The organism is Bacillus sp. SDLI1, assembly GCF_001553895.1.
Lineage (GTDB): Bacteria > Bacillota > Bacilli > Bacillales > Bacillaceae > Bacillus > Bacillus siamensis.
The window spans coordinates 3,977,260-4,092,602 of sequence record NZ_CP013950.1 but is presented as its reverse complement, the minus strand read 5'-3'; the positions used below and the strand labels follow the sequence as shown (position 1 = coordinate 4,092,602).

At 40.8% G+C, this 115,343-nt stretch carries 122 protein-coding genes, 1 other RNA gene, 3 pseudogenes and 1 riboswitch (2 of these 127 only partly in view); of the genes and pseudogenes, 58 read left to right on the top strand and 68 right to left on the bottom strand.

Annotation, left to right across the window (positions count from 1 at the left end):
* The 8 genes from AUL54_RS19995 to AUL54_RS19960 form a co-directional block, all read right to left on the bottom strand.
* Nucleotides 1-432, bottom strand: partial view of a DNA N-6-adenine-methyltransferase gene (locus AUL54_RS19995; protein WP_060964971.1) — the 5' portion only. Its footprint begins 1,173 nt before the window's first position; only the first 432 of its 1,605 coding nucleotides appear in the window; its start codon is at nt 430-432; the stop codon falls past the left edge of the window.
* A gap of 51 nt (nt 433-483) precedes the next feature.
* On the bottom strand, nt 484-2,355 hold the full coding sequence (locus AUL54_RS19990) for an LPD29 domain-containing protein (protein ID WP_060964970.1): 1,872 nt from the start codon (nt 2,353-2,355) through the stop codon (nt 484-486).
* Between the two features lie 311 nt (nt 2,356-2,666).
* On the bottom strand, nt 2,667-3,899 hold the full coding sequence (locus AUL54_RS19985) for a hypothetical protein (RefSeq protein ID WP_060964969.1): 1,233 nt from the start codon (nt 3,897-3,899) through the stop codon (nt 2,667-2,669).
* An 80-nt stretch (nt 3,900-3,979) separates the two neighbouring features.
* Complete coding sequence (locus tag AUL54_RS19980; protein WP_060964968.1) at nt 3,980-4,219, bottom strand: hypothetical protein; 240 nt, start codon at nt 4,217-4,219, stop codon at nt 3,980-3,982.
* Between the two features lie 302 nt (nt 4,220-4,521).
* Nucleotides 4,522-4,740 carry a type I TA system toxin YonT gene (gene yonT, locus AUL54_RS22010; RefSeq protein WP_442854504.1) on the bottom strand — a complete coding sequence of 73 codons (219 nt, stop codon included), beginning with the start codon at nt 4,738-4,740 and terminating at the stop codon, nt 4,522-4,524.
* A 951-nt stretch (nt 4,741-5,691) separates the two neighbouring features.
* On the bottom strand, nt 5,692-6,174 hold the full coding sequence (locus AUL54_RS19970) for a DUF4944 domain-containing protein (protein ID WP_060964966.1): 483 nt from the start codon (nt 6,172-6,174) through the stop codon (nt 5,692-5,694).
* A 98-nt stretch (nt 6,175-6,272) separates the two neighbouring features.
* Nucleotides 6,273-7,385 (bottom strand): FtsZ/tubulin family protein, encoded by a 1,113-nt coding sequence (locus AUL54_RS19965; protein WP_060964965.1) that lies wholly within the window; start codon nt 7,383-7,385, stop codon nt 6,273-6,275.
* Complete coding sequence (locus AUL54_RS19960; RefSeq protein WP_060964964.1) at nt 7,385-7,669, bottom strand: hypothetical protein; 285 nt, start codon at nt 7,667-7,669, stop codon at nt 7,385-7,387. Before AUL54_RS19960 ends, AUL54_RS19965 begins: the two co-directional genes overlap by 1 nt.
* A gap of 178 nt (nt 7,670-7,847) precedes the next feature.
* Here AUL54_RS19960 and AUL54_RS19955 point away from each other — a divergent pair, with 178 nt between their 5' ends.
* The 34 genes and pseudogenes from AUL54_RS19955 (at nt 7,848) to AUL54_RS19805 (ending at nt 33,349) form a co-directional block, all read left to right on the top strand.
* Nucleotides 7,848-8,084, top strand: a complete 237-nt coding sequence (locus tag AUL54_RS19955) for a helix-turn-helix domain-containing protein (protein ID WP_020954165.1) — start codon at nt 7,848-7,850, stop codon at nt 8,082-8,084.
* Nucleotides 8,085-8,203: 119 nt separating this feature from the next.
* Nucleotides 8,204-8,383 (top strand): hypothetical protein, encoded by a 180-nt coding sequence (locus tag AUL54_RS19950; protein WP_014417885.1) that lies wholly within the window; start codon nt 8,204-8,206, stop codon nt 8,381-8,383.
* A gap of 40 nt (nt 8,384-8,423) precedes the next feature.
* Nucleotides 8,424-10,934 (top strand): hypothetical protein, encoded by a 2,511-nt coding sequence (locus AUL54_RS19945; protein ID WP_060964963.1) that lies wholly within the window; start codon nt 8,424-8,426, stop codon nt 10,932-10,934.
* Nucleotides 10,935-11,196: 262 nt separating this feature from the next.
* Complete coding sequence (locus AUL54_RS19940) at nt 11,197-11,472, top strand: HU family DNA-binding protein (RefSeq protein WP_053574266.1); 276 nt, start codon at nt 11,197-11,199, stop codon at nt 11,470-11,472.
* Nucleotides 11,473-12,172: 700 nt separating this feature from the next.
* A pseudogene (locus AUL54_RS21305) lies at nt 12,173-12,338 on the top strand (hypothetical protein); the annotation flags it as partial.
* Between the two features lie 680 nt (nt 12,339-13,018).
* Nucleotides 13,019-13,186, top strand: coding sequence for a hypothetical protein (locus AUL54_RS21380; RefSeq protein ID WP_158509236.1), 168 nt, complete (start codon nt 13,019-13,021; stop codon nt 13,184-13,186).
* A gap of 512 nt (nt 13,187-13,698) precedes the next feature.
* A complete protein-coding gene (locus AUL54_RS19935; protein WP_060964962.1) occupies nt 13,699-13,908 on the top strand; it encodes a YonK family protein in 210 nt (69 codons plus the stop codon).
* Between the two features lie 11 nt (nt 13,909-13,919).
* Nucleotides 13,920-15,119: a metallophosphoesterase family protein gene (locus AUL54_RS19930; RefSeq protein ID WP_060964961.1), complete on the top strand. Its 1,200-nt coding sequence runs from the start codon at nt 13,920-13,922 to the stop codon at nt 15,117-15,119.
* Between the two features lie 32 nt (nt 15,120-15,151).
* Nucleotides 15,152-15,526 (top strand): hypothetical protein, encoded by a 375-nt coding sequence (locus tag AUL54_RS19925; protein ID WP_060964960.1) that lies wholly within the window; start codon nt 15,152-15,154, stop codon nt 15,524-15,526.
* A gap of 110 nt (nt 15,527-15,636) precedes the next feature.
* The gene (locus AUL54_RS19920) at nt 15,637-16,092 is read left to right on the top strand and encodes a hypothetical protein (RefSeq protein WP_060964959.1); all 456 of its coding nucleotides are present in this window, start codon (nt 15,637-15,639) and stop codon (nt 16,090-16,092) included.
* Between the two features lie 36 nt (nt 16,093-16,128).
* The gene (locus AUL54_RS19915) at nt 16,129-16,458 is read left to right on the top strand and encodes a hypothetical protein (protein WP_060964958.1); all 330 of its coding nucleotides are present in this window, start codon (nt 16,129-16,131) and stop codon (nt 16,456-16,458) included.
* 32 nt (nt 16,459-16,490) lie between these two features.
* Nucleotides 16,491-17,015: a hypothetical protein gene (locus AUL54_RS19910; RefSeq protein ID WP_060964957.1), complete on the top strand. Its 525-nt coding sequence runs from the start codon at nt 16,491-16,493 to the stop codon at nt 17,013-17,015.
* A 105-nt stretch (nt 17,016-17,120) separates the two neighbouring features.
* Nucleotides 17,121-18,041, top strand: coding sequence for a hypothetical protein (locus AUL54_RS19905; protein WP_060964956.1), 921 nt, complete (start codon nt 17,121-17,123; stop codon nt 18,039-18,041).
* The gene (locus AUL54_RS19900) at nt 18,028-19,797 is read left to right on the top strand and encodes a terminase large subunit domain-containing protein (protein ID WP_060964955.1); all 1,770 of its coding nucleotides are present in this window, start codon (nt 18,028-18,030) and stop codon (nt 19,795-19,797) included. Before AUL54_RS19905 ends, AUL54_RS19900 begins: the two co-directional genes overlap by 14 nt.
* A gap of 18 nt (nt 19,798-19,815) precedes the next feature.
* Nucleotides 19,816-21,351 carry a hypothetical protein gene (locus tag AUL54_RS19895; protein ID WP_060964954.1) on the top strand — a complete coding sequence of 512 codons (1,536 nt, stop codon included), beginning with the start codon at nt 19,816-19,818 and terminating at the stop codon, nt 21,349-21,351.
* Between the two features lie 30 nt (nt 21,352-21,381).
* A complete protein-coding gene (locus AUL54_RS19890; protein ID WP_060964953.1) occupies nt 21,382-22,818 on the top strand; it encodes a hypothetical protein in 1,437 nt (478 codons plus the stop codon).
* Nucleotides 22,819-22,842: 24 nt separating this feature from the next.
* Nucleotides 22,843-23,379, top strand: coding sequence for a hypothetical protein (locus tag AUL54_RS19885; protein WP_060964952.1), 537 nt, complete (start codon nt 22,843-22,845; stop codon nt 23,377-23,379).
* 37 nt (nt 23,380-23,416) lie between these two features.
* Nucleotides 23,417-24,433 (top strand): hypothetical protein, encoded by a 1,017-nt coding sequence (locus tag AUL54_RS19880; RefSeq protein ID WP_014472029.1) that lies wholly within the window; start codon nt 23,417-23,419, stop codon nt 24,431-24,433.
* Between the two features lie 34 nt (nt 24,434-24,467).
* Nucleotides 24,468-24,938 (top strand): hypothetical protein, encoded by a 471-nt coding sequence (locus tag AUL54_RS19875; protein ID WP_021493604.1) that lies wholly within the window; start codon nt 24,468-24,470, stop codon nt 24,936-24,938.
* A 14-nt stretch (nt 24,939-24,952) separates the two neighbouring features.
* Entirely contained in the window at nt 24,953-25,348 is a 396-nt protein-coding gene (locus AUL54_RS19870) for a hypothetical protein (protein ID WP_021493605.1), read from the top strand.
* Entirely contained in the window at nt 25,345-25,599 is a 255-nt protein-coding gene (locus tag AUL54_RS19865; RefSeq protein WP_014472032.1) for a hypothetical protein, read from the top strand. The genes AUL54_RS19870 and AUL54_RS19865 overlap by 4 nt, the downstream gene beginning before the upstream one ends.
* Nucleotides 25,583-26,236 (top strand): hypothetical protein, encoded by a 654-nt coding sequence (locus AUL54_RS19860; RefSeq protein ID WP_060964951.1) that lies wholly within the window; start codon nt 25,583-25,585, stop codon nt 26,234-26,236. Before AUL54_RS19865 ends, AUL54_RS19860 begins: the two co-directional genes overlap by 17 nt.
* Nucleotides 26,233-26,739: a hypothetical protein gene (locus AUL54_RS19855; protein ID WP_060964950.1), complete on the top strand. Its 507-nt coding sequence runs from the start codon at nt 26,233-26,235 to the stop codon at nt 26,737-26,739. The genes AUL54_RS19860 and AUL54_RS19855 overlap by 4 nt, the downstream gene beginning before the upstream one ends.
* Complete coding sequence (locus AUL54_RS19850; protein WP_060964949.1) at nt 26,736-27,461, top strand: hypothetical protein; 726 nt, start codon at nt 26,736-26,738, stop codon at nt 27,459-27,461. Before AUL54_RS19855 ends, AUL54_RS19850 begins: the two co-directional genes overlap by 4 nt.
* 39 nt (nt 27,462-27,500) lie before the next feature.
* Nucleotides 27,501-28,292: a hypothetical protein gene (locus AUL54_RS19845; RefSeq protein WP_060964948.1), complete on the top strand. Its 792-nt coding sequence runs from the start codon at nt 27,501-27,503 to the stop codon at nt 28,290-28,292.
* A 20-nt stretch (nt 28,293-28,312) separates the two neighbouring features.
* A complete protein-coding gene (locus AUL54_RS19840; RefSeq protein WP_060964947.1) occupies nt 28,313-28,780 on the top strand; it encodes a hypothetical protein in 468 nt (155 codons plus the stop codon).
* Between the two features lie 71 nt (nt 28,781-28,851).
* On the top strand, nt 28,852-29,208 hold the full coding sequence (locus AUL54_RS19835) for a hypothetical protein (protein WP_060964946.1): 357 nt from the start codon (nt 28,852-28,854) through the stop codon (nt 29,206-29,208).
* On the top strand, nt 29,208-30,542 hold the full coding sequence (locus tag AUL54_RS19830; RefSeq protein ID WP_060964945.1) for a pyocin knob domain-containing protein: 1,335 nt from the start codon (nt 29,208-29,210) through the stop codon (nt 30,540-30,542). Before AUL54_RS19835 ends, AUL54_RS19830 begins: the two co-directional genes overlap by 1 nt.
* A complete protein-coding gene (locus AUL54_RS19825; RefSeq protein ID WP_235588386.1) occupies nt 30,536-30,874 on the top strand; it encodes a hypothetical protein in 339 nt (112 codons plus the stop codon). The genes AUL54_RS19830 and AUL54_RS19825 overlap by 7 nt, the downstream gene beginning before the upstream one ends.
* 91 nt (nt 30,875-30,965) lie before the next feature.
* The gene (locus AUL54_RS22005; RefSeq protein WP_022553071.1) at nt 30,966-31,070 is read left to right on the top strand and encodes an XkdX family protein; all 105 of its coding nucleotides are present in this window, start codon (nt 30,966-30,968) and stop codon (nt 31,068-31,070) included.
* An 82-nt stretch (nt 31,071-31,152) separates the two neighbouring features.
* Complete coding sequence (locus AUL54_RS19820; RefSeq protein ID WP_060964944.1) at nt 31,153-31,638, top strand: hypothetical protein; 486 nt, start codon at nt 31,153-31,155, stop codon at nt 31,636-31,638.
* Entirely contained in the window at nt 31,638-32,054 is a 417-nt protein-coding gene (locus AUL54_RS19815) for a hypothetical protein (RefSeq protein WP_060964943.1), read from the top strand. The genes AUL54_RS19820 and AUL54_RS19815 overlap by 1 nt, the downstream gene beginning before the upstream one ends.
* Nucleotides 32,055-32,067: 13 nt before the next feature.
* Nucleotides 32,068-33,087: a site-specific integrase gene (locus tag AUL54_RS19810; RefSeq protein ID WP_014417861.1), complete on the top strand. Its 1,020-nt coding sequence runs from the start codon at nt 32,068-32,070 to the stop codon at nt 33,085-33,087.
* A gap of 46 nt (nt 33,088-33,133) precedes the next feature.
* On the top strand, nt 33,134-33,349 hold the full coding sequence (locus tag AUL54_RS19805) for a hypothetical protein (RefSeq protein ID WP_060965142.1): 216 nt from the start codon (nt 33,134-33,136) through the stop codon (nt 33,347-33,349).
* A gap of 76 nt (nt 33,350-33,425) precedes the next feature.
* Here AUL54_RS19805 and AUL54_RS19800 read toward each other — a convergent pair whose 3' ends face one another.
* Nucleotides 33,426-34,133 carry a hypothetical protein gene (locus AUL54_RS19800; protein ID WP_060964942.1) on the bottom strand — a complete coding sequence of 236 codons (708 nt, stop codon included), beginning with the start codon at nt 34,131-34,133 and terminating at the stop codon, nt 33,426-33,428.
* Nucleotides 34,134-34,193: 60 nt separating this feature from the next.
* On the opposite strand from AUL54_RS19800, the gene AUL54_RS21375 reads away from it, so the two are divergent.
* The 13 genes from AUL54_RS21375 to AUL54_RS19735 all read left to right on the top strand — a co-directional run bounded on the left by AUL54_RS21375 (nt 34,194) and on the right by AUL54_RS19735 (nt 53,952).
* Nucleotides 34,194-34,352: a hypothetical protein gene (locus AUL54_RS21375; protein WP_014472044.1), complete on the top strand. Its 159-nt coding sequence runs from the start codon at nt 34,194-34,196 to the stop codon at nt 34,350-34,352.
* Nucleotides 34,353-34,418: 66 nt separating this feature from the next.
* Nucleotides 34,419-34,829, top strand: a complete 411-nt coding sequence (locus AUL54_RS19795) for a hypothetical protein (RefSeq protein WP_060964941.1) — start codon at nt 34,419-34,421, stop codon at nt 34,827-34,829.
* A 71-nt stretch (nt 34,830-34,900) separates the two neighbouring features.
* The gene (locus AUL54_RS19790) at nt 34,901-35,527 is read left to right on the top strand and encodes a hypothetical protein (protein ID WP_060964940.1); all 627 of its coding nucleotides are present in this window, start codon (nt 34,901-34,903) and stop codon (nt 35,525-35,527) included.
* A gap of 63 nt (nt 35,528-35,590) precedes the next feature.
* Entirely contained in the window at nt 35,591-42,475 is a 6,885-nt protein-coding gene (locus AUL54_RS19785; RefSeq protein ID WP_060964939.1) for a phage tail tape measure protein, read from the top strand.
* Nucleotides 42,476-42,519: 44 nt separating this feature from the next.
* On the top strand, nt 42,520-43,281 hold the full coding sequence (locus tag AUL54_RS19780) for a phage tail domain-containing protein (protein WP_060964938.1): 762 nt from the start codon (nt 42,520-42,522) through the stop codon (nt 43,279-43,281).
* A 14-nt stretch (nt 43,282-43,295) separates the two neighbouring features.
* Nucleotides 43,296-46,592, top strand: coding sequence for a DUF7359 domain-containing protein (locus AUL54_RS19775; protein ID WP_235588385.1), 3,297 nt, complete (start codon nt 43,296-43,298; stop codon nt 46,590-46,592).
* Between the two features lie 20 nt (nt 46,593-46,612).
* Nucleotides 46,613-47,428, top strand: coding sequence for a hypothetical protein (locus AUL54_RS19770; RefSeq protein WP_060964937.1), 816 nt, complete (start codon nt 46,613-46,615; stop codon nt 47,426-47,428).
* Between the two features lie 13 nt (nt 47,429-47,441).
* The gene (locus tag AUL54_RS19765) at nt 47,442-50,024 is read left to right on the top strand and encodes a peptidase G2 autoproteolytic cleavage domain-containing protein (RefSeq protein WP_235588384.1); all 2,583 of its coding nucleotides are present in this window, start codon (nt 47,442-47,444) and stop codon (nt 50,022-50,024) included.
* Between the two features lie 173 nt (nt 50,025-50,197).
* Nucleotides 50,198-51,244, top strand: a complete 1,047-nt coding sequence (locus AUL54_RS19760) for a peptidoglycan recognition protein family protein (RefSeq protein ID WP_060964936.1) — start codon at nt 50,198-50,200, stop codon at nt 51,242-51,244.
* A 115-nt stretch (nt 51,245-51,359) separates the two neighbouring features.
* Entirely contained in the window at nt 51,360-51,752 is a 393-nt protein-coding gene (locus tag AUL54_RS19755; protein WP_014417852.1) for a hypothetical protein, read from the top strand.
* A 20-nt stretch (nt 51,753-51,772) separates the two neighbouring features.
* Entirely contained in the window at nt 51,773-52,024 is a 252-nt protein-coding gene (locus tag AUL54_RS19750) for a phage holin (protein WP_060964935.1), read from the top strand.
* Nucleotides 52,025-52,361: 337 nt separating this feature from the next.
* Entirely contained in the window at nt 52,362-52,640 is a 279-nt protein-coding gene (locus AUL54_RS19740) for a hypothetical protein (protein ID WP_022553060.1), read from the top strand.
* 151 nt (nt 52,641-52,791) lie between these two features.
* Nucleotides 52,792-53,952 (top strand): response regulator aspartate phosphatase, encoded by a 1,161-nt coding sequence (locus AUL54_RS19735; protein WP_082761658.1) that lies wholly within the window; start codon nt 52,792-52,794, stop codon nt 53,950-53,952.
* 163 nt (nt 53,953-54,115) lie between these two features.
* Here AUL54_RS19735 and AUL54_RS19730 read toward each other — a convergent pair whose 3' ends face one another.
* The 4 genes from AUL54_RS19730 to AUL54_RS19715 form a co-directional block, all read right to left on the bottom strand.
* Nucleotides 54,116-55,366 (bottom strand): Y-family DNA polymerase, encoded by a 1,251-nt coding sequence (locus tag AUL54_RS19730; protein WP_060964934.1) that lies wholly within the window; start codon nt 55,364-55,366, stop codon nt 54,116-54,118.
* A complete protein-coding gene (locus tag AUL54_RS19725; protein WP_060964933.1) occupies nt 55,359-55,691 on the bottom strand; it encodes a YolD-like family protein in 333 nt (110 codons plus the stop codon). Before AUL54_RS19725 ends, AUL54_RS19730 begins: the two co-directional genes overlap by 8 nt.
* 225 nt (nt 55,692-55,916) lie before the next feature.
* Entirely contained in the window at nt 55,917-56,690 is a 774-nt protein-coding gene (gene yunB / locus AUL54_RS19720) for a sporulation protein YunB (RefSeq protein WP_060964932.1), read from the bottom strand.
* Nucleotides 56,691-56,820: 130 nt separating this feature from the next.
* Complete coding sequence (locus AUL54_RS19715) at nt 56,821-57,024, bottom strand: hypothetical protein (RefSeq protein WP_021493638.1); 204 nt, start codon at nt 57,022-57,024, stop codon at nt 56,821-56,823.
* A gap of 235 nt (nt 57,025-57,259) precedes the next feature.
* On the opposite strand from AUL54_RS19715, the gene AUL54_RS20970 reads away from it, so the two are divergent.
* On the top strand, nt 57,260-57,349 hold the full coding sequence (locus AUL54_RS20970; protein WP_076982784.1) for a putative holin-like toxin: 90 nt from the start codon (nt 57,260-57,262) through the stop codon (nt 57,347-57,349).
* A 407-nt stretch (nt 57,350-57,756) separates the two neighbouring features.
* On the opposite strand, the gene AUL54_RS19710 is transcribed toward AUL54_RS20970, so the two are convergent.
* Genes AUL54_RS19710 through AUL54_RS19695 form a run of 4 tightly spaced genes read right to left on the bottom strand, consistent with a single transcriptional unit; the run spans nt 57,757 to nt 61,106 of the window.
* Nucleotides 57,757-58,245 carry an antitoxin YezG family protein gene (locus AUL54_RS19710; protein ID WP_045208009.1) on the bottom strand — a complete coding sequence of 163 codons (489 nt, stop codon included), beginning with the start codon at nt 58,243-58,245 and terminating at the stop codon, nt 57,757-57,759.
* A complete protein-coding gene (locus AUL54_RS19705; RefSeq protein WP_060964931.1) occupies nt 58,235-58,723 on the bottom strand; it encodes an SMI1/KNR4 family protein in 489 nt (162 codons plus the stop codon). Before AUL54_RS19705 ends, AUL54_RS19710 begins: the two co-directional genes overlap by 11 nt.
* 25 nt (nt 58,724-58,748) lie before the next feature.
* Entirely contained in the window at nt 58,749-59,207 is a 459-nt protein-coding gene (locus tag AUL54_RS19700; RefSeq protein WP_060964930.1) for a YrhA family protein, read from the bottom strand.
* Nucleotides 59,208-59,219: 12 nt separating this feature from the next.
* On the bottom strand, nt 59,220-61,106 hold the full coding sequence (locus tag AUL54_RS19695) for a T7SS effector LXG polymorphic toxin (protein WP_060964929.1): 1,887 nt from the start codon (nt 61,104-61,106) through the stop codon (nt 59,220-59,222).
* Nucleotides 61,107-61,372: 266 nt separating this feature from the next.
* Here AUL54_RS19695 and AUL54_RS19690 point away from each other — a divergent pair, with 266 nt between their 5' ends.
* On the top strand, nt 61,373-62,386 hold the full coding sequence (locus AUL54_RS19690) for a hypothetical protein (RefSeq protein ID WP_235588383.1): 1,014 nt from the start codon (nt 61,373-61,375) through the stop codon (nt 62,384-62,386).
* Between the two features lie 45 nt (nt 62,387-62,431).
* Here the strand turns inward: AUL54_RS19690 and AUL54_RS19685 are convergent, their stop codons facing one another.
* Nucleotides 62,432-62,866, bottom strand: coding sequence for an SMI1/KNR4 family protein (locus AUL54_RS19685; RefSeq protein WP_076982859.1), 435 nt, complete (start codon nt 62,864-62,866; stop codon nt 62,432-62,434).
* 263 nt (nt 62,867-63,129) lie between these two features.
* Between AUL54_RS19685 and AUL54_RS19680 the strand changes: the two genes are divergently transcribed.
* Together AUL54_RS19680 and AUL54_RS19675 are read left to right on the top strand one after the other, a co-directional pair.
* Nucleotides 63,130-64,110: a thermonuclease family protein gene (locus tag AUL54_RS19680; protein ID WP_060964928.1), complete on the top strand. Its 981-nt coding sequence runs from the start codon at nt 63,130-63,132 to the stop codon at nt 64,108-64,110.
* 249 nt (nt 64,111-64,359) lie between these two features.
* Nucleotides 64,360-65,901: a recombinase family protein gene (locus tag AUL54_RS19675; protein WP_060964927.1), complete on the top strand. Its 1,542-nt coding sequence runs from the start codon at nt 64,360-64,362 to the stop codon at nt 65,899-65,901.
* Nucleotides 65,902-65,920: 19 nt separating this feature from the next.
* Here AUL54_RS19675 and AUL54_RS19670 read toward each other — a convergent pair.
* The 5 genes and pseudogenes from AUL54_RS19670 to AUL54_RS19650 all read right to left on the bottom strand — a co-directional run.
* Nucleotides 65,921-66,319, bottom strand: a pseudogene (locus AUL54_RS19670) (solute carrier family 23 protein); the annotation flags it as partial.
* Nucleotides 66,316-66,900 (bottom strand): xanthine phosphoribosyltransferase, encoded by a 585-nt coding sequence (gene xpt, locus AUL54_RS19665; RefSeq protein ID WP_060964925.1) that lies wholly within the window; start codon nt 66,898-66,900, stop codon nt 66,316-66,318. The pseudogene AUL54_RS19670 and the gene xpt, both read right to left, overlap by 4 nt.
* Before the next feature lie 98 nt (nt 66,901-66,998).
* Nucleotides 66,999-67,098: riboswitch (purine riboswitch) on the bottom strand.
* A 129-nt stretch (nt 67,099-67,227) separates the two neighbouring features.
* Nucleotides 67,228-68,730, bottom strand: a complete 1,503-nt coding sequence (locus tag AUL54_RS19660; protein ID WP_047475751.1) for a carboxypeptidase M32 — start codon at nt 68,728-68,730, stop codon at nt 67,228-67,230.
* Nucleotides 68,731-68,849: 119 nt separating this feature from the next.
* Nucleotides 68,850-70,769, bottom strand: a complete 1,920-nt coding sequence (locus AUL54_RS19655; RefSeq protein ID WP_060964924.1) for an ATP-dependent DNA helicase — start codon at nt 70,767-70,769, stop codon at nt 68,850-68,852.
* A gap of 102 nt (nt 70,770-70,871) precedes the next feature.
* On the bottom strand, nt 70,872-71,063 hold the full coding sequence (locus AUL54_RS19650) for a hypothetical protein (RefSeq protein ID WP_060964923.1): 192 nt from the start codon (nt 71,061-71,063) through the stop codon (nt 70,872-70,874).
* A gap of 165 nt (nt 71,064-71,228) precedes the next feature.
* On the opposite strand from AUL54_RS19650, the gene AUL54_RS20965 reads away from it, so the two are divergent.
* Complete coding sequence (locus tag AUL54_RS20965; protein ID WP_003153548.1) at nt 71,229-71,381, top strand: YpzG family protein; 153 nt, start codon at nt 71,229-71,231, stop codon at nt 71,379-71,381.
* 39 nt (nt 71,382-71,420) lie between these two features.
* Here the strand turns inward: AUL54_RS20965 and AUL54_RS19645 are convergent, their stop codons facing one another.
* From AUL54_RS19645 to AUL54_RS19615, 9 genes and pseudogenes are all read right to left on the bottom strand, one after another.
* On the bottom strand, nt 71,421-72,587 hold the full coding sequence (locus AUL54_RS19645; protein WP_060965139.1) for a THUMP domain-containing class I SAM-dependent RNA methyltransferase: 1,167 nt from the start codon (nt 72,585-72,587) through the stop codon (nt 71,421-71,423).
* Nucleotides 72,588-72,684: 97 nt separating this feature from the next.
* Nucleotides 72,685-73,066, bottom strand: an RNA gene (rnpB, locus tag AUL54_RS19640) — RNase P RNA component class B.
* A gap of 55 nt (nt 73,067-73,121) precedes the next feature.
* Complete coding sequence (gene gpsB, locus AUL54_RS19635) at nt 73,122-73,421, bottom strand: cell division regulator GpsB (RefSeq protein WP_003153541.1); 300 nt, start codon at nt 73,419-73,421, stop codon at nt 73,122-73,124.
* A gap of 79 nt (nt 73,422-73,500) precedes the next feature.
* The gene (locus AUL54_RS19630; protein ID WP_029575374.1) at nt 73,501-74,049 is read right to left on the bottom strand and encodes an SLOG family protein; all 549 of its coding nucleotides are present in this window, start codon (nt 74,047-74,049) and stop codon (nt 73,501-73,503) included.
* Between the two features lie 88 nt (nt 74,050-74,137).
* Entirely contained in the window at nt 74,138-74,380 is a 243-nt protein-coding gene (gene cotD / locus AUL54_RS20960; protein ID WP_076982573.1) for a spore coat protein CotD, read from the bottom strand.
* An 83-nt stretch (nt 74,381-74,463) separates the two neighbouring features.
* Nucleotides 74,464-74,571 (bottom strand): annotated as a pseudogene (locus tag AUL54_RS21295) (hypothetical protein); the annotation flags it as partial.
* A gap of 121 nt (nt 74,572-74,692) precedes the next feature.
* A complete protein-coding gene (locus AUL54_RS19625) occupies nt 74,693-75,931 on the bottom strand; it encodes a ribonuclease H-like domain-containing protein (protein ID WP_060964922.1) in 1,239 nt (412 codons plus the stop codon).
* A gap of 19 nt (nt 75,932-75,950) precedes the next feature.
* Nucleotides 75,951-78,197, bottom strand: coding sequence for a DEAD/DEAH box helicase (locus AUL54_RS19620; protein WP_060964921.1), 2,247 nt, complete (start codon nt 78,195-78,197; stop codon nt 75,951-75,953).
* A 98-nt stretch (nt 78,198-78,295) separates the two neighbouring features.
* Nucleotides 78,296-78,802: a PTS sugar transporter subunit IIA gene (locus tag AUL54_RS19615; protein WP_016939058.1), complete on the bottom strand. Its 507-nt coding sequence runs from the start codon at nt 78,800-78,802 to the stop codon at nt 78,296-78,298.
* A gap of 137 nt (nt 78,803-78,939) precedes the next feature.
* Between AUL54_RS19615 and AUL54_RS19610 the strand changes: the two genes are divergently transcribed.
* Complete coding sequence (locus AUL54_RS19610) at nt 78,940-79,353, top strand: Hsp20/alpha crystallin family protein (protein ID WP_045927220.1); 414 nt, start codon at nt 78,940-78,942, stop codon at nt 79,351-79,353.
* Nucleotides 79,354-79,382: 29 nt separating this feature from the next.
* On the opposite strand, the gene AUL54_RS19605 is transcribed toward AUL54_RS19610, so the two are convergent.
* Nucleotides 79,383-79,853, bottom strand: coding sequence for a YppG family protein (locus AUL54_RS19605; RefSeq protein ID WP_060964920.1), 471 nt, complete (start codon nt 79,851-79,853; stop codon nt 79,383-79,385).
* 187 nt (nt 79,854-80,040) lie between these two features.
* Between AUL54_RS19605 and AUL54_RS19600 the strand changes: the two genes are divergently transcribed.
* Nucleotides 80,041-80,223, top strand: coding sequence for a YppF family protein (locus AUL54_RS19600; protein ID WP_003153532.1), 183 nt, complete (start codon nt 80,041-80,043; stop codon nt 80,221-80,223).
* A 37-nt stretch (nt 80,224-80,260) separates the two neighbouring features.
* Here AUL54_RS19600 and AUL54_RS19595 read toward each other — a convergent pair whose 3' ends face one another.
* Together AUL54_RS19595 and AUL54_RS19590 are read right to left on the bottom strand one after the other, a co-directional pair.
* Nucleotides 80,261-80,629 carry a YppE family protein gene (locus AUL54_RS19595; protein WP_060964919.1) on the bottom strand — a complete coding sequence of 123 codons (369 nt, stop codon included), beginning with the start codon at nt 80,627-80,629 and terminating at the stop codon, nt 80,261-80,263.
* 45 nt (nt 80,630-80,674) lie between these two features.
* On the bottom strand, nt 80,675-80,920 hold the full coding sequence (locus AUL54_RS19590) for a DUF5446 family protein (RefSeq protein ID WP_016939062.1): 246 nt from the start codon (nt 80,918-80,920) through the stop codon (nt 80,675-80,677).
* Nucleotides 80,921-81,124: 204 nt separating this feature from the next.
* Here AUL54_RS19590 and sspM point away from each other — a divergent pair, with 204 nt between their 5' ends.
* Complete coding sequence (sspM, locus tag AUL54_RS19585; RefSeq protein ID WP_016939063.1) at nt 81,125-81,229, top strand: acid-soluble spore protein SspM; 105 nt, start codon at nt 81,125-81,127, stop codon at nt 81,227-81,229.
* A 38-nt stretch (nt 81,230-81,267) separates the two neighbouring features.
* Here sspM and AUL54_RS19580 read toward each other — a convergent pair whose 3' ends face one another.
* The gene (locus AUL54_RS19580) at nt 81,268-82,230 is read right to left on the bottom strand and encodes a DUF2515 domain-containing protein (protein WP_032864901.1); all 963 of its coding nucleotides are present in this window, start codon (nt 82,228-82,230) and stop codon (nt 81,268-81,270) included.
* A gap of 41 nt (nt 82,231-82,271) precedes the next feature.
* Between AUL54_RS19580 and recU the strand changes: the two genes are divergently transcribed.
* Complete coding sequence (recU, locus tag AUL54_RS19575) at nt 82,272-82,880, top strand: Holliday junction resolvase RecU (RefSeq protein ID WP_029575375.1); 609 nt, start codon at nt 82,272-82,274, stop codon at nt 82,878-82,880.
* A 38-nt stretch (nt 82,881-82,918) separates the two neighbouring features.
* Nucleotides 82,919-85,699: a PBP1A family penicillin-binding protein gene (locus AUL54_RS19570; protein WP_060964918.1), complete on the top strand. Its 2,781-nt coding sequence runs from the start codon at nt 82,919-82,921 to the stop codon at nt 85,697-85,699.
* A 77-nt stretch (nt 85,700-85,776) separates the two neighbouring features.
* Here AUL54_RS19570 and AUL54_RS19565 read toward each other — a convergent pair whose 3' ends face one another.
* From AUL54_RS19565 to AUL54_RS19485, 18 genes are all read right to left on the bottom strand, one after another.
* Complete coding sequence (locus AUL54_RS19565; RefSeq protein WP_060964917.1) at nt 85,777-86,268, bottom strand: YpoC family protein; 492 nt, start codon at nt 86,266-86,268, stop codon at nt 85,777-85,779.
* Nucleotides 86,265-86,924, bottom strand: coding sequence for an endonuclease III (nth, locus tag AUL54_RS19560; RefSeq protein WP_016939068.1), 660 nt, complete (start codon nt 86,922-86,924; stop codon nt 86,265-86,267). Before nth ends, AUL54_RS19565 begins: the two co-directional genes overlap by 4 nt.
* An 18-nt stretch (nt 86,925-86,942) precedes the next feature.
* On the bottom strand, nt 86,943-87,641 hold the full coding sequence (dnaD, locus tag AUL54_RS19555; RefSeq protein WP_060964916.1) for a DNA replication protein DnaD: 699 nt from the start codon (nt 87,639-87,641) through the stop codon (nt 86,943-86,945).
* A 94-nt stretch (nt 87,642-87,735) separates the two neighbouring features.
* Nucleotides 87,736-89,028, bottom strand: a complete 1,293-nt coding sequence (gene asnS / locus AUL54_RS19550) for an asparagine--tRNA ligase (protein ID WP_060964915.1) — start codon at nt 89,026-89,028, stop codon at nt 87,736-87,738.
* 134 nt (nt 89,029-89,162) lie between these two features.
* Nucleotides 89,163-90,344 carry a pyridoxal phosphate-dependent aminotransferase gene (locus AUL54_RS19545; RefSeq protein WP_060964914.1) on the bottom strand — a complete coding sequence of 394 codons (1,182 nt, stop codon included), beginning with the start codon at nt 90,342-90,344 and terminating at the stop codon, nt 89,163-89,165.
* A 22-nt stretch (nt 90,345-90,366) separates the two neighbouring features.
* The gene (gene tseB, locus AUL54_RS19540) at nt 90,367-90,852 is read right to left on the bottom strand and encodes a cell wall elongation/penicillin-binding protein regulator TseB (RefSeq protein ID WP_060964913.1); all 486 of its coding nucleotides are present in this window, start codon (nt 90,850-90,852) and stop codon (nt 90,367-90,369) included.
* 9 nt (nt 90,853-90,861) lie between these two features.
* A complete protein-coding gene (locus AUL54_RS20955; RefSeq protein WP_003153512.1) occupies nt 90,862-91,032 on the bottom strand; it encodes a YpmA family protein in 171 nt (56 codons plus the stop codon).
* A gap of 147 nt (nt 91,033-91,179) precedes the next feature.
* Nucleotides 91,180-93,966: an ATP-dependent DNA helicase DinG gene (gene dinG, locus AUL54_RS19535; protein WP_060964912.1), complete on the bottom strand. Its 2,787-nt coding sequence runs from the start codon at nt 93,964-93,966 to the stop codon at nt 91,180-91,182.
* Nucleotides 93,967-94,087: 121 nt separating this feature from the next.
* A complete protein-coding gene (gene panD / locus AUL54_RS19530) occupies nt 94,088-94,471 on the bottom strand; it encodes an aspartate 1-decarboxylase (protein WP_045927211.1) in 384 nt (127 codons plus the stop codon).
* A gap of 1 nt (nt 94,472) precedes the next feature.
* Nucleotides 94,473-95,333 carry a pantoate--beta-alanine ligase gene (panC, locus tag AUL54_RS19525; RefSeq protein WP_060964911.1) on the bottom strand — a complete coding sequence of 287 codons (861 nt, stop codon included), beginning with the start codon at nt 95,331-95,333 and terminating at the stop codon, nt 94,473-94,475.
* A 3-nt stretch (nt 95,334-95,336) separates the two neighbouring features.
* Nucleotides 95,337-96,170 carry a 3-methyl-2-oxobutanoate hydroxymethyltransferase gene (gene panB / locus AUL54_RS19520; protein WP_016939076.1) on the bottom strand — a complete coding sequence of 278 codons (834 nt, stop codon included), beginning with the start codon at nt 96,168-96,170 and terminating at the stop codon, nt 95,337-95,339.
* Nucleotides 96,171-96,414: 244 nt separating this feature from the next.
* Complete coding sequence (locus AUL54_RS19515; RefSeq protein ID WP_060964910.1) at nt 96,415-97,392, bottom strand: biotin--[acetyl-CoA-carboxylase] ligase; 978 nt, start codon at nt 97,390-97,392, stop codon at nt 96,415-96,417.
* Nucleotides 97,377-98,567, bottom strand: coding sequence for a CCA tRNA nucleotidyltransferase (locus AUL54_RS19510; RefSeq protein ID WP_060964909.1), 1,191 nt, complete (start codon nt 98,565-98,567; stop codon nt 97,377-97,379). Before AUL54_RS19510 ends, AUL54_RS19515 begins: the two co-directional genes overlap by 16 nt.
* A 4-nt stretch (nt 98,568-98,571) precedes the next feature.
* A complete protein-coding gene (gene bshA / locus AUL54_RS19505) occupies nt 98,572-99,705 on the bottom strand; it encodes an N-acetyl-alpha-D-glucosaminyl L-malate synthase BshA (RefSeq protein ID WP_045927208.1) in 1,134 nt (377 codons plus the stop codon).
* Nucleotides 99,702-100,415: a bacillithiol biosynthesis deacetylase BshB1 gene (gene bshB1 / locus AUL54_RS19500; RefSeq protein ID WP_060964908.1), complete on the bottom strand. Its 714-nt coding sequence runs from the start codon at nt 100,413-100,415 to the stop codon at nt 99,702-99,704. Before bshB1 ends, bshA begins: the two co-directional genes overlap by 4 nt.
* A complete protein-coding gene (gene mgsA, locus AUL54_RS19495) occupies nt 100,408-100,821 on the bottom strand; it encodes a methylglyoxal synthase (RefSeq protein ID WP_060964907.1) in 414 nt (137 codons plus the stop codon). Before mgsA ends, bshB1 begins: the two co-directional genes overlap by 8 nt.
* Before the next feature lie 23 nt (nt 100,822-100,844).
* Nucleotides 100,845-101,648: a 4-hydroxy-tetrahydrodipicolinate reductase gene (gene dapB, locus AUL54_RS19490; RefSeq protein WP_060964906.1), complete on the bottom strand. Its 804-nt coding sequence runs from the start codon at nt 101,646-101,648 to the stop codon at nt 100,845-100,847.
* Between the two features lie 8 nt (nt 101,649-101,656).
* The gene (locus AUL54_RS19485; protein WP_003153495.1) at nt 101,657-101,992 is read right to left on the bottom strand and encodes a nucleotide pyrophosphohydrolase; all 336 of its coding nucleotides are present in this window, start codon (nt 101,990-101,992) and stop codon (nt 101,657-101,659) included.
* A gap of 142 nt (nt 101,993-102,134) precedes the next feature.
* Here AUL54_RS19485 and AUL54_RS19480 point away from each other — a divergent pair, with 142 nt between their 5' ends.
* Nucleotides 102,135-103,007 carry a YitT family protein gene (locus AUL54_RS19480; protein ID WP_060964905.1) on the top strand — a complete coding sequence of 291 codons (873 nt, stop codon included), beginning with the start codon at nt 102,135-102,137 and terminating at the stop codon, nt 103,005-103,007.
* A gap of 23 nt (nt 103,008-103,030) precedes the next feature.
* Here the strand turns inward: AUL54_RS19480 and AUL54_RS19475 are convergent, their stop codons facing one another.
* The 14 genes from AUL54_RS19475 to trpB all read right to left on the bottom strand — a co-directional run.
* Entirely contained in the window at nt 103,031-104,206 is a 1,176-nt protein-coding gene (locus AUL54_RS19475) for an oxalate decarboxylase family bicupin (protein ID WP_060964904.1), read from the bottom strand.
* Nucleotides 104,207-104,236: 30 nt separating this feature from the next.
* Complete coding sequence (gene ypjB / locus AUL54_RS19470; RefSeq protein ID WP_060964903.1) at nt 104,237-105,019, bottom strand: sporulation protein YpjB; 783 nt, start codon at nt 105,017-105,019, stop codon at nt 104,237-104,239.
* A gap of 67 nt (nt 105,020-105,086) precedes the next feature.
* Complete coding sequence (locus tag AUL54_RS19465) at nt 105,087-105,680, bottom strand: lipoprotein heptaprenylglyceryl N-acetyltransferase LhaT (RefSeq protein ID WP_060964902.1); 594 nt, start codon at nt 105,678-105,680, stop codon at nt 105,087-105,089.
* A 107-nt stretch (nt 105,681-105,787) separates the two neighbouring features.
* Nucleotides 105,788-106,555: a menaquinol-cytochrome c reductase cytochrome b/c subunit gene (locus tag AUL54_RS19460; RefSeq protein WP_003153486.1), complete on the bottom strand. Its 768-nt coding sequence runs from the start codon at nt 106,553-106,555 to the stop codon at nt 105,788-105,790.
* A gap of 31 nt (nt 106,556-106,586) precedes the next feature.
* A complete protein-coding gene (gene qcrB / locus AUL54_RS19455) occupies nt 106,587-107,261 on the bottom strand; it encodes a menaquinol-cytochrome c reductase cytochrome b subunit (RefSeq protein ID WP_003153485.1) in 675 nt (224 codons plus the stop codon).
* 1 nt (nt 107,262) lies between these two features.
* Nucleotides 107,263-107,766 (bottom strand): Rieske (2Fe-2S) protein, encoded by a 504-nt coding sequence (locus AUL54_RS19450; protein WP_003153484.1) that lies wholly within the window; start codon nt 107,764-107,766, stop codon nt 107,263-107,265.
* A gap of 138 nt (nt 107,767-107,904) precedes the next feature.
* Complete coding sequence (locus AUL54_RS19445; RefSeq protein ID WP_060964901.1) at nt 107,905-108,351, bottom strand: YpiF family protein; 447 nt, start codon at nt 108,349-108,351, stop codon at nt 107,905-107,907.
* A gap of 54 nt (nt 108,352-108,405) precedes the next feature.
* Complete coding sequence (locus tag AUL54_RS19440; protein WP_060964900.1) at nt 108,406-108,945, bottom strand: ReoY family proteolytic degradation factor; 540 nt, start codon at nt 108,943-108,945, stop codon at nt 108,406-108,408.
* Between the two features lie 73 nt (nt 108,946-109,018).
* Entirely contained in the window at nt 109,019-110,290 is a 1,272-nt protein-coding gene (locus AUL54_RS19435; RefSeq protein WP_060964899.1) for a tetratricopeptide repeat protein, read from the bottom strand.
* Between the two features lie 317 nt (nt 110,291-110,607).
* Entirely contained in the window at nt 110,608-111,894 is a 1,287-nt protein-coding gene (aroA, locus tag AUL54_RS19430) for a 3-phosphoshikimate 1-carboxyvinyltransferase (RefSeq protein WP_060964898.1), read from the bottom strand.
* Nucleotides 111,895-111,905: 11 nt separating this feature from the next.
* On the bottom strand, nt 111,906-113,021 hold the full coding sequence (locus AUL54_RS19425) for a prephenate dehydrogenase (protein WP_060965138.1): 1,116 nt from the start codon (nt 113,019-113,021) through the stop codon (nt 111,906-111,908).
* A gap of 51 nt (nt 113,022-113,072) precedes the next feature.
* Complete coding sequence (gene hisC, locus AUL54_RS19420) at nt 113,073-114,155, bottom strand: histidinol-phosphate transaminase (protein ID WP_060964897.1); 1,083 nt, start codon at nt 114,153-114,155, stop codon at nt 113,073-113,075.
* Between the two features lie 11 nt (nt 114,156-114,166).
* On the bottom strand, nt 114,167-114,964 hold the full coding sequence (trpA, locus tag AUL54_RS19415) for a tryptophan synthase subunit alpha (RefSeq protein WP_060964896.1): 798 nt from the start codon (nt 114,962-114,964) through the stop codon (nt 114,167-114,169).
* Nucleotides 114,957-115,343 carry the final stretch of a tryptophan synthase subunit beta gene (trpB, locus tag AUL54_RS19410; RefSeq protein WP_060964895.1) on the bottom strand. 816 nt of this gene lie beyond the right edge of the window, so the window shows 387 of its 1,203 coding nt (coding positions 817-1,203); its start codon lies off the right edge, out of view — the gene reads right to left on this strand; its stop codon occupies nt 114,957-114,959. The genes trpA and trpB overlap by 8 nt, the downstream gene beginning before the upstream one ends.

Below are 115,343 nucleotides of genomic sequence, written 5' to 3'. Positions count from 1 at the left end.
GTTTGAATACGGATTTTTTAATGTTTCGGCATTCAATAAGCAAACAATTTGACCTGATCTTTGTTGCCCCTCAATTAATTCAATTGCCTTTAATAAGTGTTTAACACCGCTGCTAAAAGGTGGATTCATAAAAATTAAATCGTATTTCTTGTAAGTGCTAAGCGTTAAAAAGTCATCTGCAATCACTCTGTACTCTTTTCCTTTGAGTATGTGTCTCAAGTTTTCATCTTGTTCAATTGTATCAATGTCATATTTCGAATTCCTTCTATAGTTGCTGGTGTTTTTAAATTGAGTGTAAATGGCTTCTACTAAGTTCCCTTTGCCTGCTGACGGCTCCAGAACAGAGTTTATGTACTTCCATTCTACTTTAGATGTCATTTTTCGGATTAACTGTGGTGGTGTTGGATAAAAATCCGGATTATCTTTAAGCATTTTGAGCTCCCCTTTTTAGGGAATGAGATGTTTTCCCATCCCCTCATTAGTTTATAGATTAGGCTTATATGTGTTGATTATTGGTTTGAATCTTTTTTTATTTAAGTAACCTAAAACCTCATCAAATTGTCTTTTGTCACAAGAGTGGTACTTACTATGAATTATTTTCACCCCACCTGGTGTAACCTCTACATTTTTCAATACTGTTTCGGGCAGCGAGTGCCAGCCTTTGAACATCAGCAATTCTGAATAGAAGTGTCTGTAATATAACTTTCTTTTATTTTCAGGCCGGTATGTCAACTTGACTGCATTATCATATTGGGCATATTTAGTTGGCTGGTAACTGTCATACGTTATTCTTTCAGTAATTAAAGATCCAAGATCAGATATGTAAAACAGAGTATATTTTTCACCTTTTTCAAAATCTGCATTTTTAAATTGTTCTTGAATGCTGTCAACTTCATGGAGAAATCTGTATAAAGAACTTTTTACTTTTTCTATATCTACTTGTTGGATAACATTTTTACTCAAATTTAAATTGTTTAATTTCAATTTTTCTTTGAGTGAAGTTTTATATTTGTCCCAGTCTTCATTATTCCAGGTTAGAAATATATTTAATTCTTCAATGACTGAGCTAGAAAGATCTTCTATTTTTCCCGCTTGATATTTTAACTCCTCTAATTCTCCTTCTTTTAACGCTTGTTTATGAGAAATTGACTTTTCAATTTTTGCATTGTCCACTAAACCAACATACCTTGCATAAGAATAGCCTTGAGCATCTACAATAAATTGCAATTTCCCATCGTAGTACACTCCTACGCCATATAAATTCCATTTAACTGTGTTCTTTTCTAAATCGTCCATATTGTAATAATCAATCATTGAGTTGATTCTATTGTCTTCCGTAAAGCTTCCACCGGTTTCCGCAAGAAAATCAAAATCATTTAAAAGCAAGTTAGAAAAGTTGTTTAAAGCTTCTTCAGTATTGAAATGCACTTCTTTTGTAATTTTTACGTTTTTAAGTCTGTAGTCACCTTTAGAAACCTCGTCTTTATACTGATCAAGTGTTTGATTTTTGTTTAAGTTGGCAAACTGTGCATCAATAACAAAATACTCTTGATCTTCGTTCAATTGTTTTACTACAATGCTGTTATAGATTTTTTCGACTTGTTTCTTTTCTTCTTGTTGTTGTCTCTTATATTCAGCATTTTTGAGTTCTTGATCTTTTAAATATTCCTGAAGTTCTTTTTCTTTCCTCGCTTTCTCGGCTTCTTCGAATTCTTCCATCTTTGAATCAAACAGTGCCATATCTTCTTTAGTTTCTTCTGTTTGTTCTGTCACTGTATATTCCCAATCTAATGAAACATGACCATAAAAGTTGTAGCTACCTGCGTAATCAGTATATGGATCTGCTGGGCTGTAGCAATGGCGATAATTTTTTAAAAGACTGTTGCAATAATCATAAATCGCAGTCAAATAAGCTGAGCCTTTTTCATAAGGACTTGATTTGATTTTGATGTTAATAGTGCTATGTAAATAGCTTCCCCCAGTAGTAACAGAGAATTTGCATTGTGGGAAACGTTGTCTCAGATGCTTTCTTATTTCCTTTGTCATTTCTTTTACTTCTTGTTCCTTATTTACTTCTAATTCACTCCATTGTGTTGCATCCCACAGACTCATTTTTATACCCTTAGCTTTCTTTTTGGTTTTAGTGATTTTTTTAGAAGATGAGATTTCTTGTTTAGAAACATCATTAGCGACCTGCATTGATTTTTCTGTCCGTTTGCTCCACCAGCATTTTTTGAATCCAGAGTATCGAAAACCGTTTGATTTAAGATGAGTTAAAACCTCTTGTTCTGGTTTACTATCAAAATAAAGTTCAATTCCGTTTAACTCTTCGTTAATTCTTAAAACAGCTGTCATTTTCAACCTCTCCATTCTTTATAATAATTTTATTTTTATTCTAAATGTATGTAATCCTTTGACTTGATTTAATTTTAACATGATCACTTTAAATATTCAATACTTATTTTATTTTTATTCTAAAAAAAGAAAAACATATTATCGAGGTTCAGCTTGCTGAAACGAGACGGCCGTAAAGGCACTTTCTTTACGGACGAATTTATTATTTTTTATTTAATTATTACCCCTCTTCCCCTTTAAGGGACACACCCCTCAAACCCTTGGGACAGTTGACTTTTTTTTATGATTTATTGCTTTATTTGCAATAAGGGTTATAAATCATTATTTAACCAATCAATAAACATTGACCTCATTCTTCTTGATGGAATGTAAATTGAAATCGAATCATTATTTCTAATGCTGCTTCTCCATATCCATTGAATCATTTCTGAAAGGGCAAAATAAGTCTCATCAACTTTAACACCCTTAGAGCTAAAATATTCAACTAATAATGGATTACAATAACGGTTAATAGCATAAACCAGTGTATTTTTATGACTATGTTCATTTGTAGACCGGATATTACATGGTATGAACCCCTTAGTATATCCCTTACCTGAAAGCCTTGGTTTATAATCAATAAACGTTGTCCACATATTAAAGTTTGATTTAGACTTACATATGTTCTGAAAATAATTCAGGATATTATTCTGCAGTCGTTTATGTAAAACCCTCTTATTTCTGTACCATCCTTTTGATAAAGAGTATTTGTCTTCACCGATTTTGTTAAGATCACCATCATATACATTTATATTGATTTTAATTTTATCCTTAATGTGCTTATCTGCTGCTGAATCATAGGGCACACACTTATATTTTCCCTTATCTTTTTTAATCATATATTTCTCATAAGGAATATTGTTTAAATCATAATAATACTTCTGTAACTGTCCATCGAACAGATATGTTAAGTTGTATACCTCTTTAAACAATTTGAATATGTCAGCAGGAAAGTTCCAAAGTATAACTGATTCATTATGTAAAATTAGGTTGTTATTCAGTGCAAGCTGTTTCAAGTGTTTAAACTCACCATCATATTCCCTTTGCATGTTCTTTTCTTGTTCCATGTTCCAGATTATTCGGTCGTCTTTGTTAATTATCCAGTTATTTTTAAATAACATATCCAGGTCATCTGCAGATATGTTTAACTGCTTTACAACCTCTATTGCTTCATCCAGTATCAAAGTATAATTCCCTGAGTAGATCAGTTCTTTTGTTGTCTCATTTGCCATCTTAAAGAGTGCGTGTGTAGTTGCTATATTCTTATTATCTGAAAGGTGCTTATGTAATGAATCCAGCTTATAAAATGTTTCTCCGTTAACGCTGTGTATTTTAGGCTCAATAAACTTCTTATCTGGACACGCTTCCTTGATCCTCTTTACCTCATCAAGATAAGGTGTAATAAAAATAAACTTATCGCCTGTGGGTGCTTCATTCATTTTTTGTATCATGTAACTTGTCTTACCTGATCCCATTATTGAATCAATTATTTTAATTTTATTCATAATATATACAGAATTCCCCCTTTAATATTAAAAATAAAGGAACGGATAAATGTTTTACCGCTCCTTCTCATATATGAAACTCAATTATTGATTCTTTCTTCAAGATCATGAATACGTCTTTCAAGTCCAGAGAATTTCTTATCATTGTATCGGTGGTCACTTTCAATATTCTTGTTAATAATCTTAAGCATGGATACAACCTCTTCAGGTTCATTTTCTTCGATCCGTTTAACCGTTTCTTTAATATCCTTAACGTCCTGCTTAATTGTGTTAATATCCTTGGAAAGTTGCTGTATCGCTTTAAGAATCTGATTTTCCATTCCGCTCACCTCTAATAAGCTTAGTATAGCATGATGTCAGTTAGATTTGTTTACCTTCTTTTGGCGTATACATAGTAAGCGATCCATAACAAAATGATAATGATACACGTTACTATGAAGATACCTGTAATAAGCGACTGTGTTCCGCTGCTGAAGTAATCTTTGATGAAGAGGAACAATAAGAATAAAACAATAAATGTTATGTTCGTAATCCATAATGAGAATCGTTTCATGTTTACAAAGTGCTTGTCCATGTTATAATATGGGTAGTGACTAAAGGGGAATTAATCCCCTTTAGCGTGTTATCTGCGTATACGTTTGCGTTGTCTCTTGCTACGGAGGCGCATTCGTGTACGCTTTTTATTTTTGCTTTTCTTATTCTTCATCAGGTTTTGAATCTTCTCAGCTATCGTTAAACAGTTGATGACTAAAACCGTGATAGGAATAAGGAAAGCAATTGTTATACCCACTTTCTCAAGCACTCTGTTCACCTCCTTTCCTATAACTCTATTATAGCACATTTTTCCTACTAAGTCATTTTATTTTTACTCTTAAAACGGATTTTTTAAAATTATTTTGGACTATTACTTATGGTGTTTACAGGCTGTATAAGGCGTGTATGTGGATTGGATACCAATGATACTATGATCAAATTAAAATTGATTCTAGGTGTATTAGAATACTTCTGATGATGCATTGTTAGTGTGTTATGGGATGGATATACGATGATGTGTGGTGAAGATAAATGTGTTTTAGGTAAGATGAGCATAAGTAAGGTTATGGGTGGATGTAATGAGGATGAGTAAAGGTGAGATAGGATTATGTTTAGAGTAAATATAAAATAATTATATAGATGAAAAATTGTATAGATAACACTTCGATTTATTCCCTTTCGTTATACACACGATTATTTTTAATGAATGAGTATTCACTGTTAAACTGACCGCTTAATTATTTTTTCAAAAATAAATATTGTTTTTCATTTGAAATTGTGTTAGCTTTGCAAATTTGTCAGCCAAATCATAAAAACCCTACATAACGTATCTTATATAGGGAATTAAATACCAATATATAGGGGGTATATTAACATCTAAAGGCCAAAAAACAGGAACAAATGTACCCCTAGCACTTCCATTTCCACACCCAACTTATTTTTTCACTTTCCCATTTTTTAGCCTATTTTCACATCGTAATCGCTATCGTAAAAGCCTATAATATCAATGTTTTTCCACCCCTCATTCTCCCCTTTTTCCTCATATTTTTAACTCAACGACCACTTTTCCTCTCTCCTGCCTACGTTTTACGATCACAAAACACCTATTATCCCCTTTGACAGCTCTAAAACATTGCTATATCAACCTAAACAACCCTTTCCGATCTTCATTTACGATAGGCACTTTTTTAGCTCACGATCACCAGGGGGGTCATTAAAAATCAAAATAAAAAAAGAGCCACCTTACAGCGCTCCTTTATTACCACTGATACCAGTGTGTTCTTTCTAATTTAAATTTATCTCTATGGGTTTTATTATTGGTTTTCCACTCTACTTCAACAGTTACTTCATGACCGATCACTTCATTTTCCGGTATATATTCAAACGTCAGGATATGGTCTTCCCCTACTCCGCCGCCTTCTAATTCCTCGCCGGTGTATTCTGAAAGATAATAGCCTTTATTTTCGTCATATTTTCGACCGTCAATAAATAATGCCAACTTTTTGATTATCGTATCCTTTTCATCTTTTTTGTTTCCCTTATAGTATAAATTCAAAAAATAATTCGGGCCAATTGCAGTCTTGTCTGATTTTTCAATTGATGCTTCCCATGTCTTATTATGGCTATACCCGATATATTTCACTTTCTCTCCTGATATTAGGGAATATACTGCAATTCCAGCTATTAAAATGAGAGCAGTAATGATTATTAGTAATGTTTTAATAACCTTAAAATTCTTCATTCAATCCCACCTTCACAATTTAGAACGTATAAATATTAATAATGTTACATTAATCTGAAAATGAAAAAGCCACCATAATAGGCAGCTTCCCTTTAAAATTAGCGCTTTAGTCTCTTCAGTGCCTCCATATACGAGGTCTTTTTCGATTCCTTGTTCTCCAGCTTCCTCGGCTTGAATAAATCCTCTCTACGGCGATTCTTCGCTTTATAAACAGTTGTTTCTTTAACTTCAGTGTTTCCATTTTCAATTAGATCATCTAACTGCTTCATCCGCTCATTGATCCAGGTCAATCCACTAAGGATCGTTATCGCCCTATTACCTTTATCATAATGTCCTTTAAATAAGTCTAGGGGCATCTTGTTATCAAAGACATTAAACAGCTCATTATACGATATATGCTCCGTTAAGAACTCATGAACATCCAGAATAACTCCTGCTCTCATCACATTTTCAAACTCAACAGGAGTGAATATCGAATTGTTCCACGACTTTTGTATATCGTCATGCAGCTTATCGAAATACTTACCCTCATTTGTAAATTCATTGAGGTCTGTTTGAGCAATAGTCATGATTCCTGGTGTGTCAAAAAGCTGATTTAAATCCTTCCTGTCTAATGTACTGATCTTTGATCCTCTATCCGTGTAATTGAGTAAGACTTCAATTAAATCAAGGAACATCTTGTTTGTCTCCTTGTAAAGCCTGCTCTCTGAAATCTTTCCTTCATATTTACCCAAAACCATTTGATTATCCAAAGGTAAAACACATGTTTCTGGCATAGATAAGTCATCAAGTAGCTCCAGTGAATTCATCTGGTTAACCAATACCTCATTATTGTCAGGAAGGATTGGTACAGCCACTATTGTTTTATGTGTAAGACATTCGTTTAACAATTCTAATAATATAGGAGCTACCCCTGAACCGGTTCCACCAGCTGCAGAGAAAACAACAAAAATAACTTGTACTGAAGGTTTTTCCATTGTATTCTTTATAAACTCAATTGAGGACTCCCAGTTATTTTTCATATGTTTCGCTGCTGCGCTTCTGTCTTTACCTACTCCTTCTGTCCCTACCAGATGAAGCTTATCTTGAATATTGACCAATGAATTAAGGTCTGAACGTGAATAATTTATTGCGACAGAATGAAATCCTCTCTTCATCGCTTCATCTGCTACACTTCCACCGGCCTGACCAACTCCAATAAATCCAAACATCAAACCCTCTCCCCTTCTAATTGATAACTCAAAGCTTCTTGACCATATTGAGTAATAAAAATTGTATGCTCTTTACTGTTTTTCACTATATTAATAAACTGCAAGGCTTCCAGACGATCAATGCTCTTTCTAAAAGTAGCATCAGTTAGTTGAGTTTCAGCTTGAATGGTTTTTTTCCTAATTGATTTAAACTTTAAATCAGCCCCTTCATCGCTTAATAAGCCTAGAATATACAAATCATTTCGAGTTAAGTTGTCAATGACTGAATCAAAATAAGTATCCATGTAACCCCTCCTTAATATCTGATGATTTTGAAATATCTTGGTTGATATACGATTATTATATTGTTTATTTGCATTTAAATGCAAATATTTTTGTATCTTAATGCAAATATTCACACTCTGCTTGTATGTAAACCAGTCATTTTATAAAATTTATTCAAACAGCAAAAGGATGATTTAAATGGAATATAGGGTTAAAAGTAAGTTGGATTCATTTCTAAGCAGCAAAGGTATCGAAAAAGGCTGGTTAGCAGAGCAAATAAAAGCTGAAAGAGCAAGTATATCTAGATGGTGTAAAAATGACAGCGAGGGATTTGCAACCGTCCTCCCTAGTACATACAATCTTTTATTGATGGCACATATTCTAAATTGTAAAGTTGACGATCTTTTTGAATTAATCGAAATTAAATCCAATTAACTTTGGATTTTTATGTTTACAAGAGTAAAAATAAAATATATAATAAAAACACAACCACATGAAGTGGTCTTTATTTTAATCATTTTAAGAATAAAAATAAAATAGTATGGAGGTGTAAGATGAAAAAGCAGTATTTATTTAGTCATTTAATGGGGTTTATTGAGGGAAAAGTAGTCGATGGGACAGCAACACCCGAAGAAGAATACCTTTATCAGGATTACAAATGGTACGGAAAGATTAATAAGCAAAGCTTTACATATCGAAGTTTAGTAAATCAATATCTTAATAGCGAATATTAAGCACTTTTAGAGTAAAAATAAAATATACGGAGGGGATTGATTGAAAAGAAAAAAGGATGGATTGTCTAAGCAAGTTCACATATACAGTGTGGACACATCAGCATTTTATAATGACAAAGAAAATTCATTACATAATAGGATTTTGAAGTCTTATAGATACAGAGATTATCTTAAGACATTAGATAGTGTACATAATAGACATAAGAAATACATTTCGCAAAGAATTACATACCTTAAAGAATGCCTCTACTCTGCATTCGATGAACATAATGACATAAGAACACTTCGAACTGACAGTTTAAGAGACAACAAAGTGATTTCATTATTTGATTCAGTGTTGACCCGAACATTAGGGATTAAAGAAAACACCCTTTCAGAGGAAATCATGGTTGTACAAACTTATCATTTTGAAGTATTGAAGGACATTATTGATCAAGGATTTTTACATAACAATGAAAAATACGTTTATTTCACGAGCAGCGCCGGTCAAATTCGTACAAAGAAGTCATGTTTCATTAAAAAAAGTACCTACGACAAGTATCAGGATGCTTTGACCTGTGGCTTGAGCATTGAAAAGATTAATTCCCTTGGTGGGAGCAGCATTAACAAATGGAATAGCTATATGGCCCTATCAAACAGCGCCAGTAGCCCTTGGGAGATCGATATTGATAAAGCAATTGTTGTCAACGACCTAGAAACGGATGTATCAAGCCTTGTTGACTATATTGACCGAGACACCTACGAAATCACACGAAAAACAATGAACATTCCCATTGAGCATACAGATGGCTGCGGAATGATTCTCCCTATTCTAAGTCGTAAAAGCTTCATGATAAGGCTCCCATGGGTAAAGGGTTTATTAGTCCCTTTTGATTTTCGTAAATTTGCTGAGGAAAACAACGCTTTTAAAGTAACTGATATATACGGCAAGGAATGGGACGTAGTGAAAGATGATATTCAAATTATCTTCACTAAAAGCCAATTTAAAATGTGGAAGTATTATTCATCGTGGGGAGAATATCAAGACAGTTATAAAAAATATGGTTGCTTAGGGGCAAAGCTCAACGAAGAAGACCCTTCTGTTGAAGGTAAGCTCACCTATCAAATGCTCCAGACACTTACAGATATCTCGGATGAAGAATTAATTCAAATGAGCTCTAAGACTGTAAAAGAAATAACCACATTGGGAACTGACAAAGAAACCATGTTAAGAGTTCTTGGAGCTACGGAGAAAAAGAAACATCGGACAGCTCTTCAGGACGCTTTACTTCTATATCCAGAACTTCTTAACGATGATCACACGAAAGAAATTATTAAAAATAAAAAGAAAAGCATGATCAAAGATGCCAAATCAGGAAAATTGCTTGTGGATGGTGCTCGTTATACATACTTATGCCCTGATCTGTATGCTTTCTGCGAAAAATTATTTCTGAACATCCAGAAACCAAAAGGACTGCTTTCAGGAAGCGATGTCCATTGTTCTTTATATGATGAAGGGTATATTGATATCCTCCGCTCCCCTCACTTATATAGAGAGCATGGTGTTAGGTGGAACAAAAAAGATGAGGAATATGAAAAGTGGTTCATTACCCCAGGTGTTTACACCAGCATTCATGATCCGATATCTAAGTTGCTGCAGTTTGATAATGACGGGGATAAGGCCTTAATTATTTCTGATGAGTTAATCGTCAATATTGCCAAGCGTAATATGGAAAACATCGTTCCGTTGTATTATGAAATGTCCGTAGCCCAGAAACAAGAGATTAATAGCAAGAACATCTATGAAGCACTAACTCTTGCTTATGGGATCAATATCGGGGAGCACAGTAACAACATCACTAAGATATGGAACAGTGACAATATAAATCTGGACGTGATCAAATGGTTATGCATGGAAAATAACTTTACTATTGATTTTGCAAAAACCTTATTCATGCCTACCCGTCCTGATCATGTTGATGAAAAAATTAAAGATTACATAAAAAATAAAGTCCCCCACTTCTTCATCAATGCAAAGGATAAAGAAGAACATAGCGTTGAGCTAATTAATGAAAGCACAGTAAATAAGTTAAACTCCATTATCCCTTCTGACCGAATTAATTTCGCAGCTGTTGCAGGAAAGTTTGATTATCGTTTTCTGCTCAAGAACAAGGAGATTAAGTTGGACGAGGCAATTATTAGTGAGTACAAACGATTAGACCAGAACAAGAAATGGCTCATGAATGATGAAGACATTAAGCCTGGGCAAAAACTCTATGTCTATAAGGTCATTAAAGACAGATTGTTGAAAATCCATAATGACGAGCAATATGTCGCTGATGTTTTGGTTAAGTATCTATATAAAAAGAAAAGCAAATTTAAATCAACATTATGGGAGTGCTTTGGCGATACTTTATTAGAAAATCTAAAACATAGCTTAAAGACTTATAGAGGATGCTGTTGTTGCGGGAAGATGTTTAAAATTACATCGAACAAAGCCAAATATTGTCCATCCTGCGCAAAGAAAAGAGAACTAGACAAATACAAAAAATATAATAAAAAGAGAAAATAACCACCAATAGAAAGTGCCCTGAGCCTTACTCCCCCAAGGGGTACAGCGATTTTGCCGGAAAAAGTTTAACAAAAAAAGTGCCTTGAACCCTTGATATGACTGGTCTGAAAGCCCCTTTTGAGATAATCGCCATAAGGGAGAAAGAAAGCTAATTTCCACATATAAGGGTGAGTACGTCTCCCGTTTTTCAAAAGAAGCATAAACGTTACCGTAATTATACTTTAACACAAAAATAAACAATATCACTAGGAGGAATTAAAACATGAACAAAACAGAATTTGTTGGAGAAGTTGCAGAAAAATTAGGAGTTACTAAGAAAGAAGCTGCACCTAAAGTGGAAGCAGTATTTAATGTGATCGTTGAAACACTTACAAAAGGTGAATCAATCAAGATTCCAGGAGTTGGAACGTTTGAAGTTCGTGAACGAGCAGCTCGCAAAGGGAGAAATCCACAATCGGGTGAGGAAATTGATATTCCGGCTACAAAGGCACCTGCCTTCAAGGCTGCTAAAGCTCTAAAAGACGCAGTGAAAGCTTAATAAAAATTAATGAGGACGACAGGAAAGGCTTCCTGCACGCTTTGTCACATAGAGCTTATGCTCCTAAAAGTGGCAGAGTTAGATGTTATGGAGGAAATTGTCGCCCTCCCCTCTTTTCCCTTAGAATGCGGTGGCGAAAAAGGTAAACGCGTAGATCGAGGTGGTATGACTGACCTTCGGGAATCTCGAGACCAACCTTCAAGAGAAGAAGACTAATAGTTGGCGAATTGTCATCCATGAGAGGTGCAAATCCTCTCCCGCATTCAGCTCCAGGTTAATTAGAGTTCTTTTATTGATGGCATGGGGGTGTCGTCAATAATAAGCTGTTTACTGATATGTGGGATATCAGTTCTCCGCTAATATTCATTTGTTTGAGGACTTGGAATGCCAGGGTTTCAGATAAGTGAATATTAGCGGGGTATTGCCCCATCGTGAATGAAGCTTTTTCTAAACATGTCTATTCTCACTTTCATACGAACAAAAGCATTAAATTCGACTTTACAGCTACAACTGGTCATTGTGGTCAGTCGGATAATGGTCATTTATGAGGGTTCAGCTCGGATGTCTGTATCTTAAAGAGACAGATAAATGACTATTATCGGGCTAAATATGCCGATAAGACTTAGCGCATTAATATAATTGCGACTGAATCCCATCAGGGTCTTATTATGGGTGACATGTAGCCTGAATATTAATTGCGGTGTACTGCTTCGGCTTGCACTTAGGTAAGGCAGATGCGTCTCCCTTCCCTTTAAAAAATGACCTTGTAAGCTTTGCTGCTTATTATGCGGTCATCAAAAATTTTTCCGGGTTAGCGAGGCTTTGTAATTACATACCCTCGTAAAATAAGTGAGATGGTTTTTGGGCGCTTGATCACCGCTCCCATTTCACAGAAAAGGATTATTTTCGGTCTTGCCTTTTCAATTTCACTTAGCAACACATTCGCTATTTTATTCGCTACTTCTCCTTCAATGTTCTGTATGGAGACTTACCTTTCCCATGCACATACCTCCTTACACGGGTCAGAGAAAACTGTGCAAAATAAATGGCGAGCGTTTGAGACGCTTTGTTTCTCAATAAGGCGTGTAACCCGACAAGAGAGACTGAAAATGCCATTGAGAAGGCTTATAATGGGTCTTTCCTTCTCAAATTATTTTTTCCTTGGCTCTCAGACTCTGCTGAGCAGTTGGCAAGCAACATAAAAACTTGATATATAAGATGTAAAGGTAATAGGAACTTTAAACACATTCCAGAAAGTGTATTATTTGTTGTCATAGCTCATCTGCCATGTGTAGAAGGAGCCAGCTGGATTTCGCACAGCGATAACCAGCCTTTTATGCTCATGTACCATGATGTACAAGGAGTTTCTGAAGACGTTATTATGGCGTCTTTTGTTATTTTCGGCTTACTTATAGTTTGTTGACTACAAAGGTTTCAGTCGCTGAACCTGTAATCAGCGTCTTCCCTGTAGATTTTGCGTACCTAGGTGAGTAAATGAATAATATGTAAGAACGCTAATTCGTGTAATTCTCAAGGGAGGACGAAAATGCCGATACGCATTAAATTCGACAAAGAAGCTTACTTAAAACGTCATAGAGAATTTCGGGAAAAATTAGCCGAGTTTAAGAACGGCGGTCATGAGGAAGCGTATAATCAAGCGCAGGTAATCTTAGAATCGAGCGTCTTAAAAACTAACGATGCGGTGGCGGAATAGGTAGACGCGAATTCGCGGGTGCATCGAGAGAGTGAAAGACTCCTGCCTTTGCTGGTATACGAAGCACACACGGCCCGGAATAACCAGTATGAGAGGTGCAAATCTTCGCCCGCATATCCGATAGCGACGTCGGATTCTCCGCCGGTGGGGACGTTAAATACGTACCGGAAAGCGTGTAATATTGTCGCGGTGACTTGCGTTCGACATTCGAAGGGTTTATAACCCGACGGTCGACTTAGCCTACGTGAGTCCAACGCAATCAGAACGAGGCTTCCGCACCCTACGGCGGAGGTCTTTTTGTGCTTGCGTTTTACTGATCAGTCGGAATCTGCTTACGATCCTTCCGGTACGCAAGTTATCAATAATCTCCTTCGGGCGTTTCCCCAACGCCTATCCGACTTATCTTTTCATCTCCTTTATACCCCCTTCTCGGACGTTACCGATGCTTCGGATCATCGGGCTTCCGAAGGAGCTTATTGTACGTAAATAAAACACATATTGGAGGAATTTAAATGGCTAAAGGCAAGAAAGAGTATTCTTTTAAAAAATGCACTGTAAACGTAGATGAAGATCAAATTATTGAGTATAAAGGCGATGGCATACACATTCACTCACTATCTAAATACCTAAGAGAGCTCGAAAGCAAAACAGATCAAATTGATTTCACGTTAAAAAGTGACAGTGATGTTGTTCCTCAAGAAACTGAAGGACTTCCTGAGTAGGTGGTGACTGAATGACAGCTATTTTAGATACTGTATTACAGCGAGAAAAAGACGAATCGTTCACTGATTATCATATTAGACTTTTCAAAAACAAAGATACTTATCACATTGACACAAAAACAATTGCTGCCCTTTTAAATAAGGATCAAGGAACCAACTATGATGAAAGCAAATGGCGTAAAGACTTTAAGCAATTTGAGCGCTGGCACGATTACTTTATCTCAAAGAACGTTGATAAAGAAATCCTTGATAAATATGAAACTATTCGTATTGAATCTGAGAAAGAAAAAATCAGAAAACAAGACCAAAACAGAGAGTTCAAAAAGAAGATTTCAAATCAAGCACGATTTGAAAAAATTAGAGATGATGTTGTTCAAGCTATTGCTTCTCTAGAGTCAAAAAGACCCCTTCGCTTTACCTTCCCATCACCTGCTATTACTGAAAAACATGGACTTGCTCTATTCAGTGACTGGCACTTCGGAATGGAAATCGACAACCGCATTAATAAATTCAACAAAGAAATCTTCAATGAGCGTGTAGAACACCTCACCAACAAAGTGATTGAGTATGGTAAGCAGAATCACATTTCCACACTTCATGTAGCAAACCTTGGTGATCTAATCGGGGGCCTAATTCATGTGTCTACAAGAGTTCAGGCCAATGAAGATGCTGTAGAACAAATTAAATATGTATCAGAAACGCTTGCCGAGGTTTTAGCGATGTTGGCAAGTGAGTTTCAAGAAGTTAAGTTCTACAACGTAGCAGGCAATCACGGTCGGCTCTCCCCTTCTAAAAATGATATAGGGATTAAAGAAAACTTTGAATACCTCATTAATTGGTACCTCGAAGCCAGATTGAAGAACATAAAGAACATCTCCATTGAACCTGAGCAAGACGGTTTCATCCCCGCTAAAATCAACAATCAGGAAGTCGTGTTTGTACACGGACACTACGATCGTGTTGATCAGTGTGTAACACGATTGCCTCAATTACTTGGCTACATCCCTTCTTACATATTCGGTGGTCATATTCATCACAATTATGAAAAAGAGTACGGCAGCACAACGGTTGTTGTAAACGGAGCGCTTGTCGGTGCGGATGATTATGCTATGCAAGGTCGGTTTGGCACAAAACCTTCTCAAAAATTTATGGTTTTTGATGATACAGGTATTGAGGCTACATACATAATTAGATTTAAGAATGAAATATAGGGTTGCGACCAATCGCTTTAAGGAGAACGATTATGGAAAATAAAGATTTCATCAAAGATAATATCGGTAATTGTTTAAGTAAGCTGTCTGAACTACGCAAGGAAGGAAATCATCCGGCATACAAAACTATCGCCAAATCGCTGTGTGAGTACATGAAGATGATAAATACTCAAGACATGAATGAAATTAAATACTTGTCAAATATTAATAAATTAATCTCATCTGAAATGGACAATCTCAAAATCTTTATTACTACTTCATTTAATAAGAGGGATTTTAAAGCTTATCATAGTTTAAGTTGTGTTTTCGGTGAATTAAGTAGAACTTTAGGTTTTCTTAGAACTTCCCTTCGATTGATCCATAAGGAACTATCTGAACGTGTACTGCATTACCAAAAGGAGGACTAAATAATGAAAGTCGCTTCATTTATTAACGAATTGTCTATTTATTGGGGTCAATTTTCGGAAGAGTTTAAAAGGGTGATTTCTAAGTCTTTATCTTAAAGGAGAGAATAAACTTGGATTTAGCAATGCACGAAGTGTATAACCTTCATTTGTATGATAAAAAAACTGAGGAGTCTTTAATTGATTTAACAACTCTTCAAGATGTTGAAATCTTTTATAGCGATGAACATGAAACGTATTTGATTTTTGCAAAAAATGCTCTGCTAAATTTTGATGTTCTTAAATTTTTAGGTGATTATAAAGCCCCTACCTCCTTTGAATCAAAGTTAGGGAAGAAACAATTTATTTCAGTTTTAAAAGAAACTCCTCGCTCTGAATTCAAACTACTGGCTGAAACAGTCGGTCACCATACTGAGACATCAAAGTCACACAAAGTTACCCTAGAATTTAACAATGTCGAAATTATTTCTAGAGCAGAACTTAAAGGTGTTAGTGGAGAAGTATCAGGTTTAGATTTGATTTTTAAAGTAAACCCAATAGATAACGAATTCTTCAAAATTCACTATTGATAAAACTTTAATTTTATTCAGATTGGAGCAGTGTAAGTGGCTGATTACAAAGATGTTTACGAGTCTTTCTGGAAGGAAATCATTGAAGATGGAACAGGAAATATTAACAAAGAGCAACTAATGAAAGAGCTGTGTGATTATAAGTATCTGTTGGATTCAATTCCTGCTGTTTATGAAGAAGTGACTTGTAATACTGTAAGTAAGCCATTTGCTGATCCTAAATATGTTATTGAGTCTCATAGAGAAGCTTTTATAAATAAAAGAATTGCCATAGATGATTTAAGAAGCATGAGTGTGGCAGCAAAACACTATTCACCTTATGAGACAGTTGTGAGCCTAGGAGCTATTGAAGGTTTATTAAAGTAATACAAAAAAAACAATTGAGGATGATGATGAAAATGAAAAATGAAGATTTTAAATACTTAAATAAACACTTAGAAACTCTCTCAGAATTAAAACAGTCTGGTTACAAATGTGATGCTGAGATTAAGCGAGTATTAGAAGCTCTTCATTTAACTATTTTTGGAGAGAAAATCCAACCTCCATCCAAGCGAATGAAAGTTGTTTTTAATGACGTGGATAAATCACTACAAGAAAGATTCCATAAAAATGCACCTAAGGTTCTTCTAGTAAATGATTCTCAGAGAGGTAAAGGTAAAACAACTCTTCTTCTTAGGCTATCTCAAGAGAATAATATTCCTTTACTTGTAGGTGCTCATAAAAAGGCTTATAAAGACTTGGCTAAAGAAAAAGGAATTAGCTGTTCTATTTTCTCAGCCAATTATTTAGAAGGTAACCATTTTCCGAATGGCGTTTATATCGACAGTACTGTTACTAAAGATCAACTCAAAACAATTAAAAAATCAGGAATTGAGATCAAAGGAGGATTTCATCATGATGAAGTCCTCTCTTCTTTAGTTTAAACACCTTTTTAGAACGCCCAGGATGATTGCGGTACTCCCCTTCCGCTCTATTACTGGGCGTTTTATAAAACGTGTTTACATCAACTAACTTTATGGAGGTGAAATATGTCTGCTGAAAAAGTAAAATGCTCATGCTGCGGAAAAGAACAAAATGCCAATCAATATTATATTTCTGAATCCGCTTTTAATGCTGCAACCGGCAAACTATCAGTATGTAAGAGTTGTCTCCAAAACGAATTCCAAAAAGACAAAGATAACTTGAAGAATGTGCAAAACATCTTGAGGATGATTGATCGCCCATTTGTTTACGACTTGTGGGTTTCTGCTGTTAACGAATCAGTTTCTAAGAAGAAATCAGATGGAAATGTGTTAGGTACGTATATGAAGAATATCGGAATGAAAGATTACAAGTCAAAAACTTGGGCAGACAGTGAATTTGACTTTGAAGAAGAACAAGAATACACAACACAGTTATTACTCGCTAAAAGTACAGAAGATATATCAAAGGAAGACATAGATGAATTAATGCAATTCTGGGGTCGTGGTCTTGATGTTGAAGATTACATTTGGCTTCAGAATGAATACATTGATTTCACGAATAGGTATGAATGTGACTCTAAAGGAATGGAACTTCTTATAAATGAAATATGTTTGACTCGGCTAGATATCCGCAAACGGCGTGAAAATGGTGAAAAAGTCGATCAGCAGCAAAAAACTCTTCAAGATTTACTTGGCTCAAGTAATTTAAAACCGGTTCAAGAAACTGGAGCAAGTGGAGTTGAGCAAGAGTCTTTTGGAACCTTGATAAAAAAATATGAGAATGAGAGACCAATACCTGAGCCAGAGCCTAGGTGGAAAGATCCTGATAAAATTGGTAAATACATTAAGGTGTTTTTCCTTGGTCATCTGTCCCGAATGCTTGGTCTGAAAAATCAATATTCAGAGGAATATTGGGAAGAAATGAATAAGCACACTGTTGAAGAACCTGTTACAGAAGAAGAGGAACGAGAAAATGACCTCACATAAAAATTTCACAACAGATCGCAACAAGCATAGTCGAGGAATTAATATCTTTAAAAAGGGAAACAACTTTAAAAAGAAATCAAAATCCGAACGATTAATGGATGGTATTGGTGCATGGACTTCATTCTATAGAGCAAATCCACATCGTTTCGTAAAAGAATACTTGGGCATTACGCTTAAATTGTTCCAATGTATTTTAATTTACATGATGGTACATAACCATTATTTTATGTATTTGGCCAGTCGTGGTCAGGGTAAAACTTGGTTAACCTCTGTATACTGCTGTGTACAAGCCATCCTCTTCCCAGGTACGAAAATAGTTATTGCATCAGGAACAAAAGGACAAGCTCGTGAAGTCATAGAAAAAATTGATGACTTACGTAAAGAATCGCCTAATTTAAGGCGAGAAATAGAAGATTTAAAAACCTCAACGAATGATGCCAAAGTTGAGTTCCATAATGGTAGCTGGATTAAAATCGTTGCCTCAAATGATGGTGCACGCTCCAAACGTGCAAACCTCCTCATTGTAGATGAATTCAGAATGGTTGATTTTGAAATCATCAGTAAAGTACTCCGAAAATTCCTAACAGCTCCTCGTTCTCCTAAATATCTTGAAAAAGAAGAATACGCCCATCTCAAAGAGCGAAACAAAGAAATTTACCTCTCATCCTGCTGGTATAAAGTTCATTGGTCATTTAACAGGTTCATTACATACTACAATGCAATGATGAAGGGTTCTAAATACTTTGTTTGCGGTCTCCCTTATCAAATCGCAATAAAGGAAGGTCTTTTGGATAAAGATCAGGTTCGAGATGAAATGGCAGAAGAAGACTTCGATCCTATTGGTTGGTCAATGGAAATGGAAGCTCTCTGGTTTGGTGAATCTGAAAAGGCTTATTTTAAATTTGAAGACATAGAAAAGAACCGGAAACTCGCTTCTCCCCTCTTTCCACCTGACTACTACAACCTAATCAAGGATTCCAACTTCAAATATGAATCCAAGAAACCAGGAGAGATTAGACTGGTAAGCAATGACATCGCCGGAATGGCCGGTAAGGATAACGATGCCAGTGTTTACACAGTATTCAGACTGATTCCAAACTCCAATGGATATGATCGTCATATTGTATATATGGAAAGCATTGTAGGGGGTCATACAGGGACACAAGCAACAAGAATTAGACAAATATACGAAGACTATGATTGCGACTATATTGTATTAGATACTCAAAGTATCGGGCTTGGCGTGTATGACGCATTATGTCAACCTCTATATGATAAAGAACGAGCTAAAGAATATGATCCCTTTTCATGTATTAACGATGAAAGAATGGCTGAGCGGTGTACTTATCAAAATGCTGAAAAAGTAATTTATAGCATCAAAGGTAATGCACAATTGAACAGTGAAATTGCGGTATTACTCAAAGATGGATTCAAACGAGGGAAAATCAAAATCCCTATCAATGAAAATGAAGGAAAAGAATACCTGAAAAGATTTAAAGGCTATGAAGGCTTATCCCCTGAGGTTAAAGGGAAATTCCTTTCAAGCTATGCTCAGATTACACTTCTAATAAATGAAATGATCAACTTAGAAGCTGAATATAGCGATAATGGACAAGTTAAGCTAAAAGAGCCAAAGAGTAAACGAAAAGACAGATATAGCTCAGTGGCTTATGGCAACTATATTGCCACAGTATTAGAAAGACAGTTAAACAAACAAACTGAATATGACGTTGAAGATGAGCTGGTCTATTTTTAAAAAGAAATGAGGTGAAACATGGTTTCCTTAAATAAGGTTGACATTGAATCAGAAGAGTATAAGCAAATGCTGAATGACTATTCAACTTATACTGCTACATTTGCTTCGGGCTTTATCTCGAATATGTTTTCCAGTGGCATTGTTACGGAAGTTGAGGCCGAACAATTAAAGAACTATTTTTCTAACCCCGATCAATTTCAAGAAGAAATCGAAAATCTTGCAGAGTACTTTTACATTTCTACTGCAGAGATTCACCAACTGTTTGAATTGATTGAAGCCCTCCCTACCCTCAACTATAAAATTGACTCCTTTTATAAAGCTAAGTCTTCAGATAAGCATATTTCCCTTTTAAATAAATCCTTACATAAAGTCAAGCATAAAAGACTTACTAGAGATTTGTTAAAACAGGTTGCTACAGCCGGTACTCTTGTTGGTATATGGCTTGGAGACGATAAGAGTCCCTATCCGTTTATCTTTGATGAGATTAAGTATGTGTTTCCCTCTTTTAGAAGAAATGGAGACTGGGTATGTGTAGTTGACATGGAGATGTTCACTAAGTATAAAGATGATCGCAGGAATGAATTGTTAAAAAGCCTCTCCCCTTTTATTAAACAAAGCGATTATGAAAACTTCATGAAAGATCGAGAGAAATATCGATACAAGGAATTGCCACAAGAGAGAACTTTCCCACTGCGCACAGGAACACTAAAGAGAAATCAAGGATTGGGAACATCTTGGGTTACCCCAGGTCTATATGATGTGCTTCACAAAAAGAAACTTAAAGATGTTGAGAGGTCTATTGCAAATAAGATTATTAACGCTGTTGCAGTATTAACAATTGGTACAGACAAAGGTAACGGAGAATATACAAACATGAAGCTGCCTAAAGCAGTTAAACAAAAAATTCATGGCGGAGTTAAGTCAGCTTTAGAAAAAAACCAAAAAGATGGAGTAACCGTAGTATCAATCCCTGACTTTGCTGACATCAACTTTCCAGATGTTAAAGCAGATGGATTAGATGGAGCAAAATTTGATCATATTAATAGCGACATTCAATCTGCTTACGGCTTGTCCGGATCCCTTCTGAATGGCGATGGAGGTAACTACGCAACATCATCATTAAATTTAGATACATTTTATAAGCGTATTGGTGTATTAATGGAGGATATTGAACAAGAAGTTTATCAAAAGCTATTCAACCTTGTTTTACCGGACAGTCAAAAAGACAACTATTATATGAATTATGATAAAGACAAGCCGCTCACTCTGAAAGAGAAAATGGATATCCTAATTAAATTAAACGATAAAGGCTGGTCTATTAAGCATGTAATTGACAACTTAGCTGGAGTATCCTGGGAGAGCTATCTCGAACAAACTCTTTATGAAACTGAAGAGCTTAAACTCCAAGATAAAATTAAACCGTACCAAACATCCTACACAATGGGTGATGGCTCTTCAAATAATGGAGAAGCTGGACAATCTTCCACAGAAACTCCTACAAACGAAAATACAATAAAATCAAGAACTTCAGATGGAAATAATACGCCTGAATAGTGTTCTCTTTTGAAAGGGGGTGAATTTCATTTGACAAAGAAGCAAAAGAAACGATCATGCCAGTTGCAGCTTAATGAAATTAAACAATCGGATGATCCAACAAAATTACCTTGTACCTTCATCATATTTGATTTTGAAGTATCACATAACAACACAATAATCCCCAAAGAAGTAGCCTTAGAAGCCTCCCCTACAATTATCAATAAGCCCATCGTTGCCAAATATTATGAAGTTGAAGATATAAATACTTCAACAGATGCACTTGGTTCCCATGAAGCCTATTTAGGAACAGATAAGCATGGCGAACTTGAAGTAAAAATGGACACAACTCCAATTGGAGTTTTCACTTCTGAAGGATACATAATGGAAATTGATACACCAGATGGGAAAAAAGAAGTTCTTGCAGCAGATGCTGTATTGTGGAGTTCTCGTTTTAATGATGCCTGTGAGTTACTACAAGAATGGTATAACAGAGGGATCAACATCAACACAAGCTGCGAAATTTTATATTCAAATTATACAGTACAGGATGATATTGAGTTTATTCAATCCCCTGTTTATTTGGCTGGCCATGCAATTTTAAATTCCGAAAAGCGAGGCGAACATGATGTTGTCCTCCCTGCTTACGAATCTTCTAAACTACTAAGCTTTAATGAACTACAGCGATTTGAAAAATTAGTGTTTCAAGCAGCAAGTAAAGAAAATCAAAAGGAAGGTGAAACCGTGGATAAATTTAAGAAAGTGTTTGAATTATCTCATTCAGACATTAGAACATTGCTTTATGGTCAACTAGACCCTACTCTTGACAAAGAGTCAGATTCATATATAGCTGACGTTTACGATTCATATTTCATCGCAAACGTTTATAGCTGGGCGGATGAAAATAGTTATGACAAATACTATAAGTTTAGTTACTCAAGAACAGGTGATGTTGTTTCAATTGATTTTGAAAGTAAAACCGAAGTGTTTATGACGCGGAACTGGGAGGAAGTTGTTCCTGAATCTGTTCAATTACAACTTAACCAGAAAGAAGAACAGATTAAGGATTTGACAAAACAAGTAAATCAAATCAATAAGGATAAGGCAGAAGTTGAACAGCAATTCAACTCTGCTAGTGAAAAGCTTGTTCAGCTGAACTCTGAGGTGGAGCAATTGATGCCTTTTAAAGAAAAACACGAGAAAGCTTTATTTGAGCAAAAGCTGAATAAGAAAAATGAATTTTATAAAGCGAAATTCGAAGCTTTAAAGGCTGAGGATAAATTCAGTTCGGAAGAAGTACAAAACCTTATTCATGCTTCAATTAAACAAGATGAAGAAGGAGAAAAAGCTGTGCTACAACTTAATACAATGTTAGTTGATTTAGTCAGTGCTCCAGCTGAAACAAATACAACCATTAGAGAGTTTTCAAGTAAACGGGAAAATTTAATCCCTAACGACGACTCTTTTGAATCCCGCTTTTCACAATAAATTTTAAATTTGGAGGAATAAAATATGGCTACAAGATTACAAAAAGCCCTTACTGAAGTAGGTAATCATACTACTGGAAACTTGAATTCTTTAAAAATCAAAACAGTTGCTCACGGTGCAAAAGTAACTGGATCAGATATCGACAACTTCATGCTTGTTGAACTGGGTTTTGACGCTGAGGGAAATAGAACTGCTGCAAAGCTATCAGATAAAACAAAAAAAGCATATTTAATTGCTTCCCCTGAAGCACGGTATCTTGGTGAATCAATGGGAGACTTTTATAACGGTGTAGGAGAACATGCTCGAATTGTTATCCTTGAGCCAGCCTATACTCGTTTTGATGTTTCTGCATTTTCATTAAATGCGGGCGTGACCGAGGTTAAACAAGGTCAAGTGGCACACTTTGATATTGCAACTCAAAAATATATTCTTAGTGATTCCGCATCACCTCATGAAGATTATGCTGATTCTTCTGCTAAGTTCCTGGTTGTAAATAACGAAGATGACCTTGTTTACACAATGGGGCAAAAGCTTGTTCGCCTTGAAGTAATCGAGGCCTAATCCATAACAAATAAATTTCAATAAAAGGAGTATTCAAATGAAATTAGACACTGTGAAAATCAAAGGCTTGTTTAGCCGTGTATTAAACAACAAAATGGACGGTACTGATCAAGCCGATATTCAAACTTATATTAAGAAAGTGTTTGGCGATGGTGGAACGACACCTGATCCTTCCATGCTCCATCAATTTAATAACCTTGTCGTTGAACAAGCTGATGAAATCGCAAAACCAAAAGTAACCCAGTTGCTTTCCCTTTTGGCTAATGTCCAACAAGAAAAACGAGGTAATATTAAACAAATTAAAATTCCGAAAAAGAATAAAGCAAAAGTCATTTGGTCTGCTACAGGTTCTGGTGTAGACTTGGTTCGTGTTGAAGGTCAAGAAACTGTTCCAGCCGTTCCAAAAACTATGTCAACAGGTTTCTACTACGAGCCTCTAGACCTCGTAACAGATTCAATTACTTACTTTAATAAATTGGTGAATGATATTGCAGATGCTAAAGTCCGTTTATACCTCGATAAAATTCATCAATTAACTGCAAGTGCAATTACAGCAGGTAAAATCCCTGCAAAGAATGTTCAAACAGGCTCAAACCTTACTCTTCAACAATACAACAAAGTAGCCTCTGTGCTTCAACGTTATGGCGGGAAACCTATCTTCGTAGCTGACACCCTTCTCATCGACTACTTCGCAATCCAACAAGGAACAGACTCAACGTATAAGAACTTCTTAACAGAAGAAATTAAAGGAGAACTCCTTACTGCATTGAACCCTGCTACAATCGGTAGAACAACTGCTGTCAATCTCACTAACCCATTTACTGACGATACAAATAGTAAAGTCGAACTTCCTGTCAATAAAGGATATATGTTTGCCGGCGGCGTTTCTCAAAAACCATTTTCTGTAGTTGAGTATGGCGGATTGCGTCAATTGACAGAGCAAGATATTGAAGATGAAAGAATCAAAATGAAAATTGTTCAAGATGCTTCTGTTAATCTTCTTTTTGGAGAAGCGATCGGAATTATTGAAGAACAAGCTGCAGTATCAATTTAAATCAAATATGAGGATTTTTTAGGAGGATATGATTTTGACTGAAAAAATTAAGTTAGCGCGACACAGAAGCACATCTTATTTTGTTGGATTTACTGGTGATGGTGGACATAAACAATATACCTGGGCTGGAAGCAAAAATGGTAAGGTTGATATTAAAGAAGTCCCAAAAGAAGTTGTTGAGTGGCTCACAATGAATAGCGTTTGTTTCGATAAAGGTGAATTAGTTATTGTAGATGACAATGAAACAACTAAAGAGATTAAAGACTCTATTGTTGAATCAGAGGATTACGAAAACAACATTCACACTAAAGAAGAAATAGAAAAGATGATTAAATCGGGTAATATTGCACAACTTAAAAATAAGCTCGATAAAATCACAGTCGATTCTGAGAAACAATTTATTATTGATGTTGCTTCAGAATTTAGCGATGACATTGCTGCGGGCAAATTAAAAGTATTGGCTGATTGGATGGGAGTCGCTGATCCTTCCCTTCTCTTTGACTAAGAGGAGGGATTTTTATGACATCTTATGATCAAATATGGGAAACCTTTTTAAACAACTGTGAAACATCTGATTTTGATGTTCCTCAAGAAGAAGAGGACATTTATAAATCAATTCGAAATGCAATCCTTCATTTCAATAACAGATTGAGAGACAATTTAAAAGCTGATGATTCAACAGAAACTGTAAACAGAGAATTATCTGAGGATGATATTCTTATTCTTGCACACTACTTGAGATACATCTTTTTGTTAAATAAAAAGACCTTGTTTGAGAATACATGGCAGCCCTTCACGAATGATGTGGGTATTAAGAACTTTGGCACACAAATCAATTCACTTAATAAAAGTGTAGCTGAACAGAGAGACGAAATTGAGCGTTTGATATTAAATGCTGCGGTGGATTATCTATGAGTATGATTCAAGTTAAATCGGTATTAAACAATGGACAAATTAAGATTGAAGAATTAGACGTGTATTGCAATACGCTCAGCAAGAAAAACAATTCAGTACTTTTCAAATTGGAGAAATACCTTAACAAAAAGCTACTGAGTGACCCTGACCTTATAGAAATCAGAGATACTATTTTAACAGTAAGTGGTGAGTTAAATAGGCTTAATGATTGCTTATTGACAGACGGTGATTCAATTGAAGGATTACAGTAATTATCACAAGGTTAACATTAATGAGAAGCTTTTGCATGATGGAAAGCTCATTTTCCAGCAAGGTCTAAAAGGTTTTGAATCTGAGAAAGTTACGATTGACGGAATTGAAAAAACAGTAATGATTACTTCAAAGTATTCTAGTGGTGATGGAACTTCTAAATATATATTAGGTGAAATATCTGACATTTATTGTGGTGGTGTGGTTAAATATAACGGCGAAACATGGCTCATCACTTCGCTTCCTCATAGTAACAAAATATATAAGAAGGCCGAAATCAAAAGATGCGGTGCTGTATTCACTCTAACCTCAGATGACAAGTCTGTTGAATCAGGTAAGGTTAACGAAATAACGGGTAAGCCAATTTACAAAAAGATTCCAGGTGAAAAGACTGAAGTTCCCTGTATTTTTGAAAGGTCTACTTCGATAAATGGAACTGAATTGGCGGTAAATCTTCCAGATGGACAAGCAAATATTACAATCCCTTATTTTGTACATGAAAAATTAAAAATTGGCCTTACTCTTACTTTCTTTGGTGAAACCTACCAAGTCAATGATATAGACTACTCCAAGGTCTATGGAGACATCGGGACAATTAAACTTATAGCCAAGAAGAAAGTTGGAGGTGATAGCGAATGAGTATGATGGTCGAACATATGACAACTGTATTCAGAACTATTATAAATGACACAGAATTGAATCGTCTTTTATATTATAAAGATGACCCTCTCTCCTCTTCTCTCCCTGACGTTCAGACATTGGAAAATTATTATGATCCAGTTGATGATTCCCCATCGATATTAAGCTCCATAATCAAACGTGCTCCCAAAACTGATGATTTAACCGATCAACCAATTTGCAGGCTTTGTGTCTATCTTGGTAATGGAATCCCTAAACCCTCAACCCAAAGTGTGATGCTACTAGATCAAGATTTGATGATTGATGTTTATACACACATTAACACCTATGAAGAGACTGAATTCAGGAACCTGAAAATTACGGATCGTATTTGTGACATGCTCTTCAATCAAAATTTTGCTGGTATCGGTAAAAATGTTAAATACACAAGACTGCTCATATCGAACGCACCTGAAGGGTATTTGGGATACAAATTAATATTCACTTTCGGAGCTATGAAATGATTGATATGGAGTTTTTCATTACTGGAGAACCTATCTCTACAGAACTTGGTGAATGCAGATTCATCAAAGTTAAAGAGTACGGTCAGTTAGCCAATTATTTAAGGCTAATCAAAATGTCCAAAAAAGAGATCATTTATGTTTATAGCAAAGAAGATGTTAATCGTTTTGGGGAACTTGATGAGCTTATTGCTGAATTAAAAAAAATGACTCTTTATGAAATTTCGGGTACCCTTCCTAATTTTCAAGAAGCCTATAGCACAGTGTTTTCTAAAATGTTCAATGGAGAAGAAATACTGGATAAGCTTACTCCAGACAACTTCGATTCCATTAGAGAACTTGTATTAAAAATGTGTTGTTTGAAGGAAGAAAAAATAAGCTCCAATCCTGAGATTCAAAAAGCTAATGAGCGAAGCAAAAGAGTCAAGAGTCAAGATGTGGATCCAGTTAATATGGCAGATATCATTAGCACAGTGTCAACTTATACAGGCTATCTTTATAAAGACATTAATGACATGACCCTGTTTCAACTTTATATGACTTATCACCGCATTGCTCAATTCAAGCAATATGACACTTCTACCCTCTTTGCTACAGTTTCACCAGAAGCAGGCAAGAACATTGTGAACTGGGATAAACACATTGACTTATTTGAGGAAGAGAAACATTACATAAGCCGAGATAAATTTATGAATGAGACCAAAGGTTTTTCTAAGGGCAGCTAATAGCTGTTCCTTTTTTTATTTTAAGGAGGAAATCTATAGATGAAAACAGTTATTCAAGATACAGCTGATGTTTATTTCAGAAGAAAATCTGATGGTCAGCTTGTATTTACAGCAGAAGCACAAACAGCTTCATTCTCCCAAGCCATCTCCGAAGACAAACTTCGCGGCGGTATCGGGAATAAACCACTTTATATCTTGAAGTCTGAAAAAGAAATCAATCTTACTGTCAAGAATGCATTTTTCGACCTTGAATGGTTGGCAATGACACAAGGTGAAACAATTGAGGAAGAAGCAAAAGTTCAGGTTTTTGACCGTGAACATGGTCTAATTGTTGATGACAAAAATGCGGTTACTCTTAAAGGTAAACCGGTAAGTGATGTAACCTTCTTCAACAAAAAAGGATTAACTTATAAGACGCCTGTATCTACAGATGGCACATATCTAATCCCTACTGGATTTGCTGGTGCAAAAGAGAAATTAACAGCCGTATATCAGATTAACAAAATCGGCAGACGGCTCGCTATTAAAGCAAGTAAATTCTCTGAGCGATATGAAGTTGAATATCGTACAATTGCCTACAACCCTGATACGGAAGAGGTCTATAGCGATATCTACATTCAATTCCCTAACGTATCCCCTTCAGGTGAGTTTGAAATGTCCCTAGAAAACGGTAATGCACTAGCTCCAGAAATTAAATTCGAAGCACTGGCCGATACTGACACAGACGAGATGGCTGTTGTTATTGAAGCGAGCAGAGATGACAATGTAGCCGCTCCAGATCCTGGCCCTGACACAGAAACTCAAACTAAATCCGTAGATGTTGGCAACTAATTTTACAGGAGTGATTTTTAATGGCAGCAAAACTTAATGATTTCGATGGAGTAAAATCTTCAGCTAGAGATGATGGAAACGGTGGTCTAGTAACTGACATTCATCTCAAATCACAAGAAAAACCCCTACAAGTTGACTTCCCTCAAGCTGGTTTAGATGCTATCAAAGGCATCCAAGTACAATCCCCTTCGGTGACCTTGAATGAAAGAGATCCCGGTTTCTCCTCTTTTAAAACGGATAAATTCACTGTTACTTCAACAGCTCAAAAAGTTACTGCAGGTATCACTGACAGAACAGCACTTACTATTTACCCACCTGCAGAAGGCACGATTTACATTGGAAACTCTACTGTAACTGCTGATACAGGTATCCCATTGGCAGCCGGCGACAAACCTTTTTCGGTGCCTGTTGCTGCTGGCAAAACACTTTATGTCTATGTGATCAATGACGGTACTGACAGGGATGTAAGAGTATTTGAAGCTAAATAATTTGAGGGGATCATTCCCCTCTCCTTTTTAAATAAAAGTCAGTTTTTAAACAGATTTAGGAGGTGGAGTTGTTGACAGAAACCGATGAAAGCATTTTAAAAACCATTCCAGATAAAGCAACCTTTACATTCCACGAAGCAACAACTGCCCCGTCTGAAGGTGAAGAATTTGTAGTATCACATTATCGGGATATTACTGTTAAGATCTCTGGTTCCTCAACTTCAAGAGAAATAAAATTCTTTGCCGTAGATGAAAATGGTGAAAAGACAGAAATTGCTGGAACAAACAAAACTGATTTTCAATTAGGTACGGGCACATTGAATACAAATGAAAACTGGGATTTCGATATTGCGGGGCTTTTCAAATTCATGGTTGAGGTCATTTCCGTAAATGGAGATGTTACGGTTAAAGGAATTGCGGTGAGTTAATGAGCAGCAGTAAATTTGTAGGTCAGCTCAAACAAAACAATATACAAATCAATAACCTTAAAGATCAATTTTTCAGAACTGAATCTCATATGTCTGATCATGAAAAACGCTTGTCTGACAAAGTTGATGAGTTTATGGAAAAGCAGAATTCAGAATTGAAGTCACATACTCAAAACACAGAAAACCCACACCATGTCACTAAAGAGCAAGTCGGATTATCAAATGTACTTAATGAAGAGCAAGCCACAAAGGTAGCTTTTGATAACCATCTTGACGATAAGAAAAATCCTCATGCAGTTACTAAAAGCCAAGTTGGTTTGTCTAAGGTTGATAATATTCAACAGGCATCGAAGGTGGATTTTGATGCTCACGACGCAGACCAGGATAGACATATCACAAAAGATGAGCGCGGTTATTGGAACAGCTCCGATGAAAGGTCAAAGTCTTTTTTAGCTGAACACACTAACAATCAATCAAACCCACACAATGTTACTGCTGCACAGGTCGGGCTTGAGAAGGTAGACAATGTAAAACAAGCTGCTAAAAGTGATTTTGATGATCATCTGAATGACACCAATGTTCATATCAGTAAGTCTGATCGGGATAGATGGGACGCTGCTCAACTTTTCAAACTCACTGCCGATGATGGGAAAGTATTCTACAAAGGTAGCTCCGAAAAAACGGAGTACAACGATTTGATTAACACTGGGTTTTATTTAATCGCCAACCAGGGGCTTCACTCCCCTGCCAACTTATCCAATGTCTATTTAGTTGTCATGAACTATGGAAATACAATTGCACAATTTGCATTAGAAGCGTATTACGGAACACATAGTTATTTCCGTTTTAGAAAAAGCGATTCAACTTGGACTTCTTGGCAAACACACGAAACGACTGACGGAGCACAAGCAAGAGCTACTACCGCACTCAACTCAGCGAAAGCCTACACCGATGCACACGAAGCAAAAACTGATATTCACGTTACTTTGGATGACAAAGCTAGATGGAGTGGTACATCAGGTTCTTGGAACCCAGTCACACTTATTAATGGAGCTACACAATACTCCACTTACCCTTTCAAATTCTCAAGTGTAAATAACGTGCTATGGCTAAGAGGATCTTTCGGAACATTACCGGCCATTGGAACTGCAGTTGCTAAATTCTCAACTAAGCCAACACAGCTAGTGGATTTTGTAGTACCCACAATTGGATCATATGGAACAGCAAGATTTGCCTTCACAACGGATGGAGATTTACGTTTTGATGGATTGTACGCTAATGACATTAACAGTGTTTCCAGAGTTTCATTTAATATAGGAATTCCTTTATGGTAGTAGGTGAAAATATTATGCATGTTCTTTATTACGATGAGAACTTTATGTACGCTGGAGAAGACTTCATTGAAGGCGATGTTCTTCCTCCAAATAGTACAACTGCTGTCCCAGACCCCACAATAATCTTGCCCAAATATGATCCCAAGAAAAATAAATGGATTGAATCAGCAACTGAAGAATACAAAGATAGCGTTAAACCAAGTATCCCTGAACCTAACGATTTTGAAATAATAGGACAGACTCTATCCCAACTCCGCTTAAGCTTGTTGCAAGTCAACAAAACAATAAACACAATGTTAAAAGATATTGCTGATCTAAAGGGAGGTTCATAAAATAACTACATACAATTATTGGGTTAATGCCCTGAGTCGAAAATGGGCAACCGTCGATCAAGTCAAAGAAGCTTACCAGGAATTCAACGATGTGACAAAAGAAGAGCTTCAATTAGGAGTAAAGAATGGTTTAGTCACTTTAGAAGAGTATAAAGAAATCACTGGCGAAGACTACGAAGAAGCAGACACAGAATAAAATACAAGTTTTATTTAGACACCTCTCCCCTTTTGAGGTGTCTTTTTTAATGTATTCAGAGGATATACAAGGAGGAAATGAGATGGCATCGAAAAAATTAAATCTTGGGTTGATCGAAGAAAGTGTAAGCAAATATGACAAGAAAGAGCGAGTACAACTTACTGATGACGTTCATGTTTATATTTATCCTTACTTCTCCCCTACCCGCTTAACCAAAATGTTCACTGAATTAATTACTGATCCACAAAATGCTCAAGAAAAAAACATTGACTTTAAAAGCATAAATCCTGTTCAATGGGGATTCTTTTCACTAATTAAAGAATTTACAGACTTGGGTATTCCAAGTGATATCAAAAACAAAGTTAAGTGGTTTGTTAAGCTTGTGGACTCTGAATTTTTCCCATTGATTATTAGTAGCTTCCCTGAAGAAAGTATGAAGAAATTTGGAGAAGCAACAAAGATGATGCAAGAGAATTTAGACAAACTTTCAAACATATCTCCTGAAGAAATAAATGATCTCATCCTTAATAAGGTCGAAGAGATTGAAAATGAACAAGAGGCTGAATAATGGCCAAGAACATAAAAGAAATAGCAGCACTAATTGAATTTGCCGCAAAGCAAGCCGTTCAAAAACAATCCAGCACAAAAAATACGATGATTAAAACGGGTCAAGAGCATGTGCAATCTGATGTATATGACGCCTACGATCCCCTTGAATATGAACGTACGTCTCTTTTGAGGGACTCTTTTGTCATTCAAAACGAATCTAACGGAATCTCATTAGACAACAATCGTGAAGACAACGGCAAAGATGTTACAACGGTTGTTGAGACTGGTCAAGGATACACGTATCCAGATAAATACGGTTATGGTTACGGAAAACCTCGCCCAGTCATGAAGAATACTGCTGAATCCTTAAAAGACGGACGATTAGTTGCTGCTATGAAAAAAGATTTAAATGCAAGTGGTATTAAAACAGAATAACGGTGGTGTATTAATGGCCAAGATCAAAAAAGTGCGCTATTTCACCAAAGAAAGAAAAGCACTTATCTCAAAAGAAAACAGAAAGAAATACGATAAGTATCTTAATAGCAACATAATCAAAAACAGAGATGTAAAAGACACTACCTATAAGGTTTACAGCAATTATATGGATCAGTTTTTGGTTTATCTTGCTGAAAAATGGTCTAATATCGACCTGTATTCTGAAGAATTCATGGAAGATGCAGTGGATATTATGGAAGGATACATTAGCTTCTGTCAGGACATCCTTTTCAACAACAAAAAAGTAATCAATACTAAGCTTTCAACAGTTTCAAGTTTTTATCTTTGGAGTCTTAAACGTGGATATATCGATAAACACCCCTTTGATAAAAAACTTGACCGCATGAAAGGTGCAAATGAAGAAAAAATCATCAACTCTTATTACCTCGATGATGAACAGATGAACCTCATAACTGAAACCCTAAAAACTGACCCGAAATTTGATATCCAAGACAAGCTTATATGGTCTATAATGCTGGATTCAGCTAACCGAATCGGGGCTATTTCCAAGCTTACTATCCAGGCTCTTGATCTAGATAACATGGTTTTTAACGACATACGAGAAAAACGAGGGTACAAGGTTGAAGTGGCATTTAATGATTACAGTAAAGAGCTTATACTTGAATGGTTAGAAATGAGAAAAGAAATGGATAACCTTGAAGTCGATTCCCTATTCATTACTAAATACGGTGGTGAATATCGTCAAATGTCAAAAGGTACTATTCAAGACCGGGTTACCAAGATCGGAGAAATTCTTGGACTCGATGATTTTCATGCTCACTGTATCCGAAAAACCGCCCTCAATGATATCTACGTTAAAACTGGCGACCTCTCTCTTGCTGCTGAAATGGGAAACCACAAATCCGTTGAAACCACCCGTTCGAGTTACATTAAACCTCAAACAAAAGCTGAAGTCCGCCAGAAGATCATTAAAATGAAACAGAAAATGCAGGAAAGCAAAAAGAAAGATTAATATCTTTAGAATGGGACTCTTCAATCCTCAAAATTCAGTCGAGAAAATGAAGCAACAAATTGATGAATTGGCCGAAGCTGTTGCTGAATTAACTAGGCAGCTTGATACTAAAGCTGATAAGAACCAATTCGGATCTAAACAGATTGATGAATCCAAGATCAGTGACGGCAAAGTTCTTGTTTACAACGCAAGCACCGGTAATCTTGAATACGGGAAGATTAAGAAAAGCTTGTTGGGTGACATATCAATTGATTTGCTTTAGGTTCACTCTTTATGAAATCCCTCTTTTATGCAGAATCAAAATCCTTCAATTGAGGGGTTTTGCTTATGTATAGAATTCACGAATTGCTTTCACAGTAAGAGTTAATTTGAGTGACAATACCTTTGATCATTTTTAAATAAAATTGTAAAGTATCTAATACAGGCTTTTTAGTTTTCTCAAACGAAAAGTATGCATTTACTTTCCCATTATATTGAGATGTATACGGATTGTTATTTAAATCTTTGACAGGGACACCATTAACCGAAAACGGATGCTCAGATCCCTTAAACTGCAAATTAGACATATTAATTCCTGGGATTGCAGCATAGTTAATAACACCCGACTTTAATTTTTTATTCCTTGTCAACTTTATATGCTTACTTTCATTTGTAATATTCTTAAACTCTTTTAACCAAAAATCCCCACAATAAAAAGGTTGACTTTTTTTAAGCAACTGAAAGATCTCCTTATGATCAGACTCTAATCCAACAAAGCACTTGTTCACCTCTTTATCAAAAGTTTTTTCCTGAGGATAGCATGGAAAATAGATTTTCCGTTTAATATGATTTATGTTACTGTGTCTTAATTTTGCCTTTTCCAAACAAAAAATTTCAAATAAATCATATGCTGCATAATCTAATGATGAATTTAAGGTTTCTAAAAAATTCTTAACTTTAAAACTCAAAGAACGATCTAGGTCTTCGATCAGTGCCTGTTCATGTAATGTAACAATTTTTTCAAAAATATCAGTTGCTTCTTCTATTAAATAAAGTGAATCGCTCATGGTTTACCTCCCTTAATTGACCAATAATAACTAACTATAGCAAAACAAGGAGGGAAAAACATGGAAAAGAACGAAATTATAAAAATTTTTGAAGAGGTTCTTGAAGATTGGTTTTCAATTGAATTATTGGTTGAAATGCAATGCGGTGGTGAAAGCGAGTATTTAGAAGCAAAAAGAGATTTTATTAAAACAAGGTTTATGGAAGCGATAAATAAATGATTGTTTTTCAGTTAGATACGCTTAACACTTTATCTCGTCTGCCGATAGTAAGATGAGGTGTTGATAATGTTTAACAAAACAACTGTTCGATGGAAATTGGCTGAACTGGATGCAACAGAGTTAATAAAATTTATAAGAACAGAATTTCCGTCCACTGGACAAGATATCAATTCATTAAATACAAAGCTTCAGGTTTTAAAATCTTTGAATCATGAGGAATTATCTGCAGCTATAGCAAGGATGTCAAGAATTGAAACAGCGTGCGATGTTTCAAAAACGATATCATTATCCGCAATCGTTGTAACAAGTATAACTCTTTTATTTAAAACAGTGTTCGGTGATAATAGCTCAGTAATGTCCTTTATGGTAATTCTTTGTGTTATAGCCGTATATAGATACACTGCACTTGATAAAAATACTCATACGACTGCTGTGTATTTTAAAGACCTCCTCATTAGAATAAAAAGTGATAAATAAACAATCTGCATTCATACTACCCTAATGGAAACCATGATATAATGTAGGAAAATAATACTGGTGGTGGTTTGATGATCTGGGCTATCATTCTAATTTTAGTGGTTGGCGCTTTTATTATTATTGGGGTTAGCGCTTCGGATAAACAAAAAGAAATGGACAAAAAAAGAGCTGGCGAGATTGAAACGGTTGGAAATTTCCCTTCTAATTATAAGTCCATCATAAATCCAGATAAAAATGCAAAGCTTACTTTAATTGATCCAGAAGATAAATTTGTAATTCACAGCTTCAAACAGGATGGAACATTAGAAGAGAGAATTATCCCCTTCAGCAAAATAATTCAAGCTGAAGTTACAATTGATGATAACACAGTTACAAAAGTGTCCAAAGGAAGTCAAATAACAGGTGCTGTTGTTGGTGGGTTAGCAGCAGGAAGTATTGGAGCGTTAGTCGGCGGGCTATCTTCTAATAAGACAGAAACAAAGTACTTCAAAAAAATTGATATGAAATTAAAGCTCGATGATTTCTCCACCCCTATTTACAGATTTGATTTCCTACCGAGTAAAGATGAATTTGGCCTAGAGAATGTTAAAGGGTTTAGACAGGACGATCTAAAAGTTAAAGATGCTTTATCAAATGCCGAAATATGGCAAGGTATTATGGAGATAGCAATACGGAAAGCAAACAAAGTCGCTCAATAATGAGTGGCTTTTTTATATGCCCTAAAAATCACTCTCCCCTATTCGAAAGGATGTGACCTATATTTGAGTCAAGATTTAAAGATCATACTCACACCCAAAGCTGACACTTCTTCAAAAACTGTCGAACAGTTAAATCAGCAAATTAAATCTTTAGAGAAAAAGCTTAATACCCTTAATTTAAAGACCAATATCGATGCCTCTGCCTTAAAGACTCTCAACGATTTCTCCTCTGCAGTTGACACTTATCAAAAACATCTCAAATCCTTCAATCAAACAGTTAAAGAAACCACAACGGTTACCAGAAATGCCGATGGCACTGTTGAAAAGCTGACGCAGCAATATAAGAAAAATGGCGAAATCATTCAGCGTGAGACAAAGACCATAGACAATCGCAATCAATCATTACGTGAACAAACGCAAGAAGTTAATAGGCTTGCTCAAGCGACTGAAAAACTAGGTCAGGTACAGAAGAAAACAGAACAAAAGAATGCTCAAGGACAAACGACGAGGGTTACTCAAAAGAATCGTAATGGCTTTGACGATATTACCTATACAACTGATCCAAAAACAAATGCTACTACATCTAAAGCAACAACGAACTATGATCAGCAACGAAAAGCTATTGAACAATTAAAGCTGGATTTAGAAAAACTTAGACAGCAAGGAATTGTAACTGACACCACCCTCTCTTCTCTTGGCCGGAAATTAAACACTGCGCAAACAGCACAACAAATTGAAGCATTACAAAATAGAATTAAAATGCTCGATGATAAGTCTGCTGCAGTGGCAAAAAATAATGAACTCAGAAAAACTATTGAACTGTATCAACGCCAAGCACAAGTAAACGTACAAAACCTTAATACACGTTACGGCGATACAATGGGTGCCGGCAATAGACAAGCTACTCAAGATTATTTAAATGCAGTAAATAGTCTTAATGTAAGTGCCGGCGGTAGTAATATCAGATCTCAAATGCAAAGCTTGAACATGCAATTCAGGGAATTAGCTTCAAATGCTCAAACAGCGTCTAGTCAAGCCTCGTCTTTTGGTGCGGAGCTAACTCAAGCTTTCAAAAGTATGTCTACATATTTAATCTCCGGTTCTTTGTTCTATGGTGCTATATCTGGGCTCAAGGAAATGGTATCTCAAGCTGTTGAAATTGACACTTTGATGACCAACATCAGACGTGTAATGAATGAGCCTGATTATAAGTACAATGAGCTACTCGAGGAATCAATAAACCTAGGAGACACCCTTTCAAACAAGATCACTGACATACTCCAAATGACTGGCGATTTCGGGCGAATGGGGTTCGATGAAAGTGAACTGTCCACTCTAACAAAAACCGCTCAGGTACTTCAAAACGTCTCTGACTTGACTCCTGACGATACAGTTAACACTTTAACTGCCGCAATGTTAAACTTCAATATTGCTGCGAATGATTCTATTTCAATTGCAGATAAGCTTAATGAAGTCGATAACAACTATGCTGTAACTACTCTTGACCTAGCGAATTCGATTCGAAAAGCAGGAAGCACCGCTTCCACTTTTGGCGTTGAATTAAACGATCTGATTGGTTATACTACAGCAATTGCAAGTACCACCCGTGAATCAGGAAACATTGTTGGTAACTCACTTAAAACCATTTTCGCACGTATTGGGAATAATGACAGCTCAATTAAAGCCTTAGAACAGATTGGTATTTCTGTGAAAACTGCCAGTGGTGAGGCGAAATCTGCTACTGATTTAATTAACGAGTTAGCAGACAAATGGAATACCCTCAGCGATGCTCAAAAACAAAATACCTCAATAGGTGTAGCGGGCATTTATCAGCTTTCTAGATTTAATGCCTTGATGAATAATTTCTCCATATCACAAAATGCAGCGACCACTGCAGCTAATTCCGCAGGAAGCGCTTGGAGTGAACAGCAGAAATACGCTGACAGTTTACAGGCAAGATTAAACAGGCTGTCAAATGCATTTACAGAAATGTCGGTTGCCTCAAGTGAAGCCTTCATCTCTAATAGCATTGTTGTTTTTGCAGATGCACTTAAAGGATTAATGCAAACAAGTGCTCAAATTACTAAAACAGTCGGGCTCCTCCCTCAAGTTTTTGGTTCTGCGACAACTGCAATCCTGCTTTTCAACACCTCTCTTCGTACAGCTACCATCTCAACTGGAATGTCTGCAATATCAACCCTTAAAAATCTTGTCTTAAACTTTAATGCTGTTGGGCTTGGTGCAACAACAGCTTCAGCTAAAACTGCAGTTTGGGCACGAGTGGTTAATGCTTCAAGCGTTGCGATGAGTAATCTAAAGAAAGTCGCAGTCTCGACAAGCGCGTTTTTAGCGGGCAGTTTTCTTCCAATGGCAGCTATGGTTGGACTTGGCGTGGTTATTGAGAAACTCATTTCCTCTTATTCTGAATTAAAACAAGCTAGAGAAGACTTTGAACAAGCTAAAACTACTAGCATTGAAGCAATTACAACGAATAAAGATGAAACAGACAAACTGATTAGTCAATACAAAGAATTACAAAAGGCTAAAGATGGCGGAGCTTTATCGGCTGACCAAGAGCAAGAATATCTGCAAGTAACACAACAATTAGCACAAACATTCCCGAATTTGATCGCTGGTTATGATTCTCAAGGGCAAGCAATCTTAAAGAAAAACCAAGCACTTAAGGATGCTATAAAGTACACTGAAGACCTTAGTAATTTAAACAAAAAAGACATTCAAACAGGTGCCAATAGTAACTTTAAGGAAAGCTTAAAAGACATTGATAAACTCAATGATAAGATTAAACAGTATAAGCAGGTTGCCGATTATTATAAAAACGGCAAGAGTTGGGATATTTTCTCTTCTGAAAATGACAAAAAAAATCAAGGTATTAAAGCTGAACAAGATGCACTACGTACTGAACAAGAGCTATCCAGCTCACAGGCTAAAATTAGAGAGCAAGTGCAACAGACAATTGATGCCTTTAACTCAATAAAGATAAATCCGAATCTTTCAAGGGAAATATCTAACGCATTTGATAAAATTGACTTCAGCAAAATGAATGCAGATGAACTTGAGTCATTTTCCATAAATGTTTCAAAATACATGGAAAATATCCAAAAAGCTCTGCAATCGGGCAATAAAAATAATTTTGATTCCGCCTCTAAAAACTTAGAACAGCTTGTTAATCAATATATGAGTGGCAAAGATAAAGCTAATGGTTTGGCTTTATCTTATGATGACCTTAAAACTGCCATTGACTCTACAAACGATTCTGCACAAACTGCAAAAGTAACCTGGGATGAAAATGGTGAAGGTGTAGATGCATTAGGTGAGCAAGTCGGGAATTTATCTGACAAGCTCAAAGAAGCTAAAGGTGATTTTGAAGCAATTAAAGGAATCATCGATGAATTAGTTGAATCGAAGCAAAATGATGCTGCTATATCTGCTATTCAAAATGAAGCTTATGACACTATGTCTGACAGCATCTCCCCTTTAAACAACCTCCTTGAAAAAATGTCTGAAGGTAAAAGCATATCTGCAACAGAAGCCATGAAGCTTATTCAGAAAGAACATGATCTTGCTGATGCAATTTCAGTTGAAAATGGTGTTGTAAAAATCAACAGAAATGCAGTTGTTAAGCTTCGGGACACAAAACTCAAAGCTTACAATGATATGCAACAATCTGTAAGACAAGATCTAATTAATCAGGCTAATGCATTAAATAAAAAGATTAATATGTATAAGTCTGAAGTCAAGGCTATCAAGACTGTTCAAGACGCTTATAAAATGAAGTCTGAACTTGAGGACAACAAGAAAAAGATATACGACGAACTAAAAAAAGGGAACAGCGGTGCACTGCAGTTTCTACCAAAAACGCAGGATGATTTAAACCAAGTCACTGATATCACTGATCAACTTAAAGAGCTTGATAAACTAGCCGATTTGGCTTCAACTTCCCTATCCGAAACAGGAACATCTCTTGACGACCTTTCTTCTTCAAGTGATAAAGCCTCTGAGGAAATGAAAACATCTATGTACGTGGCTGATAAATACAAGGAAGCTCTGGAGAAAGTTAATGCCGAAGTCGAAAAATACAATAAGCAAGTAAACGACTATCCAAAGTATTCTCAAAGTTATCGAAATGCCCTGCAGAAAGAAATTAAAGCTCTTCAACAAAAGAAAAAGCTTATGCAGGAGCAAGCAAAACTCCTCAAGGATCAAATCAGGTCAGGAAACATTGCACAATACGGTATTGTTACCTCTTCCCTTTCCACTGGTTCATCTTCCGGTGGTTCTTATTCTTCTGGCGGTGGGTCTTACTCCGGTAAATACTCCAGTTACATTAATTCTGCCGCAAGCAAATACGGTGTTGATCCAGCTCTAATTGCAGCTGTAATCCAACAAGAATCAGGATTCAATGCAAGAGCTCGTTCTGGAGCAGGCGCAGCCGGATTAATGCAGTTGATGCCTTCCACTGCTAAAAGCTTAGGTGTAAACAATGTTTATGATCCTTATCAGAGCATTATGGGTGGCACAAAATATTTAGCCCAACAACTAAGCAAATTTGGTGGCAATGTTGAGAAAGCACTTGCCGCTTATAATGCGGGGCCTGGGAATGTAATCAAATATGGTGGCATCCCTCCTTTCAAGGAAACGCAGAATTATGTTCAGAAGATCATGTCAAACTACACCAAGTCAATGACTTCTGCTAATTCCTCCATTGCAAGCTACTACACGAAGAACAGTGCGTTTAGAATAAGTTCTAAATATAATGCGAAAGATGGCGCTTACCGATCAACTCCACATAAAGGGACAGACTTTGCCGCAAAAGCCGGTACAGCAATTAAGTCTTTGCAAAGTGGAAAAGTTCAAATTGCTGGCTATAGTAAAACTGCCGGTAACTGGGTTGTCATTCAACAGGATGATGGAAAAGTTGCTAAGTATATGCATATGCTTGATACCCCTTCTGTTAAAGCCGGTCAAACTGTTAAAGCTGGCCAGACCATTGGTAAAGTTGGCAGTACGGGTAATTCAACAGGAAATCACCTTCATCTTCAAATTGAGGAAAACGGAAAGACGATTGACCCTGAGAAGTATTTAAAAGGTGTCGGTACATCTATTTCAGATGCATCTCAAGCTGAAGCAGAGCGACAGCAAGCAATAGCGCAAGCTAAATCCGACCTTCTCTCTCTTCAAGGTGATATTGATTCAGTAAACGATCAGATACAGGAACTCAGATATGAAATCGTTCAATCGAAACTCGATGAATATGACAAGCGTATTGGTGATTTTGACGTAAGAATTGCTAAAGACAAAGCCCTCGCTAGTCACTATCTGAGCGACAGTAAAGAGTTCCGTAAGTATACAAACGATCAGAAAAAAGCTTTAACTGAACAGCAAAAGATTCAGAGTCAAAAGGTTTCTTTTATTGAAAAAGAAATCAAAACAAACAAAACTTTGAATGCTGCTCAAAGAGCACAGCTTGCTGAGGAATTAAAACAAGCTAAGATTGAGCTCATCAACTTTCAAGAAGAAGTAAGAGAACTTCAGGGACAGCTCACCCAATCTAAAGTTGACGAAACGCTTAACGGTATTGAGAAATCAACCAAGAAAACTGAATCTAAGCTTAAAGATGTTAGCAACAAAATATCCATGACCGAGGAAGATAAAGACAAGGTTAAATATTATAGCCAACAGATTAAGCTTATTCAGCAGCAACAGAATGAAGCGAAGAAGTATATCAAACAGTTGGAAGCACAAAAGAAAGCTGCTAAAGGGTTCCCGGATATTCAGAAACAAATTACTGAAGAAATCGAGAACTGGAAAGACAAGCAGAAGGATTACAACCTGGAGCTTTACAACACAAAGAAATCAATCAAAGATGTGTACAAATCTCTTGCTGATGAAGTTGTCTCTATCTACAAAGAGATGTACGAAAAGATGCGTGATATCGAATTAAAAGCGCACCAAAAAGCTACACAAGACTTGATCGATGAGATTGATAAAACTGATGATGAAGCTAAATACCAAAAAGAGCTCAAAGAAAAGAATCAGGCTATTCAGGAAACCAAAGATAAGCTAAATAAACTGTCTCTCGATGACTCAGATGAAGCAAAATCACAGGTTAAAGACTTAGAGAAGCAACTTCAAGAACAGCAAGAAGCATTAGATGAGTTTCTTAAAGATCGTGAAAACAGTAAACGAAAAGAATCGTTACAAGATCAGCTTCAAAAAGATGAAGATTCAATTAACAAGAAATACGATGATCTCGTTAATGATGAGCGTGGGTTTAAGGAACTTGAGAAAAAGCTAATATATGGCAAAATTACCGATATTGCTAAGCAACTGAATGAATTCTCTAAGTTCATTAACAGCAATATGGAGTCCATTGGGAAAAGCATCTCTAATAACCTTATCGATAAGCTTAAAGAGGCTTCTAATGCCCTTAATACTGTGACCAAGGGTAATAAAACTGGAAAAAAGGTATCTTCTTTTGCATCGGGCGGATATACAGGAACAGGACTAGGTGCTGGTAAGCTCGCCTTCCTACACGATAAAGAGCTCATCCTTAATAAAACCGACACTGCAAATATCTTGGATACAGTAAAAACTGTACGTGAGAACAATGCTCCAAGTGAAGAGACACCTAAATGGGGTCAAGATGGGAAATTAGCAGCCTTGATTAACAAAGGGATTACTTCTATTCCATCAATAATTCCGAATATTAATCAATCCAGTCTTTCTAATAGTTTGATACCGAGTATTCAAAGCCTCTCTTCCCCACCAGATGCTACTAAGTCAGCAAACGGCACTGTAAACAACAATAATTTTAAAGCTACATTTAACATTAACGAATCAGGGAATCCTCAGAAAACAGCTGATTTTGTATTCAATAAATTTGCAAATGGTCTTAAAAACAAGGGCATAAATTTCAACAACTCATGAGCCAGTGTATATGCTGGCTCTTCTTATTTTTGAGGTGATAAAAATTGATTAGAGAAAGCCTCTATTTTTTATTTAATAACGAAAAATCAAGTGACTATGGCGTCACAAATGTTAATACTGATTCAGGCTTAGTTGAGGAACCGTTCTTAGGCTCAAGAACAGTCAATGAAACTTATGTAAAGGGTCGACCTGAACCCTACACTGAAGGTGTTAAACAGGAACCTAAGCAATTCCCATTGAATTTTTATCTCGGTGATCACTTTGATGAAAAGAATGTACGAGCAATTAAACGTTGGTTAAGTGTAGATGATTATAAACCTTTTGCGTTTAGCCAAAACCTTGATATCGTTTATTATGCAATGCCTGTAGATACATCTGATTTGGTTCATAATGCCGCCCGCAATGGCTATGTCCGGTTAACTATGAAATGCAACTCCCCTTACGCTTACAGTCGAAATGCAATCACTCATGCATTTGATATATCTTCTGGTACTGAAATTGTTGAGTTGCATAATAAAGGCGATGTAAACATCTTCCCCTCTTTAGAAATATTGAAAATTGGTGATGGTAACATAAAAATCGAAAATCTCAGTGATTTCTCTGAACCATTCGTATTCAGCAACTTGAAAGATAAGGAGCTCTTAAAAATAAACGGCGAAAAAGAAATCATTGAGTCCAATCTTTATGGGAATGAACGCTATGATGATTTTAATGACCAGTACTTGAGAATGGGCTTCGGAAGAAACAGATTAAAGGTTACAGGCAATTGTAAATTAAGATTTTCATTTAGATACAAGTATTTGTAGGAGGGGTTAGACATTTGATTACAATTCGTAAAGACACGGAAATTAAAGATATTCGTCTTTCCCTAGCTAAACCAAATAAAACAAAGGTCGCAAATATTGATGAAGTGATCAATCCTATGGTAACGCTCAATCACGGCAGTAATGTGCACGAATTAACATTCTCAATCCCTTTGACTGCTACTTACGATGGTGTAAATAAACGGAATCATGTTGTTGATCTATTGAGGCCTTGGTACTTAATAAAATCAGAATTTTATGGACTTACAATCTGGTTTACAGTAGTCAAGAAAACCAAATCATACAGCAATGATATGGACACTATCCAGGTTGAATGCAAATCACTTCAATATGTACTTTCTAAGCAAGGTGTCATTAAGTATGAAGAAACTTCGAAAAATCTTAAAGAGGCCGCTACCGACTGCCTAAAAAATACTGAATGGTCTATCGGTTTCATTGATCCCCTCTTCAATTTAAAATACAGACAGTTTGATATTTCTTCTTCAAACAAGCTTGATTTTATGTATTCGATTTGCGAGAAATTCGAAGCGATTCCTGTTTTTAATACAATTGACTGTACAGTTGATTTTTACAAAGAATCTGATGTGTCTAAATATAAGGGACTCAAAATAACCCCTGCCCAATATATGATTTCTCTGGATGACATTGAGGATATGGATGATGTCGTTACAAGGATTTATGCTACAGGCAAAGATGGATTAAGCATCAACTCCGTAAATCCAACCGGACAATCATACATAGACGATTTTTCGTACTTCCTCTACCCTTTCCAGCGTGACCAGAAACGAAATGTAATTCAAAGAAGCAATTACATGTCTGATGCTCTTTGTCATGCAATTTTAGATTACAATGACCTGGTTAATAAAGAAGGCAGCTCTTTCTACAAGCTTTTAGATGAGAAAAAGAAAGCCGAGGAAAAAGAAACATCATCGAATAATGACCTATATACGTTGCAGCTTGATTTCCAAAAGATATTGGACAGGATTACAGTTGCAAGTAAAGCCGGCGATGATACTACTGATCTAATAAAGCAAAGAGATGCTAAATCAAAAGAAGTTGAATCAAAAAAAGAAGAAATTAAAGCAATACAAGCTTCTATTACACAAATTTCAACACAGATTACCGCCCTTAAAGATAAACTGTCTTTTGAAAAGAACTTCAGCACTGAACTCCAGAAAGAACTTTCAAAATACATTATTACAGCCGAATGGTCTAATGACAGTATCTTTGATGAGAATGAATTATATGACGCTGCAAACGAAGAACTTGAAAACCGAAATGCACCAGCTGTTAATCTAGCATTAGGTTTAGTGAACTTTTTCAATTGCATTAGTGAAAAACATAATTGGGACAGGTTTTCTCTTGGCGACATCGTAAGGGTACAACAGAAAAGCTTCTATACCGATGTAAAAGCAACAATAACAGCTATTTCGATTGATTTTGAACAGTCTAACTTGAGCGTTACAGTTTCAAACGGTAAACGCGCTTCATCGGATTTTGAGAACATGCTGAAAACAGTTTATCGAACAAATAAAATTAGCACGGAGACAAACAAAAGAAAAATCAAGTACGATGAGGTTACTGAAAACTTCAACCGACGTAATGACAGGATTGCTGTTAAACCAGCCTCCCCTATTATTGCAAAGGACGGAACTGCTATTTCTCATACGACCAATGATGACGGTTCTGTTGATGTAACTTTCCAATGGGACTATGTTGAATCAGACGAAGATCAATACAATATTGATGGTTTTGAAATATATCTGCATGGAAGCAGCAAAAATGAAGAGTACGTTTTTGGCTCAAAAATGGCAAGTGAAGACCTGAAGAATGTAAAGTATGACAAACGAGCTACTACATTTACAGGACTCCCCTCCAATATGTACTACACAATTGGTATTCAAGCCTATCGAAGAGTTGATGCAGATATAGAGATAACTCAATTCATTGGATCTGACATCGTAAAATCCCTTCATCCAAACGAAAACCCCTACCTCCCTTCTTCTACTGTAGAAGTTAAAGGAAAGCTTAATGGCTCGAAATACACTGTCTCCTCAACTGAACCAGAAGAGCCTGAGGCAAACGATTTATGGACTAATACAGTTACAGGTGTTGTTTCATCTTACGACGGCGAAAAATGGGTTTCCAGTGATCAAAAAACTGCCGAATTAGTTGAAACCACAGCAGCACAAGTTGACACTAAGCTGTCCGACTATGATAGTCGTGTTCAAAACATTGAACTCAATAACCTTTTGGTCAACCCCTTGAAATGGAAAGGTGGAAATGTTTCAGCATTTGGCCGTAAATACTATGCCGATGCCAGTTATGATTCAACTGTTTTAAACTTAAATACAATCACTATTCCTATCCTTATTAATGCAGTGGATGCTTCAGACTCAAACCCAACTGTTGTGGATTACACTTATAACGAAGCGTGGGATATGATCCCTAAACTCAAAAATGACGGGTACAACATTATTTTAGAACCCTACCCCTTCATCGCAAATGGAACGATAGCTGAAACCGATTGGGCACCTTCTGATCTAGACCAATGGTTCGCAGCATGGAACAGCATCCTGCAAGACTTCGCTAAAAAATGCGAACAATTTAAATTAGACGGCTTATACATTGCTTCAAACTTAGTTCATATGGAAGACTCAACAGAAAAGTGGAAATCAGTTATTACAGGCCTAAGGAGTTTGTTTTCTGGCAAGATACTCTACCGGACAAACTATTGGGTAACCGCTGAGTGGGCTCCTGAAACGATTGCCGCGTATAACAAAAAGCTGAACAATCCTATATTTGGACTAGTCGATATTATTGCAATAGCAGCTTACTTTGAATTAACTGATAATCGAAATCCATCTGTCGATCAGTTAATTGATGCTATTTATAGCGTACCGTTATACGGGCGAGAACAGAATATATTCAAGGAAATCAAAGCATTTTATGATAAATGGAATAAGCCGATCTTCTTTGGTGAACTTGGCATCCCACCTTACAGTAACTCTCCTGAACAGCCCCATAACGCATTCGGTGACCTAGGGGAATACAATGAATCAATTCAGGCGAATTGGTTTGAAGCATGGGTTAGAGTTTTTCAAGCTCAAGATTGGTGGCAAGGATATTCTGTATATGCAATTTCAGATGAGAAGTCTGTGTACAATGTAATTGGCAAGAAAGCCGAATCCATTATCAGAGGACAAACATTAGGCGGTACAAAAGGCAGACTACAGAGCTTAGAAGAAAGAGTCGCGCACTTAGAAGAATTGCTCAAATCAATTACACAATAAGAAAGGACGGTGAATTTAGTTTGGATTTTCCTCAGCTCTATAACGATCCCACCCTTTCTCAAAAAAGGAAGGGCTCAATCAATGACCCTTATTTAAGCTATAGTGAAACTTTAACTGTTTACAATGGTCGAGTCTTACTTACAGAAGTGCCTAACCGTGAGTACAGAGTCGAGGTTAGTGGTGACAGTAAAGAATGGCGAGAAATTGAAGATGGTGAATTAGAAGACAACTACTTTAAGGTTGATTACCTTATGGGAGTTGTCTTTTTCAATGGTTCAAATGAAGGCAAATCACTTACTTTTACATATCAAGGAGAAGGCGCATCCTTCTTCCCTGCCTCAAGAATTTGGATTAAACGGCAAGGAAATATGGTCATTGAAACACTTCAAGGCTTAATTGATGATGCTGAAGATGCCATTATTCGTATCAACGAACGTATTGCTGAATGTGAACGTGTCACCAAGAGATGTATTGAAATAACAAATTGGTGCAGACAAGCAACATCAGATTATGAGTATGTAGTTGAAAATACTAGGAAGATTTACTTGCCGTTTGTGTACACCTATCAGGATTTATTAAACACTTATCCTTCCCCTCAAATTGGTTGGACTGTCACTGTAAAAGAAACAGGTATTGAATATAGATGGGATGGTTTCGACTGGATAAATATTAGCATCTCAGATAAGTATGATGGTTTCAACATTGTTTCTAGCTATGTAGAGCCTTACAACATCAGGTCAGTATGGTTGAGAACCAACAATGCTCCCAAAAAGATGAGGATAAAACCATCTGTAGAACCCCCTGACGGAAGCATGGTTTGGATTAGAAAAGGATAAGGAGGAGTATATATTGAACGACAATTTAATTCCCGTAAACACAATGGGTTATATGGACGAAGAAACAGAGCAATGGATACCCATTGATGCTATAGGGTTAAAATCAAATAATATTAGATATACTGCAGACGATATTCAAGAGGCTTTTGAAAAAGCTTCTAAGGATATTAAAAACGTAATAAGCACAGTCGATTCTGGTTTAACAGATATCACAAACACTATTGGAGACATTTCAAAAATCCCTGCATCCGGTGCAACAATTGTTGATAAAGTCTTAAATGAATTTATCAGACGAAGTGTCAATGTTCAGGATTTTGGAGCTAAGGGTGATGGTGTCACTGATGACACTGAAGCTTTCAAAGCTGCCTTTGCAAGTGGGAAACGAGAGGTTTTTGTACCCGCGGGTATTTATATGGTTCAAGGATTACATATCCCCTCTTATGTCAGACTTTACGGTGTTGGATCAGGATCTATTATCAAACTTCACCCAACTGCTACCGGAACATCTTGTGTGTTAACCAATAGCGACTACACAAACGGAAACGAATATATCTTAATTGAAGACTTAGACCTCGATTGGAATTTAGACAAAAAGGACAACACCATTACAAATGGAACAAATGCAAACTGTGTGGGTATTGTTAACTCTAAATTTGTTCGGGTTAGAAACGTCAATGCTCGTAATCCAGGTGTACACGGTTTTGATGTAAGCTCCCCTGTTTGGAACTCTTCTTCTGATGGAGCAGATCATTATCAGCCAAATGGTAGCAAATATGTTTGGATTGAAAATTGTACTGCAACTAACTATGGTGATGATGGCTTCACAACTCACTATTCAGACTACATCTTCTTCACTAACTGTTATGCTTATGACGCTAATGGATCCGCCCACAGTAAAGGAGCTTCAAATGCAAATGGTTTTGAAATTGATGATGGCTCTAAAAATGTGTGGCTTGTGAACTGTTACAGCCGAAAAAACTGCAGAGGTTTTGAAGTCAAAGCTCACAACAGAGCACCGGCAGCAAGAAACGTAAACCTAATTAACTGCTATTCCGAAAATGATATCCGCGCTTTCGACTTTAGACATATTGGCTTCCACCTAGCCTCCGAAAAAATCTCCACAAGTGCTTTTGACATTAATGTCGTTAACTGCACTGCACAACACCCTATTTTCAGTGACCTTTACCAAAGTTTAAATCCTCGAGCACTTGTCATTTCCGCTTATAGAAATGTCAACGTATCAAACTTCAATGCAATTGGTGATCCGACGTATGATTATAAGAATACTACAGTAATCTCTACTCAATATAAGAGCAGAAATATCAACCTAAGCAACATCACTGTTTCGGGGTTTACAACAGCAAGTAACGATATCTATGTAATCGGTGGAGCTCAAAAATCAGACAATGTAAACATCTCGAATGTAACCATTAATCAATCTGCACTAGTGGGTATTGCTGTTGGAAGTAAAGTTGGCTCAGTCAATATCAGCAACGTTAACATGACGGGAACAAACAAATCAGGTTCAATTGGCGTTTATTGTACTAACTCCCAGGCCAATATTAATGCTACGATGTGTGAACAATACGCTACTCCCAGTAAAATTGCCGGGAAAACCTACGCATTTATCCCGAATAATTTCAAAGGTGGTACACGGATTGCGACGACTTCCGGCTACGCTAAAACAAATACTAGCGTCGTAATGGCATCTTCAGGTGGCGGTCAAGCAACTGGTGACGCTTCTGCCGTTATTGCTACAACAGGCGGTTCTAAAGCAGAAGGGCCACGTAATGCAGTTATTGCTTCCTCCGGTGGATCTAAAACAACAGCTGAAGGAAGTCGCTCATTGGTTGTTGCATCAAATAATTCTTCCATTGAAGGATCAGGATCTTCTAGGGTTGTTATTGGATCACAATCTGTAATAAACAGAAAAGGTTATACCACTATATGGGGATATGGAACATCAGATACCCCTTCCACCTCGAACATTAAAATAGAACATGATGCGATGAGAGGAAATGTTGCCTTAGCCGGTCAGGTTAAAGGTGCTTCAACATTTGCTGATTATGCGGAGTATTTCGAATCTGCAGATGGAAGAGCAATTCCTACCGGATATATGGTCACACTTGATGGGGACAAAATTAAGAAAGCGAATCTCGGTGACAAGGTATTAGGGGTTATATCTGAAACAGCTGGTATTGTGCTCGGAGAGTCTTTATTTAATTGGCAAGGAAGATACCTCAAAAATGAATTCGGCGGTCTTATTTATGAGGATACGGATGTAACATTTGTGGATTCGGAAGGTATACAAAGAACAGAAATAAGAAGGTTACCAAAAGAAAACCCCAACTTCAACGCCAATGAAGAATATGTTCCACGATCTGAGCGTCCTGAATGGAATATTGTCGGTATGTTTGGACAGATATTCGTTCGCATTGATGAAACAGTTCAAAACGGCGACAGAATTGTACCTAAAGCCGGAAAAGGATCAAAATCCTCTGATGCTTCAGGTTATCCGGTAATGAAAATAACTACACCTTATACAAAGGAAAGAGGATATGGTGTCGCTGTCTGCTTAATAACACCCACAGTTTAATTTAGTGTCCTCTTTAAAGGAGGTGGTTATGTTCTAGTTAAAATATAAATTTTATTCAATTTACAGCATTCAAAAACAGAGATAACAAGAGCATATGTGAGATAAAGAGAGATTGGGATTTGCCCCCTTCTCTCTTTTTTGTGCTCAAATTTAATTTAGGAGAGATGTTTAATATGGCTATTCAAGCGAGACAAATGTTAGTATCCCCAGACAAATATTCAATCAAATGTCCATATGCATTATCTGCTTCATTCATCACTTTTCACAATACATACAACGACGCACCAGCGCAAAATGAAGTTAGTTATATGATCGGTAACAATAATGAAGTTTCTTTTCACTTTGCTGTAGATGATAAAGAGGTTGTTCAAGGGATTCCTACAAATCGTAATGCATGGCATACAGGTGATGGATCAGGTGTGAATTCAGGAAACCGGACTTCTATCGGTGTAGAAGTTTGCTACTCTAAATCAGGCGGAGAACGCTATAAAAAAGCTGAAGCGTTGGCTATTAAGTTTATTGCACAACTCCTTAAAGAACGTGGATGGGATGTGGATCGAGTTAAAAAGCATCAAGACTGGTCTGGAAAGTATTGCCCTCATCGAGTTCTTGATGAAGGCCGTTGGAATGCTGTTAAAGCTGCTATTGCTGCTGAATTGAAAGCACTCGGCGGAAATACTTCTTCCTCATCTTCAAAGCCAACAAAAGTAGTTAAAACAAATGGTTCTTATGTTAAAAACACAGTTATCGCTGACAGTCTTAATGTGAGAACCCAACGCAATGCAAACTCCTCTATTGTACTCGCTCTTCCTAAAGGCTCCACTGTCCAATATCAAAAGGGATCAACTCAAAACGGTTGGGGATATATCAAATATACAAACTCCAAAGGTGCTACATACAGCGGATACGTAAATGTGAAATACATTAAAAGTGATGCTGAGCTTGGACAATCAACCCCAAAGCCTAAATCCACTTCTAAGCCTAAAAGCAGTGGTATCAAATCTGTAGGCAAAATTAAAATTGTCGGTGTAAAAAGCGCTGCAATCGTTATGGACAGACCCGATAAAAACAAAGCGAAGAACCTCGGCACTGTGAAGCTGGGCGATACACTCTGCATTTCTGGCTCAGTGAAAGGTTCGAACAATGCTAAGGGTTATTGGGAAGTTATCTACAAAGGTAGACGTGGCTACATCTCTGGACAGTTCGGGTCAAAAATCTAAATATATTTAAAAATCTTTGAGGATGATGGTTGATCAAGGTATATCAATGATTATCCTCTTTATTTTAGGAGGTGATGTAATGTCACCTTTCTATTTTATCAAAGGTTGGTGACAAATGGATAACTTTGAGCAAAGCACCATTTCAAGATTAAGTGCACTTGAAGAAAAAGCTAAGCACACTGATAACAAAATTGACTCTCTTGAAGAAAGAACAAATGTTATTGGTCGTATTGCTACGCTTGTTGAGCAGCAAGTCGAAATTAATAAGGATTCTCAAGCACAATCAAGAGAACAGTTCAGCACTCTGAACGAAATGAGCAACAGTTTAAAAAACCTGAGTAAATCATATGAAAAACTGGACAATCGAGTTGAAATATTGGAACGCTCTGATTCTACTCGCAAAATTGATCCCTCTCAGTTTACTAAAGACCTTGTGTTTAAAGTACTGCCCAGTGTAATTGCGACTATTGTCGCAGCCTGGTTACTCATACATTTTGGGCTTAAATAAAATGAACAGGAGCGAATTTCATGACTAAAATTAACTGGAAAGTAAGACTTAAAAAGAAAACATTCCTGGTTGCAATCTTCTCTGCAACTCTTTTGTTTGCACAAGCAATTGCATCAGCTTTTGGATACGACATTTCTATGTTTAGTGATGATCTCACTGAGAAATTTAATGCTTTGCTTACATTTTTAACTGCAATGGGGATTGTAGTAGATCCGACCACTACAGGTATCTCAGACAGCGATCAAGCAATGGAATACACAGAACCAAAATAATTTGGGGAGTTTATCTCCCCTTTTTTTCATTTTTAATAAGAAAGGAATGATTGTTGATTATGCAAATAGGATCTGGATATATCGGGAGTCCCATGCTTGAGAAATCAGAATCTAACCATGAAGTTATCCCTTCCCCACCTGCAACCTGGACGATTAAATATTCTTTCTATAAATTCAGCTTTTCGAATGATCAGGAATGTCACGTATCAATCAATGGTGGTGATCCTATCTATTTAAGAGCTGGTCAAGGCTTTCAAATGGACGCTCATGATTCACCTATCACAAGCTTCAAGATTTCTGAGTCAGGAATAACATATAACTTTTTGGGGGCGCATAAATGAGTTTCTTCAATCCGATGGTTAATGTCTCAATTGTCACTGGGAAGTCTGCTTATGATATTGCAGTGGACAATGGTTTTTCAGGAACTGTAGAGGAATGGTTAGCTTCATTAAAAGGTGAAAAAGGCGATACTGGAGCTACAGGTGCAACCGGGGTTAAAGGTGCTACTGGCGCTGCCGGTAAAGATGGAAAATCAGCATATGAATTAGCTGTTCAACAAGGTTTCTCAGGAACATTAGATGAGTGGCTTGCCTCACTGAAAGCAACAGCAAACTGATCACGTACCCTTCTCTAACGAGGAGGGTATTTTTTTCGTTTCGTTCAAAATCGAATTATTGATTTGTTTTTAATTTTCACTCAAATCCCCTTTACATTTCTTTCCTCTAATGCAACTATATAATAAAATGGATATGAAAGGGGTTTAGGACTTGAAGAGTGAAAAGGTCATTCCTTATGATTTAGTAGCAACAAAGATGAATCATTGGTATGTGGCTATTAAAAAGAATTGGGTCGGTAGAGCAGAAGAAATGCGGAAAGAAGTTATGCAGGAAATAAAAATTATGGAAGAAAATCAAGATGTTTTACTATACTACTCCCTGCTTGAGTTTAGACATAAGTTAATGTTGGCATATATGTATCCTAACGCTATAAAAGACATTGAGAAAAATTATGGTGAGTTAAAAGCATATGAAGGCCATGAAAACTTAACAGGAATGCTCGAATATTACTATTATTTTTTCATGGGCATGTTCTATTTTAGACAAAAGGAGTTGGCATTCTCCCTTAATCACTATAGACAAGCTGAGAGATATTTGGATTCAATCGAGAGCGAAGATATTGAAGTTGAAAAAGCTGAATTTTATTTTAAATTATCAGAAGTGTATTACCACATGAAACAGACTTATTTTTCAATGAATTATGCCATGAGGGCTTACGATATATTTAAAAAGCAACCTGTTATTGACGGTAACCCTACATACGGGGTACAAAAGGTACGCTGTCAATTCGTCATATTTGGTAATTTATTGGACAGTATGAAGTTTGATGAAGCTTTAAAGCAAGCATACAAAGCGTATCAGGAAGCAGTAGAGCTAAACAAAAGTGAAAAGAATCGTGGGCATTTGATGCGTTCAGCACTGTTTAATATTGGATTATGTTATAATCAAATGGAAGAACTTGATAAAGCATTTTTTCACTTTAATAAGTCACTTCAAATCATTGAGCCGGAAAATCATGATTACGCTGCTAAAACATTATTTGTTATCTCCTTCTTAAAGGGAAGGCAAAATGACATTGAAAACGCAAAAAAATTTTATGAACAGGCCAAACAGTTGGCTGAACGGCATAACAATGAAATGGTGCTTGAAAAGTTAAAAATGGTTAAAGGACTTTTCTTGAACTATGATTTAGACTTAGTTAGGAAAACATTCGAGTTCTTCAAAGAAAGAAGTATATACCCTGACATGGAAAGCTATGGTGTCTCTGTAGCAGATTTTCTCACTGGAAAACAGGATGCTTGGGGTGCAGTTGAATTTTATCGTTTGGCAAATGAAGCAAGAAGACAAATCAAAAGGGGAGAAGCAATATGAAAACTAAACTATTTATCTGTGCAGTTCTATTATTCGGCGTTGCCGGAACAGTGGGTGCTTCCTATCTCCAACAACAAAATGATACGTTCAAGGTTGCTGAAAGAGCCGAAACGTAAAAAACTAATGACTTTGTAAGGAGAACAGAGGGAGCTACTCTCTGTTCTCATGATTTATGTCCACCCGTCAAACCTGCTCTATACAAAGCTGTTCCACCAGGTGTATATGAAACAGCTCGTAAGATCGCTTTAGATCCGTATTTGTTTCTTATCCCGTCCATAACAAATCCAAGCTTTCTTCTTTTCTCATTATCTTTTTCAAACAGACTTAATTGTTGATTTACATCATCTTCAATATTGGATAAGGTAACTGAAACACTTCGCACCGTTTTGCCTGTATAGAACTTATCAAACAACATCAAGCAATATCGATAAATATCCATTGTGATATTTGTAGGTAAATCAATCGTTTTAGCTCTGTGAAAACCACCGCCGAACTCATCTTTACTGTAACCGATTCCCAAGCTGATTGTACGCCCCACTTTATTATGTGTCCGTGCCCTTCGAGCAACCTCTTCACATATCTCCAAAAGGACTGCCTTGATATCCTCTTTCTTCGTATAGTCTCTAAGTAAGATCTGACTTTTCCCGTAGCTAATTTGCCCCTGCATCAAAGGAGCTCCAATTTCAGAAAGGTCGATTCCATGAGCATGATAATAAAGCTGATTGCCCATGATGCCGAATCGTTTTTCAAGCAGCTCTAATGGATATTTAGCTAATTGGCCAACAGTTGATATCCCCATCCGGTTTAAATTCCTCTCCATCCTCCCTCCTATTCCCCACATTTCAGATAATGGATGAACACGCCAAAGTTTTTTCGGAACATCTTCATATCTCCACCGTGCAATCCCAGTCTTGGTTTTCTTGCTCTCTAAATCAAGAGCTAACTTACTCAGCAGCATATTGTCACCAATACCTACAGTACAAACTAAGCCAAATTCTCTCTTCATACAGTTCTGAATCGCTTCGGCCATGACTTCTGGATTTTCTTTTCCTGCATCTAAAAAAGATTCATCAATTGAGTACGTGTGTACACATGTTTCAGGAACGAACCTGTAAAACAATTTAGTGATCTCAGTTGAAACTCTGATGAAAAGTTTCATTTGCGGATTTACTATGTGAATTCTTGGATCATCTGGAATCTCAAATAACCTGGATCCCGTTTTGATTCCATAATCTTTTTTAAGTGCAGGAGATGCTGCTAAGACAACACTTCCCTGTCTTTCTGTATTCCCGACTACAGCGAGATAACATGTCATTGGATTCAATCCCATTGTTACAGCTGAAACTGAAGCATAAAAGGATTTCATATCTACACAAAGTATATTTTTACGTGGAAACTGTGAGTAATCAATCATTGTAAGCAACTCCTATGATGTCATTCATGGTGATGTATACGGTTTGATCGTGATGATCTTTTACGTGTAATTTGTGTTGTTCGTAATTGAGGTATTGAACTGTACCGATTAAATCTTCGACAATCCCATTTTTAAAGAGCTTGAACTTCAGTTCTTTATTCAGCGCCATTGCTTCAGAAACCAAGATGTCAATCTCCTCAATTTGTTGTTCATCTAAAGACGGTTTCTCCATTTTTGAAACATCTAACAAGTCCTTTTTTAGTTGCGTTAAATGTTCTGGAAGCATCATGGAAGTCCATTTGATCGTCCCTCGATCTCTAAGCATTTTGAATCACTCCTTTATTGATCTAATATTAACAGAACAAATGTTCTTTATTCAATATAAACAAGAACAATAGTTCGATGTAATTGTTGGAAATGTCTATTCATCACCTATGCTATGGTCTGCTCTAGTCGAGACATTGAATTCTCTCCAATAGGCATGGGAGCGAAAAGAAATCCGCAGGAAAAGTAAACACACAGCCGCATTCTTTCTGGCAGCTGTGTGTCTTTATTTATCTTTACCAGGTTCGGATTTCTCCTTTTTTTCATTCGGCAGCTGAATGGAAGGCGTCACACCTGATCCGCCGCTTCCGTTATAAAACTGTGGCACCTCTCCTTGAATCGCTTTAATGGAGACTGGAATATTATTTGTCACGACTGATGTCTTACTGGCAAACGGAATAATGACCTTTACTTTAATTTCCACAAAGATGCTGATATCGATCAGGGCATTGTTAATGCCGTAGGGTTTTATTTTTGTTTTCACATCAGTTAACGCATCGCCGATCAGGTTAAAGCGCACGGGGATTTTCGGCCCCAGATTTCCGAGAATGCTGTTTCCCGTGACCTGCCCTAAAGGGATGTTAATCATAATTTCATCGGCCGTTTTCGCGCCTTTTTCCGTTTCGTGCTGCTTATTGTTCGACTCCGCTTCCTTCAGATGAGCCTGAAGCTGCTTTGTCACTTTCGCCTTCATGCTGTTGACCATTTGTGTATTAAAATCCATCGTTGTGACTTTTTCGTTTTCATCCGTTTTCATATCGACCATATCTTTCACATTGTCGCTGTGAGACATGTATTCTTCAATGGATTCCGTAATAACCTCTGTCGCCACCCGTTTGGTTTCCATTTCTCCTATGTTCATCAGTACCGGTTTGATTGAGGAGTTGATCATCCAGAGGCTGATGACCGTCGATATGATGAAAAAAGAAAACGACAGAAGAAGCACATACCGAAAAGGCAAAGGCCCTCTCTTGCGAAGAGCTCTCCGGTATCTAGGCAAGAAAAATCCCCCCCTTACATATCACAATGTATGCTTGTAAGGGGGGACATAGTAATTTATTTTCACACTTAAAAACTCCGGCACAAAGTGTCCCTTTTCTTTCGGATCACGCAAATGACTGGCGATTTTTTTATATCCTGCTTATTTTCGTTTTTCTAATCCTTTTTCTTTTCATATCTTCATTAGATATTTTTGTTTGCATCTCCATAACACTTAATTGGCTTTTTAATATCTTAATGTCTTGTTTATTGAGCACTGGTGGCACATTTATTTCTGCCCTTTTGCCACTTGTTAATGAAAACTTTAAAACCTGTTTAGCTAAAGTAAATTCCAACGCCAGATTCTCCCTTAATTAATTTCAATAAAAATTATAAGAGCCTAGATGCACTTATACAATAAAGGTTACATGATATTGTCTTAATCATCAAATTTTTTCAATTGACTGATTCAGCTTGGTAATCTGTTTCCTATAATCACAGACATATATTTGGAATTAGTGTATAATGATTCCTGTACATTAAAGCATGCTCACTCAAGGGAGTCTTGCTCATCCCCTACGAAAGGGGGTGATGCTTATGTCAACATTTCAGGCATTAATGTTAATGCTTGCATTCGGGTCGTTTATAATTGCCCTGTTGACGTATATAAATAAAAAATAGACCTCCCTTGAGACTGGAATCCTGAAGGGACAGGTCTATCACGAATAACCGCTGAGCAAGCCCTTTGATGGGTAGCTTTTTGTACAGAACCGGGGTGCTACCAACACCCTGGTCTTTTTATTTTATGCATTTCTTATGAAAGAAATACACTGTAACCGATCAAATATCTTACAGTTCTGATTATAACACATTAAGTGAAACCATTGAAATAATTTGCAATAATTTGTTTATGGATAAAACCATTATTTTGATTGCGAATGCTTACTCTTTCATCATCCCATACAATTGCAAAACTTTTGTTTAGTTGTCTAAACTAACTTTCAATACATCAGCCAGCATGGCGTTAAAATCATTAAATTTGTTCATCTTTTCAGTGATATCGTGTATGCTCATTCCAAAATCCCCACTTAGATCGGGTTTTCAGGATAATCAGCTTTATATTTCTCAATTATCCCTTTTAGAGACACATCAGACGGTTCCTCGCCTAGATACTTATGTTTCCATATGATGTGTTGATCACTGAAGCTATAATCAGTGCTGAACCAATCAGTGTAATCAAAACTGATATTTAATTTACCTGTTCTTTCAAGGCTTAGCGTAAACGAATACCATAATTCTTGATCGTTCTCCTTGAATACTTCTCGCATCTTCTCACTCAGATCAAACAACTTTCTCTTTTTCTCAGTAAAGTCATCTTCATCAATTGTGAAAATAAAAGGTACTTCTAAGCTATACTTGTAATTTTGTGGCTCGTCAGGAGTATTGTAATAAAAATAAGTTCCTCCTCCTGTTTCCGAAACTTGTGCATAAAACCAAAACTTTTCCCATTGTTCGGGGATCATTTCATTTATTGTTTCTGCAATCTCTTTATATAGATTGTTTAGCTCAGTCTCCATCATATGCATCGCCCAATGTACTAAAATCATCCCTTAACCAATACCAGTGCTCACCCTTATTCTCAAGCAGTCGCTGTATTAAATCAGTAAATGAAGTGGCTATTACCTGTGTTTCACCAACAATTCCATGTCGATCAAAAAAGCTGTCGTAACACTTACCTTTACGATCTTCATTTAAATCAATTGTTAGATATTCTCCTTTTCCATCCGTACAAACAATATACCACTCGGAGGAAATGTCTTCTTCACAAAGTTCCCCAACAATAACGGGATTAGCCAATTTAAACTCAGTTGGTCGTACTATATATATTGGATAATCCGCATTTTCATATAAAACTGCTCCACCGCATTGCTCATAAAATTCACTAACATCTCTTGGTAGTTGATGCTTCTCGTCTATTGTCGGGAGACCGTCAACTTCAAACAGCCGGCAGTCTGATGTAGAAGCAATCTTTTTGATTAACATATCAATACTCATATCCACACCTTTGTATTACTTTTATTTAATTGTCTAAGCTAAATTTCAATGCATCAGCTAGCATGGCGTTAAAATCATTAAATTTGTTCATCAGCGTTCCAGAGGGTTTATCAAGCTCTAAGTATGCATTCTCAATTACATCTAAACAATACCAAGCTGTATCTGAGTCACCAAAAAACAGATATTTTTTCTGCTCATCATTTTCGTGCCACTGTTCATTTGTTTCAAAAAAACCATAAACTTCTTCATCATTTTCTTCTCTCAGTAATTCCTGATCCAATCCATAGATTACCAAGCCATTAAAATCTAATCCATTCACAGTTCGAAGGAATTTTTTATATCCAGAAGGAAGCTCATTTACAGGGAACTTACCTAATACTGCTTCTTCAAAATTTCTTATTTCTTGATCTGTAACAGGAGAATTTAATTCATCTCCATACTTTGCTTCAGTTTTTCGAATTTCCTCTAATAAATTTACCCACATAAAACTGCCCCCTTATTTCTCGCTTGGATATATCTCACCATTAGGAATAGGCCAATTAATCTTCTTTGTTTGCCCCGGTGTCAAACCTTTTGTTAACGAGTTTTGCTCATTAGTTATTGCTTTATGATAAGGGTCATTTTTGATCAGAATCAAGTTATCCAAGTCGTTTGTTCCACCGTCATCTAGAGGAAGCTTATGGTGAACTTGATATCCTTTTGGATTTAACCCATCCTTCATTCGGGCAATATCCTTATCTGTTAAGCCGGCCTTCTTAAGTTTCTTAACTTTATTAGGATCATTTGATAGACCTTTTAAAAATTGTTTTTTAATAGAACTGTTGAACTTTCTTCTAAGTATTGCTGTTTCTTCTGGGCTTCTCTTTGTATAGCTAATTTTCTTAACTTTAACATCTTTTAAAAGAACCTGTTCACCTTTTAGTGTTCCTATAAAGTCATCGCTACCAGCCGATTTATATAGCACACTGTTCTTCTCGTCTATCGCTTCTTTTAATATTGATGTGTTTTTAACATTATGAGTGTTTTCTATATCCTGAAGGATACCTGCATATGCTAATTGGTTATTATTTAATGAAAAAGAATTACTGAAGGCTTTCCCTTTATCAATCACAGTCTTTATGCTTTTAGTAACTGCTTTTTCTCCAGCCCCTAAGACATTATCAACCTTGGTTGCTCCAGTTGCCGCTATCTTACTTGACCCTTTAAGAATAGAGCCTCCACCTTTTAATCCAACAAGGCTTCCCACAGCATAAGTAATAAAGTGTGCTCTTGAATAGGCATCACCATTGACCATTTTATCATTCCATGAATCGGATAGATCTTTCCATATAATTTTAGCATAAGATGGTGTTTGAATTATGGCGCCAGTTATTTTTAATAGCTTCTGCTCATCAGAAAGCTGTGAAAATTCCCAAGTACCAACTGCCAAGTCTTTGGCACCAACTACCGTATCCTTAACAATATCATATGCCCCTATGCCTACACCTTTTAAAATATCCCAAGTCACTTCTCCGGCTTCTTCCATCTGTTTTGCTTGTTCAAGCTGAATGACATATTGCTGTTGGGAAGGTTCAAGGTTTTCATAACCGATTTTCTTCGCGATTTCCAAATACTCATCCGGGTCGGTTACACCATCAGCCAGCTTTTTCTTCAGATCCTTGATTTCCCGCTCTTTCGCCTCTTCCTTTTTAATCGTCAAATAAGCATCCGAATGTCTTGCAATCTCGCCTTTTTTCTTATGTATGTCGCTTTCACGGTACGCCTTGGCGTTATAGTGAAGTGGTGTTGCATCTTTCCCCTTGCCCGTGGCATTTTGGAGTTGCTGAAAGTCAGCCTGAATGAAATGTTCATTTGCCTCGGTTTCTGCATATTCCTTCGTTAGATCATGATCGAGCTTTCCGAGCTTGTGTATGGTATTGTCCCGTTTCTTGTCTGCTGAATCCAGCTTTTGATCGACATCCTCTGTCGAGAAAACATCAAGATAAACAATATCGCTTATCTCATTAAGAATATCCCTCATTTCATTCCGCTGCTCTTGCATGATGGCTTTTGATTTATTATTCGCATGAATCAACTCATGTTCTAAAAATGACTCTTCCACAAACGAATTGACTAATCCTGCATCAGCTACTTTTCCTGAGATACTGTTTAGAAACGCAATTTTCATATCGATCAGATCAAGCCAGCTGTCTGTTACACTAGCGTGATCTTGAAAGAATGCTTTGATGTTATCAGCACCTTTGCCCGAAAACTCACTGTCATCTAGATCAGCCATTCCCTGAAATGCTTTTCTGAGATTGATAAATTGTTCCCTGACCTGATCATATTCTTTTGCTCGTTTCTCCGCTGCTGAGATTAACGAGGATGCTTCAAATACTTTCATATCTGTCTCCTTCCCACTTAATCTTATCTAAATTTTACCACATTAAATTACATGTAAGGAGAGCTTCTTCCTTTTGTTGAAGGTCTCTTTCTTAGGAGATTTGAACTTTAACAAAATCTTAAAATAGGCTTAATTAAGTTGATAAAAAATGGAAAAGGTGATACTATCCTCACGAAAGGAGTTATTAATTGTAAAATATATTATTTATTTACATCCTAGATACTCATAACAGGTTTAAACAGAAGAAAAAGGAGTGTAAAACCATTATGAAGTATGTGTCAAAAAGCATTTGGTTAGTTGTAATAGCTCTCTCTTTATTATTCTCTTGCTATCCCCTCCATGATGTAAAGGCAACGGCAAACAAAGAAATCACTGACAATAATGCAACTGGCATTGACCTTAACAAACGTATCTCAACAGTAAATGAAAAACCGCAAAACACCGATTCATCTAAAAGAGAATTAGCCGGATCAGAAAGTAAGCTACAAAAAATCGCTAAGGAACAAGGAATGGATGTTGAAAGTTCATACCAAACTTATATAGCTTATGACAAAGATGGTAATCAGACATCATCTGGACAAGTCACCTCTGAAAACCAACGGAAAACTGTTGAGAAAAAAGCAAAAAGTATTATCTATTTCAGTCACACTTTTTTAGGTGGAAAAGTTAATAAAGTGATGCACGGAGTTGAAATTTCAAAAATAGTAGGAATTCCTCCTGCGTCAGCAGAAGTACATCAGGGTTTATGCAAGAGTGGCTATTATAACAAACAGTTTACTTGCCCCCATACTATTAGAAAGACCTTTGTAGGGACTCAAGTAAAAAAGGGATCGGAAGTTCATCAATTTATTAATGTAAACAAAACAACATTTTGGAAGTATACTGGCGGCGCAATTGCTACTTGGGCAGGGAAAAAACCAACTGTTAGAACGATATCCTGGACTGAAGGATTATACCTAACGAATATGAAGGGAATGTTTTTCCCCTCCAATTACACAGATAAGCAATCAGGATTAAATATATTAGCTCCACCTAATGCATTTATTAAATGGGTGCCTAGCGATAAAAGAGTAAAATGGGGAACTACAGAACGCAAAGCATATAGGAACTGGTATGATAAAAAATACGGCAAAAAAACTTGGGTAAAATTTGAGATTCATCATCAACTACCTAGAGAGTACGGTGGAGGAAATCAGACAAGCAATTTAATTCCTATCGATGTGAATTTTCACAGGAAAGAAGTAAATCCATGGTGGGCTTCTTATACAAAAAAGAAGTAAAATTGTAGATGAATGTGTAGATGAAGACTCCTATGCGGAGTCTTTTTATTCTGAAACCAGTTTATAATACTCTCGGATATTCGGATTCACTTCCCAATATTTCGTTCCATTAGAAGACACTAACATATCAAACCATATTTCAAAATTCGAATCTAAGTTAATCGCATCTTCAATATCATCAATTGAGTCTAGATATAGCATATAACCTAATCCATTTTTTGATTTGTTTGTGTCTATGACATATCTTCCATCAAAATGATATCCAATTAAAACGTATCCCTCTGGGAAATCTTGAACCTCATTATATTCAATGATTCCCTCTAAGCTAAGTATTTCAATCCCATCAAACATTTCCATCCCATTGTGCTGTAACAAAAACTCTTTATAGTCATTAGGGAAGGTAACACCTAGCTTCTGTTCTATATCGCTAATTTCTTGAGGACTAGCAGGATCTTTGAAATGAAAAGTAGCATCTTCCATGACATATCCTCCATGATGAAACATAGGGAATGTTCCGTATTTAGAAACAGCTTCCTTTATTCCATTAAGAGTCATTTGAATTAACTTCCCTTCTTCCATATAACTTTCCCTCCTCTAAGGTTTAGACCACTAAATTTTACCACACAACTTTATTTGAGTGTTTTAAAATGACAAAATCGAATTTACAATCTTTGGTTTTATACTTATAATTAGGAAGGTTTGTCCGATATAGAGACATAACAAACAAATTTGGGGGAATTACAATGAAGAAATGGTTGTTAGGTATTGCCGCATTATCTCTAAGCTTTTCTTTGGCTGCGTGTGGGTCTGATTCTGCTTCTACAGATAAAACAGATTCAGATAAAGCTAAAACAACGCAGCAAGAAGAAAAGAATGCAAAAGAGACAAAGGCAGACACCCAAGCAAACGACAAAAGCAATAATGACAAGAATGAAAAAGCCGAAAATGCTACAAAGAAGGATTCGTCGGATAAAAAGACATCTGAAAATAAGAAAAAGCTGGTCGATGTAACGCTTAACAGAACAGTTGACGGAGACACAATTAAAGTTAACTATAAAGGCGAAATCAAAACAGTTCGTTATTTGCTGGTTGACACTCCTGAAACTAAAAAGCCAAACTCTTGCGTACAACCATATGGTGAGGATGCTTCAGCAAGAAACAAACAGCTAGTCAACAACGGCAAGCTTCAACTGGAGTTTGATAAAGGAGATCGTACAGACAAGTATGGCAGAATGCTGGCTTACGTTTATGTGGATGGCAAATCAGTACAAGAAACACTGCTTAAAGAAGGATTAGCTCGAGTAGCTTATGTATATAAGCCAAACACGAAGTATTTAGACACGTATAAGAAAGATGAACAGGTTGCTAAAGATAAAGACTTGAAGATTTGGAGTAAGAATGGCTATGCAACTGATAAAGGATTTAATGGCTGCGCAACGAAACCGAAGAAATCAGTAAGTGTATCTAAGCCGGCTCAAAAGTCCGTTACAACACACCAATCCGAGACACATAAATCGAGCTCAAACAGTTCACATTCAAGCAGTTCAGCATCAAGCAGCTCTTCTAACTCTGTACAAGCCTCCCCTTCTGCTGGAGGAACAGAACACTTTGCAAACTGCACAGAGCTGAGAAAGAAATATCCGCATGGAGTACCAAGCACTCATCCTGCTTATACATCTAAGATGGATCGGGATAATGACAACTTTGCATGTGAGAAGAATTAATCCATTTTGAAGCCCTCTGAGGCTTCTTTTTTATTTGGGTATATTCTGTCTAAATAAAAAACCACAGAGCGCTGTGAGGGACTCTGTGGTCTATAGTGGCTGATTAAACCCCTATGATACATCAATTAGGATACTTTAAATTAGATTAATAAGCAAGCTGATCTAAAATGTTTCGTTAAAATGAGGATTTTATAAAGAAATTCCAATGCACATGATATAATCTAACTACACTTACAATAAGAAGAAAGGATGAAATACTTGGCGTTACACGAAAATTCAAAAATAGCAGTTTACTCAAGAAAATCCAGAGAAGACAGAGATTCAGAAGATACGCTCGCCAAACATAGAAATGAGCTAGAATATCTCATAAAAAGAGAGAACTTTAAAAATGTTCAGTGGTTTGAGGAAGTTGTCTCAGGTGAGACTATTGATGAACGACCAATGTTCTCAATGTTGTTGCCCAGAATTGAAAATGGCGAGTTTGACGCAGTTTGTGCTGTAGCAATGGACAGACTCTCTAGAGGGTCACAAATTGATTCCGGACGGATACTTGAAGCATTTAAGCAAAGTGGGACATTGTTTATTACACCCAAAAAAATATATGATTTATCAATCGAAGGCGACGAAATGCTTTCTGAGTTTGAATCAATTATTGCTCGAAGTGAATATAGAGCAATAAAACGGAGAACGATTAATGGAAAGAAAAATGCCACAAGAGAAGGCAGACTGCATTCAGGGTCAGTTCCATACGGTTATAAGTGGGACAAGAATCTCAAAGCTGCAGTAGTTGTTGAGGAAAAGAAAAAAATATATAGAATGATGATTAAATGGTTCTTAGAAGAGGAACATTCTTGTACAGTAATTGCTGAGATGTTAAACGAACTGAAAGTCCCTTCCCCATCCGGCCGTTCTATTTGGTACGGAGAAGTTGTTTCTGAGATTCTCTCCAATGATTTTCATAGGGGTTATGTATGGTTTGGCAAATACAAGAAAAGCAAAAGCAACAACAGTATTGTTCAAAATAAAAATTTAGATGAAGTATTAATTGCAAAAGGTCATCATGAAACCATGAAAACTGATGAAGAGCATGCACTAATCCTGAATAGAATAGAAAAACTTAGAACATATAAATTGGCTGGTAGACGTCTAAATATGAATACCCACAGGCTTTCTGGCATTGTCAGATGTCCTTATTGTCATAAAGCTCAAGCTATAGAACAACCCAAAGGAAGAAAAAAACACGTTAGAAAGTGTTTACGAAAATCTGCTGAAAGAACAAAAGAATGTGAACAAACAAAAGGAATTCACGAAGAGGTATTGTTCCAGTCAATTATGAAGGAAATAAAAAAATACAATGAGGCTCTCTTCTCCCCTACTGAGCAAGATGTTAACGACGACTCCTACACAACTCAACTTATTGATTTAAGAGAAAAAGCTGTTAAAAAGGCAAAAGGAAGAATAGAACGCATAAAAGAAATGTACTTAGATGGGGACATCAGTAAAACAGAATACAAAGAAAAGCTGAAAATTTCACAAGAAACACTTCAAAAAGCTGAAAATGACTTAGCAGAATTAATTGCATCTACTGAGTTTCAAAATGCTCTTAGCGCTGAGACTAAAAAAGAAAAATGGAGTCATCATAAAGTGCAGGAGATGATTGAGTCTACTGACGGGATGTCTAACTCTGAGATAAACCTAATACTAAAGATGCTCATTAGTCATGTAACCTATACGGTCGAGGATTTGGGAGATGGTACGAAGAATTTGAATATCAAGGTCTACTATAACTAGGTTTGCGTCGTACTCAATCAATAATTCTTACGACAGATCCGGTTACAACGGGCGGAAAAAAGGCGACAAGCTTGCCGAAGAAAAAAGACAGCAGAATGACAAGCAGACCCGATGCCAAAATGCTTCCGTAAATGGCAGAAATCCCGTATTCCTTGCCGATGGAAATAATCGGCGCCACCGCGGTAAACGTACAGCCGAGCACAACGGGCAGGCCGATGCCGAAACATTTATTCCTCCATACTTGAAGCAGCGTAGCCGCCCCGCACATAAAAATGTCAATTGAAACGAGATATGTCAGCTGTTCTGCATTCAGTCCCAGCGCCGCTCCTACAATTAAGGGAACGACAACGGCGCCGGCATACATGGCAAGGACATGCTGGATACCGAGGGAAAGAGTTTTGGCATAGCTGTTTTTCATGAACGGACCTCCTGTACAAATGTCACTTTTCCGTCTTTAAGCGATTGAATTCTCGCCAGTGATTCGACACGGCATCCTTTTTTCACAAGCCCGTCTCTTCCCGGCTGAAACGACTTTTCAATGACAATGCCGATCCCGCAAACCGCTGCGCCCGCTTGTTTTACGATGGATAAAAGCCCTTCTGCCGCCTGTCCGTTCGCTAAAAAGTCGTCAATGATTAACACGCGGTCATCTTTAGAAAGATGACTGCCTGAGACGGCAATCTGACTTTCTGTTTTTTTCGTAAAAGAATAAACGGACGCCGTCAGCAGATCATCCGTTAACGTGAGAGACTTCCTTTTTCTCGCAAAAATGACGGGAACGCCGAGTTCAAGGCCGGCCATCACCGCAGGCGCAATGCCCGAAGATTCAATTGTGACGATTTTTGTGATACCGTCTTTTTCAAAACGGCGTGCAAATTCACGGCCGATCTGCTGCATAAGAACCGGATCAATTTGATGGTTTAAAAAAGAATCAACTTTCAGCACTTGGTCAGAAAGAACGATTCCGTCTTCTTCTATTTTTCGTTTTAATGCTTCCACAATGATTACCCCCGCTTATAGAAAATAAAAAAGCATTGCCCGCTCTCAATAAAAAGAGCAAGCAATGCCGAATGTCTACACGTAACGGCCGAATAAAAGCCGTTCCATTGCTCACTCATAGTCGGACATTTACGGTGACCGGTAGAAACTTGCGTGCCATATCCACGCGATTATATGAGTGTTCGTATGATATTAATCAAATTATAACAAGACCCGCTTATTTTGCATAGAGAAATTTTAATAATCACGAACTTTTTTCGAACAATTAATCTCTATTATTCGTCTTTTCGGTTTAGAAAAACACCCGGTATACACCGGGTGTTTCGTTTATAGAAATAAATTCGAATATTTGCCGACAAGATACTCAATGAGGTATTGAACGTTCAGCTCTTCTCCCGTTGCATCTTTAATAATGTCAAGCGGCAGTTTGCGTCTTCCGTGCTGATGAACCTTTTCTGTCAGCCATTGTTTGATCGGCTCAAAATCGCCCCGTTCGATTAATTGATCAAATTCAGGCAAATCGTCAAGCATGGTATTCTTCAGCTGAGCCGCATACATATATCCGAGCGCATAGGAAGGGAAATAACCGAAATCTCCGCCAGCCCAATGAACGTCCTGCAAAATACCTTTTGCATCAGACGGCGGCGTAATACCTAAATAATCATGATATTTTTGATTCCACAATGCAGGCAGTTCCTCCACTGACACTTCATTACTGAAAATCGCTTTTTCAATTTCATAACGGATAATAATGTGAAGCGGGTATGTCAGCTCATCCGCTTCAATTCGGATAAAGGACGGTTTCGCCTCGTTGACGGCGCGTACAAAATCCTCTCTTTTTACATCTTGAAATTGATCAGGCGAAGCCTCAATCATTTTTTCATAATATGCGGTCCAGAAATGTTGATTTCTGCCGATAAAATTTTCATAAAATAACGATTGGGATTCATGAATTCCCATGGATGCACCGTCAGATAAATTTGTCCCGCTCAGCGCTTCGTCAATATTCTGCTCGTAGATTGCATGCCCGCATTCATGAATCGTTCCGAAAATCGCGGTACGGAAATCGTTTTCGTCATATCTGGTCGTCACCCGCACATCGCCGCGGTTGATTGTCGTCATAAACGGATGCACCGTCTCATCCAGGCGGCCGCCGTCAAACTCATACCCGAGCTCTTTTAAGAAGTACAAGGAGAGATCTCTTTGTTTTTCTTTCGGAAACGTTTTTGTGATAAAGGCGGTGTCCGGTTTATTGCCGGATGCCGTCACTTTTTTGACTAAGGGAATGATCGCTTCCTTCAATTCAGAAAACAGCTGATCCAGCACCTTTACCGTAACACCCGGTTCGAAAATATCGAGCAATGCGTTGTACGGATGATCCTCATAGCCCCAATAAGATATAAACCGCTTATTAAAATCAATCAGCTTCTCAAGATAAGGAGCAAACATGGAGAAATCGGAGGCCGCCCTTGCTTCCTCCCAAGCCGTTTCAGCTTTTGATGTCAAAATGACATATTCTTTATACTCTTCTTCAGGAATTTTTTTATTATGGTCATAATCTTTTTTTGCCAGTTCCGCCGCTTTCACTGTATCTTCAGAGAGCTCCTTTGCATGCGCGAGAAGGATGTCAATCAGCTCTTTCATCCGGTCGGATGTCTGGATTTGAAAAACGTCAGCCGACAGCTGTCCGATGCTTTCCGCACGGTCATCGGAGCCTTTTTTCGGGGCTCCCGTTCTTGAGTCCCAATGCATAAGCGCAATGGCTTCTTCATAATGGGATACTCTTTTTAACAGATCAAAAAACTCTTTTTCATATGTATGTATATCCATATCGGTTCCCTCCCTTTTCACTATCAATTACAGGCTAATGGAACGCTGTGATAAAGTCAACTTGTTGGTTTTCCAGAATTTAAAAAAGCCGCAGGATAAAAATCCTGCAGCATTTGTTTTTATACGATTTTTGGTGTAACAGGCAAGACCTTTTTGATCTCGGACAAGACCCGTTCACTTTCTCCGCCCGCATAAATAGATATGGTTCCGCTGTCCTGATTGGAGCGGATCAGGCGGCCGATTCCCTGCCGGACTCTCAGCAGCATGTACGGCAGATCAACTTCCTCAAACGGATCTTTTTTCGCTCCGTTCCGCTTCGCGGTAAACACAGGATCATGAGGCGGATACGGCAATGCCCAAATGGTCACATTTCGAAGCGAGTCACCCGGAATGTCAAGACCTTCCCATAAGTGGACGGAACAAAGCACGGATTTTTCATCCCGCTGGAATTTTTCGACCAGATTACTGATCTCTTCGTCACCTTCGTAATATATCGGATACGGCAGCTCCCATGCGGCAGCCTGTTCTTTAAATTCCTTCATGTCTTCAAAGGAAGGGAAAAGAACGAGGGTTCGGCCTTCATTCTCCTTAATCGTATCAATCGTTCGGACTGTTTTCTGCTCAGACGTCATATCACCGTGAAGAGAAACAGACATTTGCTCCTCGTAATCGTACGGTGACTCAACAGTAAAGGATAAAGGATCGCGGATTCCGAGACTGTCTGCAATATAATCAAATGAACCGCCCTCAGAAAGAGTGGCTGATGAGAAAATATAAGGGATCTTTTTAGAGAAGACCTTTTCTCCAAGCACTTCGGCTACAGTTCTCGGCATAACGACAAATGTTGAGTCCGTATCCTGCGTTTCAAGCCAGCTGATGGCGTCCTTTTGATACAGTGAAAGTGAATATGTCATTTGTTCGACGTATTCTTCTACGACTGACAGCTCGTACTTATCGATCGTATACATTTCCGATTCAAATACCAGCGCTTCGCCGATTTTATCGAGCAGACGGCACAGTTCATCAGCCGCACGCTTCACGCGCTGGTCGTTTTGGATGTCCAATCGGTGAGAACCGGCGATTTCCTTCGATTCCTCTGAAAGCACGTAGAAAAACTCATCGTTTGCAGCAAGGGAATCTTCAATCAGTTCGGCAAATTCTTCTCTGATGTCATTTTGAAGCAGGCGCTCTAAAAACAGCTCAAGCGTCGATTGCTTCACGCGATAGGTTAACGCTTTTTGCGCGGCGAATTCCAGAAGGTGCCCTTCGTCAAACACGACGGCGCTGTGATCCGGCAAAAGCGGCAGCTGCCCTTCCCTCTTGCGTGATTCTTCCGTCCATACATGTTCCATGTAAAAATCATGGGAGCAAACGATCAGGTCCGTTGATTTTCTGTAATGATCTCTTGAAAGTGTTAAACCGCATCTATGTCTCATATCACATGTTAAACAATCCTGGAAGGAATCATAGCTTACGCTTGACCACTCTTCATTCGTCAGATCAGCGTACTGCTTGCGGTCTCCGTACGGATAAAAGCGCTGCATCGCTTGTGACTCGTGCACGAATGAAGGCAGCGACTCATAAAGGTCCAGCCACTTTTCATCATCAGAACGCTGCATCGTTTTTTCAAGCTTTTTCAGACACAGGTACTGCTCGTGGGATTTTGACAGCCGAGTATCAATCTGTAAATCCAAATGTTCTGTCAGCTTGGATATGTCGCCTTCTTTTTTGACAAGCTGTTCAATTAACGTTTCATCGGCACATGCAATAATCGCCGGTTTCCCCGTATATCTGGCATAGCTGATGGCAAACAGCAGATACACCAGCGTTTTCCCCGTACCGACTCCTGCCTCAGCGAACATGACCTTTTTTTCTTTAAATGCCCGTTCAAGCTGAAACGCCATAAATACCTGCTCATCCCGAAGGTCAAAGCCTTTTTCGGGAAGGATATCGTAAAACACGTCACCAATCCAATTGTTCAATTCTTCGTAAAAATTCTTTTCTTTTGTTAAAGCAAAAGGCAAACGTGATGTTGTCACCCAACTCCAACCCCTAACTATTCGGCATTCAGACCATCTATAATATCATTTAACCCTTCTTAATACAACAAAAAAACTTGGCCGCGCCAAGTTTTTTGATTTTCATTTCCGATTAAAGATATGCAAACATAAAAAGGGATGGTCTGTTGAATGTGTATGTTTTACTGCATTTTCAAGATCTTCCTGTGCGTGAGTCATGGCGGAAGGATCGAACTCCTCTCCAACTTCCTGCAGCTGGGAAGAAGTTGCGGCTAGCGCCTTTTGTATCTTACTGAAGTGCTCGCTGTTCAGCATAAAATAGATCACCTCTCAAATAGAAATAATCATCATTCTATGCCGATGCTTCACTTTCTATACATGCCTTCCTGAATGATTGGCACATGACCTGCACAAACTACAACAGATATTCGATCGAATATCCATCTTCACAAATTTATTCTATCCGGGAGTGATGGTTACATGAGTTATAAAGATCGATTAGATCAGCATTCTGAATTGTTTCATCACAATTGGACACGGCCGAAACGCTCTAAATCACAGGTGAACGGCCACACCGAAATGTCCCAGACCAACATTATTTTACGGAGCAATGCAAAAGCGCACCGCTGGTAATGGCAGAATAAATGTAAAGATGCCGGAGAAGACGCTGTTTCAGGCGTCTTCTCTTTGTTGCGGCTTTTTCCGCTGCGGCCGCACTTTAGCCCAGTACTGATAATAATCCGTTTTGATAAAACCGTTAAAGAGCTTGCGTTTTTTTGTCGCTTTTCTTCCGTAAACCTCTTCAAATTGTTCATTTGACGTTAACATGTAGATAGACCATGTATCAAGAGATTCAAATGCCCGGCCCATTTCTTTATACATCCGCTCGACTTCCCTTTTTTCGCCGAGCCGTTCGCCGTACGGAGGGTTTCCGACGATTACGCCGAATTCGAGTTTCGTCGTGAAGTCCTGCACCCGCATTTGCTTGCATTCAATCAGGTCTCCAAGCCCCGCTTCTTCAGCATTTTCTTTTGCGATGTTGACCATCCGATGATCCACGTCACTTGCAAAAATTTGCAGCGGCTGATCATAATTCGCCTTTTCTTCTACTTCAAGACGTGCCTTGTCCCACACTTCTTTTCCGATCCATTCCCAGTCTTCTGAGACGAAATCACGATTAAAACCGGGCGCAATGTTTTGCCCGATTAAAGCGGCTTCAATCGCTATCGTGCCGGAACCGCAAAACGGATCGACGAACGGACGGTCAGGCGTCCAGTTCGTTAACAGAACTAAAGCGGCAGCGAGCGTTTCTTTTATCGGGGCTCCGCCCTGGTCAACCCTGTATCCCCGTTTATGAAGGCCTGTTCCCGATGAATCCAGCGTGATGACGGCTTTATCTTTTAAAAGCGAAATCTCCACTTTGTACTCGGGACCCGTTTCTTCAATCCATTCATTTTGGTTTCTTGATTGCAGTTTTAGCTTTTCCGCTATCGCCTTTTTGACGATCCGTTGGCAGTCAGGCACACTGGCAAGCACTGATTTCACGGACTTTCCGATAACGGGAAATTTTGCGTTTTCCGGAATGTATGCGCGCCAGTCAATCGCTTTTGTTTTTTCAAACAGCTCATCAAACGTTTTTGCCTGAAACTCGGCGACCTGTACTTTGATGCGGTCAGCCGTCCGCAGCCATAAGTTAGCGCGGCAGATCGCAAGCGCGTCCCCTTCAAAAATGACTTTTCCGTTGTCTACTTTGCATTCATACCCTAAATCACGCACTTCTTTGGCGACAATCGCTTCAATTCCCATCGGCGCCGTCGCGATTAGTGTGTACTTCTTCATCGTATCACCCTGTCTCTTTTCAGCTTTCGTTTCATTCAAGATAAAAGCTCCCCTTTAAAGGAGAGCTCTAATTTGTCATATCAATAAATGTTTAACGTTCTGTAAGCCATGTTTTGTTCCGTCGTACTGCAATCGGCTCATCACCTCGTACTCGGGCGGCAATCATCTATCTACAGAAAGCATTCTGTCCTTCTATCTGTTCAGTTCCTTCAAGAAGGTTCCCCTACCAAAATTTGGGTTTCTCGCTCGAGGGGTTTACCGCGTTCCACTCTCAACATTTCTGATGAGACTTCGTCACTGTGGCACTTTCAAGGATACTCAGCCATATCCGGAGACTTAGGCTTTTTTCCTGCCGTCAGCCTATCAAGGCTGCCCTAGCTTATTTCTTCGCTAGGCACGAACACTACGGGCATCTCAGCACCGTGCGAGCATGGACTTTCCTCTACAGATTCAAAGATCTGCAGCGATTACCCGAACGTTAAGAACACTTGTTCATTATAAAGCAACTTGTCTCATTTGACAAGTGCATCTGTCTTATTCGTCGTAAAGCTTGCTGCCGAATACATGTTTCTCAAGGTTGGACAGCCTTTTCAGAATGTCAAAGTTGGTCGTATTCGACTGCACCGGCTGTTTTTTGCTTGCTTCTTCAAGCTGTTTTTTCAGCTGCAGATTTTCCTGCTGAAGTTCTTCAATTTCTTGATGGAAGGTTTCATAATCCTTAATAATCATATCTAAAAATTTGTCAACGTCTTCTTGTCTGTAACCTCTAACGCCTGTTTTAAATTCTTTTTCCAAAATGTCTTTCGCAGAAAGCTTTACTTTATCAGCAAGCATCTTTTTCACCTCGTATCGTGAATCATCATGTTATATTTTATTCAGAAACACGTCCCGTTGTCAAATGTTCTCTGACATGTTATGTAAAGAAGTCTTCTTCTTCAACGGCAGCCCGGAGATCGTCCATCGTAATCGAATAAATCGGATAACCGTCTTTTTCACGGCGTTTTTCCGCCTGCTGCAGCATATATTTCGGCGATCCTTCCATTTCAGGATCATATAAAAGCAAAAGCGCATCTGACTTTTCAATAAAAAACGCGTTTTTCTGCCGGAATTGAAGCGGGCTTTCATATGGCCGATGCGTCAGGCTCTCCTCATAATCTGCCTGTGCAAGCACAGATTCATACATTTCTTTATTCGGTTCCTTCCACTTTTCTTCCTGGCCGTAGAACGGCGTGATTACAGCAACCTTTAATTCCGGATACTCTTCCCTGAGATCGTACGCCGTTTCTGCCGCCCATAGTTCCGTCCCCAGCTGTCCCGATATGAGAATCCATTCCAAGCCTTCGTCAAGAAAGCTTCTGAGTCTGGCTTCTATCGCCTTTTTTATATAAACGAGCGCCCGGTCATCATGTTTAAAGATACCGAGTTCAAACGGCTTGTACCCCGTTACGGCTAATACTTTCAATTGATCACCTGCTTTAAAAAATGGGGCTCCCATCGGGCCCCATTTTGATTTGCTGATATCCTTACCGACCATGCTTAAACGTTCAATACTAATGATCGCAGCAAGGGCTTCCGCACTGAAAATGCTGGTGAGTTGTCGGGTCAACATTTGAAAAAGTGTGCGGAAAGTAATGAACGTGCTCAAAGTTGTGGTGATTTACGTTAGTTGTATGTTGCGGATGAATATGCGGCACAACCGTGTTAGTAAAACAATGGTGTTCACAGCAATTAGTCGGATGAACAATCGGCGGCATTACGTTTGGTCTGCAGCAATGATGATGATGATGAAACATGCTAAATCCCCTCTCCATTAACTTTTATTACACTGTTAGGTTATGAAGATAAGCGGGTGCATGTTCTAATTCAATCACCCAATTTAGAAGTGCATCAGCAGACTGTCTTTAAAATTCGAAAATACAAACGCAATCAAAAAAACCACGACAAAGAACAAGTAAAAAACACCTTTATACATACCAACTCTCCCCTATAAATAACTAACGCTATTTTACAGGATGCGGCACCATTCTACAACAAAATCGATGCTGATTCAGAAAAAAATATTTTTGGCGAAACAGCTCGGCTTTTGCGCTTTCCCGGGCAATATTTCAAGAGGAATATTTCCTCTTCAGCCGAGCAATTCTCACATGGAGTTTCTCGGCTTCTTTTTCCGATATTTCCCCGTCTTTTGCGGCCAGCTGCGCGGCCTGCAGAGCTTTTTTGAAATCTTTTGCATGATGCTCAAAATAGATCGCCAGCTCAACCGCTGATTGATGTCTGCATATGTGAAGATCAGAGCCCGTCAGTTCCTCCCAAAGGGGCACTGCGTCTTGCCTGCGGTTTTGTTTTTTATAAAGCATCGCTAAGTCAAAAAGGGCCCGATCCGAATCTTCAAAGGCTTTGCCTCGCAGCGCTTCCAGCTGTGAAACAGCCCGATCGGTTTCTTTATGGGCGATAAACCACTTCGCCATGGCGTAGGCTTCCTGATGTTCTGACGTCTGATCAGCGGAAGCAAAAATCTTTTTTGACATATGGATGTAAAGAGCAATAAGGGAGAGCACGTCTTGTTCATTATGCAGGAGCACTCCCTTTAAAAGATCGGGATCTTCCGCCTTTAAAAATTGGAAATACAGCATCGGCGCCAAATACCCGGGCGTGTCTTCATCTCTTTTAAAGGCAAGCTCTTCATTTTCAACCGCTGAAAGCGATACACGCTCCAGTTTATGTTTCCAAAGCCGTCTCGCCCCGTGCAGAAGATCAAAGTGGCCGAATTCAGGAAGTTTCGGAAGCCTGTCCCGAAGCAATGTGTGTCTTGTTTTGACCTGAGGCCAATCAAAGGCTTTGCCGTTATACGTAACAAGGGACGTAATGTCAACCTCACTTAAAAAGCTTTGGTAAAGAGCCGCCTCGTTTCCCGGCTTGGGGAGCAGATGCTGTTTGACTGTGACACGGTCTTCATATACCCTCGCATGACCGAGCAAAAAGATCATATTGCCGGCCCCGCCGCCGAGTCCGGTCGTTTCAGTATCAAAGAAAAACAGCTGGCTCTTTTCGTATCCTTCGGCTGATAAAGTATGTGTCAAACCGCCTTTATTCCATAACGCCATGACGTCATCAAGTTCACTGAAGCTGTACCGTCCGTGGCGGTGCGAAAGCGGATAAACGGTTTCGCGGATAAGACAGTATTCATCCTCAAAGAAGAAAGGCTTAACTCCGAATGCCTCCCATTCTTCTCTAAACGGGACTTCAATATCCGGGTCCGAAAGCGAAGAAGCAGCAGGCTTTATTTCAGCTTCCGGAATATTCAGGTGGTTTTTCATCCGCTTTAATTTATTTTTCAAGGACATCTTTCGTCCCCCTTTTCTTTTACACGTAATTCAAGAGCCGGAGAATCGCTTTCTTTGCATCTATTCCCTCTATTTCGGAGCCGATGCAGGAAGGACATCCGTCTTGACATGGACATTGTCTGATCAGACGCTTAGCCCCTTCATTGATTTCATCAAATCGTTTATATACTTCATCAGCAAGTCCGATTCCGCCCGGATAATGATCATACAAAAAGATTGTCGGCAGTCCCGTATGAGCTGCTTTGATCTGCGGCACGACATGCACGTCATTTCGGTCGCACATGACGTATACAGGCACGATATGCTGCAGGACGTGAGCAATGCCTAAAAGCAGCTGCTCAAGCGTTTTTTCGCCGATCTCAGAATCCGTCTCTTTTAATTCAAGCCAGGCTGCACTTGTATGCAGCTCTTCTTCAGGAAGATGAATCGGTCCTGATCCTATATTTTCAAATGTCGTCATTTTTATTTTTTTAAATATCGTCGGAAGGGCATTCACGGTCACGTCCCCGAAATGGATGGCCGTTTCCCTTCTGCTGTCCGTTCTGTCGATTTCCAGCACTTTCAGCTGCACCGCTAAATTGGCATCCGTATAATATTCGACATCGACTTTTCGCACGTATGCTTTTTTGTGCTCCCAATCAAGCTTTTCAACCTGATATTGCACCCCTTCATGAAGATAAATCGCTTCATCATGAAGCAGCGTCATCGCGCTAAAGCGGTCCATTTCTCCGATAATTTTTACATCGGCCGTCTCTGATTGGTCCACGATGACCACGTTTTCCTGCGAGGCCGAACGAAGACTGATGTTTGAAGCGGGAAATGAATCGCTCGCCCAGTGATATCGTTCACGATTTTCATGAAGCACCCCTTCTTCTTCTAAATACTCGAGAATGTCTTTTGCCTCATTTTCTCCGAATGTTTCATCGGCTCTGAAAGGCAGCTCATACGCCGCGCATTTCAGATGATCGACCAGTATAATGAGGTTATCAGGATTAATCCGTGCAGATTCAGGCGAGCGTTTAAAGAAATAATCAGGGTGGCGCACAATATATTGGTCAATCGGATCAGAGTTCGCGACCATCACAATCAGCGCCTCCCCCTGCCGCCGTCCGGCCCGGCCCGCCTGCTGCCACGCACTCGCGACACTGCCCGGGTATCCCGTCATCACGCAGACCTGAAGCTGGCCGATATCAACGCCGAGCTCCAGCGCATTTGTGCTGACAACACCGAGAATACTGCCGTCTCTTAATCCCCGCTCTATTTCTCTTCTTTCTTTCGGAAGATATCCGCCGCGATAGCCTCTGACAGACTTCGCGCCGATTTCTTTTTTTACGATTTCCTGAATGTGGCTTAAAATAATTTCAACCCTGACGCGGCTTCTTGCAAAAACAATCGTCTGGATCTTATTTTTCAGAAATGTTTTGGCTAGCTCGTTCACTTCCACGGTGGCGCTTTTTCGAATATGCAGCGGTTTATTCACAATCGGCGGATTATAGAAAGCAAAGTGCTTTCTTCCGCTCGGAGCGCCGTTGTCGTCAATCAGCCTGACAGGATTTCCCGTCAGCTGCTCCGCCAATTCCCTCGGATTGGCGATTGTTGCGGATGTGCAGATAAATGACGGCGTGCTTCCGTAAAAGGCACAGATTCTCATTAAGCGGCGGATGACGTTTGCCACATGGCTGCCGAATACGCCGCGGTACGTATGTAATTCATCAATGACGATATATTTCAGGTTTTCAAACAGACTCACCCATTTTGTATGATGGGGAAGAATGGCTGAATGAAGCATATCGGGATTAGTAATCACAATGTGTCCGGCCTTTCTGACCTTCTGCCTGATGGCCGGAGAGGTATCGCCGTCGTAAGTAAAACTTTTGATGTCCATGCCCATCTCATCTATGATTTCGTTCAGTTCGCTTTTTTGATCCTGCGCAAGCGCCTTTGTCGGAAATAAATAAAGCGCGCGGCTTGTGGAATCTTCCGCAATAGACTGGAGAACCGGAAGATTATAGCACAAAGTTTTTCCGGAGGCCGTCGGTGTGACGGCCACGATGCTTTCTCCGTTTTGAACCGTCCGGAAAGCGGAGTATTGATGGGTAAAGAGCCGTTCGATTCCCCTCTTTTCGAGAGCCGCCCGGATCTTCGGGTCCACTTGATCGGGCATTGGCATGGTTTTAGCCTCCCGCGGTTCCTCTTCATGCCAATGCACAATATTTTCGTGATCTTTTAATTCCTGAATCAGTTCGCTCAGTGATTTTTTCTTCATCGTTCACACCTCTTTATGAGGTACAGTTTACCGAATATTTGTTTGCCTGGCTAGATGAAAATACTGTACAAGAAAAAAAGCAGGGAATCAGCCCCTGCCTACTTCATTTTTATTGTAAAAAGCTCTGTTTGTCCTTTTTTCGCTTCATTTGCGCCTGCAAATTGCAAAGGCTCCGCGGCATCGCCGTTCATAATGACCATAGGGATGACGGTGCTGCTTGCTTTTTCTTTTATTAAATCCAGATCGCAGGTTAAAAGCAGGTCGCCTGTCTTGATTTTGTCTCCTTCTTTTACGTGTGCTTCAAAGCCTTCTCCGTTCATGTTGACGGTATCCAAACCGACATGTATCAAAAGTTCCGCTCCGGAAAGGGTGCGGATGCCGACTGCGTGTTTTGTATGAAACAGCTGAATCACTTCACCCTCAGCCGGTGAAACAATATCTCCGTTTGCAGGTTCGATGGCGATCCCGTCTCCCATCATTTTTTGTGAAAATACAGGATCCGGCACTGAAGCCAAATCCATCACCGCTCCGTCAGCCGGAGAAAAAATCACTTCCTCGGCCGGCTTTTTCCGGCTGTCTCCCAATCCGAATAATTTTTTCAGCAATGTGTTGTGCTCCCCTTCCTAAATGTGAGTCCGTTACCAGTTTATTCTCCACTATTTAACCATACTTTCTTTTTTCCTTCAATTCTTAACCATACGGGATACCAGTGCATAGTCTGTTGTAAAAAGGCGGTGATCCTATGGAACAAAATGAAGACGATAAACGTTATTTAGAAAGAAATGAAGACATCCTCAGCCATGCGATGGATCAATTTTTTCACTCAGGCCCCTTCTCAGAATTGATGCAGGGTTTTCAGCATCTTGTCAATTCTGCTTTTACTGAAGCACAAGTAACGATTGACGTCAGAGAAGAGCCCTCGGGCCTTGCGGTTGACATCAGCGTCCCTCCGACGTTCCGTGACGGGGATATGCTGGTGGAAACGAAAGGGTGCTACCTCCACGTGACAATCCGGCACGATCACAAGCAAGCCCATTCTTCCCATGTGTCTTCAAGCATGACAAGAACCGTCGTCCTCCCTTATGAGGTGCGTGAAGAAGATATGGAAACATCCTGGAATGAGCACACGCTTACCATCTTTTTACCTAAAAAATAAGCATGAATGATAGATATCATTCATGCTTTTTATTTAAAGATACTGGTAAATCCTTTCACCAGCGATCCGACCTGGTTTACGGCGCTTACCATCTGCCCCGTTGTATCTATCATTTTATTAAAGTCAAACTGTCCATTTGTCTTTTTAAACTGTGAGAGTATCCCTGAGAATTGGGAAGGCTGCTGCTGATTCGGTCTGGGAACGGGGTAAGGATTCACAAATCCCGGCGGCCCCCCGGGCATGCCTGCCTGAGGCGGGGCGGGAGTGTACGGCTGCTGCATATGACCGTATTCCTGATTCGGATAAAATTGCGGCGGAAACTGCCCTTGCTGATGATACGGCGGCGGCTGCAATGGCTGTATTTGCTGCGGATACGGCTGCGGCTGTAATGGCTGCATCGGCTGCTGATTCGGCTGCTGCAGCGGCTGTATCTGCTGCGGATAGACATATCCCGCCGGCTGCTGGTACATATTTTGATACGGCTGCGCTCTCCATTGCATATGACATTCCCCCTGTGCCTCTCGCTTAGTTTCTTCTATATATGTATGAATCCCGCCTTGGTTATGTGCTTTTGGAAAGCCTCATCTTTGTCAAATGCTGTCGAAAGTCTTAATTTTTTAAAAACAGAAAAAAGTCGAATCGTTGTGTTAACATAATCTCAACATACATGAGAGGGGATGCACCATTATGAACGTATCATACTTAAGAAAACGTTTTGCAGAAGTGAAAAAATATGAAACAGATTGTGCAGATAAACTGATGGACTTTGCCAAGTTCCTCTATATTCAAGGCCATCTCACCGCAACCGAATTTCGTAACAGTATGAAGGTTCTCGAAGCAAGTGGAGCAGAAAACCCGGCGTATGAATAACATACCCGACCCCTTTATATAAAAGAAGGCAGCTGTTTCAGCTGCCTTCTTTTTCAATTTCATCCCTCAATATACGAAGCGTATATAAAACAGATTCAGTTAGATCCTTGTATCTTTTTTTATGAATATGATGAACATATGATTGGAGCATCAGCTCTCCGAAATTTTCTGAAACAGCCTGAATTTGGGCGTGATGAACGTATTTCGGACGGTTTTCCTGAATAAACGCAAGCGCTGCTTCAGTCCAAATCGCACAAAGCCGGTCTTTTTTTTCAACATCGGGTTTAATCACGTCAAAAAAATCATATGAACGGCCGGTTTCTTTTCCTTCCTGATATCTTCTGTCGGCTTCAAGAGCCGCCTCTATCATTTGTACTGTCAGTTCCAATAACGACTGTGTCTGCAAACGGACTCACCTCAGTACATATCGTACCAAAGTTTTCACATAAAATCAGCTGATCCGGCAGGCTCTCGGCAAATCCTTTTTACGACGGTCAGTCAAAAACAGATCATCAATGCAAACATGAAGCTCGCGGGCCTCTTCTTCAATGCGGGCAAGCCGGTCCTGCCTGATTTCTTCAGCTTCCGCCTGACAGGACTTAACTGCCTGTGTAAGAGTCTTTTCAGCGGCAGAAATCCGGACTTCGATATCAGAAAGCAGACGGAGAATATCAGCCTTACTCGTGTAAACAGACATTCATGTTCCTCCCTTTTGTCACTTGCGTCTCTCCTGATATAATTCTCGTTTTCATACCGCTCTCCTCCGCACCTGACAAAACTAGAAGCAGTTCGGCAAACAAACAGAGATTAACCTAAAAGACGGACTTTTCGACAAAAAATTGCCGCAAACTTTGTATGAACCGGCACGTTAATGCAAACGATACAGTTGAGGAGGTGCCGTATGAAAACGAGACCGAAAAATGCAGGTAAACAGCAAAAAAACGAATCAAAAACGACTGATACGCTTGATAAAAAATTAGGCGGCCCAAACCGCCCTTCTACGTAAGACACCACCCGAAACCGCAGCGAACGGTTTCGGGCTTTTTATTTTTTAAGCCACTCTTTAACCGCAAAAAGCGCGTGGAGCTCCCGCCTTTTCTGTAAATACCAGTCCGTCAGTTCAAGCTGTTTCGGCATTTTCTCCTGTAAAAAAGCCCCTTTCCTTAACCTTTTTTGAAACCAATCCGCCTTTTTGCCGTCTAATGAGTGGGCAACAATCGGATAAGTTGTCCTCAGCATCGGTGACGTTCTTTTTTTGATGCCGATCATTTTCTCCATATCAAAGCGCGAGCCGGTATGTGGAACGGTATCGAGAAAACGGTAAAAAGAAGCGTGAAGATCAGGACTGAATAAAAGACGGGCAAGCTGTTTTCCGAGCGTAATTCTTTCTTCTGTTTTTGAAAACCGTTTGACGGAAATTCCGTATAAACATCCGTCAAATGAGGGGAATATCACCGTGTTAAAGTGAAACCAATCACTTAAATAAAAAGGAATCGTACCAAAAACATTCTTTTTAAACGAAGGATTTTGTATAATAGGTGCTTGGATAGTGTTTTGTTCATTTATAATAAGAGCATACATGAGCCGTTCCGTATCTCCGTCACGCCAAAAGCGGAGCCATTCTTCCTGCATGAAAGCCGAGACGCGGAAATAAGGAAGATGACAGAAAAGAGGTTCGCCGATCTGTTTTGACCACTGGTAGATCAGAAGCTGAGGATAGGCATCAGAAAAAATCAGCCAATTCGCCCTCTCATACGAGAGGAAAAACCAGTTTTTCTGCCTGCTGTCAAGACCTTCCTGATAAAGGACGCCTCTTAAATCAGTCATCGACCAGCCCGCATTACGGGACACAAAAGATGCCAAAAGCGGCCATTTGATCTCAGGATGGCGGTCATAATATGCTTTATAGGCATTTGTCCGGGAAATGTTATCGGCATTTTTTATTTTCGTCTCTTTTTCGATCTGATGAAGAATGGCGGTTACGGTCTGTCGTTTATGCACGTTCATTCACTTCCGTCACTATGAGTTTGATAAGGAGGATGGAAAAAGTGATTCGGTATCCGAATGGAAAAACTTTTCAGCCGAACAAAACGGTTTCATCCCAAAACAGCCAGAAACGGTCCCATTCATACAGTAATCGCGGCATGACCCTCGAAGACGACCTGAATGAAACGAATAAGTATTATCTGGCTAACCAAATTGCGGTCATTCACAAAAAGCCGACACCCGTCCAGATTGTAAACGTCCATTATCCGAAAAGAAGCGCCGCAGTCATTAAGGAGGCTTATTTTAAGCAGTCTTCGACAACCGATTACAATGGGATTTATAAAGGGCGCTACATTGATTTCGAAGCAAAAGAAACAAAAAACAAAACGGCATTTCCCCTGCAGAATTTTCATGACCATCAAATTGAGCACATGAAGCAGGTGGTCAGGCAAGACGGCATTTGTTTTGTTATTATATCCGCTTTCGAAAAGGTTTATTTCCTCGAGGCCGACAAGCTGTTTGTCTTTTGGGAGAGAAAGGAGAACAACGGCAGAAAGTCGATTCGCAAAGACGAATTAGAAGATGCTTCCTTTCCGATTTCCCTTGGATACTCACCGAGAATTGATTATATTAGTATTATTGAACAGCTTTATTTTTCGCAGGGACAGTAGACTGAGCGAAAGGTTGATTAACGAAAGGTTGAGATGTTATGTCAGATCAATTTAAGAGCCGTGAAGAACGCCGCAAGGCTAGGCAGACGAAAAGCCCCAAGTCTTCTTCACCGAAAAAAGGAAAGAAACAGCGTAAAGGCGGTTTATTCAAAAAGATTGTGCTGTCTTTGGTTATTCTGTTTGTCCTTGGCATAGTCGGCGGAGCCGCGGCATTTGCCGTTTTAGTTTCCGGTGCGCCGTCTTTGGACGAAGCCAAGCTGAAAACGCCTTACTCTTCAACAATTTACGATAAAAACGGCAAAGAAATCGCGGAAGTGGGCGGCGAAAAACGAACCTACGTCCCGATTAAAGATATACCCGATGTTGTGAAAGAAGCATTTATCGCAACAGAGGACGCCCGTTTTTATAAGCACCACGGAATAGACCCGATCCGGATCGGCGGCGCCTTGGTCGCCAACTTTACGGATGGTTTCGGTTCAGAGGGAGGAAGCACGATCACCCAGCAGGTTGTGAAAAACTCGCTTTTGACCCATCAAAAAACGATTAAGCGGAAAGCACAGGAAGTGTGGCTTTCACTGCAGCTGGAGCGCCATTATTCTAAAGATGAAATCTTAGAAATGTATTTAAACAGAATTTATTTCTCACCGCGCGCCTACGGCGTCGGTAAGGCGGCTGAAGAATTCTTCGGCGTAAAAGATTTGAGCAAGCTTACGGTTGAACAGGCGGCCACGCTTGCCGGAATGCCGCAAAGCCCGACCGGATATAACCCGGTTAAAAACCCGAAGGCTTCCGAAAAACGCCGGAACATCGTTCTCAGCTTAATGGAAAAACAAGGATTCATTTCAAATTCTGAATACCAAAAAGCGAAGAAAGTGTCCATGAAAGATGAAGGCGTCGTCAGCCAAAAGGAATACGATAAAAAGGACACAAATAAATACAGCGCTTTTGTCGAAGAAGTCATGAAAGAAATTGAGACAAAAGAAAAGAAAGACGTCGATATTTCAACTGACGGATTAAAAATTTACACGACCCTTGATACGAAAGCACAAGATTATCTTGACCAATTGATGAACGGCGACACGGCCGGCTTTACCGAAGGCATGCAGGGCGGCGTCACCCTCCTTGATACGACAAACGGAGAAATCCGCGCCATCGGAGCAGGTCGGAATAGAACTACTGGGGGATTCAATTATGCAACACAAGGTAAAACCCAGCCAGGTTCAACGATAAAACCGATTCTTGATTACGGCCCGGTCATTGAAAATAAAAAATGGTCGACGTATGAGCAGATTGACGATTCTGCATATACGTACTCTAACGGCACACCGATCCATGATTATGACAATAGATACAGAGGCCAGATATCAATGCGAGAGGCCCTCGCAGACTCACGTAATATCCCTGCTTTAAAAGCATTCCAAGCAGTTGGAAAGGATAATGCCGTGGACTTTGCAAACGACCTGGGATTAGGTTTAAACAAAGATCAAGTATATGAGCCCTATTCTATCGGCGGTTTTGGGGATGATAACCGCGGTGTATCTACTATGACCATGGCAGGCGCCTACAGTGCGTTCGGAAATAACGGAACGTACAATGAACCGCACGCGGTCACATCGATTGAATTCAATGACGGCACTAAGCTTGATTTAACACCGAAACCGAAGAGTGCTATGAGCGATTACACGGCGTTCATGATTACCGATATGCTTAAAACAGTGGTGCAGTCAGGAACGGGTAAACTGGCTCAAGTACCGAATGTGGAAGTCGCCGGTAAAACGGGTACGACAAACTTCACTAAAGGTGATATTCAAAAATATAACATTGCTCCAGGCGGAGTTCCGGACTCATGGTTTGTCGGCTACACCCCTCAATATACAGCGGCGGTTTGGACCGGTGTTGAGTCTGGCAACAAAGCAGGCAAGAAATCACTGTCTTCTGCAGACCAGCAAGTTGCAAAACGGATTTTCCAAAAGCTGATCTCATACGTTGATGACGGTAAAGGAAGCTTCAAGCAGCCTGACAGCGTCGTAAAAGAAACAGTTGAGAAAGGCTCGAATCCTGCCGCTTTAGCCGGACCAAACACGCCGGATGATAAAAAAGTGACGGAGTACTTCGTGAAAGGAACGGAACCTACTGCCGTTTCTAAAACGTACGCGAAAGAAAAAGCAGATAAACCGACTGGCTTGCAAGTGAAATACGACAAAGATAAAAAATCATTAACTTTAAGCTGGGATTATGACGGCGATGCAACATTCAATGTCAAACAATCCGTTGACGGCGGAAGTTACAGTGACATTCAAAACAGTTCGGCAAAAGAAGCCGTCGTCTCAGATGTCACCCCTGGCTCCACATACAGCTTCCAGGTGACAGCGGAAAATGATGACGGAAAAAGCGATACGGCATCAGCATCTTTCAAAGTTCCGAAAGATGAAGAAGACAATGCAGATAAAGATAAAACGACTGACGATGAACAGAAACCTGATGATAAGGATAAAGACAAGACCCAAACCGATGATTCGAAAACAGACGATAATCAGACAGATACGTCAGACGGATCGGATCAATCACCAACCGATGACCCGAATAAAAATCCGGATCAATCCGATCAGGATCAAACGGATAATAACAATCCGAATCAGCCTGGTAACGGGACGGATAACAACGGACAGCAAGATAACGGCTCTGATAATGGTTCCGATACCGGTTCAGACGGTTCGAAAAAACCTGACAGCGGCCAGAAGGACAAAAACCAAGACTCATCTTCAAATGTCAACGGGCAGTCCAATTCGTCAACCATCCAGTCAAATCCCGCTCATTAGCGGACGGAATCCTTCACCTCAAACAGGTGAAGGATTTTTTTCATACAAAAAAACCTCCTTTTCTTATAAGGAGGTTTTTATGATTTGTTCATAGCTTCATATTTATGATATTGTTTTTTCATCTCCGTCATCAATTCGTCCAGCTGAATAAACGAGTGAAATTGAGTCGGTTTTGTTAAAATAAATGCCACTCTCTCCGCCCAATTAATCGGCTCCGCGGGAAAATGCTTGGTTTCAAGCACAGACCAATCGAGTGAGGTGACCCGCTCCCCTGCCGTCCAATGAAACGCGGCAATCAGACAGGCAATCCCCTTCAGCATATCATTTTGATCACACCTGGATTTTCTTGTTTGAAAAACAGGAAGCAGCGCTTCTTTCGTTTCGTTCCAAATCTGAAAAAGAAACGGAACATATTCGCTCCTTTCCGTCCACGGCTGCACTTTTGGCTGACTGCTGAAATCCATATACAGCGGATGCCGGCGCAAAGCCGCTTTGACCTCTAAGCTATCCAGATCCGTAAGACTGCGCAAGTATGTTTCATAGCCTGCCAGAATATTAATCGCCGTCACCGTTTCACCAGCCCTTTTTTGTCACGCTTTTGCCCTTCCCTGCATAACGAAAGCAAAGGACATTCCGCACAGCGGGGAGATTGCGCTTTACAATGATACCGCCCGAAAAATATTAATCTGTGATGTGTGACAGACCAATCCTCTTTGGGCACTTTTTTCATTAATGTTTTCTCTACTTCCAATACAGAGTCCTTCCAGCGGCAGATGCCTAGCCTTTTCGAGACACGTTCCACATGAGTGTCCACAGCGATTGCCGGTACGCCGAAAGCAACGGATACGACCACATTTGCCGTTTTCCGTCCGACACCCGGCAGCTTCACAAGCTCATCCCGGTCTTTCGGCACTTCTCCGCCGTACTCTTCGATGATCATTTTGCTCAGTTTTTGAATATTTTTGGCTTTATTTCGGTACAGGCCGATTGATTTAATATCCTGCTGTAATTCTTCCAGCGGGACGGCAAGATAATCTTCAGGCCGTTTATATTTTTGAAATAGCGTTTTTGTCACTCTGTTGACGAGAGCATCCGTACATTGCGCAGATAAAGCGACTGCCACAACCAGTTCGAAAGGATTTGAATGGACAAGTTCACATTCTGCGTGCGGAAACATATCACCGATTTTATCAAGACAATATTCAATCTGCTTTAAATTTAACACGTTTCTCCCCTTCTCAAGTTACTGTTCCAGCCAATTGTAAAAAGGCACCTGTCTCGTATACTCTTTTTGCGGTTCATTTTGTTTCGTCTGAACACGCCGGAATTTTTGGCTGTGCGCATTCGCCTGCTCAACCGTTTTGAAGCCGTTCTTTTTCCATTCAAATAAAATCCGGTCAATATAGCGAAAACTGAGCTTTCCTGATAAGACAGCTTCTTTTAGCGCATGTTTAATCAAAATCGCGTCATGCTGATCCTGGTCCTGCCATATGGCCAGCGTCTCACATTCAAGCGGAGACAGCGGCCTTCCAAATTCTTCTTCAAAGATGGTGTACAGGCTTTTTTGTTCTCTTTCTGACGTTCTTTCCTGCGTTTCATTTTGTGAATGCTGCATGTAATCATACAGCTTCGCCCATAACGGCTGCAGAGAATATTTTTCGAACTTTATGCCGTTATGGTCTTCACATTCTTCAATAAACAGAAAACCTTTTTGAATGAACATTCTCAGGCAGCTTGTACATTCTTCAGCAGAAATGGACATCCCTGACTGCAGTTCAAACGGCGTCGGAAAATAAGAACCCTTTTCCAAATGCATTTTAATCTTTAAAAGCAGAATCAATTCGGTTTCATTCAGACCGAGCTGCCGGTAATGTGTCAGCAGCAGGTTGGGAATGCTTGAAATGCCGAGTTCCTGCATATCTATAAATTGCTGTTTTTTCATCCTTACACCTCTTACTGTAAAAGGTTATCTCCGGGAGCTTTCCCCTTTACTTAGAAAAAGTCTCCCTTGCAGGAGACTTCGTTTTTTAAAACTATTACGGATACAGACGGTTCAGAAGTCTCGGGAACGGAATTGTTTCACGCACGTGAGGCGCTCCGCTGATCCAAGCCACTGTCCGCTCAAGTCCGAGGCCAAAGCCTGAGTGCGGAACAGAACCGTATTGTCTGAGTTCAGCATACCATTTGTAAGCATCTGAATCCAGACCGTGTTCTTTTAATCTTTCTTCCAATAAATCCATATCGTGAACGCGTTCAGATCCGCCGATGATTTCCCCGTAGCCTTCCGGAGCAATTAAATCGGCACATAGCACGACATCGTCACGATCTTTGGCAGGCTGCATATAAAACGGTTTTAATGAAGTCGGATAATGAGTGATAAACACCGGTTTGTCATAGCTTTCTGCAATCGCTGTTTCATGCGGCGCACCGAAGTCATCTCCCCATTCAATATCGTCGAATCCTTTTTCTTTCAGGAACTCGATCGCTTTATCGTACGTAATGCGCGGGAAAGGCGCTTTCATTTGTTCTAATTTGGACGTGTCTCTTCCCAGTGTGTTCAGCTCGATCTTACAATGCTCCAGCACGCTTTGTACAATGTAAGAAACATAATTCTCCTGAACTTCAAGGTTTTCTTCAAATTCAACAAATGCCATTTCGGGCTCAATCATCCAGAATTCGATGAGATGGCGTTTCGTTTTTGATTTTTCCGCTCTGAATGTCGGTCCGAATGAGAATACTTTTCCCAGCGCCATTGCAGCAGCTTCCATATACAGCTGGCCGCTTTGAGACAAGAAGGCGTCTTCATCAAAATATTTTGTCGCAAACAGCTCAGTCGTGCCTTCAGGAGCACTTCCCGTCAAAATCGGCGGATCAACTTTCACGAAACCTTCTTTGTTGAAAAATTCATAAGTCGCACGGATGATTTCGTTGCGGATTTTCATAATCGCGTGCTGGCGTTTCGAACGGAGCCACAAATGTCTGTGGTCCATTAAAAATTCCGTGCCGTGCTCTTTAGGTGTAATCGGATAATCGGTCGCTTCGTGAATGACTTCAATGGATGTGACTGCAAGCTCATAGCCAAGCGGTGAACGCTCGTCTTCTTTCACAATCCCTTTTACGTAAAGTGACGTTTCCTGCGTCACTGATTTCGCGATTTGGAAGATGTTTTCTTCAACTTCAGCTTTGACGACAACTCCCTGAATGAAGCCGGTACCGTCTCTCAGCTGTAAAAATGCGATTTTACCGCTTGAGCGTTTATTTGCGACCCAAGCTCCAATCGTTACTTCCTCGCCTGTGTGTTTATACACTTGGTTGATTGTTGTTTTCAAAATCTTTCCCTCCAGAACAAGAAAGACATTCAGGAATCTGCCTGAATCTCTTTTTTCATCACTTTATTATACCCGTTCTACTCTTACGGGGTCAATGCAGGTGAAAAGCGGCTTCAAAAGCCGCTTTTTCAGAATCAGCTATGTTTTTCCGTGAAGCGGCGGATTCTTTCGACCGCTTCTTCTAAAAGATCAAGTGACGTTGCGTAAGATAAACGGACGTTGTCCGGTGAGCCGAAGCCCGAGCCCGGTACGATGGCGACTTTTTCTTCTTCCAGAAGCGCCTTCACGTATTCATCAACATCTTTGAATCCGCAGTTTTCTGCTGCCGCTTTGGCGTTAGGGAACAAGTAAAATGCCCCTTCAGGCTTGACACAGGTAAATCCGGGAATTTCGCTGAGCTGAGCATAGATGGTATTCAGTCTGTGCTCAAATGCCTGTCTCATCTCTTCCAGCGGTTCAGCAGGCCCGTTATATGCCGCAATGGCGCCGTATTGAGCGATGGACGTCGGATTTGACGTGCTGTGGCTCGCAAGGCTCGTCATCGCTTTAATAATCGTCTCAGATCCCGCCGCATAACCGATTCTCCAGCCCGTCATGCTGTGGGATTTCGACACGCCGTTGATGATGACCGTCTGCTCTTTCAATTCATCGGAAAGCTGTGCGATTGAGACGTGTTTTTTTCCTCCGTATGTAAGCTTCTCATAAATTTCGTCAGAAACGATCAGAATGTCATGCTCCAGACACACTTTTCCGAGTTCACTAAGCTCTTCTTTCGTATACATGACACCTGTCGGATTACTCGGTGAGTTGATAATGATTGCTTTTGTTTTCTCAGTGAGCGCCTGCTTCAGCTGCTCCGGTGAAATTTTAAACTGATTGGCCTCCAGTCCTTCCACATAGACGGGACGTCCTCCTGCCAATTTCACCTGCTCAGGATAGCTTACCCAGTAAGGAGTCGGTATAATCACTTCGTCTCCTTCATCGAGAATAACCTGAAATAATGTGTACAGGGCGTGTTTCGCTCCGGTGCAGACAATGATTTCTGACGGTTTATATTCAATTCCCTGGTCGTTTTTGAATTTTTCAGCGATGCTGTCTTTCAAGGCCGGCAGACCGCCTGAAGGCGTATATTTTGTGTGGCCTTCATTCATGGAACGCACCGCGGCATCTATAATGTGCTGAGGCGTATTAAAATCAGGTTCTCCTGCTCCGAGGCCGATGACATCATGGCCTTCTGCTTTCAGCTCTTTCGCTTTTGCGGTAATTGCAAGTGTTGCAGACGGTGTTAATGCGGATACTCTTTTTGCCAATTTCAACTTGAACTCCCCCTAATACGTCTCACGGTGTGATGTTTTTGAGAATCTTGCCGCTTGTAAAGTCCACATAGCTAAAACTATACTGCCCGTTTTTGTTGATGTAGGTCACTTCCCACAGCAGGACATCGTTTTCTCTCGCCGGGTGAACGTCATTCAGCTTTGAAACAAGCCCTGCGTCTTGAACGATTTTGGCAGCCTTGCTGCTTGAAATGCCGTCACTGGCTTTTTTCGAGAGAATTTTTGCTTTTTTGCCGGCCGGGACCCATACATACATGTCTTTTCCATGTTTATCCGTTCCGGACACAACGTAATACTTCTGTTTACCGACAAAGGTTTCCACTTTCTCAGCATCTGTCAGATCCGTTTTTTCTTTAGCGGCTGCGGCTGCTGTGTCGTGGCCTTCCTCTTTTTGAGCCATTGCAGATTTAAAAATGCCGGCCGAAAATAAAAGAACCGCTAAAAAAATAATACCAAATACGGCTGTAAATATTAACGCTTTTTTTCTCATCTTTTTCACCTATGTGCGATAAATGGTGAAGACCGCTTCATTTTGATTTTCTTCATCAAGCGCCAGTCCGAACATCAGATTATCTCTTTTCAAAGTCCGGTTTAATGTATCGACGATTTTATATAAATCATCTGAATGCTCCACATTAATTGTAGAAAGAATCTCAATTTTGCTTTCCATTTTTATACCCTCCATCGGTCGAACAAATTTTGTTAGTCATAACGGGATGCACGCGCGGCATAATAAAATCACAAGGCGGCATGAACCCGCTTTTACCATATAAACAATTCCTCATCCCACACCACGAAAGCCGCGTTTATGCGGCTTTTATTCCGTTTGGCTGACGTAATCCCCGAGTTCGGCATCCGTCAGTTCCAAAAGGGATGAAGTCGGGAGCGCATCAAGAAACAGCCGTCCGTACCCCGCCGTCTTTACACGCTGATCTAAAAGAACGATCGTTCCTTTGTCTCCCGCCGTACGGAGCAGGCGCCCGATTCCCTGCCTGAACGTTAACACGGCCTCAGGCAGAGAAATCGTCTGAAACGGGTTTTTCCCCTGCTTCTTGGCGAATTCACATTTTGCGGCATGAAGCGGATTATCAGGCGCCCGGAAAGGAAGCCTTGCAATCATGACGGTTGACAATTCATCCCCCGGAAAATCAACACCTTCCCAGAAATGATTCGTCCCGAGCAAAATCGCCCGGCTTGCCGTTTTAAAGGTTTTCATTAATTTACCGGGACTTCCGCCCGAGATGCCCTGGCCGAGAAGCTGAATGCCTGAGATCTCCATACTGAGTTTCAATTCCTGATACACTTTTTTCAGCATATCATGAGACGTAAACAGGATAAGGATCTTCGGCTGTTTTCCCTTTGACATGATTTCAGCATACTTGGCAATATGCTCAATGACTTCCCGCTCTCCGTCATATTTGAGGGATTTCATCTCTTTCGGAATGATGACGTTCATCTGATCATCATAAGAAAAAGGAGACGGGATGCTTTTGGTGCGCGGATAAAAATCCGACAGTCCGAGCCTTTCAATCATAAATTGAAAAGACTGCTCCACCATTAAGGTCGCTGATGTGAGCACTACGCTTTTTTTGCGGGCGAAAAACTGGTCTGCCAGCATTTCACCGGGCTCCAGCGGCTGTGCATAGATGCTGACGGCGTTTTTTGCGCCCTTGGCATCAATTTCAATCCAAACGGCTTCTTTCTCATCATTTTCAAACAGCAGCCTGCTGAACGTATCGCGATATTCTTTCAGCCCCCTGATGCATTTTACATACTCGGCCGCTAAAAAAGCCGCTCCGCTCTTCATCTCATCAAGCTTTTGATGCAACAGTTTCTCCTGTACTGAAAACACATCGAGCAGCTGATCCAGCATCGCGCAAAGCCGCTCCGCTCCGTCCGTTATCATGTAAAGGCCTTTATCCTGGCTTTTATGATTCAGACTATAGACGAGACGGTTCAGATCGTCTTTAGGTTTTCTTCGTTTGACAAAAGAATGCACCGAACTGAAAAATGCGTCACTTTCAGATTGAATATGCTTCATCCACTCATCGGCGTCAAAAAAACTGTCGGCCGGCAATTCATACGTATAAAACAGTTTTCTCATCCGCTTTAACAGCCCGTGTTCTTTTAATATTCCGATTCGGCTGAGCTTTGTGTGCAGCCCGATGTACGAAGCTCTCCGCCCCAGATGCTCGCTGGCGGCCCGTTCGAAATGATGCGCTTCATCAATGATGACCGTTCCGCTTGCGGGCAGTTTTTTTGTTTCACTGCTTTGATCTGCAAACAGCAAAGCATGGTTGGTGATAATCAGATCTGCGGCCTGCGCTTTTTCTTTTGCCCGTTCATAAAATTCGGCGGCGGAGTTGTTCCCTTTTTTCAAAAAAGAATCCTCATCGTAAGACATGCGCTCCCACAGCAATCTGCCGCCTGAAGGAAGATTCAGCTCGGCGGCGTCGCCCGTTTCAGTCTCTGTCAGCCAGACAAGAAGCTGTGCTTTCGTCAGAACCGCATCATAGTTGTCATCTTCCTCATGCAGTATATGTTCAAACTTGCGTAAGCACAGATAATGCGATTTCCCTTTTAAAACAGCGGCCTTAACCGGCCATGGAAACATACGCTCCAAAAGCGGAATATCTTTAGACATGATCTGCTGCTGCAAAAGAGTAGAGTACGTGCTGATAATGACGGGAGTCTGTTCCGCTTTAGCAAATAAGACAGCCGGAACGAGATAACCGATTGTTTTTCCGATGCCGGGCGCCGCTTCTATCAGCGCATGCTCCCGGTTGCAGAAGGCGCCAAGCACTTCATCCATCATCGCAAGCTGCCCTTTCCGCTTTTCATAGCGGGGGATGATGTCAGATAAGAGCTGTTCTTTTTCATCGTTCCATTTTTCAAGGTCAATGGCAGCACTCACCGGACGGGAAGCCGGAATTTGTTCGGGCTCTTTAATTGAAAAAGACCCGTATGGAATGCAGCTTTCTTCTGCCGCCGGTCTGCTTTCATGTATAAAAGAATCCAAAAGCAGCGTCAAATCGCTGATAAAATGCTGTGAAAGCCTTCTAAGCTGCTTTAACGTCGGCAAAGGCAAATGTTTCAGTTTATGTAAAATGTCTAAAAAGATCAGCCCCGTAACCTCCGCATCACTGTCTGCGCGGTGAGGCCGGTCATGTACAATATTCAGCTCCGTGCACAATTCACCGAGCTTATACCCTTCAAACCCCGGAAAAACAATACGTGAGAGCTCAACCGTATCAAGCACTTCACAATCCGGCAGCTCATAGCCCGCTTCGCTCAGTTCATGCCGGACAAATCCGAGATCAAAATGAATATTGTGGGCAACAAAATACGCGCCGTCAAGCAGATGAAAAATCTCTTCTGCGACCGCTTCAAACGGCAGTTCATTTTCAACCATACCGGATGAAATTCCGGTCAGCTGTTCAATAAACGGCGGAATGGCCTGATTCGGATTGATATATTTTGAAAACCGCTCAGTTATTTGTCCATTTTCAATGACAACCGCTGCGATTTGAATGATTTTATCGCCCTTTTTCGGCGAATTTCCTGTTGTTTCGACATCTATGACAACGAACCGTTGCTTGTTCATTAAAATGGACACCTCAATTCTTGCATACGAGAAAAGTGTAACACGTTTTGCTGAGAAATGGAGCGGAAAAACAGCTTTTGCCCCTGAATCTTAAAAGAAAACCCCCATGAAGGGGGCTCTTTTACAAAATCGTGTGCGCCGGCTCCTGGCCCAGCATCTGCTCGATTTTATTCTGATCGTCCAAAACCGCCACCTTCGGCTGATGGCTTTTTGCTTCCTGATCAGACATCATTTGATAAGAAATAATAATGACTTTATCTCCTGGTTGGACGAGGCGGGCGGCAGCTCCGTTTAAACAGATCACGCCGCTCCCCCGCTTACCGGGAATAATATACGTTTCAAGTCTCGCTCCGTTGTTATTATTCACAATTTGAACTTTTTCATTAACGAGCATTCCGACGGCATCCAAAAGATCTTCATCAATCGTAATGCTGCCGACATAGTTCAAATTGGCTTCCGTCACGGTAGCGCGGTGCAGTTTTCCGGCCATCATAGTGCGGTACATATTATAATCTCTCCCATTCATCAATATCAATAATGATATTATCAATCAGTCTTGCTTTAGAAAATTGAACGGCACAGGCCAGAATAATCTTGCCGTTTAACGTTTTAAGCGGAGTCAGTTCAGGATAAGCGTACAATTCGGCATAATCAATGACGCCGCTAGTGTTTTCGATGACGCTGCTGACGGCTTTTATGACGGCTTCCGGGTTTCTTTCACCGTCTCTGATCAGTTCGGCGCCTTTTTGCAATGCTTTATAGATCATCGGCGCTTCTTTTCGTTCCTGCTCAGTCAGATAGACGTTGCGAGAGCTTTTAGCAAGTCCGTCTTCTTCTCTGACCGTATCCACCGCAACCAATTCGATATCCATAAAGAAATCCTCAATCAATCCGTCCACAACCGCTGCCTGCTGGGCATCTTTCAGGCCGAAGTAGGCGCGGGTCGGTTTAACGAGATTGAAAAACTTCGTCAGCACAGTGGCCACTCCGTCAAAATGACCGATGCGGGAGGCGCCGCATAACACGTCAGTTCTTCTTTTTACATGCACGGCAACATTTTGCTCGCCTTTATACATGTCACTTGCAGACGGCGTAAACAATACATCTGCCCCCGCCTGTTCTGCAAGCCGGGCATCACGGTTTAAATCACGCGGATATGCTTCGTAATCCTCACCCGGTCCGAATTGAGTCGGATTGACAAAGATGCTCATCACGACAATATCGTTTTCTTTGGTTGCTTTTTCAACCAGCGTCAGATGCCCTTCATGAAGAAAACCCATTGTCGGGACGAATCCGATCGTCCGGCCTTCTGAGCGGTATTGCGCAATCAGTTCTTTCAGCTGTTGAGTTTCTGTCAGTTGTTTCATCGCTTACTTTCCTCCGTACAAGCCTTGCAGCACAGTTTGGTTGATCTGAAAAGAATGCTTTTCTTCCGGGAAAACCCGTTCTTTCACATCACGCACATAACCGCTGAGCGCAGATTCAATCGCGCCGTCGATTTTGGCATATTGCTTCACGAACTTCGGTGTTCTGTCCACGCCGTGGCCGACGACGTCATGGTAAACAAGAACTTGGCCGTCAGCTTTTGAACCGGCTCCGATTCCGATGACGGGAATGGATACTTCTTCTATTATTTTTGCGGTCAGTTCAGCAGGCACACATTCAAGCACGAGCATCATCGCTCCCGCCTGTTCGCATTTCACGCTGTCTTCGATGAGCTTTTTCGCGCTTTGCTCATCTTTTCCCTGCACTTTATATCCTCCTAACACTCCGACAGACTGCGGTGTAAGGCCTAAATGGCTGACGACAGGAATTCCCCCGAGTGTCAGCGCGCGGATGGATTCGAAAACGCCGTCTCCGCCTTCAAGCTTTAACGCGTCTGCGCCGCTTTCCTGAATAATGGCCGCGGCATTTTTCAATGTATCTTCTTTTGAAAGGTGGTAAGACATAAACGGCATGTCGGTTACGATAAACGTATTTTTCGCACCGCGTTTTACCGCTTTTGTATGGTGAATCATGTCACTGACCGTTACGCCGACGGTTGAATCGAGCCCGAGCACGACCATTCCGAGCGAATCTCCGACTAAAATCATGTCGACTCCAGCCTGTTCCGCCAGTTTTGCCTGCGGATAATCGTAAGCGGTCAGCATCACGATCGGCTCTCCGTTTTCCTTCATTTTCATGAAATCCAGTTTTGTTTTCATTCTGTTTCTCCTCCTCTAAACGGTGAGGAGATGATCCGCCAATTCTTCGCAAGCAAAAAAGCCTTCTGTAAAATAAGAAGGATTTCCACTTGTTTAACGTTCAGCGAATGTCATCCCTCTGTCCCAGTCCTTTTTTGGATCAAGGCAGACTTTTCGTAATCTCTGTTCTGCTGATCAGGTGCAGTTCATTATGATACTGCCCATAGGAAGTATACCAAATTCACGAGGCTTGTACCAACTAAGATTAATTGAGCTCAATATCGGCAGAATAGATCTTCTTTATTCCGTCTTTCGTTTCCAAAAGAAGGACCCCCTCATCATCAATGCCGAGCGATTTCCCGTAAAACGTCCCTTGCAGCGTCCTCGCTCTGAGCTCACTCGCCAATCCAACCGCATAGCTTTCCCATAACAGCTTGATCGGTGTAAAGCCGTGCTTCAGATAATCCTGATAGCGTTTTTCAAAAGTCAGCAGAATCTCTTGTATCAGACCGGCTCTGTCAATTTTTTCGCCGGCTTCCAGGCTGAGGCTTGTCGCAATGTCCTGAAGCTCGCCGGGAAAATCGGTTTCCCGCTGGTTCACGTTGATTCCGATGCCGAGAATGACCGAACGGACACGGTCTTCTTCCGCTTGCAGCTCAGTTAAGATTCCGACGGCCTTTTTGCCGTGAATCATTAAATCATTCGGCCACTTAATAGCGGGCTGTACACCGGTAAAGGATTCGATGGCCTGAACGACCGCAACGGCAGATAACAGAGTGAGCTGCGGCGTTTTCTGCAAAGGAATTTCCGGTCTCAGGATGAGACTCATCCAAATCCCGGTTCCTTCCTGAGAATGCCACACTCTGGACATTCTTCCTCTGCCTGCCGTTTGTTTATCGGCAACTACGAGTGTTCCTTCCGGCGAGCCGTCATTGGCCAGTTCATGGGCGGTTTTTTGGGTGGACGGCAGGACGTCCCGGTAATACAGCTGTTTGCCCATAACCTCTGTTTTCAGCCCGAAGCGGATTTCAGATTCGCTGAGTTTCCCCGGTTTTTTAATGAGCCTGTACCCTTTTCGTCTGACCGCCTCAACCTCATAGCCCTCTTTGCGGAGCTCTTCTATATGTTTCCAAACGGCGGTTCTCGAACAGCCGAGCGCGTCACTTATTTTCTGCCCGGAGATGAAGCCGTCACCCGCCTCAGAAAATAAATCAATTAATCGGGTTCTTAATGTTGATCCCATGATGCGAGCCACTCCTTTATGTCATGTTTTCGGTTGGAGAGCTTCCCTGCCAATACCGCTTCTTCAATCCGGCTAAGTTCTTCGGCAATCCATTTACCCGCACGGCGGTTTCTGAGCTCCATCAGATCAGCGCCTGAAATGTCGAGGTCACGAAGGCTTTTGATCGGCAGCTGCTCATACAGGCTCCGAATCTCTTTCAGCTTTTGTTCATCAACCGTCTTATGCTTTTTCAGCATTTCGATTTTAACGGCTGAAAACAGCGCATCTCCAGCCCGGTACATCGCCTGGGCTTCAAGCTGCGCCGGATAAACGCTTATGATCTGCACTGCTTTTTTTATGACTTTTCCCGGCAGTTTCCATTGTTTTAAAAACGGTTCGGCGCTTTTCGGACAAAGACCGAGAAATAATAACAGCGCTGCCCAGCGTTCTTCGCGCGCATCTAAGGAGGAAAACGGATATCCGCTCGCTTCAAGCATTTGCTTCTCATAATCAGAAAGGCCGGGCAGCTCTTGTATCAGGCCTGTCTGCACCATTGTTTGAATCGCTTCTTTTGAAGATGCGCCAACGAGCAGCTTTTCAAACTCGACGGTCTTTCGTTCTACTGATACGTGCGCCAAAAGCTCCCTGTCTTTTATGACGGCCTCTTTTGTTTCTTTCTCTAACAGAAAGCCGAGCTGGCTCATAAACCGGACGGCTCTCATCATCCGCAGAGCGTCTTCCCGAAAACGGTCTTCAGGGTTCCCGACCGTACGGATCAGCTTTTGCGCGATATCACGAACGCCTCCGAAATAATCAAGCAATTCTCCTTCGGCAGACATCGCCATTGCATTAATCGTTAAGTCTCTCCGCTTTAAGTCTTCTGATAAAGATGTAATGAACCGGACGGCTTCAGGGCGCCGGTAGTCCTTATATTCTGATTCGGCGCGGAAGGTGGTGACTTCATATGTTTCATCTTCCCATAAGACGATTACGGTGCCGTGCTCTTTGCCGACATCGACGGTCCGCTCAAAGAGGCGCTCCACCTCATCCGGCGAAGCGCTTGTCGCGATGTCCACATCACCTATTTTTCGTTTCATATAGCTGTCTCTGACGGCTCCCCCGACAAAGTAGGCCTGGTGGCCCGCCTTTATCAGATGGTGAAGGATGGGGAGGGCTTTGACAAATTCCTGTTCCATAAGATCACTCCGGTCCTGCCAATTCATCATAAATTCGTTCGTACTGACTGACGATTCGTTGCGAAGAAAAGGCGGTTTCCACCATTTTCAGCGCATGGTCAGTCAAACGTTTGCTGAGCTGTTTGTCTTCTAAAACGGCAAGCGCTTTTTCAGAAGCCGCCTGAATATCGCCGACTTCCACCAGAAAACCGCTTACTTGATCTTTAATCACTTCCGGTATTCCGCCGATATTCGTTCCGATGCACGGCACGCCGCAGGCCATCGCCTCCAGAAGCACGAGTCCGAAACTTTCTTTTTCAGAAAGAAGGAGCTTAAGGTCACTGATGGAATACAGCTCTTCCACCCTGTCCTGGTTTCCGAGGAGCAGCACTTGGTCCTGCAGGCCGTATTTCTCGACAAGCTGCCAAGCGACGCACTTTTCCGGTCCGTCGCCGACAAGCAGAAGCTTCGCCTTTGTTTTGGCTGCGATATTACGGAAAACACGGATAACATCCTTCACGCGTTTTACCTTTCTGAAGTTGGAAACATGGATGACGACTTTCTCATCCGGCAAAATACCGTGCTTCTCTTTTATACTCTCTGTATTTTTCTTAAGATAAACACGTTCATCAATAAAGTTGTAAATGGTCTCAATTTTTTTATCCGGCTTGATTAAATCATATGTTTCCCCGGCAAGCGCGGTTGATACAGCGGTCACTCTGTCGGACGCTTCAATGGCAAACCGGATTAAATCTTTTAATGACGGATCATACCCTAAAACGGTAATGTCCGTACCGTGAAGCGTCGTAACAATGCCGATGTCGCGCTTCAGCATCTGTTTGGCGAGATAAGCGCATACTGCATGCGGGAGCGCATAGTGCGCGTGGATGATATCAAGATTTTCCCTTGCGGCAACCTCGGCGATTTTGCTCGCCAATGAAAGGTCGTAAGGCGGATGTTTAAATACCGCGTATTGGTTGACCTCCACTTCATGAAAATGAATATTCGGATGATATGTATTTAATCTGAACGGGATGCTTGATGTGATGAAATGAACCTGGTGCCCCTTTTCCGCAAGCAGCTTGCCGAGTTCCGTCGCAATAATACCCGAGCCTCCGACACTCGGGTAGCATGTAATCCCTATTTTTAATGGTCTCATTGTCCGCCCCCAAAAACATCATCATTCAAAACGGGAAGCTGTTTTGAAAAGAAACCTTCGGCATACCCCGTCCCGGCTTCTTTGCCATACAGTCTTTCCCGCGCTTCCACCATTTCGATATAACCGTTTGTCAGCGGTGTGTTCACTGACTGCGCCGTTGCAATAAACTGACTTTGATAGGCGTGCAGGCTTTCTTTTTTCAGATCGATGGTTTCCGTTATGTCGATTACAAAGTCCGGACGGTGAAATCCGTTAATCATATAATAGTAAACTTTTTGAGCCTTGTGAGCCGGCAGTTCCCGGTGATCTTTATATTTATGAATTCCCGCTGAGAATACCGCCTCTTCGACTAATGCCGCCGCATTGCCGTGATCCGGATGGCGGTCTTTCGGATAAGGCATGAAAACGGCTTTCGGCCGGCATGCTCTGATGACACTGACAATCCGGCGGATGCTGTCCTCGCTTTTCAATAGCCCGCGGTCAGGAAGCGTAAGCTGAATTCTCTCTTTCACGCCGAGAATTCGGGCGGCCTCCGCCGCTTCTTCTTTTCTGATACTTACCGTTCCGTTAGATGACAGCTCGGCCTCGGTCAGATCGCATATCACAGCGGTTTTTCCTTGGACCGTAAATTTTGCGATTGTGCCGCCCATACCAATCTCGACATCATCGCTATGGGCGCCGAACGCAAGAATATCAACGTGTTCAGACATTCGGCTCTCCTCCGCGCACAAGATTGCGGAAATCAAACGCCCCGCCGTCCAGCGTACGGACGAGAATCTCCGCTGTTCCCATATTTGTGGCCAGCGGGATCGCATATACGTCACACAGCCGGATCAGCGCCGATACATCCGGTTCGTGAGGCTGCGCAGTTAACGGATCCCGCAGAAAAATGACGAGATCAAGAGCATTCGCCGCAATTAACGCCCCGATTTGCTGATCTCCGCCGAGCGGGCCGGATTGAAAACGTTCAACGGACAATCCGGTCGCTTCCTGGATTTTTAAGCCTGTCGTGCCTGTCGCGTATAACTCATGGCGGCTCAATATATCTTTATATGCGGTCGTAAACTGAACCATATCCTGCTTTTTTTTATCGTGAGCAATCAAAGCGACTTTCATTTGATGTTCTCCCCCTTGCCGATTCAGTCGATAATATTTTCGAGGCCGTACACAAGCTGGTCGATTTTCATCACTTGCTCCACTGACAGCTTCACTCCTGACATAAAGGAAGCCCGGTTATAGGAATCATGACGTAATTTCAGCGTCTGTCCGTCCATGCCGAACATGACTTCCTGATGGGCGATAAGGCCCGGCAGACGCACGCTGTGAAGGCGGATGCCGTTTAATTCAGCACCGCGGGCGCCCGGCAGGATTTCTTTTTCATCAGGATGACCCTGCTGCTTTTCTGTACGGACGCTTGAGATCATTTCCGCTGTTTTCAGCGCCGTTCCGCTCGGTGCGTCCAGTTTTTGATCATGATGAAGCTCAATGATTTCTACATCTTCAAAATAGTTGGCGGCCATTTGTGAGAATTTCATCATCAGCACCGCGCCTAATGCAAAGTTCGGAGCGATGATGGCGCCGATTCCTTTTTCTTCAGTCAAAGCTTGAAGCTCCTCTAAATCCGCTTCGGAAAATCCGGTCGTTCCCACAACAGGACGGACGCCGTGTTCAAGAGCCGCTTTCGTATGTTTTTTGCCGATTTCAGGCGTTGTTAAATCGATCAGCACATCCGGTTGTGTTTCTTGGAAACATGCGCGGATATCCGTATAAATAAGGGCATCTGAATCAGCTGACATCACTTCTCGCAATGTTTGCTGATCGTATGTATGGTCAATGGCGCCGACAAGCTCAAAATGTGGCGTGCGGACGGCAAGTTTTACGGCTTCTTGGCCCATTCTGCCTCTCGGTCCGGCGATTACGACTTTAATGGTTTCATTTGACATGGTTTCTCCTACTTTCCTTCTTCTTTTCTCGTCCAGCGGTCTTTATCCCGTGTATTAAATTTATGCATCACGCGGTTATGAGCTTCCTCCAATGAAATATCAAGGGAGTTGGCGAGGCAGATCAGGACGAACAGCACGTCGCCCATTTCCTCCTCCATGCTTTTCTCATTTTCCGTCGTTTTCTTCGGCTTTTCCCCATAGTAATGGTTGACTTCTCTTGCAAGTTCGCCCAGTTCTTCGGTGAGACGGGCCATCATGGCAAGCGGGCTGAAATAGCCTTCTTTGAATTGGCCGATATATTCATCGACCTCAGCTTGTAAGTCTTTCATCGTTTTGTCACTCACTGTGCGAATACCTCCTGTCATCTCTTCCATGTTAGCTAATTCAAGTACATTTGACAAATGTTAAAAACGGCAGTTTGCTGTTTTCTTTTGTATCCACTATAATATTTACGCAATCTAATGGAAGGAAAAGGGGTTTGATGCAATGCTTGGAGAAATCAGAATCAAAAACATTTGCTTTATTTTAATCGGCGCCGCTGTTTTTTCATTCGGACTGGTTCACTTTAATATGCAGAACAATTTGGCGGAAGGCGGATTTACCGGCATTACGCTGCTCTTATATGCGTTATTCCACATCAGCCCTTCTATTTCCAACCTGGTATTAAACATTCCTATCTTTTTCATCGGCTGGCGCATGCTCGGCCGGACGATGTTTGTCTATACCCTGATCGGCACCGTCTCTCTTTCCGTTTTTCTGAGTATTTTTCAGCGTTACGAAATTCATATGCCGCTGTCGCATGATTTAGCTCTGGCGGCCTTGTTCGCGGGTGTATTTATCGGCGCGGGTCTCGGCATTATTTTTAAATACGGAGGCACGACGGGCGGAGTTGATATCATCGCCAGGCTGATTAATAAATTTTTCGGAATCCCGATGGGCCGGACGATGTTTGCCTTTGATGCCTGCGTCATTCTGCTTTCTTTGTTTACGTATCTTTCTTACAAGGAAGCGATGTACACGCTTGTAGCCGTTTTTGTCGCTGCGCGATTGATTGATTTTATACAGGAAGGCGGTTATGCCGCAAAAGGGGCAACGATTATTTCTTCGAAAAACGATTTGATCCAGCAAAAGATCATAGATGAGATGGAACGCGGCGTCACCGTTTTAAAAGGACAAGGATCATACACAAAAGAAGACAGAGACGTTCTTTACTGCGTCGTTCCGAAAAACGAAATTGTGCTTTTAAAAAGCGTCATCACTTCTGTTGACCCGCACGCCTTTGTTGCCGTAAGCGACGTCCATGACGTACTCGGAGAAGGATTTACGCTTGATGAAAATAAAAATCCGATCAGACGATAATAAAAAGGCGGCTTTTGCCGCCTTTACTGTTCGTGTTTCCATTTGACAACCGGTGATTTTTTCTTTTTCAATCGGCGGGCGAATGCCGGACTGACATTGAGCGTCTGCTCGACGAAGCGCTGCGGCGTCAGTGCCAGCCATTGGTTTAGGGAGACGTCTTCAAAACGGTCGCTTTTGAAAATTTCCAGAAAGCGAAGCACGGTGTCACCGATATTCTGGACATAATGCCCCATCGCAAAAGGAACATATCCTACGTCACCCGCTTGATAGTTAAATGTCCGCGCTCTTCCCTCCGCCGCAAACACCGTCATTTTCGCTTCTCCCGAAAGATAATACTGCCACTCGTCCGTATTCGGATGCCAATGCAATTCTCTCATGCCTCCGGGTTCGACTTCCACAAGAGCGGCGGCAATTGTTTTTGACACCTTAAACGTTTTGGAATCGACGATCTTGACTCTTCCCCCGCTGGTAACAAGAGGCTCCTGCCGGGAGAGCTTGTAGCTGAACGGCTCCAAAACGGTGCCTTCCGGGGAAGAAACGGCTGCCTGTTCAATCGGGGGAGGCGGGTCCAGCTGGAACATGTAACGCTCTTTCTTGTGAATGTAGGCCAAGTCATATCCAGGAACACCGAAGTTCGCCTCCAGCACGCTGCGCGGGGTGTGGGCAAACCAGTCCGTTACTGAAAAGGTGCTGTTTTCTGAAAAAGAGCCGTCATCAAAGACAAGCAAAAACTCACTGCCCTGCTCCATCCCTTGAATGGAATGAGGGATGCCGGAAGGAAAATACCACAAATCCCCTTCACTGACGTTGTCAATAAAATTCCGCCCGTTTTGGTCGACTGCGGTTAAACGGACTTCTCCGTTTATCACGTATCCCCATTCGGCTTCTTTATGCCAATGAAGTTCCCGCACAGCTCCCGGTTTCAGTCTCATGTTCACCGCCGCGATGTTTTTGGACACCGGCAGTTCCCTGACCGTCACTTCTCTTGACCATCCGCCGTCTTCAAGCCTCATATGCGTATCAGAAAAAGAGAATTTCAAGTTTTGAACCGTTCCCGCATCCGTTGAAGGCGGAACGAGCATGTCAGGATTCTGGAAGTCACGCGCGAGGTTCCGCGGTCCTTCATCAGTCGCCCCTTTTCTGCCTCTGATCGGCTGCGGGAGGTGTTTTGAAGCCAATTGCTGGATGAGTTTTTTCACTGGCTTTAGCTCCTTTACAGCAATTTGTGTTTATTTAGACTTAGGATATTCACGCTTTTTCTCTTTCTTTTTTTCCGCTCTGTATTTTCGGTAGCCGACATATGTCAGCGCAGTAATAATGATACCGCCTGTTGTCAGAATGACCCAGAGCAGCGAAGGATCAGCGTCATCCCGCTCCACCTTGTCAAATACACGTTTTAAATCCTGCTGCAGGAGCGTCAGACGCTCAAGCTTTGTTCCTTTTGTCATCTGCTGAAACCCTTCCTGCTCAATCACCTCGATATGTTTCGCCACCGTATCAAGCTGGCCGGCCGACACATCCATTGTCAGGCTGGGATAAATTAAATCATATAATGATATAAATTCATTCCACTTTTCATTGAAATTCTCACTTCCGTTCCCGCTGACATCTTCTTTTAAGGCGCTGAATGTCGCCATAATCGGTCTTTCAAGCGAACCCCACAGCGGATCGGAGTGGTCTTCCATCGCATCCATTACAAGCCTGAACTGAGCGGCTGCGCGAATTTTTTCGGAATCTGAGGCATCCGCCTGCTTCAAGGCGCGCTCTAAATCATTACAGCCCAGAGTCACCTGCCTGACTTCGCCGCCGGTCAGTGAGTTTACGTGTGTCATTTTTTTCTTAAAGTAGCCAAGCACTTGCAGGGCCTCATCATACTGCGAATGCCTCGTCATCTGGAAAACGGTATCCGAAAGGTCGTTCAGTTCCTTGAGACCGCCCTCACCTTCAGCTTTAGCAGTTGTGATGAAACACATAAGAGCAAGCAAAAGACAGATTGTCAGCTTTCGTTTCATAGAGGTCCCTCCCACTCCTTCTCTTTACAGAATATGAAGAGCGGGACAAGGTTAGACCAAGATTCTATCAGTGTAAGTCAAGCTTTATCCGCCTTTTGGAAATCACCAAAACGTATGCAAGGCCGAGTGAAAACAGGCTCAGCCAGAATGTGGCATAGCCGATCTCTTGCATATAAGCACTGAGCATTGAATAGCGGGGCATCATGCCGAAAAGATAATCAATGACGTCATTATGAAGCGTCCAAACAGCGGCAACGGCAAGATGCCATAACCGGAACCGAAAATACGGGCTGTATAAAACGCCTTGAACGGCCATGGCGAAATGTGAAGCAATCAGCATGTACCCTTCCCAAGGCATCTGCCCCATTTTAATCAGCACAAAGATATTCATTCCGACCGCCCACAGCCCGTATTTTACAAGGGTTACAAGCGCAAGCGCTTCAAACAGCGGCGCGTTTCTTCTCATGAGAAATGCCAAAAGCACGAACAGGAAGAAAAACGTCGCCGTCGGGCTGTCAGGCACAAATATCAGAAAACGGAACGGCGTGTCCGCAAGCTGCGGCAAATACCAATAATAGCCGTACACGGTACCGATAAAATTAACGGCAAGAACAAGCAGAAGCATGCCGCGCCGTCCTAAAAGATAAGAAATCCACCTCATACCATCAACTCTCAGTCCGTAAAAAGTATGTATCATGCAAAAAAAGCTGACATCCGGTCAGCTCTTTTCATAAAAGTATATCCTGCTTTTGTCCGCTTCACAATACGTTATTTCGCTGTCGTTTCAGAAATGAACTTCGCCAGCTGATCAAGCTGTTTATCATTCCCTTTAAAAATACCGGCTGGCATCTGCCCTTTCCCTTTGACGGCGATCTTTTTAATTTCTTCCGGGCTCAGCCCGTTATCGACCAGGGAGGGACCGGCGCCTCCGCCTTGAAGATTATCCCCGTGACAGGAAATACAGCCTTGTTCTTTAAATACTTTATAACCGTCTGATTCGGTATCAATGGCGGCTTCTTTTTTGATTTTCCCTTGCTCCTCCGCCTTCGCCCAGTCATGCGTCGCGACTGACTGCCACGTTAAAAAAACCGTAGCGCAAAGCGCCAAAAGCATCATGCCGACCGCAACCGGACGCTTCCACGGCCTTCTTTCAGAGCCCCTGTCGAGAAACGGAGCCAAAAGCAGCGATCCGAAGGCAAGCCCCGGTATAATCATCGCGCCGATAACAGTGTAGCTCCCCGCGGCATATTCATATTTTAAAAGCTGGTATAAAAATAGAAAATACCAATCCGGCAGCGGTATATAGCCCGTATCCGTCGGGTCCGCAACCCGTTCCAAAGGCGGCTCGTGCACTATCGTCAAAACGAGAAATCCGACGAGGAAAACGGCTCCGACCATCCATTCCTTCAGCAGGAAGTTCGGCCAGAATGCCTCTGTCTTTCCCGGATACTCTGAATAGTCTTTCGGTATATTCGGTTTTTTTTCAGCCGGAATCCTTGAATCTCCTACAAACTTCATTCCTTTCCCCCGGTGCATGTCATCCCCTCCCTTTTATATCAGATCTGTATTAAAGCGGTCCTGAAATTCCCTGCTTGCGAATCATGACAAAGTGGGCGCCCATGAGCGCAAACAAAGCGGCAGGGAGAAAAAACACGTGAATCGCAAAGAATCTCGTCAGCGTTTGGGCGCCGACAATATCGTGGTGGCCGGCAAGAAGGGTTTTCACCTGCGCTCCGATCAACGGCGTCGCCTCCGCAATCTGAAGACCTACCTTTGTCGCAAACAGCGCCTTCATGTCCCACGGAAGCAGATACCCTGTAAAACCGAGACCAAGCATCACAAAAAAGATCAGAACACCGACGATCCAGTTCAATTCCCGAGGCTTTTTATAAGCTCCCTGAAAGAAAACCCGCAGCGTATGTAAAAACATCATCACAATGACTAAACTTGCCCCCCAATGATGCATACCCCTTACAATCTGTCCGAAAGCGACTTCATTCTGCAAATAATACACAGATTCCCACGCGTTTTTAATATCCGGCACATAATACATCGTTAAAAACATCCCGGACAGCACTTGGATAACGGTTACAAAAAACGTCAATCCGCCGAAACAATAGACAAAAGCCGAGAAATGGTGAGCTGGATTCACATGTTCCGGCACTTCATGGTCGGCGATATCCCGCCACATCGGCGTAATATCGAGACGTTCGTCCACCCAGTCATAAATTTTGTTCAGCATGTCACCCTTCCCCCCTAGGCTTTGCTTTTCCAAGATACAAAAAGCCGTCCTTTACTTTTTGCTCATAACGGTCAAGAGGCGCGAGCGGCGGCGTGCCCGGAACGTTCGTGCCGTCTTTTTCATACAGCCCGTAATGGCAGGGACAAAAGAATTTGTTCGGATTTTTAGGATCATTGTTCCAGTTTACGGTGCAGCCCAAATGCTTGCAGATCGGCGAAAGCGCTATAATTTCATCGCCATGCTTATAGACCCAGGCTGACCTGGATTCTTCCGATTCGTACCAGGCGTCGACCTGATGAATTTTAAAGTCAAACCGTTTCGGCTCCTTCGTCAGTTCATCGACGCTGACAACCTGCACCATTTTTTGATCTCCGGTCGGTTTTAATACCGGGTCCAGCGCAAAACGGACCATAGGCATAAGCGCACTGGCGGCCATAAATCCCCCCACGCCAGTGAGCGCATAGTTTAAAAATTGCCTTCTTGATATATCTTGTTTTCCGCCCATCTCTTCCCCCCCTAAAAGATTGACCAAAAATTAACTAAAATAGAAAATAATTCTGAGATTTGACACCCTCATAATATATGAATCTTTCAGCAAGGTCAACAGAGGCAAAATGGCTGTTTTGCGTGATGTCTGGAGTTTTTAAGAATTGTTCCACTTCTGTAACAAAACGTTCAAAATTTCCCCGCACTTATCATCCGCTATTTTTCTCTTTAAAGAGTCTTTCATATGTTCAAACGGGACTGCTGGTATGTATATGACATCAGATCCTATTCCAGAGTCCTTCCATTTTTCGTCTGCCGTCAGAAACAAGGCATGCCGGAAGCTGGTCATCACCTCTTCTTTGAATTTTTGCAGCAGGGTGATCTGTGATTGATCTATATCAACATATGTATAAGAAGGGAATAAATATACCCGTCCCTTCAACTGGCGCTCAAGCTCTTCAGAAAGCAATTGGGTGCTCTCCCCCCGTTCAACGGCCTCTTTTAAGCCTCCTGCAGATGTTATGGAAATTAACGGAATGACAGCGGTATCAATGTAATCCGCAGATTGCAAATAGACATCGGCATCAGCGGCCCTCCATCTCATGTCTGGTTCCTCCTCCTTACGCAACAAGCCTTGCATATTCTGCAAGGCTGTCATTTATGTGAGCTGATTCAATTGGCGGGAAAGCTTTTCAAATGTTTCTTTGTCATGGCGGTCCAGCGCCTCGTCGATATCTTCAAGCAGCTTTTCCCGCTGGAAAGTGGATATGGCATGTTCTAATATTTTTTCGGCCATCCCCTGATCCTGTTTATTTTCAAACAGGTCTTTCGGCAGATGCGGATTTAATTCAAGAACAGCAGCATATTCAGGCGAGCTGTAGGCCGAACGGAAATTCAGCTGGATAAATAAATCCTGCTGCTTATTCAGCCGGATGTCGTGAAAAGATTTTTCTGCGTCCGTGGTCATGACATTTTCTTTGTAAAACCTAAACGGCACCTCATCAACGCAATGAGCAGACATGATAATGCCTCTCGGGCAAAATTCAGCTTGTTCTACAAAATGGACCTTCTCCATTAATGTATCATGACTCATTAAATAATTTAAAATCCAGACGCACTCCCGGCGTTTAAGCTGATAATGATTTAAAAACCAACGGATAAAATCCTTTTTTTCATTGACAGAAACAGGGGTCTGCATGTAATTCCCTCCTCTATCGATCGTATAATCTGACATCACTTATACATTCAGCAAGCATGGTCCAAAATCCTGCTTATCTCAAAAATTCGTCCTCTATCCGTAAGATTGTTTCTTCAAGCTCTTCGTTTGTTCCATCCATTGAAAGCACTTGTTTTAAAAGCGGCAGCGCTTCTTTCTGGAGACCCTCTTCCAATAAGAAATGAGCGTATTCATATAAGAAATCCCGATCCTCCCGGTAATGGAGGTACGCAGCTTCAAAGCTTTTTTTCGCTTCGTCATATTGCTCCAGACCCGTATAGGCGCCCGCCAAATACCAATTGTATTTCGGATCTTCTTCACCGTAGCCGCGGACTTCCTGAATCAGATCAATAATCTCTTCATAGCTTTCTTCTTTATGATAGACGGCTAAAAGCGTATGGAGCGCTTCCACATAACCCGGATCGAGCGCCAGCGCTTCCTGAAGAAGCTTTTTGCCTTCGTCTTCGTTGCCGAGCTTTAACGCCATTTTCGCCGCATAGAGAAAAAGCTCTTTATTGTATTCATCGTAAGTAATACCTTCTTTAGCGGTTTTTAATGCATCTTCATACATGCCCTCTGCCTCGTAGCTTTTTGCAAGCGGCATATAAAGCGATGAATAAGAAGGATCAAGCCCTTTTAAATCAGAAAGCTGCTTAATGGCGGTTTTGACCATCCCCGCCTGATAGGCTGTGAAGCCGTACCCGAAAATCGTATTCGGTTCTGTATGTTCTGCTGCCGCTTTTTCATACCATGAAATCGCTTCTTCAAATTCACCCGCCGCGCTCAATGACTCGGCCAGCCTTTGATGAACATTTACACCGCCGATTTCATTCCGCTCTTTTGCCGTCTCTTCGTAATAGGGAACGGCTTTTGCGTATGATCCTTGTGTAAAGTACAATTCTCCCAGAGCGAAATCAATAACAGGTTCATCTTTTAACATTGCTTTCGCCTGTAACAGCTTTTGCTCACTTACTTCAAATAAGCCCTGCATCTGATACAGATCAGCCATCAAAAGAAGGCTTTCCGCGTAAGACGGGTCTTCTGGTGATATCGTCTCCAGCACCTCAAGAGCTTTTTCTTCTTCATCAATATCTATTAACAATTCGGCGTAAAAATTCGTCAGCTCAGACTCATCCGGATAAAGGTCATGCAGATCACTGATCAGCGTTAACGCTTTCTCTGCGTTTCCCCATTCATAGTAGAGCTGGGCTGCAATGGCTTTGTCTTCGTCATGAAGCTGCGATTCAGCTTTTGAAAGCGCTTTGAGTCCCTTTTCGGTTTCACCTGCTTCAACTAATTTTATGGCATCTTGAATCAATGTATTCAAATCAGACCGGTCCTTTCTTTTCCTATACCTCATCAACCAATGAAAAGGGTTTATTCGGGTTATTCTTATCATAATTCAGACAGGGTCTGCCCGCAAATAAGATGCTTCACCCGGCATTATAGTTTATCAAAAAATGGCGAGGAGGAAAACGGCAAAAAAGGGGCCGCCATCTTTATACGAAAAACAGCGCGGTTTGATCCGGCTGTTTCTGTAACGAAAACGCATCCCCCCTTCCTGTTATTTTTCCTGTTTAAGACAAGCTATGTCAAAGCTCAAGACTTTATGACACATGAAGAAAAAAGCCCGAAGAATCGTCTTCAGGCTTTTTTGGCTAATTGATCTAAATGCTCAAAGAATGTCGGATAGGAGACGTGGATCGCATCTGTATCACGAATGTCAATCGGCTCTTCCGTCAGACATGAGGCGATACCGAGCATCATGCCGATGCGGTGGTCGCCGTGGCTTGATACACTGACGCCGCCCGCGAGTGTCTTTTTGCCGCGGATTTTCATGCCATCTTCAGTCGCTTCAATGTCTGCGCCGATTTTCCGGAGCTCTGATACGACGGTGTCGATCCGGTTCGTTTCCTTCACTTTCAGCTCCGCCGCGTCTTTAATGACCGTTGTGCCTTCAGCCTGCGTTGCCAAAAGGGCGATAATCGGAATCTCGTCAATTAAACGGGGAATGATTTCTCCGCCGATTTCTGCCGCTTTCAGAGCTGACGCTTCGATAACAAGATCTCCGTACGGCTCCGCGCTGTCCGCTTCTGACGGAATCACTTCAAGTGAAGCCCCCATCTGCTTTAAGACATCAATAATCCCTGTGCGCGTCGGGTTCAGGCCGACATTTTTCAACACAATCCGGCTTCCGGGAACGGCAGCCCCGGCCGCGAGGAAAAAGGCCGCTGAAGATATATCCCCAGGCACGAAAATATCAGCTGCCCGAAGCCGCTGACCGCCCGTTACGGAAGCGCTCGTCGCTGTCTCCTCAAGCTCAGCGCCAAAAGCGTTCAGCATTCGTTCTGTATGATCTCTTGATTTATGAGGCTCGGTAACGGTCGTCGTTCCTTCTGCCTGCAATCCGGCAAGCAGCACGGCAGATTTGATCTGCGCGCTTGCGACGGGAGACACATAATCGATGCCTTTTAATTGTCCGCCTCTTACAGATAACGGCGTAAATTCTCCGTCCGCTCTTCCGTCAATCACGGCACCCATCTGCTTTAAAGGCTCCGTCACCCTCTTCATCGGGCGCTTTGCAATACTTTCGTCGCCCGCTACCGTACTGTGAAATGGGCGTCCGGCTAAAATGCCGAGCATCAGGCGGATGGTCGTGCCGGAATTTCCGACATCAAGAAGGCTGTCAGGCTCATAAAGTGCGTCAATGCCGTTCCCGTGTATCGTTACATCACTTCCGTTCTGTTCAATGGAGACACCCATTTTTCTGAAGCAGGCAATCGTGCTCAGGCAATCGGCTCCCGGCAAAAAGTTTTTTACCGTTGTCGTTCCTTCTGCAAGCGCTCCGAACATAACAGAACGGTGGGAGATGGATTTATCCCCCGGAATATGAATTTCACCGTTTAAAGATGTCACTTTTTCTCTTTTCAATGTTTTCCACCTCAGTCAGCGTAAAATGTGTCATATTTGGCGCGGGATTGAATGCAGATTTCCGCCCGCTTGCGGTCCTCATCCGTCTGGAAACTGATTCTCAGAATTCCGTTAATATCTTCTCTCGTTTCGATAATACGGATGTTGGTGATGCTGATTTGTTCATCAGCCAATATCGCCGTAACCTCTGAAATGACCCCCGGATGATCGGGAACATCGACATAAAGGTCATAAAAGGACGGGATCGCCCCTTTTTGACGGATCGGCAGGCCGTCGCGGTAATCCTTCGCTTTTTTAAAGTAACCGAACAGGTTGTCCGCATCTTCATTTTCTACGTAAGATTCGATCGTGTCAATCTCCCGTTTCCACTCTTTGAAGCGGTCAAGCAGTTTATCTTTGTTGTGAAGGAGAATGTCTCTCCACATCGCCGGACTGCTGGAGGCTATTCTTGTAATGTCCCGGAAACCGCCGGCCGCGAAACGCTTCAAAAGCGGGTAATCTTCTTCAGAACGGTGAGCCTGATGTACGAGGCTGGCAGCAACGATATGAGGGAAATGGCTGATGACGCTCGTCACGCCGTCATGTTCCTCAGGCGTCATCTCCACAAAGTGGGCGTTTGCCGCTTTCAGAAGCTCCTTCAGATGCGTTACTGACTGTTTAGAAGTTGATTTTCCCGGTGTTAAAATGTAAAACGCGTTTTCGAATAAAAATTCTTTTGCGGCAGCTGCCCCTGATTTATGAGACCCCGCCATCGGGTGGCCGCCGACAAATTGATAGTGAGCCGGAAGCACTTTGTCGGCGTAGCTGACGACTTTCTGTTTTGTGCTGCCCACATCCGTAATCAAGAGTTCATGGGTGATGCCCGAGGCGGCCAGCATATCAAGCATTTTCAGCGTTTGGGCGACGGGCGTGGCGATAATGATAACTGATGCTTGCTGCGCCCCTTCCATAAATGAGCCGGCCCGCTCGTCAATAATTCCGAGCTTCAGCGCGGCAGTGAGCTGTTCTTCCGAAATATCCACACCGATAATCCGTTTATGCGGATGCTCCTTTTTGATGGCCAATGCGATCGATCCGCCGATCAGCCCGATCCCCGCAAGCAATATAGTATCCTTCATTTCACTCATTTCCTTTTTCATCTAGTTTAATAGAGCAAAGAGGTGATGCTTGATCACCTCTTATAATATTTCAGCTAAAATTGTCAGAATTTCCTCATTCTGCTCTTTCGTACCGACCGTAATCCTTAACGCTGTCGGAAATCCGAGCGCCTGTCCCGAGCGGACGATATATCCTTTTTCCAGCAGGGCCTGAAACATTTCATCCGCCGGGCGGTTAAAATCAATGAGCACAAAGTTGGTTTGTGAAGGATAACATGTTAAACCGTGGGTTTCGGCAAAATCATAATACTGCTTAAGACCGGCTTTATTTTTTTCGACACATTCCTTAATAAATGCCTGGTCATCAAGCGCAGCCAGTGCCGAAGCCTGGCCGATTCTGCTCGTATTGAACGGCTCTCTCGCCGGCTCAATCTGGCGGATCAGCGCTTCGTCCGCAATGCCGTATCCGACGCGCAGCGCGGCAAGTCCGTACGCTTTAGAAAATGTGCGGAGGATCATGACATTCGGATATTGCTTTAAAAGCGGAATGCTTTCAGGGTAATCTTCCGCCGTGACATACTCATAGTACGCTTCATCAAGTACAACGAGGATTTCCTCGGGAACTCTGTCTAAAAAGGAAATTAATTCCCGTTCGGAAGTATACGTCCCCGTCGGATTATTCGGATTGCACACCCATATGATTTTCGTCTTGCCGTCAATTGCTTCCAGCATCCGATCCAAATCATGAGCACCGTCGCTGCGGAGCGGCACCTCACGTACTTCAGCGCCCTCAATCACCGCATTGTGTCTGTATTGCGGAAAAGTCGGAGCGGCGGTAATCGTGTTTGCCTGATCATTTAATAAAGAACGGCAGATAATCTGCACAAGCTCATCTGAGCCGTTGCCGAAAATGATCGAAGATTCACTGACCTGCAGATGCTCACTGAGCCGCGTTCTCAAAGCGGCACTGTAACCGTCTGGATACAGCGCGAGCTGCTCAATCTCCTGATGCAGCGCATCTTTAGCGGCCTGTGAACAGCCGAACGGATTTTCGTTAGAAGCGAGCTTTACTACTTTCTCAAGCCCGTATTCCATTTTCACTTCTTCTATTGGTTTGCCCGGCTGATACGGTTTCAGCTGCCGCAGCTGTTCTTTAATCTGCAAATCCAGTCACCTCATTTTACACTGTACAGTCGTCCGAACGTCTTTGCATATTCTTCAAATTCAAGAAGCGCATCGGCTCTTGTTACGGGGTTCACAAGCTTTGTTTCAAGCTCTTCTACTTTTTTAACGAGCGCGCTTCCGACAACGACACCGTCTGATATTTCATTCATCTCCTCAACCTGTCTGCGGCTTGAAATGCCAAAACCGACCGCAACCGGAACGGAGCTGAATTCTTTCACTTTTCGGATAAAAGAGTATACAGACGGATCGAATTCTCTGCGTACGCCTGTCACTCCTAAAGAGGATACGCAGTACACAAAGCCGCCGGCCTGTTCAGTAATTATTTTTAGTCGGTTTTCACTTGTCGGCGCAACCAGCGAGATATAAGCGATGTTCTCCTTTTTGCATGCCGTTTGTAAAAGGGCGCTTTCCTCTAACGGAAGATCCGGAACAAGCAGACCGTCTATGTCGTTTTCCCGCAGTAAAGCGAAAAAGTATTCTTTCTCTAATTGTAACACAGGATTATAATACGTAAAGAGGATAATTGGAATATGAACGCCGTTTTTTTTCATTTTGCCGCCAAGTTCAATGGCTTTTACGATATTCATTCCGTTTTCCAGAGCCCGTTTTGAAGCCCGCTGAATAACCGGGCCGTCGGCGAGCGGATCTGTGTATGGGACGCCGATTTCAAGGGCTGAGGCGCCTGCATTCTGCAATGACTTTGCCAGCTCAACAGAAATGTCAGGAAGCGGATCGCCAGCTGTAATAAAAGGGATAAATAGTTTTTCAGAATCATGCAGATTAAACATGTGTCTCCACCTCGTTTTCCAAAACATTCATCAGCGTATGAACGTCTTTATCTCCCCTTCCCGACAAACTGACGAGAATGATTTTATCTTTATCCATGTCTTTTGCCATTTCAAACGCTTTGGCCAAAGCGTGTGCAGATTCAATAGCCGGAAGAATGCCTTCTGTTTCAGAAAGCAGACGCAGCGCGGCGATCGCTTCATCATCTGTCACACTTTCGTACGTTACACGGCCGCTTTTATGCAGATAGGCATGCTCCGGCCCGATCCCCGGGTAATCAAGGCCTGCTGAAATGGAATACGGTTCGATAATCTGCCCGTATGCATCTTGTATTAAATAAGTCATCGAACCGTGAATCACCCCGAGCCTCCCTTTTGCGAC

What these genes read in the sequence shown, in the direction of transcription:
- AUL54_RS19990 (WP_060964970.1), bottom strand. Translation starts at nt 2,355, where the DNA reads ATGACAGCTGTTTTAAGAATTAACGAAGAGTTAAACGGAATTGAACTT.
- AUL54_RS19985 (WP_060964969.1), bottom strand. Translation starts at nt 3,899, where the DNA reads ATGAATAAAATTAAAATAATTGATTCAATAATGGGATCAGGTAAGACA.
- AUL54_RS19980 (WP_060964968.1), bottom strand. Translation starts at nt 4,219, where the DNA reads ATGGAAAATCAGATTCTTAAAGCGATACAGCAACTTTCCAAGGATATT.
- yonT (WP_442854504.1), bottom strand. Translation starts at nt 4,740, where the DNA reads ATGTGCTATAATAGAGTTATAGGAAAGGAGGTGAACAGAGTGCTTGAG.
- AUL54_RS19970 (WP_060964966.1), bottom strand. Translation starts at nt 6,174, where the DNA reads ATGAAGAATTTTAAGGTTATTAAAACATTACTAATAATCATTACTGCT.
- AUL54_RS19965 (WP_060964965.1), bottom strand. Translation starts at nt 7,385, where the DNA reads ATGTTTGGATTTATTGGAGTTGGTCAGGCCGGTGGAAGTGTAGCAGAT.
- AUL54_RS19960 (WP_060964964.1), bottom strand. Translation starts at nt 7,669, where the DNA reads ATGGATACTTATTTTGATTCAGTCATTGACAACTTAACTCGAAATGAT.
- AUL54_RS19955 (WP_020954165.1), top strand. Translation starts at nt 7,848, where the DNA reads ATGGAATATAGGGTTAAAAGTAAGTTGGATTCATTTCTAAGCAGCAAA.
- AUL54_RS19950 (WP_014417885.1), top strand. Translation starts at nt 8,204, where the DNA reads ATGAAAAAGCAGTATTTATTTAGTCATTTAATGGGGTTTATTGAGGGA.
- AUL54_RS19940 (WP_053574266.1), top strand. Translation starts at nt 11,197, where the DNA reads ATGAACAAAACAGAATTTGTTGGAGAAGTTGCAGAAAAATTAGGAGTT.
- AUL54_RS21380 (WP_158509236.1), top strand. Translation starts at nt 13,019, where the DNA reads ATGCCGATACGCATTAAATTCGACAAAGAAGCTTACTTAAAACGTCAT.
- AUL54_RS19935 (WP_060964962.1), top strand. Translation starts at nt 13,699, where the DNA reads ATGGCTAAAGGCAAGAAAGAGTATTCTTTTAAAAAATGCACTGTAAAC.
- AUL54_RS19930 (WP_060964961.1), top strand. Translation starts at nt 13,920, where the DNA reads ATGACAGCTATTTTAGATACTGTATTACAGCGAGAAAAAGACGAATCG.
- AUL54_RS19925 (WP_060964960.1), top strand. Translation starts at nt 15,152, where the DNA reads ATGGAAAATAAAGATTTCATCAAAGATAATATCGGTAATTGTTTAAGT.
- AUL54_RS19910 (WP_060964957.1), top strand. Translation starts at nt 16,491, where the DNA reads ATGAAAAATGAAGATTTTAAATACTTAAATAAACACTTAGAAACTCTC.
- AUL54_RS19905 (WP_060964956.1), top strand. Translation starts at nt 17,121, where the DNA reads ATGTCTGCTGAAAAAGTAAAATGCTCATGCTGCGGAAAAGAACAAAAT.
- AUL54_RS19900 (WP_060964955.1), top strand. Translation starts at nt 18,028, where the DNA reads ATGACCTCACATAAAAATTTCACAACAGATCGCAACAAGCATAGTCGA.
- AUL54_RS19895 (WP_060964954.1), top strand. Translation starts at nt 19,816, where the DNA reads ATGGTTTCCTTAAATAAGGTTGACATTGAATCAGAAGAGTATAAGCAA.
- AUL54_RS19885 (WP_060964952.1), top strand. Translation starts at nt 22,843, where the DNA reads ATGGCTACAAGATTACAAAAAGCCCTTACTGAAGTAGGTAATCATACT.
- AUL54_RS19880 (WP_014472029.1), top strand. Translation starts at nt 23,417, where the DNA reads ATGAAATTAGACACTGTGAAAATCAAAGGCTTGTTTAGCCGTGTATTA.
- AUL54_RS19870 (WP_021493605.1), top strand. Translation starts at nt 24,953, where the DNA reads ATGACATCTTATGATCAAATATGGGAAACCTTTTTAAACAACTGTGAA.
- AUL54_RS19865 (WP_014472032.1), top strand. Translation starts at nt 25,345, where the DNA reads ATGAGTATGATTCAAGTTAAATCGGTATTAAACAATGGACAAATTAAG.
- AUL54_RS19855 (WP_060964950.1), top strand. Translation starts at nt 26,233, where the DNA reads ATGAGTATGATGGTCGAACATATGACAACTGTATTCAGAACTATTATA.
- AUL54_RS19850 (WP_060964949.1), top strand. Translation starts at nt 26,736, where the DNA reads ATGATTGATATGGAGTTTTTCATTACTGGAGAACCTATCTCTACAGAA.
- AUL54_RS19845 (WP_060964948.1), top strand. Translation starts at nt 27,501, where the DNA reads ATGAAAACAGTTATTCAAGATACAGCTGATGTTTATTTCAGAAGAAAA.
- AUL54_RS19840 (WP_060964947.1), top strand. Translation starts at nt 28,313, where the DNA reads ATGGCAGCAAAACTTAATGATTTCGATGGAGTAAAATCTTCAGCTAGA.
- AUL54_RS19830 (WP_060964945.1), top strand. Translation starts at nt 29,208, where the DNA reads ATGAGCAGCAGTAAATTTGTAGGTCAGCTCAAACAAAACAATATACAA.
- AUL54_RS19825 (WP_235588386.1), top strand. Translation starts at nt 30,536, where the DNA reads ATGGTAGTAGGTGAAAATATTATGCATGTTCTTTATTACGATGAGAAC.
- AUL54_RS19820 (WP_060964944.1), top strand. Translation starts at nt 31,153, where the DNA reads ATGGCATCGAAAAAATTAAATCTTGGGTTGATCGAAGAAAGTGTAAGC.
- AUL54_RS19815 (WP_060964943.1), top strand. Translation starts at nt 31,638, where the DNA reads ATGGCCAAGAACATAAAAGAAATAGCAGCACTAATTGAATTTGCCGCA.
- AUL54_RS19810 (WP_014417861.1), top strand. Translation starts at nt 32,068, where the DNA reads ATGGCCAAGATCAAAAAAGTGCGCTATTTCACCAAAGAAAGAAAAGCA.
- AUL54_RS19805 (WP_060965142.1), top strand. Translation starts at nt 33,134, where the DNA reads ATGAAGCAACAAATTGATGAATTGGCCGAAGCTGTTGCTGAATTAACT.
- AUL54_RS19800 (WP_060964942.1), bottom strand. Translation starts at nt 34,133, where the DNA reads ATGAGCGATTCACTTTATTTAATAGAAGAAGCAACTGATATTTTTGAA.
- AUL54_RS21375 (WP_014472044.1), top strand. Translation starts at nt 34,194, where the DNA reads ATGGAAAAGAACGAAATTATAAAAATTTTTGAAGAGGTTCTTGAAGAT.
- AUL54_RS19795 (WP_060964941.1), top strand. Translation starts at nt 34,419, where the DNA reads ATGTTTAACAAAACAACTGTTCGATGGAAATTGGCTGAACTGGATGCA.
- AUL54_RS19790 (WP_060964940.1), top strand. Translation starts at nt 34,901, where the DNA reads ATGATCTGGGCTATCATTCTAATTTTAGTGGTTGGCGCTTTTATTATT.
- AUL54_RS19760 (WP_060964936.1), top strand. Translation starts at nt 50,198, where the DNA reads ATGGCTATTCAAGCGAGACAAATGTTAGTATCCCCAGACAAATATTCA.
- AUL54_RS19755 (WP_014417852.1), top strand. Translation starts at nt 51,360, where the DNA reads ATGGATAACTTTGAGCAAAGCACCATTTCAAGATTAAGTGCACTTGAA.
- AUL54_RS19750 (WP_060964935.1), top strand. Translation starts at nt 51,773, where the DNA reads ATGACTAAAATTAACTGGAAAGTAAGACTTAAAAAGAAAACATTCCTG.
- AUL54_RS19740 (WP_022553060.1), top strand. Translation starts at nt 52,362, where the DNA reads ATGAGTTTCTTCAATCCGATGGTTAATGTCTCAATTGTCACTGGGAAG.
- AUL54_RS19730 (WP_060964934.1), bottom strand. Translation starts at nt 55,366, where the DNA reads ATGATTGATTACTCACAGTTTCCACGTAAAAATATACTTTGTGTAGAT.
- AUL54_RS19725 (WP_060964933.1), bottom strand. Translation starts at nt 55,691, where the DNA reads ATGCTTAGAGATCGAGGGACGATCAAATGGACTTCCATGATGCTTCCA.
- AUL54_RS20970 (WP_076982784.1), top strand. Translation starts at nt 57,260, where the DNA reads ATGCTTATGTCAACATTTCAGGCATTAATGTTAATGCTTGCATTCGGG.
- AUL54_RS19710 (WP_045208009.1), bottom strand. Translation starts at nt 58,245, where the DNA reads ATGGAGACTGAGCTAAACAATCTATATAAAGAGATTGCAGAAACAATA.
- AUL54_RS19705 (WP_060964931.1), bottom strand. Translation starts at nt 58,723, where the DNA reads ATGAGTATTGATATGTTAATCAAAAAGATTGCTTCTACATCAGACTGC.
- AUL54_RS19700 (WP_060964930.1), bottom strand. Translation starts at nt 59,207, where the DNA reads ATGTGGGTAAATTTATTAGAGGAAATTCGAAAAACTGAAGCAAAGTAT.
- AUL54_RS19695 (WP_060964929.1), bottom strand. Translation starts at nt 61,106, where the DNA reads ATGAAAGTATTTGAAGCATCCTCGTTAATCTCAGCAGCGGAGAAACGA.
- AUL54_RS19690 (WP_235588383.1), top strand. Translation starts at nt 61,373, where the DNA reads ATGAAGTATGTGTCAAAAAGCATTTGGTTAGTTGTAATAGCTCTCTCT.
- AUL54_RS19685 (WP_076982859.1), bottom strand. Translation starts at nt 62,866, where the DNA reads ATGGAAGATGCTACTTTTCATTTCAAAGATCCTGCTAGTCCTCAAGAA.
- AUL54_RS19680 (WP_060964928.1), top strand. Translation starts at nt 63,130, where the DNA reads ATGAAGAAATGGTTGTTAGGTATTGCCGCATTATCTCTAAGCTTTTCT.
- AUL54_RS19675 (WP_060964927.1), top strand. Translation starts at nt 64,360, where the DNA reads ATGAAATACTTGGCGTTACACGAAAATTCAAAAATAGCAGTTTACTCA.
- AUL54_RS19660 (WP_047475751.1), bottom strand. Translation starts at nt 68,730, where the DNA reads ATGGATATACATACATATGAAAAAGAGTTTTTTGATCTGTTAAAAAGA.
- AUL54_RS19650 (WP_060964923.1), bottom strand. Translation starts at nt 71,063, where the DNA reads ATGCTGAACAGCGAGCACTTCAGTAAGATACAAAAGGCGCTAGCCGCA.
- AUL54_RS20965 (WP_003153548.1), top strand. Translation starts at nt 71,229, where the DNA reads ATGAGTTATAAAGATCGATTAGATCAGCATTCTGAATTGTTTCATCAC.
- AUL54_RS19645 (WP_060965139.1), bottom strand. Translation starts at nt 72,587, where the DNA reads ATGAAGAAGTACACACTAATCGCGACGGCGCCGATGGGAATTGAAGCG.
- gpsB (WP_003153541.1), bottom strand. Translation starts at nt 73,421, where the DNA reads ATGCTTGCTGATAAAGTAAAGCTTTCTGCGAAAGACATTTTGGAAAAA.
- cotD (WP_076982573.1), bottom strand. Translation starts at nt 74,380, where the DNA reads ATGTTTCATCATCATCATCATTGCTGCAGACCAAACGTAATGCCGCCG.
- AUL54_RS19625 (WP_060964922.1), bottom strand. Translation starts at nt 75,931, where the DNA reads ATGTCCTTGAAAAATAAATTAAAGCGGATGAAAAACCACCTGAATATT.
- AUL54_RS19620 (WP_060964921.1), bottom strand. Translation starts at nt 78,197, where the DNA reads ATGAAGAAAAAATCACTGAGCGAACTGATTCAGGAATTAAAAGATCAC.
- AUL54_RS19610 (WP_045927220.1), top strand. Translation starts at nt 78,940, where the DNA reads ATGGAACAAAATGAAGACGATAAACGTTATTTAGAAAGAAATGAAGAC.
- AUL54_RS19605 (WP_060964920.1), bottom strand. Translation starts at nt 79,853, where the DNA reads ATGCAATGGAGAGCGCAGCCGTATCAAAATATGTACCAGCAGCCGGCG.
- AUL54_RS19600 (WP_003153532.1), top strand. Translation starts at nt 80,041, where the DNA reads ATGAACGTATCATACTTAAGAAAACGTTTTGCAGAAGTGAAAAAATAT.
- AUL54_RS19590 (WP_016939062.1), bottom strand. Translation starts at nt 80,920, where the DNA reads ATGTCTGTTTACACGAGTAAGGCTGATATTCTCCGTCTGCTTTCTGAT.
- sspM (WP_016939063.1), top strand. Translation starts at nt 81,125, where the DNA reads ATGAAAACGAGACCGAAAAATGCAGGTAAACAGCAAAAAAACGAATCA.
- AUL54_RS19580 (WP_032864901.1), bottom strand. Translation starts at nt 82,230, where the DNA reads ATGAACGTGCATAAACGACAGACCGTAACCGCCATTCTTCATCAGATC.
- AUL54_RS19570 (WP_060964918.1), top strand. Translation starts at nt 82,919, where the DNA reads ATGTCAGATCAATTTAAGAGCCGTGAAGAACGCCGCAAGGCTAGGCAG.
- dnaD (WP_060964916.1), bottom strand. Translation starts at nt 87,641, where the DNA reads ATGAAAAAACAGCAATTTATAGATATGCAGGAACTCGGCATTTCAAGC.
- tseB (WP_060964913.1), bottom strand. Translation starts at nt 90,852, where the DNA reads ATGAGAAAAAAAGCGTTAATATTTACAGCCGTATTTGGTATTATTTTT.
- AUL54_RS20955 (WP_003153512.1), bottom strand. Translation starts at nt 91,032, where the DNA reads ATGGAAAGCAAAATTGAGATTCTTTCTACAATTAATGTGGAGCATTCA.
- dinG (WP_060964912.1), bottom strand. Translation starts at nt 93,966, where the DNA reads ATGAACAAGCAACGGTTCGTTGTCATAGATGTCGAAACAACAGGAAAT.
- panD (WP_045927211.1), bottom strand. Translation starts at nt 94,471, where the DNA reads ATGTACCGCACTATGATGGCCGGAAAACTGCACCGCGCTACCGTGACG.
- panC (WP_060964911.1), bottom strand. Translation starts at nt 95,333, where the DNA reads ATGAAACAACTGACAGAAACTCAACAGCTGAAAGAACTGATTGCGCAA.
- panB (WP_016939076.1), bottom strand. Translation starts at nt 96,170, where the DNA reads ATGAAAACAAAACTGGATTTCATGAAAATGAAGGAAAACGGAGAGCCG.
- AUL54_RS19515 (WP_060964910.1), bottom strand. Translation starts at nt 97,392, where the DNA reads ATGGGATCAACATTAAGAACCCGATTAATTGATTTATTTTCTGAGGCG.
- AUL54_RS19510 (WP_060964909.1), bottom strand. Translation starts at nt 98,567, where the DNA reads ATGGAACAGGAATTTGTCAAAGCCCTCCCCATCCTTCACCATCTGATA.
- bshA (WP_045927208.1), bottom strand. Translation starts at nt 99,705, where the DNA reads ATGAGACCATTAAAAATAGGGATTACATGCTACCCGAGTGTCGGAGGC.
- bshB1 (WP_060964908.1), bottom strand. Translation starts at nt 100,415, where the DNA reads ATGTCTGAACACGTTGATATTCTTGCGTTCGGCGCCCATAGCGATGAT.
- mgsA (WP_060964907.1), bottom strand. Translation starts at nt 100,821, where the DNA reads ATGAAAGTCGCTTTGATTGCTCACGATAAAAAAAAGCAGGATATGGTT.
- dapB (WP_060964906.1), bottom strand. Translation starts at nt 101,648, where the DNA reads ATGTCAAATGAAACCATTAAAGTCGTAATCGCCGGACCGAGAGGCAGA.
- AUL54_RS19480 (WP_060964905.1), top strand. Translation starts at nt 102,135, where the DNA reads ATGCTTGGAGAAATCAGAATCAAAAACATTTGCTTTATTTTAATCGGC.
- ypjB (WP_060964903.1), bottom strand. Translation starts at nt 105,019, where the DNA reads ATGAAACGAAAGCTGACAATCTGTCTTTTGCTTGCTCTTATGTGTTTC.
- AUL54_RS19465 (WP_060964902.1), bottom strand. Translation starts at nt 105,680, where the DNA reads ATGAGGTGGATTTCTTATCTTTTAGGACGGCGCGGCATGCTTCTGCTT.
- AUL54_RS19460 (WP_003153486.1), bottom strand. Translation starts at nt 106,555, where the DNA reads ATGCACCGGGGGAAAGGAATGAAGTTTGTAGGAGATTCAAGGATTCCG.
- qcrB (WP_003153485.1), bottom strand. Translation starts at nt 107,261, where the DNA reads ATGCTGAACAAAATTTATGACTGGGTGGACGAACGTCTCGATATTACG.
- AUL54_RS19450 (WP_003153484.1), bottom strand. Translation starts at nt 107,766, where the DNA reads ATGGGCGGAAAACAAGATATATCAAGAAGGCAATTTTTAAACTATGCG.
- AUL54_RS19445 (WP_060964901.1), bottom strand. Translation starts at nt 108,351, where the DNA reads ATGAGATGGAGGGCCGCTGATGCCGATGTCTATTTGCAATCTGCGGAT.
- AUL54_RS19440 (WP_060964900.1), bottom strand. Translation starts at nt 108,945, where the DNA reads ATGCAGACCCCTGTTTCTGTCAATGAAAAAAAGGATTTTATCCGTTGG.
- AUL54_RS19425 (WP_060965138.1), bottom strand. Translation starts at nt 113,021, where the DNA reads ATGAGTGAAATGAAGGATACTATATTGCTTGCGGGGATCGGGCTGATC.
- trpA (WP_060964896.1), bottom strand. Translation starts at nt 114,964, where the DNA reads ATGTTTAATCTGCATGATTCTGAAAAACTATTTATCCCTTTTATTACA.